This window comes from Novosphingobium sp. BW1 (genome assembly GCF_008107685.1).
In the GTDB taxonomy this organism is placed as follows: domain Bacteria; phylum Pseudomonadota; class Alphaproteobacteria; order Sphingomonadales; family Sphingomonadaceae; genus Novosphingobium.
Genome location: NZ_VIRF01000041.1, coordinates 1 through 109,987, shown reverse-complemented (window position 1 = coordinate 109,987; position 109,987 = coordinate 1). Strand labels below are relative to the sequence as shown.

At 64.1% G+C, this 109,987-nt stretch carries 116 protein-coding genes, 5 tRNA genes and 1 pseudogene; 72 read left to right on the top strand and 50 right to left on the bottom strand.

All coding sequences use genetic code 11. The features are described 5' to 3' along the window. The first annotated feature begins 97 nt into the window (after positions 1–97). Positions 98–3,700, top strand: a complete 3,603-nt coding sequence (gene dnaE, locus FMM79_RS02145) for a DNA polymerase III subunit alpha (protein WP_148625716.1) — start codon at positions 98–100, stop codon at positions 3,698–3,700. An 83-nt stretch (positions 3,701–3,783) separates the two neighbouring features. On the opposite strand, the gene FMM79_RS02140 is transcribed toward dnaE, so the two are convergent. From FMM79_RS02140 to FMM79_RS02110, 7 genes are all read right to left on the bottom strand, one after another. Next, positions 3,784–4,083 (bottom strand): hypothetical protein, encoded by a 300-nt coding sequence (locus FMM79_RS02140; RefSeq protein ID WP_148625714.1) that lies wholly within the window; start codon positions 4,081–4,083, stop codon positions 3,784–3,786. A gap of 130 nt (positions 4,084–4,213) precedes the next feature. Then, positions 4,214–4,717, bottom strand: a complete 504-nt coding sequence (locus FMM79_RS02135; protein WP_148625712.1) for a hypothetical protein — start codon at positions 4,715–4,717, stop codon at positions 4,214–4,216. A gap of 224 nt (positions 4,718–4,941) precedes the next feature. Next, positions 4,942–6,012, bottom strand: a complete 1,071-nt coding sequence (locus FMM79_RS02130; protein WP_148625710.1) for a PA0069 family radical SAM protein — start codon at positions 6,010–6,012, stop codon at positions 4,942–4,944. 389 nt (positions 6,013–6,401) lie between these two features. Beyond that, positions 6,402–8,054: a pilus assembly protein TadG-related protein gene (locus FMM79_RS02125; protein ID WP_148625709.1), complete on the bottom strand. Its 1,653-nt coding sequence runs from the start codon at positions 8,052–8,054 to the stop codon at positions 6,402–6,404. 11 nt (positions 8,055–8,065) lie between these two features. After that, complete coding sequence (locus FMM79_RS02120) at positions 8,066–8,557, bottom strand: TadE family protein (RefSeq protein ID WP_148625708.1); 492 nt, start codon at positions 8,555–8,557, stop codon at positions 8,066–8,068. A 782-nt stretch (positions 8,558–9,339) separates the two neighbouring features. Continuing rightward, a complete protein-coding gene (locus FMM79_RS02115; RefSeq protein WP_148625706.1) occupies positions 9,340–10,221 on the bottom strand; it encodes a PAS domain-containing protein in 882 nt (293 codons plus the stop codon). A gap of 303 nt (positions 10,222–10,524) precedes the next feature. Then, positions 10,525–11,754: an NADP-dependent isocitrate dehydrogenase gene (locus tag FMM79_RS02110; protein WP_148625705.1), complete on the bottom strand. Its 1,230-nt coding sequence runs from the start codon at positions 11,752–11,754 to the stop codon at positions 10,525–10,527. A gap of 238 nt (positions 11,755–11,992) precedes the next feature. Between FMM79_RS02110 and FMM79_RS02105 the strand changes: the two genes are divergently transcribed. Then, positions 11,993–12,481: an NUDIX hydrolase gene (locus FMM79_RS02105; RefSeq protein ID WP_240338924.1), complete on the top strand. Its 489-nt coding sequence runs from the start codon at positions 11,993–11,995 to the stop codon at positions 12,479–12,481. Between the two features lie 82 nt (positions 12,482–12,563). Here the strand turns inward: FMM79_RS02105 and FMM79_RS02100 are convergent. Together FMM79_RS02100 and cpdR are read right to left on the bottom strand one after the other, a co-directional pair. Continuing rightward, positions 12,564–12,638: transfer RNA gene (locus FMM79_RS02100), tRNA-Val, on the bottom strand. Between the two features lie 98 nt (positions 12,639–12,736). Then, a complete protein-coding gene (gene cpdR / locus FMM79_RS02095) occupies positions 12,737–13,111 on the bottom strand; it encodes a cell cycle two-component system response regulator CpdR (protein ID WP_039394380.1) in 375 nt (124 codons plus the stop codon). Positions 13,112–13,510: 399 nt separating this feature from the next. Here cpdR and FMM79_RS02090 point away from each other — a divergent pair, with 399 nt between their 5' ends. Continuing rightward, entirely contained in the window at positions 13,511–14,419 is a 909-nt protein-coding gene (locus tag FMM79_RS02090; RefSeq protein ID WP_240338923.1) for an N-formylglutamate amidohydrolase, read from the top strand. 403 nt (positions 14,420–14,822) lie between these two features. On the opposite strand, the gene FMM79_RS02085 is transcribed toward FMM79_RS02090, so the two are convergent. Further along, positions 14,823–15,608 (bottom strand): SapC family protein, encoded by a 786-nt coding sequence (locus tag FMM79_RS02085; RefSeq protein WP_148625698.1) that lies wholly within the window; start codon positions 15,606–15,608, stop codon positions 14,823–14,825. 107 nt (positions 15,609–15,715) lie between these two features. Next, positions 15,716–17,152 (bottom strand): FAD-binding oxidoreductase, encoded by a 1,437-nt coding sequence (locus FMM79_RS02080; protein WP_148625696.1) that lies wholly within the window; start codon positions 17,150–17,152, stop codon positions 15,716–15,718. 161 nt (positions 17,153–17,313) lie between these two features. Here FMM79_RS02080 and FMM79_RS02075 point away from each other — a divergent pair, with 161 nt between their 5' ends. Both FMM79_RS02075 and FMM79_RS02070 read left to right on the top strand, forming a co-directional pair. Beyond that, positions 17,314–17,904, top strand: a complete 591-nt coding sequence (locus FMM79_RS02075) for a hypothetical protein (protein WP_148625694.1) — start codon at positions 17,314–17,316, stop codon at positions 17,902–17,904. 154 nt (positions 17,905–18,058) lie between these two features. Further along, positions 18,059–19,477 (top strand): DEAD/DEAH box helicase, encoded by a 1,419-nt coding sequence (locus FMM79_RS02070; protein WP_148625692.1) that lies wholly within the window; start codon positions 18,059–18,061, stop codon positions 19,475–19,477. A gap of 25 nt (positions 19,478–19,502) precedes the next feature. Here the strand turns inward: FMM79_RS02070 and FMM79_RS02065 are convergent, their stop codons facing one another. Then, positions 19,503–20,303 (bottom strand): peptidase dimerization domain-containing protein, encoded by an 801-nt coding sequence (locus FMM79_RS02065; RefSeq protein WP_371710729.1) that lies wholly within the window; start codon positions 20,301–20,303, stop codon positions 19,503–19,505. Between the two features lie 51 nt (positions 20,304–20,354). Between FMM79_RS02065 and FMM79_RS21700 the strand changes: the two genes are divergently transcribed. Further along, positions 20,355–20,789, top strand: a complete 435-nt coding sequence (locus FMM79_RS21700) for a carboxylesterase family protein (protein ID WP_240338922.1) — start codon at positions 20,355–20,357, stop codon at positions 20,787–20,789. Between the two features lie 169 nt (positions 20,790–20,958). Here the strand turns inward: FMM79_RS21700 and FMM79_RS02055 are convergent, their stop codons facing one another. Then, on the bottom strand, positions 20,959–23,259 hold the full coding sequence (locus tag FMM79_RS02055) for an ATP-dependent helicase (RefSeq protein WP_148626166.1): 2,301 nt from the start codon (positions 23,257–23,259) through the stop codon (positions 20,959–20,961). Positions 23,260–23,461: 202 nt separating this feature from the next. On the opposite strand from FMM79_RS02055, the gene FMM79_RS02050 reads away from it, so the two are divergent. Further along, positions 23,462–23,731, top strand: coding sequence for a hypothetical protein (locus tag FMM79_RS02050; protein WP_148625687.1), 270 nt, complete (start codon positions 23,462–23,464; stop codon positions 23,729–23,731). Between the two features lie 85 nt (positions 23,732–23,816). Here FMM79_RS02050 and rsmD read toward each other — a convergent pair whose 3' ends face one another. Beyond that, positions 23,817–24,386 carry a 16S rRNA (guanine(966)-N(2))-methyltransferase RsmD gene (gene rsmD / locus FMM79_RS02045; RefSeq protein ID WP_148625685.1) on the bottom strand — a complete coding sequence of 190 codons (570 nt, stop codon included), beginning with the start codon at positions 24,384–24,386 and terminating at the stop codon, positions 23,817–23,819. Between the two features lie 13 nt (positions 24,387–24,399). Next, entirely contained in the window at positions 24,400–25,386 is a 987-nt protein-coding gene (locus tag FMM79_RS02040) for a pseudouridine synthase (RefSeq protein ID WP_148625683.1), read from the bottom strand. A 155-nt stretch (positions 25,387–25,541) separates the two neighbouring features. On the opposite strand from FMM79_RS02040, the gene FMM79_RS02035 reads away from it, so the two are divergent. Beyond that, positions 25,542–26,813 (top strand): MFS transporter, encoded by a 1,272-nt coding sequence (locus FMM79_RS02035; RefSeq protein ID WP_148626165.1) that lies wholly within the window; start codon positions 25,542–25,544, stop codon positions 26,811–26,813. A 22-nt stretch (positions 26,814–26,835) separates the two neighbouring features. Here the strand turns inward: FMM79_RS02035 and FMM79_RS02030 are convergent, their stop codons facing one another. From FMM79_RS02030 to trpB, 4 genes are read right to left on the bottom strand one after another with little or no spacing between them, the layout of a single operon-like run. Further along, a complete protein-coding gene (locus tag FMM79_RS02030; protein ID WP_148625681.1) occupies positions 26,836–28,173 on the bottom strand; it encodes a folylpolyglutamate synthase/dihydrofolate synthase family protein in 1,338 nt (445 codons plus the stop codon). Positions 28,174–28,199: 26 nt separating this feature from the next. Further along, the gene (trpA, locus tag FMM79_RS02025; RefSeq protein WP_148625679.1) at positions 28,200–28,979 is read right to left on the bottom strand and encodes a tryptophan synthase subunit alpha; all 780 of its coding nucleotides are present in this window, start codon (positions 28,977–28,979) and stop codon (positions 28,200–28,202) included. Continuing rightward, complete coding sequence (locus FMM79_RS02020) at positions 28,976–29,167, bottom strand: hypothetical protein (RefSeq protein WP_148625677.1); 192 nt, start codon at positions 29,165–29,167, stop codon at positions 28,976–28,978. Before FMM79_RS02020 ends, trpA begins: the two co-directional genes overlap by 4 nt. After that, a complete protein-coding gene (gene trpB / locus FMM79_RS02015) occupies positions 29,164–30,441 on the bottom strand; it encodes a tryptophan synthase subunit beta (RefSeq protein WP_148625675.1) in 1,278 nt (425 codons plus the stop codon). Before trpB ends, FMM79_RS02020 begins: the two co-directional genes overlap by 4 nt. 266 nt (positions 30,442–30,707) lie before the next feature. Here trpB and FMM79_RS02010 point away from each other — a divergent pair, with 266 nt between their 5' ends. After that, the gene (locus FMM79_RS02010; protein WP_148625673.1) at positions 30,708–31,175 is read left to right on the top strand and encodes an outer membrane protein; all 468 of its coding nucleotides are present in this window, start codon (positions 30,708–30,710) and stop codon (positions 31,173–31,175) included. Positions 31,176–31,392: 217 nt separating this feature from the next. Then, the gene (locus tag FMM79_RS02005) at positions 31,393–31,788 is read left to right on the top strand and encodes a hypothetical protein (protein WP_148625671.1); all 396 of its coding nucleotides are present in this window, start codon (positions 31,393–31,395) and stop codon (positions 31,786–31,788) included. 4 nt (positions 31,789–31,792) lie between these two features. On the opposite strand, the gene FMM79_RS02000 is transcribed toward FMM79_RS02005, so the two are convergent. Beyond that, positions 31,793–32,431 carry a phosphoribosylanthranilate isomerase gene (locus tag FMM79_RS02000; protein WP_148625670.1) on the bottom strand — a complete coding sequence of 213 codons (639 nt, stop codon included), beginning with the start codon at positions 32,429–32,431 and terminating at the stop codon, positions 31,793–31,795. Between the two features lie 69 nt (positions 32,432–32,500). Here FMM79_RS02000 and FMM79_RS01995 point away from each other — a divergent pair, with 69 nt between their 5' ends. Further along, complete coding sequence (locus FMM79_RS01995) at positions 32,501–32,923, top strand: DUF4019 domain-containing protein (RefSeq protein ID WP_148625668.1); 423 nt, start codon at positions 32,501–32,503, stop codon at positions 32,921–32,923. 13 nt (positions 32,924–32,936) lie between these two features. On the opposite strand, the gene FMM79_RS01990 is transcribed toward FMM79_RS01995, so the two are convergent. The 4 genes from FMM79_RS01990 to purB form a co-directional block, all read right to left on the bottom strand. Continuing rightward, on the bottom strand, positions 32,937–33,689 hold the full coding sequence (locus FMM79_RS01990) for an SIMPL domain-containing protein (RefSeq protein ID WP_148625666.1): 753 nt from the start codon (positions 33,687–33,689) through the stop codon (positions 32,937–32,939). Positions 33,690–33,930: 241 nt separating this feature from the next. Then, complete coding sequence (gene pyrF, locus FMM79_RS01985; protein ID WP_148625664.1) at positions 33,931–34,608, bottom strand: orotidine-5'-phosphate decarboxylase; 678 nt, start codon at positions 34,606–34,608, stop codon at positions 33,931–33,933. Between the two features lie 4 nt (positions 34,609–34,612). Continuing rightward, positions 34,613–34,969: a LapA family protein gene (locus FMM79_RS01980; protein WP_148625662.1), complete on the bottom strand. Its 357-nt coding sequence runs from the start codon at positions 34,967–34,969 to the stop codon at positions 34,613–34,615. A gap of 140 nt (positions 34,970–35,109) precedes the next feature. Then, positions 35,110–36,423, bottom strand: coding sequence for an adenylosuccinate lyase (gene purB, locus FMM79_RS01975; protein WP_148625660.1), 1,314 nt, complete (start codon positions 36,421–36,423; stop codon positions 35,110–35,112). A 165-nt stretch (positions 36,424–36,588) separates the two neighbouring features. Here purB and FMM79_RS01970 point away from each other — a divergent pair, with 165 nt between their 5' ends. Beyond that, on the top strand, positions 36,589–37,611 hold the full coding sequence (locus FMM79_RS01970) for an alpha/beta fold hydrolase (RefSeq protein WP_240338921.1): 1,023 nt from the start codon (positions 36,589–36,591) through the stop codon (positions 37,609–37,611). A gap of 15 nt (positions 37,612–37,626) precedes the next feature. Here the strand turns inward: FMM79_RS01970 and FMM79_RS01965 are convergent, their stop codons facing one another. After that, positions 37,627–39,423, bottom strand: coding sequence for an SLC13 family permease (locus FMM79_RS01965; RefSeq protein WP_148625658.1), 1,797 nt, complete (start codon positions 39,421–39,423; stop codon positions 37,627–37,629). A gap of 261 nt (positions 39,424–39,684) precedes the next feature. Then, complete coding sequence (gene radC / locus FMM79_RS01960; protein ID WP_148625656.1) at positions 39,685–40,455, bottom strand: DNA repair protein RadC; 771 nt, start codon at positions 40,453–40,455, stop codon at positions 39,685–39,687. Between the two features lie 53 nt (positions 40,456–40,508). On the opposite strand from radC, the gene FMM79_RS01955 reads away from it, so the two are divergent. The 8 genes from FMM79_RS01955 to FMM79_RS01920 all read left to right on the top strand — a co-directional run bounded on the left by FMM79_RS01955 (position 40,509) and on the right by FMM79_RS01920 (position 47,364). Then, positions 40,509–43,715: a YdbH domain-containing protein gene (locus FMM79_RS01955; RefSeq protein WP_240338920.1), complete on the top strand. Its 3,207-nt coding sequence runs from the start codon at positions 40,509–40,511 to the stop codon at positions 43,713–43,715. A gap of 11 nt (positions 43,716–43,726) precedes the next feature. Beyond that, positions 43,727–43,996 carry a YnbE family lipoprotein gene (locus FMM79_RS21455; RefSeq protein WP_240338919.1) on the top strand — a complete coding sequence of 90 codons (270 nt, stop codon included), beginning with the start codon at positions 43,727–43,729 and terminating at the stop codon, positions 43,994–43,996. Continuing rightward, positions 43,996–44,397: a YdbL family protein gene (locus FMM79_RS01945; protein WP_148625654.1), complete on the top strand. Its 402-nt coding sequence runs from the start codon at positions 43,996–43,998 to the stop codon at positions 44,395–44,397. Before FMM79_RS21455 ends, FMM79_RS01945 begins: the two co-directional genes overlap by 1 nt. 328 nt (positions 44,398–44,725) lie before the next feature. After that, the gene (locus tag FMM79_RS01940) at positions 44,726–45,046 is read left to right on the top strand and encodes an AtpZ/AtpI family protein (protein ID WP_148625652.1); all 321 of its coding nucleotides are present in this window, start codon (positions 44,726–44,728) and stop codon (positions 45,044–45,046) included. Positions 45,047–45,118: 72 nt separating this feature from the next. Next, complete coding sequence (locus FMM79_RS01935; RefSeq protein WP_148625651.1) at positions 45,119–45,904, top strand: F0F1 ATP synthase subunit A; 786 nt, start codon at positions 45,119–45,121, stop codon at positions 45,902–45,904. A gap of 52 nt (positions 45,905–45,956) precedes the next feature. Continuing rightward, on the top strand, positions 45,957–46,184 hold the full coding sequence (locus FMM79_RS01930; RefSeq protein ID WP_039394300.1) for a F0F1 ATP synthase subunit C: 228 nt from the start codon (positions 45,957–45,959) through the stop codon (positions 46,182–46,184). Between the two features lie 111 nt (positions 46,185–46,295). After that, positions 46,296–46,790, top strand: a complete 495-nt coding sequence (locus tag FMM79_RS01925) for an ATPase (RefSeq protein WP_148625648.1) — start codon at positions 46,296–46,298, stop codon at positions 46,788–46,790. Further along, a complete protein-coding gene (locus FMM79_RS01920; protein WP_148625646.1) occupies positions 46,783–47,364 on the top strand; it encodes a hypothetical protein in 582 nt (193 codons plus the stop codon). The genes FMM79_RS01925 and FMM79_RS01920 overlap by 8 nt, the downstream gene beginning before the upstream one ends. Before the next feature lie 156 nt (positions 47,365–47,520). On the opposite strand, the gene FMM79_RS01915 is transcribed toward FMM79_RS01920, so the two are convergent. From FMM79_RS01915 to rpsA, 5 genes are all read right to left on the bottom strand, one after another. Further along, positions 47,521–48,615 (bottom strand): 5-methyltetrahydropteroyltriglutamate--homocysteine S-methyltransferase, encoded by a 1,095-nt coding sequence (locus FMM79_RS01915; RefSeq protein ID WP_148625644.1) that lies wholly within the window; start codon positions 48,613–48,615, stop codon positions 47,521–47,523. Between the two features lie 484 nt (positions 48,616–49,099). Further along, positions 49,100–49,870 (bottom strand): hydroxyacylglutathione hydrolase, encoded by a 771-nt coding sequence (gene gloB, locus FMM79_RS01910; RefSeq protein ID WP_148625642.1) that lies wholly within the window; start codon positions 49,868–49,870, stop codon positions 49,100–49,102. 84 nt (positions 49,871–49,954) lie between these two features. After that, positions 49,955–50,338, bottom strand: a complete 384-nt coding sequence (locus FMM79_RS01905) for a hypothetical protein (RefSeq protein ID WP_148625640.1) — start codon at positions 50,336–50,338, stop codon at positions 49,955–49,957. A gap of 10 nt (positions 50,339–50,348) precedes the next feature. Next, positions 50,349–50,846, bottom strand: coding sequence for a hypothetical protein (locus FMM79_RS01900; protein WP_148625638.1), 498 nt, complete (start codon positions 50,844–50,846; stop codon positions 50,349–50,351). Between the two features lie 100 nt (positions 50,847–50,946). After that, entirely contained in the window at positions 50,947–52,653 is a 1,707-nt protein-coding gene (rpsA, locus tag FMM79_RS01895) for a 30S ribosomal protein S1 (RefSeq protein WP_148625636.1), read from the bottom strand. Positions 52,654–53,004: 351 nt separating this feature from the next. On the opposite strand from rpsA, the gene FMM79_RS21545 reads away from it, so the two are divergent. The 4 genes from FMM79_RS21545 to FMM79_RS21530 all read left to right on the top strand — a co-directional run bounded on the left by FMM79_RS21545 (position 53,005) and on the right by FMM79_RS21530 (position 53,930). After that, positions 53,005–53,256 (top strand): alcohol dehydrogenase catalytic domain-containing protein, encoded by a 252-nt coding sequence (locus FMM79_RS21545; RefSeq protein WP_205466430.1) that lies wholly within the window; start codon positions 53,005–53,007, stop codon positions 53,254–53,256. Positions 53,257–53,367: 111 nt separating this feature from the next. Further along, positions 53,368–53,550 carry a hypothetical protein gene (locus tag FMM79_RS21695; RefSeq protein WP_240338957.1) on the top strand — a complete coding sequence of 61 codons (183 nt, stop codon included), beginning with the start codon at positions 53,368–53,370 and terminating at the stop codon, positions 53,548–53,550. After that, positions 53,551–53,775 carry a zinc-binding dehydrogenase gene (locus tag FMM79_RS22160; protein WP_205466428.1) on the top strand — a complete coding sequence of 75 codons (225 nt, stop codon included), beginning with the start codon at positions 53,551–53,553 and terminating at the stop codon, positions 53,773–53,775. Beyond that, positions 53,721–53,930, top strand: coding sequence for a hypothetical protein (locus FMM79_RS21530; RefSeq protein WP_205466457.1), 210 nt, complete (start codon positions 53,721–53,723; stop codon positions 53,928–53,930). The genes FMM79_RS22160 and FMM79_RS21530 overlap by 55 nt, the downstream gene beginning before the upstream one ends. Before the next feature lie 190 nt (positions 53,931–54,120). Here FMM79_RS21530 and FMM79_RS01885 read toward each other — a convergent pair whose 3' ends face one another. Next, positions 54,121–54,744, bottom strand: a complete 624-nt coding sequence (locus FMM79_RS01885) for a d(CMP) kinase (protein ID WP_148625634.1) — start codon at positions 54,742–54,744, stop codon at positions 54,121–54,123. Further along, a complete protein-coding gene (gene aroA / locus FMM79_RS01880; protein WP_148625632.1) occupies positions 54,741–56,093 on the bottom strand; it encodes a 3-phosphoshikimate 1-carboxyvinyltransferase in 1,353 nt (450 codons plus the stop codon). Before aroA ends, FMM79_RS01885 begins: the two co-directional genes overlap by 4 nt. 242 nt (positions 56,094–56,335) lie before the next feature. On the opposite strand from aroA, the gene FMM79_RS01875 reads away from it, so the two are divergent. From FMM79_RS01875 to FMM79_RS01840, 8 genes are all read left to right on the top strand, one after another. Continuing rightward, entirely contained in the window at positions 56,336–56,659 is a 324-nt protein-coding gene (locus tag FMM79_RS01875) for a TIGR02300 family protein (RefSeq protein WP_148625630.1), read from the top strand. A gap of 281 nt (positions 56,660–56,940) precedes the next feature. Then, positions 56,941–57,016 (top strand) — tRNA-Ala (locus FMM79_RS01870). 218 nt (positions 57,017–57,234) lie between these two features. Further along, on the top strand, positions 57,235–58,695 hold the full coding sequence (ffh, locus tag FMM79_RS01865; protein WP_148625628.1) for a signal recognition particle protein: 1,461 nt from the start codon (positions 57,235–57,237) through the stop codon (positions 58,693–58,695). Between the two features lie 38 nt (positions 58,696–58,733). Further along, the gene (gene rpsP, locus FMM79_RS01860) at positions 58,734–59,159 is read left to right on the top strand and encodes a 30S ribosomal protein S16 (protein WP_148625626.1); all 426 of its coding nucleotides are present in this window, start codon (positions 58,734–58,736) and stop codon (positions 59,157–59,159) included. An 18-nt stretch (positions 59,160–59,177) separates the two neighbouring features. Further along, a complete protein-coding gene (gene rimM, locus FMM79_RS01855) occupies positions 59,178–59,687 on the top strand; it encodes a ribosome maturation factor RimM (protein WP_148625624.1) in 510 nt (169 codons plus the stop codon). Positions 59,688–59,766: 79 nt separating this feature from the next. Further along, positions 59,767–60,504 (top strand): tRNA (guanosine(37)-N1)-methyltransferase TrmD, encoded by a 738-nt coding sequence (gene trmD, locus FMM79_RS01850; RefSeq protein WP_148625622.1) that lies wholly within the window; start codon positions 59,767–59,769, stop codon positions 60,502–60,504. A 4-nt stretch (positions 60,505–60,508) separates the two neighbouring features. Then, complete coding sequence (rplS, locus tag FMM79_RS01845) at positions 60,509–60,877, top strand: 50S ribosomal protein L19 (RefSeq protein ID WP_039394257.1); 369 nt, start codon at positions 60,509–60,511, stop codon at positions 60,875–60,877. A gap of 357 nt (positions 60,878–61,234) precedes the next feature. Beyond that, complete coding sequence (locus FMM79_RS01840) at positions 61,235–61,507, top strand: HU family DNA-binding protein (protein ID WP_039394254.1); 273 nt, start codon at positions 61,235–61,237, stop codon at positions 61,505–61,507. 168 nt (positions 61,508–61,675) lie between these two features. Here FMM79_RS01840 and FMM79_RS01835 read toward each other — a convergent pair whose 3' ends face one another. Together FMM79_RS01835 and FMM79_RS01830 are read right to left on the bottom strand one after the other, a co-directional pair. Next, positions 61,676–62,509 carry a hypothetical protein gene (locus FMM79_RS01835; protein WP_148625620.1) on the bottom strand — a complete coding sequence of 278 codons (834 nt, stop codon included), beginning with the start codon at positions 62,507–62,509 and terminating at the stop codon, positions 61,676–61,678. Positions 62,510–62,543: 34 nt separating this feature from the next. After that, the gene (locus FMM79_RS01830; RefSeq protein WP_148625618.1) at positions 62,544–63,332 is read right to left on the bottom strand and encodes an RNA methyltransferase; all 789 of its coding nucleotides are present in this window, start codon (positions 63,330–63,332) and stop codon (positions 62,544–62,546) included. A gap of 174 nt (positions 63,333–63,506) precedes the next feature. On the opposite strand from FMM79_RS01830, the gene FMM79_RS01825 reads away from it, so the two are divergent. The 7 genes from FMM79_RS01825 (at position 63,507) to FMM79_RS01795 (ending at position 69,111) form a co-directional block, all read left to right on the top strand. Continuing rightward, positions 63,507–63,592 (top strand) — tRNA-Tyr (locus FMM79_RS01825). Between the two features lie 238 nt (positions 63,593–63,830). Then, positions 63,831–64,580, top strand: coding sequence for a phosphatidylserine decarboxylase (locus FMM79_RS01820; RefSeq protein WP_148625616.1), 750 nt, complete (start codon positions 63,831–63,833; stop codon positions 64,578–64,580). An 83-nt stretch (positions 64,581–64,663) separates the two neighbouring features. Continuing rightward, the gene (pssA, locus tag FMM79_RS01815) at positions 64,664–65,452 is read left to right on the top strand and encodes a CDP-diacylglycerol--serine O-phosphatidyltransferase (protein WP_148626161.1); all 789 of its coding nucleotides are present in this window, start codon (positions 64,664–64,666) and stop codon (positions 65,450–65,452) included. Between the two features lie 417 nt (positions 65,453–65,869). Further along, on the top strand, positions 65,870–66,343 hold the full coding sequence (locus FMM79_RS01810) for a hypothetical protein (RefSeq protein WP_148625614.1): 474 nt from the start codon (positions 65,870–65,872) through the stop codon (positions 66,341–66,343). Positions 66,344–66,563: 220 nt separating this feature from the next. Beyond that, positions 66,564–67,319: a 30S ribosomal protein S2 gene (rpsB, locus tag FMM79_RS01805; protein ID WP_148625612.1), complete on the top strand. Its 756-nt coding sequence runs from the start codon at positions 66,564–66,566 to the stop codon at positions 67,317–67,319. A gap of 121 nt (positions 67,320–67,440) precedes the next feature. Continuing rightward, positions 67,441–68,367, top strand: coding sequence for a translation elongation factor Ts (gene tsf / locus FMM79_RS01800; protein WP_148625610.1), 927 nt, complete (start codon positions 67,441–67,443; stop codon positions 68,365–68,367). A gap of 132 nt (positions 68,368–68,499) precedes the next feature. Then, positions 68,500–69,111 carry a hypothetical protein gene (locus tag FMM79_RS01795; protein WP_148625608.1) on the top strand — a complete coding sequence of 204 codons (612 nt, stop codon included), beginning with the start codon at positions 68,500–68,502 and terminating at the stop codon, positions 69,109–69,111. On the opposite strand, the gene FMM79_RS01790 is transcribed toward FMM79_RS01795, so the two are convergent. Beyond that, positions 69,112–69,720: an NAD(P)-dependent oxidoreductase gene (locus tag FMM79_RS01790; RefSeq protein ID WP_148625606.1), complete on the bottom strand. Its 609-nt coding sequence runs from the start codon at positions 69,718–69,720 to the stop codon at positions 69,112–69,114. Positions 69,721–69,854: 134 nt separating this feature from the next. On the opposite strand from FMM79_RS01790, the gene FMM79_RS01785 reads away from it, so the two are divergent. The 11 genes from FMM79_RS01785 (at position 69,855) to rpmE (ending at position 80,006) form a co-directional block, all read left to right on the top strand. Continuing rightward, positions 69,855–70,211, top strand: coding sequence for a helix-turn-helix domain-containing protein (locus FMM79_RS01785; protein WP_240338918.1), 357 nt, complete (start codon positions 69,855–69,857; stop codon positions 70,209–70,211). Positions 70,212–70,321: 110 nt separating this feature from the next. Then, positions 70,322–71,044 carry a UMP kinase gene (gene pyrH, locus FMM79_RS01780; RefSeq protein WP_148625602.1) on the top strand — a complete coding sequence of 241 codons (723 nt, stop codon included), beginning with the start codon at positions 70,322–70,324 and terminating at the stop codon, positions 71,042–71,044. 2 nt (positions 71,045–71,046) lie between these two features. Then, positions 71,047–71,604 carry a ribosome recycling factor gene (gene frr, locus FMM79_RS01775; RefSeq protein ID WP_148625600.1) on the top strand — a complete coding sequence of 186 codons (558 nt, stop codon included), beginning with the start codon at positions 71,047–71,049 and terminating at the stop codon, positions 71,602–71,604. 31 nt (positions 71,605–71,635) lie between these two features. Continuing rightward, on the top strand, positions 71,636–72,325 hold the full coding sequence (gene uppS, locus FMM79_RS01770; RefSeq protein WP_148625598.1) for a polyprenyl diphosphate synthase: 690 nt from the start codon (positions 71,636–71,638) through the stop codon (positions 72,323–72,325). Continuing rightward, positions 72,312–73,088 carry a phosphatidate cytidylyltransferase gene (locus FMM79_RS01765; RefSeq protein WP_148625597.1) on the top strand — a complete coding sequence of 259 codons (777 nt, stop codon included), beginning with the start codon at positions 72,312–72,314 and terminating at the stop codon, positions 73,086–73,088. The genes uppS and FMM79_RS01765 overlap by 14 nt, the downstream gene beginning before the upstream one ends. A gap of 8 nt (positions 73,089–73,096) precedes the next feature. After that, positions 73,097–74,260, top strand: coding sequence for a 1-deoxy-D-xylulose-5-phosphate reductoisomerase (locus tag FMM79_RS01760; protein WP_148625595.1), 1,164 nt, complete (start codon positions 73,097–73,099; stop codon positions 74,258–74,260). A gap of 37 nt (positions 74,261–74,297) precedes the next feature. Next, positions 74,298–75,671 (top strand): RIP metalloprotease RseP, encoded by a 1,374-nt coding sequence (gene rseP / locus FMM79_RS01755; protein ID WP_148625593.1) that lies wholly within the window; start codon positions 74,298–74,300, stop codon positions 75,669–75,671. A gap of 156 nt (positions 75,672–75,827) precedes the next feature. Then, on the top strand, positions 75,828–78,482 hold the full coding sequence (gene bamA / locus FMM79_RS01750) for an outer membrane protein assembly factor BamA (protein WP_148625591.1): 2,655 nt from the start codon (positions 75,828–75,830) through the stop codon (positions 78,480–78,482). After that, positions 78,482–79,168 (top strand): OmpH family outer membrane protein, encoded by a 687-nt coding sequence (locus tag FMM79_RS01745; RefSeq protein ID WP_148625589.1) that lies wholly within the window; start codon positions 78,482–78,484, stop codon positions 79,166–79,168. Before bamA ends, FMM79_RS01745 begins: the two co-directional genes overlap by 1 nt. Positions 79,169–79,192: 24 nt before the next feature. Then, positions 79,193–79,645 (top strand): 3-hydroxyacyl-ACP dehydratase FabZ, encoded by a 453-nt coding sequence (fabZ, locus tag FMM79_RS01740; protein ID WP_148625587.1) that lies wholly within the window; start codon positions 79,193–79,195, stop codon positions 79,643–79,645. Between the two features lie 133 nt (positions 79,646–79,778). Further along, positions 79,779–80,006, top strand: a complete 228-nt coding sequence (gene rpmE / locus FMM79_RS01735) for a 50S ribosomal protein L31 (protein ID WP_148625585.1) — start codon at positions 79,779–79,781, stop codon at positions 80,004–80,006. A gap of 91 nt (positions 80,007–80,097) precedes the next feature. Here rpmE and FMM79_RS01730 read toward each other — a convergent pair whose 3' ends face one another. Both FMM79_RS01730 and FMM79_RS01725 read right to left on the bottom strand, forming a co-directional pair. Next, positions 80,098–80,538, bottom strand: a complete 441-nt coding sequence (locus FMM79_RS01730; protein ID WP_162528418.1) for a PilZ domain-containing protein — start codon at positions 80,536–80,538, stop codon at positions 80,098–80,100. An 89-nt stretch (positions 80,539–80,627) separates the two neighbouring features. Further along, positions 80,628–81,260: a 2OG-Fe(II) oxygenase gene (locus FMM79_RS01725; protein WP_240338917.1), complete on the bottom strand. Its 633-nt coding sequence runs from the start codon at positions 81,258–81,260 to the stop codon at positions 80,628–80,630. Between the two features lie 183 nt (positions 81,261–81,443). Here FMM79_RS01725 and FMM79_RS01720 point away from each other — a divergent pair. From FMM79_RS01720 to FMM79_RS01675, 11 genes are all read left to right on the top strand, one after another. Then, positions 81,444–81,520, top strand: a tRNA-His gene (locus FMM79_RS01720). A 106-nt stretch (positions 81,521–81,626) separates the two neighbouring features. Then, on the top strand, positions 81,627–82,355 hold the full coding sequence (ccmC, locus tag FMM79_RS01715) for a heme ABC transporter permease CcmC (protein ID WP_148625581.1): 729 nt from the start codon (positions 81,627–81,629) through the stop codon (positions 82,353–82,355). 16 nt (positions 82,356–82,371) lie between these two features. Then, entirely contained in the window at positions 82,372–82,512 is a 141-nt protein-coding gene (locus tag FMM79_RS21450) for a hypothetical protein (RefSeq protein WP_162853530.1), read from the top strand. Between the two features lie 5 nt (positions 82,513–82,517). Continuing rightward, positions 82,518–82,970, top strand: coding sequence for a cytochrome c maturation protein CcmE (gene ccmE / locus FMM79_RS01710; protein WP_148625579.1), 453 nt, complete (start codon positions 82,518–82,520; stop codon positions 82,968–82,970). After that, entirely contained in the window at positions 82,967–84,934 is a 1,968-nt protein-coding gene (locus FMM79_RS01705) for a heme lyase CcmF/NrfE family subunit (protein ID WP_148625577.1), read from the top strand. Before ccmE ends, FMM79_RS01705 begins: the two co-directional genes overlap by 4 nt. Beyond that, positions 84,931–85,500, top strand: coding sequence for a DsbE family thiol:disulfide interchange protein (locus FMM79_RS01700; protein ID WP_148625575.1), 570 nt, complete (start codon positions 84,931–84,933; stop codon positions 85,498–85,500). Before FMM79_RS01705 ends, FMM79_RS01700 begins: the two co-directional genes overlap by 4 nt. Positions 85,501–85,532: 32 nt before the next feature. Continuing rightward, complete coding sequence (locus FMM79_RS01695) at positions 85,533–85,949, top strand: cytochrome c-type biogenesis protein (RefSeq protein ID WP_148626159.1); 417 nt, start codon at positions 85,533–85,535, stop codon at positions 85,947–85,949. Next, positions 85,946–86,656, top strand: a complete 711-nt coding sequence (locus FMM79_RS01690) for a tetratricopeptide repeat protein (protein WP_148625573.1) — start codon at positions 85,946–85,948, stop codon at positions 86,654–86,656. The genes FMM79_RS01695 and FMM79_RS01690 overlap by 4 nt, the downstream gene beginning before the upstream one ends. A gap of 92 nt (positions 86,657–86,748) precedes the next feature. Further along, entirely contained in the window at positions 86,749–88,719 is a 1,971-nt protein-coding gene (locus FMM79_RS01685; protein WP_240338916.1) for a potassium transporter Kup, read from the top strand. An 8-nt stretch (positions 88,720–88,727) separates the two neighbouring features. Further along, entirely contained in the window at positions 88,728–89,009 is a 282-nt protein-coding gene (locus FMM79_RS22155) for a DUF2938 family protein (RefSeq protein ID WP_162528417.1), read from the top strand. A 63-nt stretch (positions 89,010–89,072) separates the two neighbouring features. Then, on the top strand, positions 89,073–89,321 hold the full coding sequence (locus tag FMM79_RS01675; protein WP_148625569.1) for a YrhK family protein: 249 nt from the start codon (positions 89,073–89,075) through the stop codon (positions 89,319–89,321). Between the two features lie 21 nt (positions 89,322–89,342). On the opposite strand, the gene FMM79_RS01670 is transcribed toward FMM79_RS01675, so the two are convergent. The 6 genes from FMM79_RS01670 to FMM79_RS01645 form a co-directional block, all read right to left on the bottom strand. Continuing rightward, positions 89,343–90,032: an inner membrane-spanning protein YciB gene (locus tag FMM79_RS01670; RefSeq protein WP_148625567.1), complete on the bottom strand. Its 690-nt coding sequence runs from the start codon at positions 90,030–90,032 to the stop codon at positions 89,343–89,345. Beyond that, positions 90,032–90,994 carry a signal recognition particle-docking protein FtsY gene (ftsY, locus tag FMM79_RS01665; RefSeq protein ID WP_148625565.1) on the bottom strand — a complete coding sequence of 321 codons (963 nt, stop codon included), beginning with the start codon at positions 90,992–90,994 and terminating at the stop codon, positions 90,032–90,034. The genes FMM79_RS01670 and ftsY overlap by 1 nt, the downstream gene beginning before the upstream one ends. Continuing rightward, positions 90,991–92,169: a MiaB/RimO family radical SAM methylthiotransferase gene (locus FMM79_RS01660; protein WP_148625563.1), complete on the bottom strand. Its 1,179-nt coding sequence runs from the start codon at positions 92,167–92,169 to the stop codon at positions 90,991–90,993. Before FMM79_RS01660 ends, ftsY begins: the two co-directional genes overlap by 4 nt. Continuing rightward, positions 92,166–93,002 carry a diaminopimelate epimerase gene (gene dapF / locus FMM79_RS01655; RefSeq protein WP_148625561.1) on the bottom strand — a complete coding sequence of 279 codons (837 nt, stop codon included), beginning with the start codon at positions 93,000–93,002 and terminating at the stop codon, positions 92,166–92,168. The genes FMM79_RS01660 and dapF overlap by 4 nt, the downstream gene beginning before the upstream one ends. Positions 93,003–93,086: 84 nt before the next feature. Continuing rightward, the gene (locus FMM79_RS01650; protein WP_240338915.1) at positions 93,087–94,787 is read right to left on the bottom strand and encodes a bifunctional diguanylate cyclase/phosphodiesterase; all 1,701 of its coding nucleotides are present in this window, start codon (positions 94,785–94,787) and stop codon (positions 93,087–93,089) included. A gap of 111 nt (positions 94,788–94,898) precedes the next feature. Then, positions 94,899–95,834: an isopenicillin N synthase family oxygenase gene (locus tag FMM79_RS01645; protein ID WP_148626156.1), complete on the bottom strand. Its 936-nt coding sequence runs from the start codon at positions 95,832–95,834 to the stop codon at positions 94,899–94,901. An 82-nt stretch (positions 95,835–95,916) separates the two neighbouring features. Here FMM79_RS01645 and FMM79_RS01640 point away from each other — a divergent pair, with 82 nt between their 5' ends. The 3 genes from FMM79_RS01640 (at position 95,917) to FMM79_RS01630 (ending at position 97,076) form a co-directional block, all read left to right on the top strand. Next, positions 95,917–96,330 carry an EVE domain-containing protein gene (locus FMM79_RS01640; protein ID WP_148625560.1) on the top strand — a complete coding sequence of 138 codons (414 nt, stop codon included), beginning with the start codon at positions 95,917–95,919 and terminating at the stop codon, positions 96,328–96,330. Positions 96,331–96,478: 148 nt separating this feature from the next. Beyond that, a complete protein-coding gene (locus FMM79_RS01635) occupies positions 96,479–96,661 on the top strand; it encodes a CsbD family protein (protein WP_148625558.1) in 183 nt (60 codons plus the stop codon). A 187-nt stretch (positions 96,662–96,848) separates the two neighbouring features. After that, entirely contained in the window at positions 96,849–97,076 is a 228-nt protein-coding gene (locus FMM79_RS01630) for a hypothetical protein (protein ID WP_148625556.1), read from the top strand. Here the strand turns inward: FMM79_RS01630 and FMM79_RS01625 are convergent. Next, positions 97,073–98,380: an MFS transporter gene (locus tag FMM79_RS01625; RefSeq protein WP_148625555.1), complete on the bottom strand. Its 1,308-nt coding sequence runs from the start codon at positions 98,378–98,380 to the stop codon at positions 97,073–97,075. The genes FMM79_RS01630 and FMM79_RS01625 overlap by 4 nt on opposite strands. Positions 98,381–98,502: 122 nt before the next feature. Between FMM79_RS01625 and pgsA the strand changes: the two genes are divergently transcribed. Both pgsA and FMM79_RS01615 read left to right on the top strand, forming a co-directional pair. Next, the gene (gene pgsA, locus FMM79_RS01620) at positions 98,503–99,096 is read left to right on the top strand and encodes a CDP-diacylglycerol--glycerol-3-phosphate 3-phosphatidyltransferase (RefSeq protein WP_148625553.1); all 594 of its coding nucleotides are present in this window, start codon (positions 98,503–98,505) and stop codon (positions 99,094–99,096) included. Positions 99,097–99,296: 200 nt separating this feature from the next. Beyond that, positions 99,297–100,415, top strand: coding sequence for an MFS transporter (locus tag FMM79_RS01615; RefSeq protein ID WP_148625551.1), 1,119 nt, complete (start codon positions 99,297–99,299; stop codon positions 100,413–100,415). Between the two features lie 19 nt (positions 100,416–100,434). Here FMM79_RS01615 and FMM79_RS01610 read toward each other — a convergent pair whose 3' ends face one another. From FMM79_RS01610 to FMM79_RS01600, 3 genes are all read right to left on the bottom strand, one after another. Further along, positions 100,435–101,331, bottom strand: coding sequence for a hydrogen peroxide-inducible genes activator (locus FMM79_RS01610; RefSeq protein ID WP_039394162.1), 897 nt, complete (start codon positions 101,329–101,331; stop codon positions 100,435–100,437). Then, positions 101,328–102,578, bottom strand: coding sequence for a ribonuclease D (gene rnd / locus FMM79_RS01605; RefSeq protein WP_148625549.1), 1,251 nt, complete (start codon positions 102,576–102,578; stop codon positions 101,328–101,330). The genes FMM79_RS01610 and rnd overlap by 4 nt, the downstream gene beginning before the upstream one ends. 75 nt (positions 102,579–102,653) lie before the next feature. Continuing rightward, on the bottom strand, positions 102,654–103,667 hold the full coding sequence (locus FMM79_RS01600; RefSeq protein WP_148625547.1) for a hypothetical protein: 1,014 nt from the start codon (positions 103,665–103,667) through the stop codon (positions 102,654–102,656). 170 nt (positions 103,668–103,837) lie between these two features. On the opposite strand from FMM79_RS01600, the gene aspS reads away from it, so the two are divergent. From aspS to FMM79_RS01565, 6 genes are all read left to right on the top strand, one after another. Then, positions 103,838–105,631, top strand: a complete 1,794-nt coding sequence (aspS, locus tag FMM79_RS01595; protein WP_148625545.1) for an aspartate--tRNA ligase — start codon at positions 103,838–103,840, stop codon at positions 105,629–105,631. Positions 105,632–105,816: 185 nt separating this feature from the next. Then, positions 105,817–106,053 carry an acyl carrier protein gene (locus tag FMM79_RS01585; RefSeq protein WP_028657713.1) on the top strand — a complete coding sequence of 79 codons (237 nt, stop codon included), beginning with the start codon at positions 105,817–105,819 and terminating at the stop codon, positions 106,051–106,053. Positions 106,054–106,186: 133 nt separating this feature from the next. Beyond that, on the top strand, positions 106,187–107,446 hold the full coding sequence (gene fabF / locus FMM79_RS01580) for a beta-ketoacyl-ACP synthase II (protein ID WP_148625543.1): 1,260 nt from the start codon (positions 106,187–106,189) through the stop codon (positions 107,444–107,446). A gap of 31 nt (positions 107,447–107,477) precedes the next feature. Next, complete coding sequence (gene mltG, locus FMM79_RS01575) at positions 107,478–108,452, top strand: endolytic transglycosylase MltG (RefSeq protein ID WP_148625541.1); 975 nt, start codon at positions 107,478–107,480, stop codon at positions 108,450–108,452. A gap of 37 nt (positions 108,453–108,489) precedes the next feature. After that, entirely contained in the window at positions 108,490–109,035 is a 546-nt protein-coding gene (locus FMM79_RS01570; RefSeq protein WP_148625539.1) for a 2'-5' RNA ligase family protein, read from the top strand. Positions 109,036–109,142: 107 nt separating this feature from the next. Beyond that, a tRNA-Met gene (locus FMM79_RS01565) sits at positions 109,143–109,219 on the top strand. Positions 109,220–109,299: 80 nt separating this feature from the next. Here the strand turns inward: FMM79_RS01565 and FMM79_RS01560 are convergent. Then, positions 109,300–109,830: a tyrosine-type recombinase/integrase gene (locus FMM79_RS01560; RefSeq protein ID WP_162853529.1), complete on the bottom strand. Its 531-nt coding sequence runs from the start codon at positions 109,828–109,830 to the stop codon at positions 109,300–109,302. A 31-nt stretch (positions 109,831–109,861) separates the two neighbouring features. Next, a pseudogene (locus FMM79_RS21690) lies at positions 109,862–109,987 on the bottom strand (IS630 family transposase); the annotation flags it as partial.

The window sequence follows — 109,987 nt, the reverse complement described above, 5'->3', positions numbered from 1 at the left end:
CCTCGTGCGCCTGCGGCGCGCTCGCGTGCGCGTCTATCCCCCACTCGATGCCCGTAAGGTCTTGATCCGACCGCAGCCCGGGGCCTAGATCGCGGACATGGCGTTCTCTCCTTTCGTACCCTTGCGCATCTTCTCCAGTTACACGATGCTGGATGGCTCGATCGACCCCAAGGCCATGGCGAAACTGGCGAAAGCCCGGGGTTTCCCTGCCATGGCGATCTGCGACCGCAACGGCCTCTACGCCGCGCCCACTTACGCCCAGGCGGCCAAGGGAGCGGGCATCCAGCCCATCGTCGGAACGTTTCTTGCCGTTGCACGCCCGGGCGCCGTGGCGCAGGGGCAGGACCGCCCGATCGACTGGCTCGCGCTCTTCGCGCAGAACGAAGCCGGCTGGGAGAACCTGTGCCGCCACGTCAGCCGCGCGCACCTCGAACGCCCTCTCGAACTGGAGCCGCACATCGAGCTCGATTCGCTCGAAGGCTACACCGATGGGTTGATTTGCCTTTCAGGCGGCAATGAGGGCGCGCTCGCGCGGCTCCTCGCCAAGGGCGATGCGGCTGAGGCGACACGCTATTGCGAAGCGCTCGAACGCTTCTTCCCGGGCCGCGTCTATATCGAGATCACCCGCACCGGCGAAGAGGTCGAGTACGCGAGCGAGGAGGCGCTGATCGATCTCGCCTATGCGCGCGATATCCCGCTCGTGGCCTCGAACCCGGCGCAATACTCGGAAAGCACTTTCCACGACGCGCACGATGCCATGCTGTGCATCGCCAATTCCACCCAGGTCGATGCTGCTGAACGTCCGCGCTCTTCGCCCGAGCGTTGGGTCAAGCCGATAGAGGCCATGGAGGAAATGTTCGCCGACCTGCCCGAGGCGATGGCCAACACCCTCGTCGTCGCGCAACGCTGCGCCTATGTCCCGCCGCGCCGTCCCGCGCTGCTGCCCAGCCTCGCTGGTGACAAGAAGGGCGAGGAAGCCATGCTTGCGCGCGATTCGCGCCGGGGTCTTGCGCGCCGTCTCGCCCCCTACTGGCCCGAGGCCACCGAGGCTGAACTCGACGAGGCGCTCGCCTTCGAGGGGGACGAACTGACCGCCGCCTACGAGACCTTGCGGGAGAAGGGCGTCACCGAGGACTTCATCGACTACGCGAAGCGGCTGAAATTCGAGATCGACATCATTGTCGGCATGGGCTTTCCCGGTTACTTCCTGATCGTTGCCGACTTCATCAAGTGGTCCAAGGACAATGGCATTCCGGTCGGCCCGGGCCGTGGTTCGGGCGCCGGTTCGCTGGTCGCCTGGGCGCTCACCATCACCGACCTTGATCCGCTCAAGCTGGGTCTGCTGTTCGAACGCTTCCTCAACCCGGAACGCGTCTCGATGCCCGACTTCGACATCGATTTTTGCGAAACGCGGCGCGGCGAAACGATCCGTTACGTGCAGAAGAAGTACGGGCATGACCACGTTGCCCAGATCATCACCTTCGGCAAGATGAAGGCGCGCGCGGTGCTGCGCGACTGCGGGCGTATCCTGCAGATGGGCTATGGCCGTGTCGACAGCTTGTGCAAGATGGTGCCCAACCATCCGACTGACCCGTGGACGCTCGACCAGGCGCTCAACGGCAAGAAGGAGAAGGACGGCTCCATTTCGCCGCCGGTTGAGGAATTCCGCCGCGAGTACGACAATGATCCCGAAGTGAGGCGCCTCGTCGACCTCGCGGTCCAGCTTGAAGGTATGCCGCGCAACTCCTCGACCCACGCGGCGGGCGTTGTCATCGGCGACCGACCGCTGGAAAAGCTGGTCCCGCTCTACCGCGATCCGCGCTCGGACATGCCGGTGACGCAGTTCGACATGAAGTTCGTCGAGGACACGGGCCTCATCAAGTTCGACTTCCTCGGCCTCAAGACGCTTTCGGTTCTGCGCCGCGCCTGCGATCTTCTGGAACGCCGGGGCATCACGATCGACCTCTCGACGCTCAGCTGGGACGATCCGGGCACTTACGAGCTCTTGAAGCGCGGCGACACGGTTGGCGTGTTCCAGTTGGAATCGGAAGGCATGCGCCGCACGCTCGCGGCGGTGAAGCCGACCAACTTCGGCGACATCATCGCGCTCGTCTCGCTCTACCGCCCGGGCCCGATGGACAACATCCCGCTCTTTGGCCGACGCAAGAACGGGTTGGAGAAGATCATCTACCCGCACGAGAAACTGGCAGGTATCCTGGAGGAAACCTACGGGATTTTCGTCTATCAGGAACAGGTCATGCAGGCCGCGCAGATCCTTGCCGGATACTCGCTCGGCGATGCAGACCTTCTGCGCCGCGCCATGGGCAAGAAGGTCCAGGCCGAGATGGACAAGCAGCGCAAGCGCTTCGTCGCAGGCTGCAAGGAAGTCTCCGATATCGATGCGCCCAAGGCCAACGAACTGTTCGACTTGATCGACAAGTTCGCAGGGTACGGCTTCAACAAGTCGCACGCGGCGGCCTACGCGCTGCTCGCCTACCACACCGCCTGGTTCAAGGCGCACTACCCGCACGAATTCTACGCCGCGGCCATGTGCTTCGACATGCACCAGTCGGAAAAGCTGGCGATCTTTGTCGACGACATGCGGCGCAACGGCATCGAGGTCGCGCCGCCCGACATCAACAAGTCCGAAGCCGAGTTCATCGTCGAGGAAACCCACGACAGTCTCGCCGTGCGCTACGCGCTGGCGGGCATCCGCAACGTTGGCGAGAAGGCGATGGACGCGGTGGTCAAGGAGCGCGAGACCAGCGGGCCTTTCACCAGCCTTGATGACCTGTTTCGCCGTGCGCCTGCCGGGTCCATGAATCGCCGCCTGCTGGAAAGCCTGGGCGCGGCAGGGGGCCTCGACAGCCTTGAACCAAACCGCGCCAAGGTCATTGCCAACGCCGATACGCTCTTGGCCGAGGCGGACATGTCCGCGCGCGAGCGCAATTCGACGCAAGGCGGCCTGTTCGGCGATGAAGACCACGCTGTGCAGGGCCTGCGCCTGGTTGATGCCAAGCCCTGGAGCCGCATGGACCAGATGGCCAAGGAGCGCGAGGTCTTCGGCTTTTACTTCGCCGCGCACCCGGTCGAGCAGTACCGCGCGGTCGCCTCGGCGAACGGCGCGCGCACTTACACCAGCCTCATGGCCGGTGGTGGCGAGGGCGGGCGCACTGGTGCCGTCATGGCCGCGATGGTCGAGAACGTGCAGAAGCGAAAGACCAAGCGAGGCAAGGACTTCGTCATGGTCGATTACTCGGACGCGTCGGGCAACTTCTCGGCCTGCTGCTTTGAAGAGAACATGGTCGATGCCTTCGTGGCCTGGGGCAAGGAGAACGCCTGCCTGCTGCTTCAGGTCGAGCTCGACAGCCCGAGCGAAGACGAGCCGCCGCGCGTCACCGTGCGCAGCGGACGCCCGCTTGCTGAAGTAACGGCGGGCGCGCGTATGCTCCTGCGCCTCGACATCAGCACGGTCGAGGCCGTGCAGGAACTGGCCCTTCTGATGCGTCCGGGACGCAAGGGAACGGGCGAGGTGATGGCGACGCTGAAGCTGGGCGATGGCCGCGACCAGCGGGTGCGGCTGGGGCGCGACTTTGCGCTCGACGGCGAATTTGCAGAGCAACTCGCCAGTGTCGAGGGGCTATCGAATATCTCGCTGATCGCCCGTCAGGGCCCGGAGAGTGTGCGCCGCGCGGCCTGATTGCCGCGCGTCCTTTCAAGTACGCAGAAAGGCCCGGCACTCCCCATGGAATGCCGGGCCTTTTGCATGTGAGGCGCGGGGCCTTAGTTGTTGGCGGCGCCTTCGGCCGCGCTCTCGGCCGCGTCGCCGATCTGCGAGGCCGCGTTGCCGACATCCTGCGCCGCATCGGCAATGGCGTTGTCGCGCGCGACCTCGCTCGAAGACGTCTGGCTGAAAAGGTAGAAGCCGCCCACGACGGCCACCAGCAGGACCAGCGCGATGACGAGGCCACTGCCGCCCGAGGAGGACTTGCTCTCGTGGATCACGGTGGTGTGGGTGGGCTGTGCCGCAGTCGGCTCCTCGGTGCTGGTACGGCGCTCCTGGGTCACGTATTCATCTGCCATGGTTTCGCATCCCGTTATTGTTTCATGTTGCCGGGAATAACCAAGGATGCGCGTGTCCGGTTCCATGAACCGTATATTACCGCGCGTTCATAGGGGAGCCGGAAGGTGCGGAATGGAAGCTGGTCGCGCCTCAGGCCGCGAGGCGTACCTGCTCGGGCTGGTCGGCGAGGACATGGACCTGGAAATAATATTTCTCGGTCGGCTGGCCGTTCGCGAAGAAGTTGATGCGGATTTGCCGAGCGATGCCTTTTACGAAAATGCGCTTGCCCTTCAATTGTTTGGCGATCTCCTCCGGATCATCATTGTCAAACATGACCCGCGCAGTGCGCACGGGAATGGAGACCGTCAGGCAATTGCGGTCACGGTAGTCGCGCTCGGAGTTGAGGTAGATGTGGCCGTTCTGCGCGCCCACCGCGCGCACGGGCATTTCAAAAGTCCCGGCAACGCCAGCCTTAGAACCGAGATAGGAGGCGTAGGTGACCGCCTCGGTCGTGGAGAGGCAGCCCGGGGTGCAGGCGTGTGTGCGGTTCGTGGTGTGCAGGGGCGTGCTGCGGACCGGGGGCGAGGACGCGCCCGCAGCGGGGGCGAGGCTGGCCAGGCTGGCAAGGGTCAGAACGAGGCGCGGGGCGTTCATGGGTTTTCCTCCGGGAGCACGGTGGGAATTGCAAGTGCGCCATGAACGCACGGCCCAAGCTATTAGGTAAGTGTATTGTTTTATGGGGTGTCCGAGCTTTGGAGAAGAGGGTGCAACCTTGCAAAAGGCGATGGGGAGGCGATTGCCTGCTGGCTCCCGGAAATGTCCGCCCCGGCTCACGCCGGACAGCCTTGCTGTGCGCCTTCGTGAATTCGACCCGGGCTCTACAGTAAGCTGAGCTGCCCGTCGGGCGAGGGCGCGCGAAACTGGCTGCAATCGAGGTGGACCCCGGGAGGCCCAAGGTTGTGGCGCTTCATGGCAAGGCGGAACCGGCTGCGCACGAGGTCCGCCCAGGGGCTCTTGGGGCGGAAGCGTTCGCCGAAGCGCGGATCGTTGTCGCGCCCGCCGCGCATTTCGCGGATGATAGCCATAACTTTGCCCGCGCGGTCGGGGAAATGGGCCTCGAGCCATTCGCGAAAGAGAGGGGCAACCTCGAGGGGCAGGCGCAGCATGATCCACATGGCCCCGCGCGATCCCGCCGCCGCCGCCGCCTCGACCAGGCTTTCCAGTTCGTGGTCGGTGATCGCGGGGATGACTGGCGCAATCATGGCGTGGGCGGGAATACCTTGAGCATTCAGGGCCTCGAGCGCCGCAAAGCGTTTGGCAGGGGCCGCCGTGCGCGGTTCGAGCAGGCGGGAGAGACGGGCATCTAGGCTGGTGACCGAAATCCCGACGCTGACGAGATCGCGCCGCGCCAGCTCGGTCAGCACTTCGCTGTCGGCAAGGATGCGGTCCGACTTAGTGACGAGGCTGACCGGGTGGCCGACCTCCAGACACAGTTCGAGAATTTCCCGGGTGATCCGGTAGTGCCGCTCGATCGGCTGGTAGGGATCGGTGTTGGTCCCCATCGCAATCGGCGCGACGCGGTAATTCCGGCGGGCCAGCGTTTCGCGCAGCAACTGGGCCGCGTTGGGCTTGGCGAAGAGCTTGGTTTCGAAGTCGAGCCCCGGCGCGAGGTCGTGGTAGGCATGGCTGGGCCGGGCAAAGCAGTAGATGCAGCCATGTTCGCACCCGTTGTAGGCGTTGATCGAGCGGTCGAAGGGGATGTCGGGCGATTGGTTGAAGGAGACAATTGTCTTGGGGTGCAACTCGGTGATGACCGTAGCGACCGACGGGGGCGGGCCATCGATTTGCTCACGCTCGTCAAGCCAGTCCCCATCGCTCTCAATTTGCGTGAGATTGAAGCGTGTACTTGTCTGATTGCTGACCGCACCGCGGCCTTTGATGGCGTCCATGTTTGGAACATATAGAGAACTTATGCTGCAATCAAGGTATGGGTGCGCATTCGCGGATGGCTCTGAATTCTAACGGCAAATGCAATGTGAGATCGCAAAGGGATGGAATATTTCAACGCTAGAACCGCAGATGACCGTCTGACTTTCCGGGGGGACTTTGAATGTCGCGATCAGTTGCCCCAATCGGGGCGACCTCGCAAACAGGGGCCGGGCAGGTGTCTATCCCGGTGTCTATGGGCTCGCAGGAAAGACGTCCCCGCATGTTCGTTCTTGTTCGAGGCCTGGGCCGCAGAGGAAAACGGGCCCGCTGCCGAGGGTCTGGCGGCGGGCCCGGTAGGTGTCGGGAGAGAGAAAAGGGGGAAGCTCTCCCGAAGGTCGGTCCGGATGCGTCAAGCGAGGATGGTGGGCACTCCGCAGCGGACCTTGTTGACCTGAACATCGGCTGCCCCGAGGCGGACACCGAGCGCCTGCGTGAGAGAGAACACGGTCGCATCGAGTGTCGGGGCAATCGTAGCCAGGGTATTACCTACGATGTTGGTCACAGAGGACAGGCTGAGTGACAGGCCCAGGGTCTGGGCTTCGAGGTCGGTCTGCGCGATCAGCGAGGTCGCGAGCGACTGGGTGAGATCCCGGGTCGAGACGGTCTTGGTAACCTTGTCGCGGATGTCGGCAAAGGTGAAGAGGACCTCTTGTGGTCCGGTCGCACCGCCTAGCGACACTTCTGATAATGCGGTAACGCGCGCAATCAGCGGCACGTTGACGAGCGTGGCCCGCGAAAGCGTGACCGGGCTCGAAAGGTCTCCCATGTCCTGCGCGTCGGGCCGCCCGATGCCGATGGTGCCGACGGCCGGCGTCACACCAAGCCGCACGCCGTCGCTATCCGGATCGCCGCTGCACTGGATATCGTCGAGGGTCGCCTCGGCCTGGGCAAGCTCGGTGTAGAGGGGCAGCTCGACCGAAGGCAGCCAGGGGCTCCCCGTGCCCACGCGCGCGGACACGAGCAGCCGGGCTTGGGCCGTGCGCAGGACGTAATCGCGCGCGCCGGTGATTGTCAGCCAGGGAGACTGGGCCAGTCCATAGCCGCGTACGAGGCGCACATGGACGTTGGAGAGGCCGGTGGCGGCCAGATCGAGTTCGATGTCGAGCGTGTCGCCGTGAGAAAGTTCCAGCAGCATGCGCACCAGCGAGAAGGCATCGACCTCAACGCCCGCCGTGCCCGGATCGTAGTCAAGCGCGCCGTAGGGGCCCAGATCCAGGAGGTCGGCAAGGCGCACCTCGACGAAGGGAGCCTCGTCCGCGATGCGGTCGATGAGGGCAAGCGTGGTGCTGTCGGACGCGCTCGAGCCGATCGCGCGCAGCGCGTCGCTCAGTGGTACAGGCGTGTCGAACAGTTCGGCGTAGGTGCCCTCGGTCGCATCGACCTGCAGCTTGAGGGCCTCGGCGTAGCCCAGCAGATCGATGTTGGCGCTGGCGAGGTTTTGCGAATCGAGCACCGAGAGATTGAGCTCGGTCCCGATCAGCGCCGAGAGCAGCGCGTTGGGAATACCGTCCGACACGGTGGCAAGGTTCGAACCCAGCGAATAGGCGGCCATGTCAATCCGCGCGGCCGTCGCGCGTGCGCGCACCGTGGCCGTTTCGAAGCCGAGTGCACGCCCGAAGAAGAGCGGGACGGTCTGGACAAGGTGGACGCGCGCGGCGCTGTCCTCCCCGCCAAGCTGAAACCGCTCGTTCAGCGGCACGATCTTGTCCTGGCGATAGGTCCCGCTTTCGAGTTTGGCGATCTCGATGTCGGCCTCGTGGCTTCGGTCTATGAGGTCCTGGACGGCGGAGCGGCGCATTTCGATGGCATTTTCCTGCGCAGCGGCCATTGCGGCGGCATCGGCCAGGCCCTGAAGGCGGCGCTCAGCGAGGTAGATCGCGCCCAGATCCACGGCAACCGTTGCCACCCCCATGAGCATGAGCAGCGAGCCTGCCAGCATGACGGTGACCGCCCCCTCGTTGCGGCAGCGAAGGGTGCGAAGGCGTGTCGAGAGTGTTTTCATCGGCCAACTCCTCAGATCCCGGCAAGCTGGACGGTGGCTGCGCGCGCGATCGTGTCGCCGGGCAGGGGCACCAGGGAGTTGGTGAACATTTCGGCCTTGCTGACATCGTAGACGAGGGTGACACGGTAATACTGGCCGTCGAGACCGGTTCGCACGGTCACCAGGTCCGGATCGAGCGTGCCGCTGTGCAGGACGCTGTCGGCAACACTGGTGTCGACCAGCTGACGCCGCTCGAGCGCGTCGAGCCCGGCGACCGAAGCGCGGGCCGCCTCGTTGGCGACCTGCTGCAGCGAATGGGCGGCCATGAACCAGCCTCCGTATGTCACAACGCCCAGAAGCAGCATGATAAGGACGGGAAGGGCAAGCGCAGCTTCCACCAAGACCGCGCCGCCTGTGTGGGCGGGCAGACGGCGGATCCGCGCCAGGCGCCGCGCGACGGGAGCCAGAATGCGGCGAGGCCGCGCGTAACGTGGGTAAAAGGCTCCTCCGATAGCCTTGGTCATCGTCTCTCTCCTTATCTCCACGCTCAGGATGCGCGTGGAATGCAAAGGAGGGTTTGAAGGCCAGGAAGGGCGGGCTTTGTATTTTACACAGGCTGTCCTTGGGAAAAGGGGGGGCGTCTCAGCGAGTTGGAGTGGTGGTTAATCTCGTGTAAAGGCCCGGTCCCGCAATCCTTCGTATTGTATTGATGGTTACCGCCATTTTCTGTTTACCTTTGTCCGCCCCGTAATTCCGGGAGGAGCAGAAGCCTTCCTCTCGAAATGCCAATACGCGAGCCCTGTGGGCACTCCCCAAGTGATGCCGAATAGGCCACTCTTGAAGGTCGCAAGGGTAAGTGGGCCCCAGATCAGGACGGTAAAAAGCCAGAAGAAGATGAGCCCCGCCGCGGCTCCACACAGCGCGGCGAGCAGAGCCATCCCGCGGGCGTCGCGCCAGGGGCCCAGAAGCGCGCGGAGAGGCAGACCAAAGAGACATAGCCCAAGTGCCGTGAAAGGGATGGCGAATGTGCCATATCCGGCGATGAGAACCGGGATGATCCACGCTTGGCGTGCGAACGTGAACAAGGGCTGCATTTCAACGATGGCAATTACCACCAAGACCAACGCGGTCCCCGTATAGCCCCGCACTGCTGCGGATTTGGCTATGGTCGAAAAGCGTCTGTGGGTTGGGTCGTCGGGGACACGCATTGGTCAAGCTTGGAACATTGAAACGGATCGGACAAGCTCCGGGCGGGCGGGCGCATCACGATGGCACTCTGCATCTGCCTCGTTGTAGGCAGTTTGCTTCAGGCGCTCTCGCTCTCGTCGGTCAAGACGGCGATGGCGCCTTCGCTGCCGTAAACCCCTTCGAGCCGCACGAGGGCCATGCACAGCGGAATCGTCTTGCCTCGGTTGGTGAGGAAGTGGGTGTGCAGGCGGACCGGCTCGCCGCCGCGCAACACGCCTTCGAGTTTTTCTCGAAAGGCGACCTTGTCGGTAAGAGCGACCAGGTCGGTCAGTGCGACGCCGATGAGACGCTCCTCGGGGAGGTCAAGTATTTCGCAGAAGGGTGCATCAACGCGGTCGATGGTGCCGCGCACGGAGACGCGGGCGTAGGCCACGCCGCCATGCTTGTTGAGCGCGGCGATCATGGCTTCCTTGACGTTGGCCTTGAAGTGACGCTCGACTTCCTGGGTAATGTCGTGGAGGCAAATGGTCAGGCGGTCATCGAGCGGGAAGGTCTGGAAGCGCAGCCAGGCGTTCTCGACGAAGGGGGAGGGGATGTCGGCCATGTTCGGGTGCCCATGCACCAGCGTCTGGCGGGCCTGGACCTCGAGCAGGCTGTCAGTGATGCAGGGAAGGGCCTCGATCAACGTGTGGCCGATCAGCGTGCCGGGCCGCGACTTGGTCAGGGCGTGGGCATTGCGGTTGGCATAGACGATGCGCATGTTCTCGTCACAGGCGATGATCCCGTCATCGATCCAGTCGGCGAGCGCAAAGTTGGCCGATTCGTTGCGCTTGTTCGGGTTCTCGCCCGGTTCGCCACCGCCGATGCGGTTCCACAAGTCAATCGTGCACAGCACGTGCGTCTCGCGCCCATGGTGGGTGATGAACACTGGCGTATCGTGCGCTTCGTCGCGAAAGCGCGCAAATTTACGCACGAACTCAGCGGCTGAGACGTAGCCCATACCTAGCTTGCCCTTCTTCTCTCTCCACCCCGGTGTTCGCCAGGGAATCTCCAATCCGGGCAACAGGGATTATCACCAGTCCACGTTTTCGTGGCTCAATCGCCCTGCTGCCATTCGAACATTGCGATCCCGAAGGGCAGGGTACGAGCCAAGTGTATAGCACTTTCTTAAGATTTTAGGCAGCCACTGTGATCCATAGCGAACTTATTTGGCGTCCGCGTGCCTCATCCCAACGCAAACGGGGCGGGCTGGATGTCCAGCCCGCCCCGCATGTCGGTTCGGATGAAGAAGCCGGGTTTTGGCTTAGCCGAGGCCCTGGGCCTTCATTTCCTTCTCGAGGTTCTCGACGATCGCCTCGAAGAACTGCTCGGTGGTCATCCAGCTCTGGTCCGGACCGATCAGGAGCGCGAGGTCCTTGGTCATCTTGCCGCTCTCGACGGTCTCGATGCAGACGCGCTCGAGGGTCTCGGCGAAGGCGACGACGTCCGGGGTGTTGTCGAACTTGCCGCGGTAGGAAAGACCACGGGTCCAAGCGAAGATCGACGCGATCGGGTTGGTCGAGGTGGCCTTGCCCTGCTGGTGCTGGCGGTAGTGACGGGTCACGGTGCCGTGGGCAGCTTCGGCCTCAACGGTCTTGCCGTCGGGCGCCATGAGAACCGAGGTCATGAGACCCAGCGAGCCGAAGCCCTGCGCAACGGTGTCCGACTGCACGTCACCGTCGTAGTTCTTGCAGGCCCAGACGAACTTGCCCGACCACTTGAGCGCCGAGGCGACCATGTCGTCGATCAGGCGGTGCTCATAGGTGATGCCGGCGTCCTTGAACTTCTCGGCGAAGCCTTCGGTGTCGAACACTTCCTGGAACAGATCCTTGAAGCGGCCGTCGTAGGCCTTCAGGATCGTGTTCTTGGTCGAAAGGAACACAGGCCACTTGAGGTTGAGGCCATAGTTGAACGAGGCGCGCGCGAAGTCACGGATCGACTCGTCGAGGTTGTACATCGCCATGGCGACGCCCGGAGCCGGGAAGTCGAACACTTCCTTGTCGATGACCTGACCGTCTTCGCCTTCGAACACGAGGCGCAGCTTGCCCGGGCCCGGGATCAGCGTGTCGGTGGCGCGGTACTGGTCACCGAAGGCGTGACGGCCGACCACGATGGGGTCAGTCCAGCCCGGAACCAGACGGGGCACGTTGCTGATGACGATCGGCTCGCGGAAGACAACACCGCCCAGGATGTTGCGGATCGTGCCGTTGGGCGAACGCCACATTTTCTTGAGGCTGAATTCCTCGACGCGGGCTTCGTCCGGGGTGATCGTGGCGCACTTGACCGCGACGCCATATTGCTTGGTGGCGTTGGCGGCGTCGACGGTGATCTGGTCGTCGGTCTCGTCACGCTTGGTGACCGAGAGATCGTAGTACTTCAGATCGATGTCGAGGTAGGGAAGGATCAGACGTTCGCGGATCCACTCCCAGATGATCTTCGTCATCTCATCGCCGTCCATTTCGACGATGGGGTTAACTACCTTGATTTTTGCCATTCGAGAAAAGCTCCCCTGGGGTGAAAGTGGGTGAGAATTGGGCCGTCTCTTAGGCAGAGAGCGCCCGTATAGCAAGGCGGGTCTGCCCGAGCATCCCGGCGCCTTGCCAGCTAAAGATAATGATTTGCATTATTCGATCCGCGCAACGGCATGGCGTTCGCCGATGGTGAGCGGCCTCGCATCGACAGGGGCGCGATGCGGGACAGCGAAGTGGCGGGAAGGCGGGCAGGATGCGCGATTGCGCAGGTGCGACTCTTCGGGCATCGCTGCGCGCATCATGCGAAACCGCCGTGCCGCCCGCTTGCTTGTACTCGACGCGCAGTTGCGCGTTTTGCTGCTGCGCTTCGTCTTTCGCGAGGGCGCTTTGCGCGGAGGCGATTTCTGGGCGACGCCGGGCGGCGGGCTCGAGCCGGGCGAGGACTTCGCGCAGGCCGCGTTGCGCGAACTGTTCGAGGAGACCGGCCTTGCGGTAACCGATCCCGGCCGCGAGGTGGCACGGCGAACAGTGCACTTTGTTATGCCTACAGGCGAACCAGTGGAGAGCGAGGAGCGCTACTTCCTGGTGCGCAGCGATGGCGCAGCGCTGTCGGTTCTCCATCGCACCGCCCTGGAGCAGGACGCCATTGTCGGACACCGTTGGTGTCCTCGTGCAGAACTCGAGCGGCTGGAGGAGCAGGTCTGGCCCGAGGACCTGGCGGCCATGCTCGTCGATGCGGGTGTCTGGTAAAACGAGAGGCGCTCGGTGAACGGCGCGCAAAGTCCCAAACAAAAACCCCGCCTAGCTTTTCAGCCGGCGGGGTCTTGCGGAATGGTGGGCGTAGCAAGGATTGAACTTGCGACCCCTACGATGTCAACATAGTGCTCTACCACTGAGCTATACGCCCACTCCATTCGAGCGTTCCGAGAAGTTGTCCCCCTCGGTGGAGAGGCCCTCTAAAGGGGCTTCCGATTCTTAGCAAGGGCTTTTTTCAGAAAAATGTAATCAGATCTGCGCGTGCTCGCTCAAACCAAACATTCGCTGCACTTCCAAGACGATATCGCGCAGGTGGAAGGGCTTGGAAAGGACCTTGGCCTGCGGCGCCTCGCGGCTGGCGCGCAGCGACACGGCGGCAAAACCGGTAATGAACATGACCTTGGTGGCGGGCGCGATCTTGGCACAGCGCTGGGCCAGTTCGATGCCGTCCATTTCGGGCATGACGATGTCGGAGAGGAGCAGGTCGAAGCTGTCGCTTTCGAGGTGGGGCAGCGCCTGCGTGCCGCGGTCAACCGCGACGACGTCGTACCCGGCATTTTCCAGTGCGCGTGCGAGGTAGGTGCGCATGGCCTGATCGTCTTCGGCTAGGAGGATGCGGATCATCTCTTGTCTTATTCCAACCTGGTGTTCGTGTGCGACCGCGGGGCGGTGTCCCTGAAACGGCCTCCCGATCCGATTGTGTAGGATCAACCGCTCCAGATGACTGGCTTTGTGCATTTTCGGAATCATCAGGTGAATCCATCTGACTGGAAAATGCTCTCGTCGACTCGCCATAGCGCGGTTGGGGTTAAATTTCTTGCCCGGAATGGACTTCGGGCCCTGTCGGGGGAGACATGGCGATGCTGGGCATGTGTCCGGGCTTTGACAGGGACGTGGGAACGGGGCAGCGTTCGCGGCATGTCGCCTGCTTCCCATTTACCAGATTCGCCGTCCGGCCCAATTGCTCCGTCTCTCGCGCCGTCTCTCGCGCTGTCGGGAGGGTGTGTGCCGGGGCATGTGGGGGTGCAGCCTGCGTACACGCTGCATGGAGGCGGCGCGGGCGAGATGCCGATCCTGCTGGCTGTGCCGCACGCCGGCAGGGCCTATCCCGAAGGGCTTCTTGCCGACTTGCGCGAAAGCGCGCAGGCCAGTGTGCGGCTGGAGGATCGCTTCGTGGATATCCTTGCGTGCGGGGTGGCCGAGGCGACCGGCGTCGACTTGCTTCTGGCGCATGCGCCGCGGGCGATGATCGATCTCAACCGCGCGCCCGAGGATGTCGACTGGGGCATGGTCGAACGCATGCCGGGCGGAGGGGTCTCGGGCGGGTCGCGCGGGAGCCTGTCGCCACGGGCGCGCAGCGGCCTTGGTCTCATTCCCCGGCGTCTGCCGGGCATTGGCGAGCTGTGGCGCCGTTCACTGCGCCGCGAGGAGGTCGAGGCCCGGATCGCGCAGGTCCATGCGCCCTACCACGCCGCGCTCGCGCAGCGCTTGGCGGAAATTCGCGCGCGCTGGGGCGTGGCGCTGCTGGTCGATCTGCATTCGATGCCTCCGCTCCAGGCCCGGCCCGGCCAGGGCGTTGCCGAGATCGTGATCGGTGATCGCTTCGGGGCGAGTTGCCATGGCGCTGTCATCGCCGCGACGTTTGCCCACTTTGCCCGTTGCGGGCGCGCTGCGGCGCATAATCGGCCTTATGCGGGGGGGTATGTGCTCGACCGTCATGCCGCGCCCCGTCGCGGCATCCACGCGCTCCAGGTCGAGATTGACCGGACGTGCTATCTCGATCCGAAGATGCGCACGCCGAGCGCGGGTGTGGACGTTCTGGTGGAGCAGCTTGCGGGCCTCGTTAGGGCCCAGGCTGCGGCGGTCATGGAACTGGCGCGCCCGCGCGGGACTGAGGATGGTGGCGAGGGTTGGCCACTTGCCGCGCAATAGACACAGGAGGTCTGGCGCCTCGCGCCTGCAGACCTAAAAAAACCACCCCGCGCAACGCGCGAGGTGGCCAAGGTTCAGGGAGGAGGTGCACATCGAGTGCACCAGCCGATCGGGCCATGAGGGTAGCGCCGATCAGGCTGACTTCAACATAGCGAACCTTGTGCCGAGTTCAAGCGATTCTTTGACGCAAAAATCGTGCATCATGTCCAGCTAAAAAATCACGCTGCCGGATTATCAAATAAAATTGTGACATTTTTGTCATGAAGCTGTTGGTAACCTTCAAAAGCAGCGGCCCGAGCGAACTTCGCGTCTGCGTTGTCCACCCGGGCCGCGGGCATTGTCGGTCGGACGAGGGGCCCGTATCAGGTGCCTAAGATCAGACGTTCCTGGTTAGGCGCACTGATCAGGCATTCGCGGCAGGAGCCTGCGCGGGTGCCTGCGGGCCCTTGCCCTGCTGCATCTGGCGGCCGAAGATGTCGCGCACCAGGTCGAGCGAGAAGAGGTGGGCGTAGATCAGCGCGAGGAGGCCATTCTGGTTCCACTGGCGCAGGATGTCGCCGCGCACTTCGCGCAGCTTGTTCTCGTCAACCATCTTGAAGCCGCGGTAGTTGAAGGGCTGGCCGCCGCCGATGTCGATGTTGAGCTCACCGTCCATGAGCAGGTCGTGCTTCTTGAGTTCGGCCATGAAGTTGCCGGTCTTCGAACCAGCCATCTCGAAGTTTTCGCAGAACTTGAGCATGTTCTTGGTCGTATCGGTGGGTTCGCCGTCGGCGAACAGGGCCTCGCCTTCCTCGATCTCGCCGATCAGGTCACTGCTGGGGTCGACGCAGAGCGAGAGCTCTTCGCTGTCCGGGCGCAGACGGGCGAGCATGAAGGGGTAGCGGCGCGCGTAGGCCGGGATGTAGACGGGGTTGGGAACCGTGCCGTCGTCCTCGACGAAGACGTTGACGCCCTCGTTCATGCCCATCAGCGCGAGCGGGATCGGCTGGTCGGTGCCGGTGAAGATGATCGGGAAGTGGCGCTGCGCCTGCGGGAACTCTTCCACTGTCAGGGGAATTGAGTTGACACCTGCCAGCCAGGTCGCCTTGTCGGTCGAACGCGTCTTCCAGCTTGCGTGCTGCTGCGAATTGAGCGGCACCAGATCCTTGTAGAACAAGGGAAGGGATGGGTTCTGTGGCGCAGTGGCCATTGCAATACTCTCCGCGATCGAGGTTTCAAAAAAAGATCAGCGCGTGGCTTTAGTGGCTTGATTGCGGCGGTGCAAGCCGAGGGTTCCCGCCACTAAGAGACTTCTACTCAGTTCATCAACTTGCCGGGGTTGAGCAGACCTTGCGGATCGAGCGCGGACTTGACCGCGCGCAGCAGCCACAGCGCCACCGGGTCGGCGAGCCGGGCCAGTTCGTCGCGTTTGAGCTGTCCGATCCCGTGCTCGGCCGAGATCGAGCCGCTCCACTGCGTGACAAGATCATGGACGCGCGCACTGATGGCCTTGGCCTCGCCCGCATACCAGGTGGCGGCATCCACGCCCTTGGGGGCGATCATGTGGAAGTGGACATTGCCATCGCCCAGGTGCCCGAAAGCGACCGCGCGCGTGCCCGGCCATTCGGCTTCGAGCTGGGAGCTGACCGTCTCGACGAAGCGGGGCATGTCCTCCACGGGCACCGAGATGTCGTGCTGGACGGCGGGGCCTTGCGCGCGTTCGGCGGGTGAGACGGCTTCGCGCAAGGTCCAGAACGCTTCGGCCTGGGCCTCGCTGGCCGCGATCGTGGCATCGGTGATCACCCCGTCCTCGAGCGCGCTGGCCAGCGCACCTTCGCACTGGTCGCGCAGGCCGGTTCCCGGTCCTGCAGGCGCATCGCACGGCGTCACCGCTTCGATGAGCACATGCCAGGGGGCGCGCGTGGCCAGCGGTGCGCGCGCCCCGGCAAGGTATTCGAGCACGTGGTCGAGGCAGGGCTGGGGCAGCACCTCGAAGCCCTCGACCGAGCCCGGAAGCGCCTCCTCGCAGTGATGGAGCAGTTGGCGCGCGGCGCCGAGCGAGGTCGCCGCGGCCCAGATCACCACCCGCTCGCCGATGGCCGGTACAAGCTGCAGTGTCGCAGCCGTGACAATGCCCAGCGTGCCTTCCGCGCCGATAAAGAGTTGCTTGAGGTCGAAACCCCGGTTGTCCTTACGGAGCGGCGTCAGCGCCGAATAGACCTCGCCGTTCGCAAGGACCGCCTCGATGCCCAGTACCATGGCCCGCATCGAGCCATGGCGCAGCACCTGCGTGCCGCCGGCGTTGGTCGAGATGAGCCCGCCGACCGTGGCCGATCCTTTGCCGCCCAACGTCAGGGGAAAGCGCAAGCCTTGCGCCTCGGCCGCTTCGTGAAGCCTCTGGAGCACGACGCCCGCCCCGCAGGTGACCCGCTGCTCGGCGACATCGATAGCGCCCATCGCGTTCATTCGGCGCAGTGAGACGAGGAGTTGATTGCCCTCGATCGAGGGCGTGGCCCCCCCCGACATGCCGCTGTTGCCACCCTGGGGGACGAGCGTCACACCATGCGCCGCGCAAAGCTTCACGAGCGTGCTGAGCTGCGCGGTGTCGGCCGGCGAGGCGAGAGCGAGGCAGGCGCCGTGAAAGCGGCCGCGCCAGTCGGTCGTCCAGGGCGCGGTAAGGTTTACATCGCGGGTCAGGCCGCGCGGGCCAAGCAGGGCGTCGGCCTCGGCGAGGAAGGTGTCGAAGGTGCTCATCTGCGCGGGTCTATGGCACAGCCCCTTGGCACTTTCATCCCTTCTTGCAGGCGCGTGCGGGGCGGGGAGTGTTTTCCCGAAGCAAGGTTCAGCAGGCGTTCAAGCTGTTGCGCTAGGGATTGGCTTGCGGCATCACCGTGCGTCGGGGAAATGGGTCTGCAATGAGTTTCACATCCGTCCTGCTGATACCGCTGGCGTTTCTTGCGCCGGCGTCCTCGGCCTTGCAGCCGCGGGACGGTGGGGCGTGGAGGCATGAATCCGCGCGTGCACAGCTCTGGCCCGAGACGTTTGCTCGGGATGATGCGCCGGGTCCTCTTGCCTTTCCCGAGGAGCAGATGCGCCGCGCGCAACCAGAGCCTGCCTGGCAGGTTCGCATCGAGCGGCGCATGACGATCCGAATCTCCCCCCGTGGCCGGGCAACGCTTCCCCCCGACATGCGCGGCATTGCCATGCCCGGCGGGCCAGGCGCGCCGCGCTACGAAGAGCGCCCCATGAGCAAGTGCGTTGCGGCGGCCGGGATCGCGGGAGTGCAGCCCGAACGCGGCAACCGCCTGATCTTCTTTATGCGTGACCGGCGTGTGGTGAGCGCGGAACTCGACCATTCGTGCCGCGCCATGGACTTCTATTCCGGCTTCTACCTTGCGGGCAACGAAGACGGAAAGGTCTGCGTCAAGCGCGACAAGCTGCAATCGCGCAGTGGCACCAAATGCAGTCTGACCCGTATGCGTGAACTTGTCCGGATTCGGGACTGACGGCTATTCGTCCGCGAGTTCTGCGGATTTCCTTGACTTTTGTGCACCAATCGGACTAGGGGCCCGCAATCGTGATGTGCGGGTCCCACGCGGCCGGTGCATTGCCAGGAACACATGTTATCCCACATCCCCTTATCCGGAAACCTGAGCGTATATGAGCTTTGCCGACCTCGGCCTGTCTGACGAATTGCTGCAAGCGGTGGAAGCCGCGGGCTACAGCGAACCGACCCCGATTCAGGCGCAGGCGATCCCTCCGGTCCTCATGATGAAGGATCTCATCGGGATCGCGCAGACGGGCACCGGCAAGACTGCCAGCTTCGTGCTTCCAATGATCGACGTGCTCGCACATGGCCGCCGCCGTGCGCTGATGCCGCGCTCGCTGATCTTGGAGCCGACGCGTGAACTCGCCGCGCAGGTGGCGGACAACTTTGTCAAGTACGGCAAGAACCACGACCTGCGCATGGCGCTGCTGATCGGCGGCGTCCAAATGGGCGATCAGGTCAAGGCGCTGCAGGAAGGCGTGGACGTCCTGATCGCGACGCCGGGCCGCCTGATGGACCTGTTCGAGCGTGGCAAGATCCTGCTCACGGGCTGCGAACTGCTGGTCATCGACGAGGCTGACCGCATGCTTGACATGGGCTTCATCCCGGACATCGAGACGATCTGCTCGAAGTTGCCGACCAACCGCCAGACGCTGCTGTTCTCGGCAACGATGCCGCCGGTCATCAAGAAGCTGGCCGATCGCTTCCTCGAGAACCCGAAGTACATCGAAGTCGCCCGTCCGGCCTCGACTAACACCAACATCGCCCAGTTCAAGGTGCCGGTCACCGCGCGTAAGAAGCGCGACACGCTGCGCGAGATCCTGCGCACCGACAACGTGACGACCGCTATCATTTTCTGCAACCGCAAGACGACCGTGCGTGAACTGGCCAAAAGCCTGAAGCGCAACGGCTTTGCCGCCGGTGAGATCCACGGCGACATGGACCAGTCGGCGCGCATCGCCGAGCTCGACTGCTTCAAGTCGGGCGAGATCAACATTCTCGTCGCTTCCGACGTTGCCGCGCGCGGCCTCGATGTGAAGGGCGTGAGCCACGTCTTCAACTACGACACGCCTTGGCATCCGGACGACTACGTCCACCGCGTTGGCCGCACGGGCCGTGGCGGCGCTTCGGGAAGGGCCTTTACGCTCGTGACCCCGGACGATGCCGAAGCGATGGAGAATGTCGAGAAGCTGACCGGCGGTACGATCCCACTGTTCGGCGAGGCTGCGGACATCGAAGAGGCGGTGCCTGCCTTTGATGAAGCCGAATCTGCTCCTGCACCGCGTAAGCGCGCCAGCCGCTCGAAGACGGCGGCTTCGGCCAAGGCGAAGCCCGCTCCCAAGGCTGCGGCCAAGCCTGCTCCGGCCCCCGTGGTCGAGGAAACGGTCGAGGCTGACACCCCGGCCCCGGCTCCCGTGCGCCGTGCGCCGCGTCGCCGGACCGAGCCCACAGTGGCTGCGCCCGTACTCGAAGCGGCTGGCGACTGGAACGGTCCGATCCCCGACTTTCTCGCGGTTTCCGCGGTTTCCTGAATTGATCGCCGGACTGGCGCGCTCCTCAGGTAGTGCGTGCCAGCTGGTACATGAGTTCGACGAAGCCAAGGCTCGCACGCGACATTCCGGCGACCTTGGGGTTGGTCGAATCGATAACGAAATATTCGTCAGGGGCATGCGCGCCGCTGCCATGGCCAATGCCGAATTGTGTCGCGGGAATGGAAACCGGGCGCGCGGTGAAGACGGCGCCTGGCCAGGATCCGGCAAGACGCGGAAATAGGTTCGCCTTTACGCCCATTGCCGCATAGGTATCTTTCTGCGCGCGGATCAGGCGGGCGTTTTCGGCAACTTCGGTGGGATCATAACCCCCGGTCACTTTCATCTCGACATCCGGAAAGCCATGGGCATCGAGGTGCGCGCGCAGCTTGCGCTCGGCTTCGGCGCGGGACTGGTTAGGGACGAGGCGCAGGTCCAGCTTGGCAGCCGCGCGCCCGGGCAGGATCGTCTTGCCTCCGGGGCCGGTGTAGCCTGCAACAAGCCCCTCGATGTTGACCGTGGGCTGGCTCGCCTGACGGGCGATGGCCGCTTCGAAGGGCAGGTCGTCGATCCAGTGGTTGCCCCCCATCATCGCCTTGACCTTGGTCTCGTCGGTGTTCGCCGCCGAAAAGGCGATCAGCTCCTTTTCACGCGCGGTGAGCGGGCGTACATTCGTGAACCAGCCGTCGATAGCCGCGGTATTTCCATCGGGCGTCACCAGCGTCTGGAGCGCCTGGACGAGCCGCCAGACCGGCGAGGCGAGAGCACAGGCGGAAACTCGGTCGACAACCTGCTGACGCTTCCGGTCGCGGGGAGCCTGTTCGCCAATGCCGAGGACATGGCGGGCGGCAAGGGCTAGGGCTTCACCGATACCGGACCTGTGGCTCTCGACAAAAAGCGTGCACTCTCGGGCGAAGAGCTGGTCGATGGCCGCAAACTCATGGCGCTCTTTGCACCGCAGGGCGGGCCTTTCACCTACACCCTGCCAATGATCGACGGGAGGACTGGAGCGCCGCATTGCGAGAATTTCGAGAAAGGCGAATTCGCCAAGGTTGCAATGATGATCGGGGCCACCTCGGCGGACAGGGTGTACCCGTCTACGAGTACCGCTCTTTTCCTACGTCGCGGAGTTGGTGCCCGGCCCGGAGCCCAGCACGCGACCGACATTCCCATCTTCTTCGATTCGCAGAGCGCCGAACATGGCGAGGAGACAGGCGTGCGGCACAACGCCATGGGCGATGCGATGAGCAGCTATCTCGTCAACTTTGCCAAGAACGGCGCGCCGAACACCGGCTGGGGGCTTAAGGTCTGGTAGCCTTACGCCGAGGCAGATGGGCAGATCATGGACTTCGCGACCGACGGCAAGGTGCGCTTCCGCAAGGACCCCTGGCATGATGAGATCGACGCTGCGGATATGTAGCAACGGGGTGCGAAAAGGGCCGCAAGGGATGCCCGATACCCCTTCCCGCCCTTTTCAATGCCTTTCACGCGGGTTTTACGAAACTGTCGAGGACCCGCTTGTTGCCCGATTTTTCGAACTCGATCTCCAGCTTGTTGCCTTCCTGCGACGCGACGGTGCCGTAACCGAACTTCTCATGGAAGACGCGGCCGCCCACCGCGATGTCGGTGCGCGGCTTGGAGGCGAAACTGGCCGCGCTGCGCGTGGTTTCCTTCACGCGCTGGGGGCTTGTCTCGAATTCGCGCTGGGCGGCCCTTTGCCAGCCCGGTCCGCGTGTTACGGTCCGGCCGGGCTGTGTGCGGGCGACATCGGCAAAGGGATCGGCGTGCTCGGACCATTGCGCGCGCCAGAGCGAGGCGCCGCCTGAAAGGGTGGTTTCGCTCTCTACCTGGTCCTCGGGCAGTTCGGCAATGAAGCGCGACGGGATCGAGCTGGTCCACTGGCCATAGATACGGCGGTTCGCGGCGTGGAGGATGGTGCACTTGCGACGTGCACGTGTGATCGCGACGTAGGCAAGGCGGCGCTCTTCTTCAAGACTGGCGAGCCCGCCTTCGTCGAGCGCGCGCTGCGAGGGGAACACGCCGTCTTCCCAGCCAGGTAGGAACACGTTGTCGAATTCCAGGCCTTTGGCCGCGTGCATGGTCATGATGGTGACCTTCTCCTCGTCGTCGCGCGCGTCGTTGTCCATGACGAGGCTGACGTGTTCGAGGAAATCGCCAAGGCTGTCGTATTCTTCCATGGCGCGGGCGAGTTCGACGAGGTTTTCAAGACGTCCGCTGGCCTCGGGCGTGCGCTCCGCCTGAAGCGCGTCGGTGTAGCCGCTTTCGTCGAGTGCGGTGCGGATGAGGTCGGCGGGCCCTTCCTCCTTCGCCATGTCACGCCAGCGCGCGAAATCGCGCATCAGCGAGAGCAACGTGTTGCGCGCGCGGGCGGGCAATTCGTCGGTGTCACAGATTTCAAGTGCAGCCTTGGCGAGCGGGATGCCGCGGCGACGGGCCAGCAGGTGCAGCTTTTCCAGTGCCTTGGCCCCGAGACCCCGCTTGGGTGTATTGTAGATACGCTCGAAGGCGAGGTCGTCAGCTGGCTGGGCAATGACGCGCAGGTACGCAAGTGCATCGCGGATCTCCGCGCGTTCGTAGAAGCGGAAGCCCCCAACGATGCGATATTTCATCCCGATCGAAATGAAGCGGTCTTCGAATTCGCGGGTTTGGTACTGCGCGCGGACGAGGATCGCGATCTGATCGAGCGGGGCGCCTTCGCGTTCGAGGCGCTCGATCTCGTCGCCCACCCGGCGTGCTTCCTCTGGCGCGTCCCAGACGCCGACGACGTGGAGCTTGTCGCCGCCGTGGCGCTCGGTCCAGAGCGTCTTGCCGAGCCGTTGGGTGTTCTCGTCGATGAGGCTTGAAGCCGCGGCAAGGATTTGCGGTGTGGAGCGGTAATTCTGTTCGAGGCGGATGACCTTGGCGCCCGGAAAGTCCTTTTCAAAGCGCAGGATATTGGCGACTTCGGCGCCGCGCCAGGAGTAGATCGACTGGTCGTCATCGCCCACTACGCAGATGTTGCGGCGATGCTGGGCGATCAGGCGCAGCCACAGATACTGGACCTGGTTGGTGTCCTGGTACTCGTCCACCATGACGTACTTGAAGCGCTGCTGGTACTGTTCGAGCACGTCGCGGTGCTCGCGCAGAATGTTGAGCATGTGGAGCAGGAGGTCGCCGAAGTCGCAGGCATTCACCGCCTTCAGGCGGTCCTGGTACATCTGGTAGAAATGCTGGCCCTTGCCCTCGGCGTAGGCCTCGTTCTCGCGTGCGTCGAGGTCGCGCGGGTTGAGGCCACGGTTCTTCCAGCGGTCGATGCATCCGGCCAGTTGCTTGGCGGGCCAGCGCTTCTCGTCGATACCTTCGGCCTGGATCAGCTGCTTGAGGAGGCGCAGCTGGTCGTCGGTGTCGATGATCGTGTAGTTCGATTCCAGGCCCACCAGTTCGGCATGGCGGCGCAGCATCTTGGCCGCGATGGCGTGGAAGGTGCCGAGCCAGGGCATGCCTTCGACCGCCGGGCCAACGAGCTGGCCGACGCGTTCACGCATTTCGCGCGCGGCCTTGTTGGTGAAGGTGACGCACAGGATCTCGCTCGGCCAGGCGAGGCGGTTCTGGACGAGGGAGGCCAAACGGCGGGTGAGGGCAGAGGTCTTGCCCGTGCCCGCACCTGCCAGCATCAGCACCGGGCCCTCGGTCGTCAGGACGGCTTCGCGCTGGGGTTCGTTCAGCCCGGCGATGAGGGGATTGGATGCGTCGGCGCCAGCAGGATGCGCGGGCGCGGCGGGCAGGGGGGAATGGCTTTCGGTCACCCGTGAACAACTAGGGAACGGATTAACCCGGTGCAAGGTCGCTTCGTCGCCGCCATGGAACAATTCCCCCGCCTGATGCGTCGAAATGGCGTGATCGGCCCCGCAAGGTGCCGTGCCTCGTCAGCGCCGGAGGATGACTGCAGGTTGCGCATAAAGGGCTTTAAGGAATGGGAGTAAACTTATGAAGATAAATCTTATTGTTCTTGCCGCTGCGACCTCCGTACTGCCCCTTTGCGCCCAGGCGCAGAGCGCGTCTGCATCCCCTGAGGTTGTCGAGAAGGACGCACGCGGTGTGGCGGCGAAGGTGCGGGTCGAGGGCAAGGTCTACGACGTGTGCCGGGGCGAGGCCACCGACGGATGCATCAATCCGCGCGAGGCCGGCCTCGACTTCGGCAACCGCCCGCTCGACCACTATCCCGAGGACATGGGGCTGGAGACGCCCACTTCCTGATTCGAGCAGGGTAGCTCCAGCAAAAAGGGCACCGGTGTCTCCGGCGCCCTTTTTCGTTTTGGGTAGATGATTTGCATCCTGTTCCTCAGGCCTTGCGCAAGATGTGGAGGCGGGCCTTGCCGACATCGCGCGTAGCCTCGACCTCAAAACCACGCACCGAGACGCTTTCGCCCCGGGCGGTCTCGATCGAAACCCAGGTCGCTTCATTGATCCAGCCCAGCCGTGCCAGCTTGTCGGCCGCGACCGCGCCTGCGCCGGTGTCGTAGGGCGGGTCGAGCAGGACGAGATCGAGTGCCTCCTTCGCCGTTCCGAGCGAGAGCGCGGAGATCGGGCGCACGTCGCTGCGGTCCTGGGCCTTGAGGTTGGCGATGTTGCGGCGGATCGCGCGGATCGCAGCGGCATCCTGATCGACGAAGAGGCAGTGGGCGGCCCCGCGCGAGAGCGCCTCAAGGCCGAGGGCGCCGGAACCTGCGAAGAGGTCCGCCACCTTGAGGCCCTCGAAGGTGCCGAGACGGCTCGCCAGCATCGAGAACAGAGTCTCGCGCGTGCGGTCGGCCGTGGGGCGGGTGGTGTCGCCCTCGGGAGTGGCAAGCTTGCGCCCGCGCCATTCGCCCGCGACGATGCGCAGGCCATTCCGGGTGGCCGGTGCCTTCATGTCGTGGTCTCCCTCAGCCCTTCGCGCGGTCGATATCACGGCGGAAGCGGTCGAGCACCTTCGCGTCGATCTCGACGGCAGCGCCCTTGGGCAGCTCGTCAAGCGCGAAGGGGCCATAGCCGATGCGGATCAGGCGGCTGACCTTGAGGCCGAAGTGTTCGAGCACGCGGCGCACTTCGCGGTTCTTGCCCTCGGTTAGGGTCATTTCGATCCAGCGGTTTCGTCCGGCGCCGCGCTCCATGTTGGCGTCGATCTTGCCGTAGCGCACGCCGTCGATTTCGACGCCCTCGATCAGGCTCTCGAGCTGCTCTTGGGTTATGTCCCCGAAGGCACGGGCGCGATAAGTGCGCGGAACGCCTGTGGAGGGCAGTTCCAGCGCGCGCTTGAATTCGCCATCGTTGGTGAGGAGCAGCAAGCCCTCGGTGTTGAAGTCGAGGCGGCCCACCGGCATCACGCGGCCCGCATCCTTGGGCAGGGCGTTGCGCAGCGCAGTGTAGATCGTCGGGCGACCGGCCGGGTCGCGCTCGGCGGTGATGAGGCCCGCCGGCTTGTGAAAGGCGAACAGGCGCGTGGCGTCGGCTTCCTTGACCGGGTTGCCATCGACGGTGACGCCTGCGAGCGAGGTCAGTACGGTCGAGGGTGTCTCGATCGTCTCTTCGTTCAGTTTGACGCGGCCTTCGGCGATCATGCGTTCGGCCTCGCGGCGGCTTGCGACCCCTGCGCGGGCCAGCAGCTTGGCGATGCGATCGCCTTCACGCGCGGGCAGGCTCGGGTCCTTGGGCGTGGGTCCTGCAGGCTTGGGCTTGCCGAAGCTGCGCGGGCGCGACCCGGCACCGCCGCGCCGTTCGTTGAAGGGGCCGTCGCGGCGGGGCTCATCGGACGAACGTCCGCCCGAGCGGGGGCCGCGCGAAGGACCGCGGCCTTCGAAGCGGCGCGAATCGGATCCGCGCGAATCGGAACCGTACGAGGAACCGCCGGATTTGCGAGGTGGTTTGGACATCCGCCGCCCCTTACCTGTTGATCGCCGCTTCATCCAGCCTTCCCTTCACGCGGCGCGTCGTTAAGTTGCGCGCATGATCATGACGAAAAGGATCGAATGTGACCGCGCAGACGACTAACCAACGACGCGGCCTATGGAATTCGGTCCGGCCCTACATGGAGAAGGAGTCCGTCGCGGCCTTCATGCTGGGGGTGTCCTCGGGCTATCCCTTCGCGCTCCTGGCGGCCACGCTGACCACGCGCCTCGCGCAGGACGGGATCGAGAAATCGACGATCACGACCTTCGCGCTCGCCTTCTTCGTCTACAACCTGAAGCCGCTCTGGGCCTGGGTGATCGACGGAGTTTCGCTGCCCGTGATCGGACGTCTGGGCCAGCGTGTCTCCTGGATGCTGGTGGTAGGGCTGCTTGTCATGGCCGCCAACCTCAACCTCGCGCTGGTCGATCCGAAGGCGGACATTGCCGCGACCGCGCTGGCCGCCGTCCTCATGGGGCTTGCGGGTGCAACCTTCGACATCGTGATCGATGCCTACCGTATCGAGACCTTGAAGCCTTACCAGTTGGGTACCGGCTCGGGGATGAGCCAGTATGGCTGGCGTATCGGATCAGGTCTCGCGGCCTCGCTCGCGCTGGTTGTCGCGGCGCGCTTGGACTGGCACCTGGCCTATGCGGTCTGCGCCGTATTTGCACTGCCTGCGATGCTGACCGCATTGATCGTGGGGGAGCCCGAGCGTCACAAGGTCGTGCGCGACAAGAAGGGCATGGCCGAGATCTGGGCCTCGATCGCAGGGCCCTTTGCCGAGTTCTTCCAGCGCAAGGGTGCGTTTCTCGTCCTGGCCTTCATCCTCGTCCACAAGATCGGCGATACGCTGGCGAACCTGACCTTCCGCCTGCTGTTTGACGATCTTGGCTTCTCCAATGACGAGATCGCGCTCTACGACGTGGGTATCGGGTTCTGGGCACTCATCATCGGCGTGTTCGTCGGTGGCGTGATCTACGCGCGCATGGGCCTCAAACGCTCGGTGCTGATTGCGCTAGTGCTGATGGCGGTTTCCAACCTTAGCTTCGCGATGCTGGCCGCCGCTGGCCACTCGAACCTGGGCATGGCGCTGGCCATCGGATTTGAGAACTTTGCGAGCGGGTATGGCGGCGTGGTGGTGGTGGCTTACTTCTCGGCGCTGTGCGACCTGCGCTTCACGGCGGCACAGTACGCGCTGATTTCGGCCAGTGCGAGCGTTGTCGGGCGTTTCCTTACCGGCACGACGGCGGGCGCGCTGATCGAGGCGGTGGGCTATGTGAACTTCTACCTGGCGACCACCGTCGCAGCCCTGCCGGGCATCGCGATCTTCGCGGTGATGATGACCACCGGCCTTGTCGACGATGCGATGGGAACGGCTGGCGAAGTGGGCGAGGGCGACGCGCGCGACTGAGCCTGCGGCGTCTCCCGGGCGCTCAGTCAGGAAGCTGATGGTTCGCCGCCAGAACGGTGCCTGCAAGGTACAAAGAGCCGCCGATAAGGACGACTTCGCCTTCCTTCACGTCGAGCCCTCCAAGGGCCGCGCGTACACCCGCAGCGCTTGTCGCTTCGGGGGCGAGGGCGTAGTCGAAATCGTCCGCTCCGTGCCACTCGTGGCCGGGAACCGGTACCACGGTTACACTGGCAAGTTGGGCGGCGAGCGGACGGATCAGCGCGTGCGGATCCTTGTTCGCCAACATGCCGATGACGAGGTGCACGTAAGGGCGCGGTTCGCGGAAATGCTGGGCAAGCGCGTTGCCCGCATCGGGATTGTGTCCGCCATCGAGCCAGCACGGTGTGCCCTCGGGCAGCAGCGCGGTCAGGGGGCCTGCCTCGAGTCGTTGCAGGCGAGCGGGCCAACGCGCCCAGTCCATTGCCGCAGCCAGCGCGGCGTCGGGGATGGCAATCGCGTCCTGATGGCGCAGCATGGCGACGGCAAGGCCTGCATTTATCGTCTGGTGCGGGCCGGAAAGGCGCGGGCGCGGCAGGTGCAGCAGGCCCTTGTGATCCTGGTAGGAAAAGCCGTCCGGTTCGGGCGCGGTCGACCAGTCCGAGCCTGCGCGCACGATGTAGGTGCCCGCCCGCTCGGCCTGGGCCTCCACCGTCTCGTTCATGCCCGGGCCGTAACTCAGAGTGACGAGCGCGGCGCCCGCCTTGGCGATGCCCGCCTTCTCGAAGGCGATGCGCGCGAACGGATCGTCCGGGGTGCCTTCGCTCGGCGAAAGCAGGAACTGCTCGTGGTCGATGCCCAGCGCCGCGATGCCGCAGACGAGGGGATTGGGTATGACATTGGTGGCATCGAGCCGTCCGCCTAGGCCCACCTCGAAGATGCAGGCGTCGGCGGGGATGCGCGAGAACGCCAGGAAGGCCGCCGCTGTCGATATCTCGAAGAAGCTGGCGCCGACGCCGTGGGTCTCGGCCACATCGAACACTTCGGCGAGCAGTTCGGCCAGCAGCTCGTCCGAAATCAGTGTGCCAGCAACGCGGATGCGCTCGTTGAAGCGCACCAGGTGCGGACTGGTGAAAACGTGGACGGTCTTGCCGGCCGCTTCCAGCGCGGCGCGCAGGAACGCGCAGGTCGATCCCTTGCCGTTGGTGCCCGCCACATGGAAGACGGGCGGCAGCGCGCGCTCGGGATGCCCGAGGTGCGCGCACAGCTCCTTGATGACGTCGAGCCCGATGCGGCCCTGCGGGACCGACAGCGCGGCAAGACGATCAAGCTGGGTCTGGACGGCCGGGGCTTCCGAAACCGCGAAGTCGTTGGGGCGGGACATGGCTGTTCGGAGTACCTTCAGGGTGCTCAGCGCGCGGAGTGGACGGCCTCGGCCAGCGCCTGTGTGAGTTCGCGCAAGGGCCCGGCGGCCTTGTCGCCATGCTCCTTGACGAGATCGACGAAGGCCGAGCCCACGACGACGCCGTCCGCGACCTTGGCGATGGCGCTTGCCTGTTCGGGCGTCCGCACGCCGAAGCCGACCGCGACGGGAATGTCGCTGGCGGCCTTGAGCCTGGCCACGGCGTCCTCGATCGAGGTCTGGGCTGCGGTTTGCGTGCCGGTGATCCCGGCGACCGAGACGTAGTAGAGGAACCCCGAAGAGCCTTCCAGGACGGCGGGAAGCCGCGAAGCGTCGGTCGTGGGGGTCGCCAAGCGGATCAGCGAGATCCCCGCACCGCGCAGCGCCGGGCCGAGTTCGGCGTCCTCTTCGGGCGGAATGTCGACGCAGATCACGCCGTCAACGCCCGCCTTGGCGCATTCGGCGGCAAACCAGTTGGCGCCGCGCGCGATCATCGTGTTGGCATAGCCCATCAGGACCAGCGGCACATCCGGGTGGCGCTGGCGGAAGCCGGTTGCCAGGTCGAAGATGTCCTTGGTCCGCGTGCCCTTGCCTAGCGCGCGGATATTGGCCTGCTGGATGGCATCGCCATCGGCCATAGGATCGGTGAAGGGCATGCCCAGCTCGATCACATCTGCGCCACCGGCCACGAGCGCGTCGAGGTTGGCGGCGGTGTCACCGTCGCCCCCGGTGATGAAGGTGACGAGGGCCGGGCCCTTGGCGAAGGCGTTGTCGAAGCGGGTGGTCATATGCTTTTCCAGTAGCGCCAGACGTCGACGATCGTGACGGCGATCGCAGCCATGAGGCACGTCATCAAGGTGAAGTGGGTAAAATCCCAGCGTCCAAGGTCCAGCCAGTGCTTGGCAAGCTGGATGCCGACAAACACGGCGAGGAAGTTCAGGATGAACTTCTCCGCCAGTGCTTTGATCGGTTTCACAGCTCGACGTCCAGCGCCTCGGCCACCGTGAAGATGTCCTTGTCGCCGCGGCCCGAGACATTGACGACGAGAAGCTGCTCCTCGTCCATCCCGGCTGTCAGCTGGGGCAGGGCAGCGAGCGCGTGGGCGCTCTCGAGCGCGGGGATGATCCCCTCGAGCGCGCAGCATAGCTGAAAGGCCTCGAGCGCCTCGCCATCGGTGATCGGCACGTAGTCGACCCGGCCCGATTCGTGCAGCCAGGAATGCTCGGGGCCGAGGCCCGGATAGTCGAGCCCTGCTGAGATCGAATGCGCCTCGGTGATCTGCCCGTCCTCATTCTGGAGGAGGTAGGTCTTGTTGCCGTGGAGAATACCCGGCTTGCCGCCCGTCAGCGAGGCGGCGTGCTTGTCGGTGTCGACACCGTGACCGCCCGCCTCAATGCCGGTCATCTTAACGTCCGGATCATCGAGGAACGGGTGGAACAGGCCGATCGCGTTCGAGCCCCCTCCCACGGCCGCAACAAGGCGGTCGGGCAGGCGCCCTTCCTTCTCCAGCATCTGCTCGCGCGTTTCCTTGCCGATGATCGACTGGAAGTCGCGGACAAGCTCGGGATAGGGGTGCGGGCCAGCCGCCGTGCCAATTATGTAGAAGGTGTCGTGCACGTTCGCGACCCAGTGGCGCAGCGCATCGTTCATCGCGTCCTTCAGCGTCATCGCGCCGCTCGTCACGGGGACGACTTCGGCGCCCAGCAGCTTCATGCGGAACACGTTGGGCTTCTGGCGCTCCACGTCGGTCGCCCCCATGAAGATCGTGCAGGGCAGGCCAAAGCGCGCGGCCACGGTCGCGGTCGCGACGCCGTGCTGGCCTGCGCCGGTTTCGGCAATGATCTTCGTCTTGCCCATGCGCATCGCAAGGAGGATCTGGCCGATGCAGTTGTTGATCTTGTGCGCGCCGGTGTGGTTCAGTTCCTCGCGCTTGAAATAGATCTTCGGGCCCTTGCCGGCGGGCGCCTTCTCGCGCCAGTGCTCGGTCATGCGCGGTGCGTAGTAGAGCGGGCTGGGGCGGCCGACGAAGTCCTTCATCAGCGAATCGAATTCCGACCAGAACGCGGGATCGTCCTGCGCCTTGCGGTACTCCTTCTCGAGATCGAGGATGAGCGGCATGAGCGTTTCGGCGACGTAGCGACCGCCGAACTGGCCGAAGTGGCCGGAGGCATCGGGCAGGGCGCGCCACGAGTTCACCTGGTCGGCTGCCAGGGGGCTCGCGGGGCGGTTCACAGGCGTTTGGTCAGTCATAGTGGGGGCGGATTGGCAGAGCCGCGCGGGCCTGTCCAGCGGGATCGCGCACTGGGGAGGACAGCTGCGTTTTCAATTGCAAGGAATGCAATTGCTGGCACAATCAATGCAATAATATGTCTCTATGCCGCAGAATTGTGACGTCTTGAGGACAGAAAGGAATATTTCGTTCATCTGGCCGACAGGTTGAAAGGCGCAGCGGCGCTCCTGCCCCGTAAGAGGGACACCCCCCGCCGAGGGTCGGGGGTACAACTGGAGTCTGTTTTATGCGTATTGCACTTGTTTCGCTCGCCGCTGCTGCGGTTGCTGCCGTCGCCACTCCCGCCATGGCGGATGAGATCCGCGTCGAAGGCCGCACCGGCATCATCTGGAACGGTAGCGGTGACGAAGCCATCGCCGGTGTCGCTGCCGGCTACGACTACGACCTGACCAAGAACGTCTTCATCGGCGTTGAAGGTTCGGCCGACAAGATCCTGACCGACCACACCCGCGTCGCATGGGGCGCTGGCGGCCGCGCCGGTGTGAAGCTGTTTGAAGGCACCAAGATCTACGGTTCGGCCGCATGGCAGTCCAAGCCCTGTCGCTACTGCAACAGCTCAGTGAACCTGGGCGGCGGCGTGCAGCAGTCGCTCAACAAGAACTTCTACGCGAAGGCCGAGTACAAGCACATGCTGATCGGCGACAACACACCCGACGCAGACGTGGGTTTGGTCGGCGTTGGCGTGAAGTTCTGATCGCCGTACCCATAGCCTGAGGGTCGCAACCCGGGCATGAAAGGGGCGCCTCGCTATAGTGCGGGGCGCCCTTTTTCGTGCGCGCGCTCTCCGCATCTGTCCTCCGATGTGCGCGGGAAGCACCTGAGTTCGCACCGCTCTTCAGGATGATCGCGTCTCCCTACGCTCGGGCCCGGCGCACGCCTGTACGCAGGCCCTGACGGGGACGGAAAAAGCGATGCAGCGCAGGGCATGGGGAGGGCTTTTGGCTGTGGCAGTGGCGGGCCTTGCCAGTCCGGCGCGGGCGGACGAGGCCTATGCAGAGGCTATCGGCGGCATTAGTTTCGGTCGCGAGCAAGACGCGGCGATCTCCGGCCTCGCGGCGGGCTATGACTGGGATCCTACCGAGACCATCTTCCTAGGGCTGGAGATGACCGAGCGGGGCAAGGCGTTCGTCGGGCTCAACTATCAGTCCAAGGACTGCGCCCATTGCGAGGCGGCCTGGGGCTTCAGGGGCGGCCGGGAGCAGGAGATCGGCGAGCGGCTCTACCTCAAGGGCGAGTACAAGCACCTCGCGACCGAGCACGAAGGTAACAAGGAAATCCTCACCCTCGGGCTCGGCATCTTGTTCTGAGCGATCAGGCCCGCGCGGCCCGGCAGAACGCCGCGATCTTGTCGTCATCCTTGACGCCCGGTGCGCTCTCGACGCCCGAGGAGGTGTCGAGGAGCGGGGCTTCGGTGCGTGCGTGGGCCTCGGCCGCGTTGTCGGGGGTCAGCCCTCCGGCAAGCCCCCAGGCGACAGGGCCCTTCCAGTTGGCCACCAGCCTCCAGTCGAATGTCAGGCCCATGCCGCCGGGAAGCGTCCCCTTCGGCGTCTTTGCATCGAACAGCACGCGGTCGATGGCCTGGGCATAGCCATGCGCCTTTGCCGCGTCCTCGGCCGTAGCGACGGGCAGCGCCTTCCACACCTCTACGCCATGGCGCGCGCGCAGTTGCGCGCAGCGTTCGGGTGTTTCGGAGCCATGAAGCTGGAGTACTTCGAGTTGAGCCGCCGCCAGCGCCTCGCCGATGGTCGCATCATCGGCGTCGACGAAGAGCCCGACGCGCGCGATTCGTCCCTGCGCGCGCTGCGAGAGCGCAGCGGCCTCAGCGCTCGTCACATGGCGCGGGCTCTTGGCGAAGAACACGAAGCCGGCGTACTCGGCCTGCGCGCGGATCGCGGCGTCGAGCGCGTCGGCTGTGGAGATACCGCATATCTTGATCGCCGGTGTTGGCATGGCCCGTCCGCTGGTTAGAGTGATTTCGGCTCTTTGCTCGCTGCCAGTTGCAACAAGGATATCTTCGCAATGAACCGTATCGCGCGCCTTCTAATCCCATTTGCCGCCACTGCAATGCTTGGCGGGTGCGGAATCAAGGAGTCCTTCGAGAAGGCGGACGCGGCCATCGCGCGGTTCCACGGCGATCTCGATGCGGCAAACTACGCCCGGATCTGGACGCGCGCCGATCCGGAACTGCGCAACGCCAGCGGCAAGGCCGCATTCGAGAAGCTGCTAAGCGCGGTCCACACCAAGCTCGGCATGGTGAAGGAGGCCAGGCAGGTGGGCTGGAAGACCAACGCGACGACCTCCGGCACCTATCTCACCGCGACCTACCAGACTACGTTCGAGAAAGGCACCGGGACCGAGCGCTTCACCTACCGCAAAGGGGATGGGGACGCGGTCACGCTGGTGAACTACGCCATCGATTCGCAGGACATGATGCTCAACTGAACAGTCGCGTTTCTTACGGTGCCAGTTCGAACTGGACCGAGATCTGCGCGGTAATGTCGAGTTCACCTGCCGCAACCGGGGCCGACGGGGGGGCTGCGGCGACCCGGATCATGTCGCTCTTGGCTCGGATCTGCGGTGAATACCCGCCCGCTTCGCTGATAGAGACGATCCGTACGACACGAAGGCCCGCCGCGCTGGCGTAAAGATCGGCGCGTTCGCGTGCGGCCTTGATGGCCGCGGTGCGCGCTTCGTCCTGCGCCGTCTCGGGCGAGGAGAGGCCGAAGTCGGGGCCGTTGACCTCGTTTGCGCCCGCCAAGACGAGCGCGTCGATCACCGCGCCGTAGTTGTCCAGCTTGCGTTGGCGCACCAGGACGGTGTTGTTGACCTGGTAACCGGTGATCGTGCGCTCGTTCACATCATAGCTGCCGTCCGGGTGGCGGGCGGGCTGCGAATAGACCGGGCTGATATTCAGATTGCTGGTCTGGATGTCCTTCTCCGCAATCCCTGCGCGCTTGAGCGCGGCGAAGACGGCGGTCATGCGCTGCGAGTTCTCGGCAAGCGCGGCGCGGGCGCTGGCGCCTTGCGTGGTGACGCCGGCGCGGAAGTTGGCCATGTCCGGCTCGCGGTTCGAGGAACCTTCCGCATTGACGCTGAGGAGCGTGTGGTTGGCTGCGATCGCGGGTGCCTCGGCCTGCTGGGCCTGGGCCATCGCGGGAAGCGTCACCAGCGTCGCGGCCGCAGCGGCCCAAAGAAGCTTCGATTTCATCGTTGTTTGCACTCCATCATCCTCTCAGAGCTTGTCCAACGACTTGAACGAGAGGATGTTTCGTGGCGATGAACAGAAGGTGCGCGCGGCTGGATATCTGGAATAGAAAGAGCGCTCGGAGGGCCCTTGCCCTCGGGCTTCTTGAACTTTCGACCTCACATTTTACGTGCAGACTTGGCTGCGAAAGGTGCGTGTGCCGATTTCCGGGTTAAGGTGCCATGGCCCTCTGGATCAATTGCTTTCAAAGCGTCTCTTCGATGGCCTTGGCGGCGGCCAGCGGGTCTTCTGCGCCGCGGATCGGGCGGCCGATGACGAGCAGGCTCGCGCCTTTGTCGCGCGCCTCGCGCGGGGAGACGATGCGCTTCTGGTCGGCGAGCTTGCTGTCGGGCAGGCGCAGGCCGGGAACGACGAAGTAGCCGTCCTTCCACTGCTTGTGGATCGCGCCGACTTCGTGGCCCGAGCACACGATGCCATCGAGCCCGGCGGCCTGCGAAAGTTCGGCAAGGCGCAGGGCCTGTTCCATCGGGTCGGCGGTGATGCCGATGGCCGAGAGATCATCGTTGTCGAGGCTGGTCAGCACGGTCACAGCGACGACCTTGGTGTTCTCGCCCGCAGCTGCCTTGGCATCTTCCATCATCGCGCGCCCGCCCGCGGCGTGGATCGTCACAACCGCAGGATTGAGCGTGTTGATCGCCTGCATCGCGGCGGCGACCGTGTTGGGAATGTCGTGAAGCTTGAGGTCGAGAAAGATGGGCAGGCCCACCTTCTGGATCTCGCGCACGCCGTGGTGGCCGTGGGCGCAGAAGAATTCGAGACCGAGCTTGATCCCGCCGACGTGGTCCTTGACCTTGCGGGCCAGCGCTTCGGCGGCGTCGAGGCGGGGGACGTCGAGTGCGAGGTAGACGGGATTGTTGCTCATGGGCTCAGGTATCCGGGGTCAGGGGTGTCGTTTGCGATGTCGTGTCGGACCGGGGGGAGGTGGCGGCGCTGGCCGTGGGTTCCTCGGCGAGCGAGGGCATCGAGCTGGCGTGAAGCGCGTTCTCGAGGCTGGCGATGCGGCGGTTGAGGCGCCAGCGCACAGCCCGGAAGTACAGCCACACCGGCACCATCCCGAGCAAGAAGAAAAACAGGGCAACGAAGCCCACCGGCCAGTCGAAATGGATGTAGTTGCCATCGTCCAATGGCCAGAAGTTCACCGGGACCTTGGTCCAGTTCATGGCGATGAAGGCGACCAGGATGGCCGTGGTCACGATCCAGGCGATGGTGCGGACGGCTTTCATTGAGGCTCCCGATGTTCGTGCCATGCCGGGCCCCGGGCGATGCCGGGGCGCAGCGAAGTGCCGATGCTAAGGCCGAATGGGGGGTAAGGGAAGGCCCCGGTTCATCGGCCCTGTGGCATCGGCGCTGCTTACTTTGCGTCTCAGTCGGCGAAGACGCGCTCGAAGATCGTGTCGACGTGCTTGAAGTGATAGTCGAGGTTGAACTTCTCCTCGATCTGCGCCGCGGTGAGCGCAGCGGTCACTTCCTCGTCGGCCTTGAGCAGCTCCATGAGGGAGAGTTGGCCGTCAGATTCCCACACCTTCATCGCGTTGCGCTGAACGAGACGATAGGAGGTGTCGCGCGAGAGACCTGCCTGGGTGAGGGCGAGGAGGACGCGCTGCGAGTGGACGAGGCCACCCATGCGGTCGAGGTTCTTCTGCATGCGCTCGGGGTAGACGAGCAGCTTGTCGATAACGCCGGTGAGGCGCGCCAGCGCGAAGTCGAGAGTGATCGTGGCGTCGGGGCCGATGAAGCGCTCGACCGAGGAGTGCGAGATGTCGCGCTCGTGCCACAGCGCCACGTTTTCCATAGCGGGCATCGCGTAGGAACGGATGATGCGGGCCTGGCCGGTGAGGTTCTCGGTCAGCACGGGGTTGCGCTTGTGCGGCATGGCCGACGAGCCCTTCTGGCCCGGCGAGAAGTATTCCTCGGCTTCCAGCACTTCGGTGCGCTGGAGGTGGCGGACTTCGACGGCGACACGCTCGATCGAGCTGGCAATGACGCCCAGCGTTGCAAAGAACATGGCGTGACGGTCACGCGGGATGACCTGGGTCGAGACGGGCTCGATCTCGATGCCCATCTGCTCGGCGACGTAGACTTCCACGGCCGGATCGACGTTGGCGAAGGTGCCGACCGCGCCCGAGATGGCGCAAGTCGCGATTTCCTCACGCGCAGCGATCAGACGCTTCTTGGCACGGGCGAACTCGGCATAGGCTTCGGCGAGCTTGAGGCCGAAGGTGACCGGCTCGGCGTGGATGCCGTGGCTGCGGCCGATCGAGGGGGTGTACTTGTGCTCCATCGCGCGGCGCTTGATTGCGGCGAGCAACTCGTCGAGGTCAGCGAGCAGGATGTCGGCGGCGCGCACGAGCTGGACGCTGAGCGTCGTGTCGAGGACGTCCGAGCTGGTCATGCCCTGATGCATGAAGCGGGCTTCGGGGCCGACCTGTTCGGCGACCCAGTCGAGGAAGGCGATCACGTCGTGCTTGAGGACGGCTTCCTTGGCGTCGATGGCTTCGACGTCAACCTTCGGGTTGGTCGCCCACCAGTCCCACAGGGCCTTGCCGGCGGCTTCGGGAACGGTGCCCATTTCGCCCATCTTGACGGCGGCGTGCGCCTCGATCTCGAACCAGATGCGGTAGCGCGCTTCGGGCTCCCAGATCGCGGTCATGGCGGGGCGGGCGTAACGGGGGACCATGCAAGACTCCTTTGGCTGACGCGGCGTCCGCTAGGGCCGCTTCCCGCGAAAGGCAAGTGCAAGGCGCAAGGCTACCCGATGAGCGGGGCGACTTTTTTGGCAGGAGCCTTCTGCGTGCTTGTGCGCTTGGTCTAGGAACCCGCAGTCCCTGGTTGGAGAAATTTCGTGTCCCTGCGCCGCTTTGCACCCGCTACCGCCGCCCTTGCCCTGGGTCTTTCGAGCGCGACTGGAGTCACTGCGCAGGACGTGGCGCCGCTGGGCAGCAACCTGGAGCGTTTCGCCTATCCCTGGCCAGAGAAGCACTTTGCCGTGCGCGTGGGGGACGAGGACGCGCAGATGACTTTCATGGATGTCGCGCCCACCCGGCCGAACGGGCAAAGTGTGGTTCTCCTCCACGGCAAGAACTTCTGCGCGGCGACCTGGGAGAGTACGGCGCGTGCGCTCCTGGCGGCGGGATACCGGGTGATCATTCCCGATCAGCTTGCCTTCTGCAAGTCCTCGAAACCGGACAGCGCGCAATACACGCTCGCGCTGATGGCCGATGCCACGCACCGGCTGCTGGAAGCGCAGGGCGTGGAGAAGCCGATCGTGCTCGCCCACTCGACCGGCGGCATGCTGGCGCTGCGCTATGCGCTGATGTTCCCGCAGGACACCTCGCGGCTGATGCTGATCAATCCGCTGGGGCTTGTTGATCGGATGGAGCAGGGGGTACCCTATGCGCCGCTCGACAAGCTGATCGCGGCCGAGCGCGCCAAGGACCGCGCCTCTATCAAGGGCTATCAGCTGCGGACCTACTACCACGGCGATTGGCGCGCGGACTATGACCGCTGGGTCGACATGCTTGCCGGGCAGTATGCGACCGACGATGATGACGCGGTCGAGATCGCGCAGGCGAAGACCGCCGAGATGATCCTGACCCAGCCGGTTTCCCACGAGTTCGGAAATCTAAGGGTTCCCGTCACGCTGATGATCGGCCGGCTCGATACGACGACCTTTGGCAAGGGGCAGGCCACTGATGCCGTGAAGGCGCGGCTCAAGCCCATTCCCGAAGTGGTCGAGGACGCCGCGGCACGCATGCCCGATGCGCGCATCGTCTGGTTTGAAGGGCGCGGCCATTCGCCCCAGGTTGAAGCACCGGACGAGTTCGAACCCCGCCTGATCCAAGCGCTGGAGAGCCCGGCACCCTGATCCTTTTCCTCCGAATCAGAAGGGCCAGATCATCGGGATCACGATCAGCGTCGTGATCGAGACGAGGATCGTGAGCGGAAAACCGTACTTGTAGAAGTCGGTGAACTTGTACCCGCCTGCGCTGTAGACGAGCGTGTTGGTCTGGTAGCCGATGGGCGTGAGGAAACTGGCCGAGGCGGCAAACATCACCGCAACCACGAACGGGCGCGGGTCGACGTGCAGGGCCTGGGCCAGCGTGATCCCGATGGGGGTCACGACCACGGCCACCGCGTTATTGGTGACAAGTTCGGTCAGGAACAGGCTGAGGAAATAGATCGCGGCCAGGGCGGCAATCGGGCCCAAGCTGCCGAGCCAGGGCGTCGCCCAGCCGACGATGGTTTCGACCAGCCCCGAGCGTTCCAGCCCTGTACCGATCGAGAGCATGGCCACGATAAGCGCAATGATGCGCCAGTCGACCGAGCGGAAGGCTTCCTCGGGTTCGACGCAGCGCCCCGCGAGAACCACGGCGACGCCCATGACGGCGAGGCCCGCGAGCGGCATGAGATCGAACGCAGCGCCGACCACCACGCCGAGCATCGTTGCAATCACGATCCAGGCCTTGTTGCGGCGAAAACCGCGCGAGGTCGGCTCGGCGATGTTGACCAGCTGCTGGTCCTCGACGAGGCGGCGCAGATCTTCGGGCGCGCCCTCAATCAGAAGCGTATCGCCTACTTCGAGGGGGACGCGCTCGAACCGGTCCTCCAGGTTGGTGCCCTTGCGGTGGAGCGCGATAGGGTAGACGCCGTAGCGGCGGCGCAGGCGCAGCTCGAACAGGGTATGCCCGATGATCTCGGCGCCCGGAGCCAGCAGCGTTTCGGCCATGACCGAGTTGCGCGTCGAAAGCTGGACGAGGTGTGGATCCGTGGTGGAGGCGGCCGTCATCGAGATGCGCCCGGCCTCCTTCAGGGACATGAGGTCGCTTGCAGATGTGCGCAGGACCAGGATGTCGCCTTCCTCCAGTGTCTGTGCGGCGAAGTTCCGACGCAGCGACTGGTCGCCGCGCAGCACGTCGACAAGGCGGCGTTCGCTGCGCGAGAGCAGGTCGATGGTCTTGGGCGGCTGGCCGATGTAGGGCGAGCCCGCCTCGATGAAGATCGAGACGACGAAGCGCTTGTTGTCGCTGCCATTGCTCAGGCTTGCCACGGTCTGGCGTTCGGGAAGCAGCTTGTTCGATACGGCGAGCCAGATGACGCCGATGGTGGCGACGATAATGCCCACCGGCGCGATTTCGAAGAGGCCGAAGGGCTCCATGCCAGCGCGGCGCGCGACGCCGTCCACAAGGATGTTGGTCGAGGTGCCGAGCAGGGTGACGGTGCCGCCCAGAACCGCTGCGAAGGAAATTGGCATGAGCACGCGCGAGGCAGGAATGTCGAGCTCGCGGGCAATCGTCATGCCCACCGGGATCATCATCATCACCAGCGGCGTGTTGTTGGTGAACGCCGAAATCGTCGCGATCAGCCCTAGGAATACGCACATGCACAAGAAGGGGTGTGTGCGGCCCAGGCCCGTGATGCACGACGAGAAGAAGTCGAGCGCGCCGGTTCGCACCAGCGCCGAGGACATGATGAACATGCTCACGATCGTCAGCGGGGCGGGATTGCCCATGGCTTCGAGTACATCGTCGGTCACGATGACGCCCAGCAGGAGCAGTACAGCGACAAGGCCCAGTGCCACGACTTCGGGCGCCGCCACCTCGAAGGCAAAGGCAAGAAAGAGGAGAACAAGCAACGGCGCCATGACAAGCGGTGAAGCCAGATCTAGACCGAAATGCATCGATTCCCCTATCGATTGCGCTGAGAACCCAGCGCTTCGTACATGGGTCTAGCGACAATTGTGCAGCGCGCAAAGGCTTTATTTACTACTAAAAAGGTTGATTTAATTGCGAGGTCATTAGAAAAAGTTGGGCTCCGTTTCGTGATGGCACTGGTGGCCGCACAGCTGGGGGCGCCCAAGGTATTTTGCGGTTCCTTCCGCCTGTCGGATGCCGGTCGACTTGCTTACCTGCCAGGTACAGTGGCGCGCGCAAGCTGCCTTTTAGATCAGGCCCTTGGCGCGCAGTGAAACATGCCCCTCGCGGCCGATCACGATATGGTCGTGGACGGTGATGCCGAGCAGGCGTCCGGCCTCGGCGATACGCGTGGTGATGTCGATGTCAGCGCGGCTGGGCTCGGGCGAGCCGGACGGATGGTTGTGGACCAGAATGAGAGCGCTGGCCCCGATGTCGAGGGCGCGGCGGATGACCTCGCGTGGGTGGATCGCGGCCTCGTCGATCGAGCCTTCGCCCACCAGATCGTCGAGGATGAGCATGTTCTTGGTGTTGAGATAGAGCACGCGCACGCGTTCCAGCGTCAGGTGCGCCATATCGATGGTGAGGTAATCGATCAGCGCCTGCCAGGAGCCGATCACCGGGGTCTCACGCACCTTCTGGCGGGCAAGCCGGGTTGCCGCGACGGTGACGATGCGCAGGGCCGCAGCCGTCGCCTCGCCCATGCCGGGGTGCAGGGCCAGCGTGCGAGGATTGGCCTGGAGGACGCCTGCTAGCGTGCCGAAGCGAGCCAGAAGACTGCGGGCGAGGGGCTTCATGTCGCGCCGGGGAACCGCTTGCATCAGAAGCAATTCAATTACCTCGTGGTCGGCAAGAGCCTCGTCTCCGCCGCCCAGGAGGCGCTGGCGGAGCCGCGTGCGGTGGCCCGAGGTATCACTCCCCGCGTCTTTCGCCTTCGTCCTGTCGTGCGCAGCCTTCGTCTCGGCGCGCGCGGGCTGGCTTTCGGTCCGTTCAGGAAAGAGGGGGGTATCGTCTGCCATCGTTGGTTCTGACAATTGCCTTTCCGGCGCGCACAGCGCAAGTGATGGAGCGCATGGCGCAAGACGAGTCCCTGGAAAATAACGAAGAAGAGCGCGCCGCTGAGAAAGCGGCGCGTCCTGTCGCTGCGCGCAGACGTCGGCTGCGGCGAATCGCTTTGGGCATCGGTGTCGCCGGGGTCATGGCACTTGGCAGCGCGTGGATTGCGCGCGAGGATATCGCCGACAATCTTGTCCAGAGCGAGCTTTCCGCGCTCGGGCTGCCAGCAACCTATGACATCGTCCAGATCGGGCCCAACGAGCAGATCGTGCGCAACGTCGTGATCGGCGATCCGGCGCATCCCGACCTGACGATCGCAGAGGTGCGTGTGGCGACGCGGCTCACCTTCGGACTGCCCGGCCTTGGCCGCATAACCCTTGTGCGCCCCCGTCTCTATGGCCGGGTGAAGAATGGCAGCGTCAGCTTCGGCTCGCTCGACAAGGTTCTCTTCGCCGATCCAAAGAGCACAGAGCCGACGCAACTTCCCGATCTCGATCTTGCCGTGAAGGATGGCGGCGCGCTGCTCGTGACCGAAGCGGGGCGGGTGGGGATTAGCCTGGAAGGCCATGGCGCCTTGCGCGGTGGCTTCGAGGGGGAACTCGCCGCAAAGGCCCCCGCGCTGGCCTATGCGGACTGCACCAGCGGTTCGGCGAGCCTTTACGGCAAGTTGTCCGTGGCTGCGGGGCGACCGCGTCTGAAAGGGCCCTTGCGGCTCAAGGATCTCGCCTGTGAAGGGCAGGGGGCCTCGCTTGCGAAGGCCGGGCTCGACCTCGACCTTGAACTCGACGATACGCTGGACAGCGGCCGCGCCTCGCTGAACCTCTCCGCGCAGCGGTTGCGCATGGCCGATGCCGGCGCCGCATCGCTCGAGGGTTCTGCGCAGATTACCTATCGGGGCGGCAGCCTCAATGCGCGCTATGATCTGGCCGCAAGGGACCCGGGCGGCGCGCCGCTTCATCTTTCCCGGCTCGAACTCAGCGGTACGGCCCGGGCTAGCGGTGGTTTTGAAACGCTTTCGCTCGAAACCGACCTGTCAGGTGAGAACCTGCGGCCCGGTTCCGGTCTGGCGTCGGCCCTGCAGGATCTGGCGCGCAGCACGCAAGGTTCCTTCGCTGCCGGGCTCGCCGACCGCATTCGCGTCAATCTTGCCCGGCAACTGCGCGGGAGCACGCTCGAAGCGCGGCTCATCGCGCGCAGCAATGCGCGTGGACGCAGCGTAGTCGTGCCCCAGGCCCGGATCCGGGCGCGCAGCGGCGAAAGCCTGCTTGAACTCTCGCGCATGCAGATGCTGTTTGCCGATGGCGCACCGCGTGTTTCGGGCAACTTCATGACGTCTGGCCGCGGGTTGCCGCGGCTCAACGGGCGCATGGAAACGCGCGATTCGGGTGAGACCGCCTTCTACGTGCAGATGGCCGACTACCGCGCGGGCGAGGACCATGTCGCGATCCCGGAAATGGTCCTGCGCCAGCGGGGCAACGGCGATCTTGAGATGTCGGGCGAAGTGCGGCTGGGCGGAGCGCTGCCGGGCGGGTCGGTCCGCAAACTGCGTGTGCCGGTCTCGGGGCGCTGGAAGAGCAATGGCGATCTTGCGCTCTGGTCCTCGTGCACCACGGTCACCTTCGATGCGCTCTCCATGGCGAATCTGACACTCGATGCGAACCGCCTCTCGCTGTGCCCGTCCAAGGGCGGGGCAATTGCGCGCTATGATCGCGGCGGCTTTGCCTTTGCAGCGGGTGCCCCTGCGCTTGAACTTTCCGGTCATCTCGGCGCATCCGAAGTGCGGCTGGCGACCGGTCCGGTTGGGCTTGCCTATCCCGGAACGCTTGCAGCAAGCGATATCGCCGTGGCGTTGGGGGCCGAGGCGGCGCCTTCGCGCTTTTCCATTGCCAACCTGACGGCCGATCTCGCGGGCGATGTCGCGGGGACCTTCGAGAATGCGGACGTTGCGCTCGCTGCCGTGCCGCTTGACCTGCACGAGGTTGCCGGGCGCTGGAGCTATGCCGGGGGTGTGCTGCGGCTCGACGATTCGCAGTTCGTCCTTGTCGACAGGGACAAGGACGCCCGTTTCGAGCCGATGGTGGCGCGCGGCGGTTCGCTGGAGCTCGCCGACAATGTGATTTCTGCTTCGGTCCGTTTGCGTGAACCGCAATCGGATCGCGCGGTGGGCCGTGTCGACATCGTCCATGACCTGGGCACTTTGCGCGGGCATGCCGATCTCGTGGTCGATGGACTGACGTTTGGTGACAATCTCCAGCCTGAACAGCTGTCGACCAACCTGCGCGGCATCGTCTCGCTCGTCGAGGGGACGGTCACGGGGGAGGGGCGGATCGACTGGAAGGGCGATGCCATCGCCAGTCGCGGACGCTTTGCCAGCGACGGCCTTGATTTTGCAGCGCCCTTTGGTCCGGTTGAGGGGCTGTCGGGCGAGGTTGTCTTCACTGACTTGCTTGGCATGGTCACGGCCCCCGACCAGCGCCTGGACATCGCCTCGATCAATCCGGGTATCGAGGTCACGGACGGGACAATTTCCTTTGAGATGCAGCCCGGTTATCGCCTCGTCGTGAACGGCGCGAAGTGGCCGTTCATGGACGGGGAGCTGACTCTCGCGCCCACCACGATGACCGTCGGGGCCCTCGAGACCCGCCGTTACACGCTGAACGTGGAAGGGCTGAACGCAGCCAGTCTTGTGCGGCACATGGAACTCGACAACATCTCGGCGAGCGGCGTCTTCGATGGCCAGTTGCCGATCGTTTACGATCAGAACGGCGCGCGGATCGAGAACGGCAGCCTCGTTGCGCGCGAACCGGGCGGGAATGTCGCCTATGTCGGGGCGCTCAGTTACGAAGATCTCTCGACCATGGGCAACTTTGCCTTCGATGCGCTCAAGTCGATTGATTACAAGACGATGGAAGTGACGCTCAACGGCTCGCTCTCGGGTGAGATCATCACCCAGCTGCGCTTCACCGGAATCAGCCAGGGGACAGGGGCCAAGCGCAATTTCCTGACCCGCCAGATCGCAAGGCTGCCGGTGCGCTTCATCGTCAATATCCAGGCACCGTTCTTCCAGCTCTTCGGCAACATGCGCTCGCTCTACGATTCGAACTACGTGGTCGATCCGCGCGAGCTCGGCCTTGTCGCCAAGGACGGCACATCCAAAGCCGAAGAGGGCGCTGTCGCTCCGTTCATCTCCATTCAGCCTCCAGTCAGCGAGGACACTCCATGATTACGTGCAATTTGACCACACCGCCCTTCGCTGCAAAAGGGATGCACACGGTTCGCCGGGCGAACCCGAAGCAGGGCAAGGGAGCGAGGTCCGTGATGCGGGCGATGGCACTAGCAGGTTTGGGGCTGGGCGTGATACCGACGCTGGGAGGCTGCGTGAATGTGTCCGCACCCGACAAGCCCATCGTGATCGAGCTCAACATCAATATCCGCCAGGAGGTTATCTACCGATTGGCCGCCGATGCCGCGAACACCATTGAGGAAAATCCGGAGATCTTCTGATGCGCAGCCTTATCGAGAAACCCGTGGCCGCAACGGCGTTGGCCCTCGCCATGCTGGTGGGTCTGGGCATGGTGGCGCCGGCTGGTGCCCAGTCGCGCGGCGAGGCCTATTCCGCGGCCAAGGCGCAAGGCCAGGTTGGCGAGCAGCGCAACGGCTATCTCGGCGTGGTCGGCAACCAGAGCGCGGACGTGCGCTCGATGGTGCGCGATATCAACAACAAGCGCCGCGCGATCTACACCTCGAAGGCCGCCAGCCTGTCGAGCACGATCGACGAGTACGCTTTTACGACGGCCTGCCGCCTTATCACGGAAACCTCGCCTGGTGAGAAGTACGAGGGTCTGGACGGAAGTTGGAAGACGCGCGGCGCCGGAGCGCCCGAACGCGATCCCAAGTGTCCGTGAATGCGGCGCAACCCATAGAATTTCTTCTCTTCGATTTAGGTCTTATGCGAAGGCTCTTTCCTGAAAAACGGGAGAGGGCCTTTCGCTTTTGTAGGACAATTCTATTTTGATGCGCGACGCCGCACTTTTGCGGGGCTGCGGAATTAGGTTATCGCTAACTTCCAATTCGCAGCGTGGGGCCGCGACGGGCTAGCCTGTGCAGATCGGTGGTTCGTCATGTGGCTGCCATGGTTGACTCGGGAAAAGCCCCACCCTAAGGGGTCGGCGCCCAAGACGGGCAACTGTCGAACGCGTCACTCGTTCCTGATTGATAAAAGGAGCTAAGGACATGAGCGATAAGGACCCCGTCCAAGGCCCTGTTGGCGAGGATGCGCGCATCCGGGCGCTCGACGAGAGGTTGAAGGACCTCCGCGAGCGCGAAGAAGTGCGCAACCAGCCGAAAGCAGGCGTGGAAGCCGATGAGAATTACCGCATCGGAAACCGCGTTCTTTCGGAGCTGCTGGGGGGAATTGCAGGTGGCCTGTTCCTGGGGTGGCTCATTGACCATTTCGCAGGTACAAGCCCCTTGGGTCTGTTGGGGATGATGTTCTTCGGAATATTCATTGCCTTCAGGAACATTATCCGGATTACGAACCGGCGCCCGGACTGATCTCTCCATTTTTCGATGGGGCAAGGGGGTCAGGAAAGGGCGCTGCCGTTCACAGGCGACAGGGATATTCGCGTGGCAGCCGAAGCGAAGGTCGATCCGATGCACCAGTTCACCATCGAGCCGTTGTTCGGCTCGGGTCACTGGTCCATCGCGGGGTATAATATCGCCTTTACGAACAGTGCGCTCTGGATGGCGATCGCCACCGTGGCGCTCCTTATCTTTGTGGCGGGGGGCTCGAAGCGTCAGCTCGTTCCCGGTCGCTGGCAGATGGCGGTGGAAACCTTCACCGGGTTTGTGGACGGCATGCTGGCCGCCAATGTCGGCCCCAACGGCAAGAAGTATGTCCCGTACATCTTCTCGCTCTTCATGTTCATTCTTTTCGCCAATGTCCTCGGTCTTCTTCCGATCGGCGTTCTGGGCCTGCACGCCTTCACGTTCACCAGCCACTTCTCGGCGACCGGTGTCCTGGCGATCATGTCCTTCGCGATCGTGCTGATCGTCGGCTTTGTGAAGCACAAGCTGCACTTCTTCTCGCTGTTCGTGCCGCACGGTACGCCCGCCGCGATGGTGGTTCCGATCTTCTTTGTCGAACTCGTCTCGTTCCTGGTGCGTCCGTTCAGCCTTGGCCTGCGTCTCTTCGTTGCGATGATGGCCGGCCACGTTCTGCTCGAAGTGCTTTCCAGCTTCGTGATCGACTCGGGCAACGCCAACATTGGCCTCTTCGCCATTGCCGGCCTGCCCAGCTTCATCCTGATGATCGGTATCTGCGCTCTCGAGCTGCTTGTCGCCGGCATCCAGGCCTACGTTTTCGCCCTTCTCACCTGCGTCTATCTCAACGACGCCGAGAATCTTCACTGATCTCAAGTTTTACCGCCTCAAACATTCGGGCATACCAAAGGGAGTTTTTGAAATGGACGCAGAAGCTGCAAAGCTGCTTGGTGCAGGTTTCGCCGCTATCGGTGCTGGTCTCGCCTCGATCGGCGTGGGCAACGTGTTCGCCAAGTTCCTCGAAGGCGCGCTGCGCAACCCGGGTGCTGCCGACGCGCAGCAGGGCCGTCTCTTCATCGGCTTTGCCGGTGCCGAGCTTCTCGGTCTTCTCTCGTTCGTTATCGCGGCTCTGCTGATCTTCGCCGCGTAATCGCGGACTGATCCAGACCACACTGATCCGCATCCGGCTGCCCTGACCCTTTGGTAGGGCAGCCGGATCGCGGAACACTTTTTCCGGCCACCTCGACCACAGGGCTGACCCATGCCTCAGATCGAACAGCTTGCCGCAACCTTTTCCAGCCAGATCTTCTGGATGCTGGTGTTCTTCGGTTTCACCTTCTTCGTCATAGGACGGGGCATGGTTCCGAAGATCATGGACACGGTTGCGAAGCGCGACACCCAGATTGCCGACGACCTCCTTGCCGCCGAGCGCGCGCGCAAGCAGGCGGATGCCGAAGAGGAATCCTGGCGGGAGCGTGAAAACGCCAACCGCGCCAAGGCCCACGCCCTGATCGCCGAGGCCCGTGCCACGGCCGCGACCGAAACCGAGCAGCGCCTCGCCGCCGCCCAGGTCACGATCGACGGCAAGATCGCCGAAGCCGAAGCTGGCATCGCTGCCGCTCGCAAGGCTGCGGCAGACGAAATCGAAACGGTTGCAGCCGAAGCTGCCCGTGACATCATCGGCCGTGTTGCCGGTCTCTCGCTCGACGAGGGCCAGGTCCGCGCCGCCGTGAAGGAGAACCTGGTCCATGGCTGATACCCCTGCCGTCCAGTCCTCCCTGGAAAACGAAGGCGCGCACGTCGAAGCGGCCGCCGAGACCCACGCGGGTGTCGAGCACCACGCCGAGCCGATGCTGCTGGGCTTTGCCCCTCCGGCGATGGTCGTCAGTGCCTCGATGCTGGTGCTTCTGGGCATCGCTCTATGGAAGGGCGTTCCCAAGGCCATCGGCCGCGGTCTTGATTCCCGCATCGCGGACATCAAGGCCCAGCTCGAGGAAGCCAAGACCCTGCGCGCCGAGGCAGAAGCCCTGCGCAAGGAGTATGCCGACAAGATCGCCGGTGCCGAAAAGGACGCCGCCGAAATGCTTGAGCATGCCCGCAAGGAAGCGGTCGCCATCGTTGCCAAGGCTGAAACCGACACGGCGGACGTCATTGCCCGCCGTGAGAAGATGGCCGAAGACAAGATCGGTGCTGCCCAGCTTGCAGCCGTTGCCGACCTTCGTGCCGTTGCGGCTGACGCAGCCACTGCGGCTGCCCGCGGCCTCATTGCTGGCAACCACTCGGCTGATGCCGACAAGGTTCTGGTCAATCAGGCGATTTCCGGGATCTGATTGCTTAGGGTCTCCCGGGAGATCCTGCGGAAATCCCAACACGAAAAAAGCCCCTGCCGTTCGGTGGGGGCTTTTTTCGTGTTAGGAGATAGGCCTGAGCGCCGGGTAGACGCGTTGTGCGCTAGTCCGAAGACCGGCGCACAACGCATTGTTGGATCAGGCCTCGCCCCAGATGTCCTGGGCAATGTTGACCACGAGCTCCAGCTTGCGGCGCTGGTCATCGACAGTCAGCGAGTTGCCGTGTTCGGTCGAGGAGAAGCCGCACTGCGGCGCGATGCCGAGCTGGTCGATGTCGACGAACTTGTTGGCCGCTTCGAACTGGCGCTTGATGGCGTCTTTCGATTCAAGTTCGGGCGTCTTGGTGGTGATGAAACCGGCCATGATGCGCTTGTCGCCCTTTGGCAGGAGTGCGAGCGGCTCCAGGCCACCGGCGCGGTCGGTGTCGTATTCCATGAAGTAGATGTCGACATCGGTGCCGTTGAAGATGGCATCGGCGGCCGCGTCGTAGCCGCCGGTCGCAGCGTAGGTCGAACGGAAGTTGCCGCGGCACATATGCATGCCGATGGTCATGTCCGACGGGCGGTCCTTGATCGCCTCGTTCAGCATCCAGGCGTAATCGGTGATGAGCTGATCGGGATCCTGGCCCATCGCCAGGCGCTGTTCGCGCTGCTTGGGGTCACCGAGGTAGGCAAAGAAGATGTCGTCCATCTGGAGGTAGCGGCAACCGGCGGCGTAGTAGGCTTCGACCGCAGCCTTGTAGGTGGCGGCGATGTCCGCCATCAGCACCTTCTGATCGCGGTACTTCTCGGGCAGCACGTCCGAGGGATCGGTGCGGAAGTGGACGGCCGAGGGACCGGGAATCGAGATCTTCGGGCAAACCGTGGTGTGGTCCTTCACGAAGGTGAAGTGCTCAAGCATCGGGTGGTCGGCGGGGAAGCCCAGCGTGTCGGTGATGGTCGGGCGGACCGGCGGGATCTTCACACCGTGGAATTGCACGCCCTCATCGCGCGTGCGCAGTTCCAGGCCATTGAGCATGCCCATGAAGTCGAAGTGCCAGAAAGCGCGGCGCGCTTCGCCATCGGTGACGACATTGAGGCCGACCTCTTCCTGCATCTTGATCAGGTCGGGGATGGTCGCGTCTTCGGCGGCGCGCAGGGTTGCAGCGTCGGCACCCTCGATGCGGGCCTTGGCGACGGGCTCGGGGCGAAGCAGGCTGCCGACGTGGTCGGCGCGAAAGCGGGGTTTGGACATGGACGTATGACCCTTCTTGCTGGTCCGTTGTGCGTGCGGCGAGGAGCCACATGCCTGTTCTGGCTCCGGCGGGCAGGGGCGTGCGCGGAGGGTCGGAAGAAGGGGCCCCTCCCTTGGGGATGGCCAGCCTTGCTCCGCGTCCGCAGGGCTCCTTATGTCCCGGCGCGGTTCGTGGTGCCGTGGTCGCGATCCTAGCATGCTGCAGCGCAGCGGCAGGAACGGCGACAGCGGCCTTAGAGCGCAGCGGGGCAGCACCGTCAAGTTAGATATAAAGAGTTCTTTATATGTGTTCTGCTGCCAGTGTCGTGGCGCGGAGGTCGCTGAAACTTCGTTGTTTCGGTATTCTCACCGCCAGTGCTCGGGATGAAGAGTGGGAGGACTGACGCGGCCATATCGCTGGCCTGTGGAGCGGCGCTGGTTTGCCTTCACGGTCGGTTGAGGCAGTCTTGGGCGGGCTGTTGCATCAGGGCACGCCCGCCCCGGTTCAGAAGTTGTCCTTGGCGGCGCGCAGGGCGGCAAAGGTTGCGACAGGGTCACCCATTTGACCTTCGGGTGCCCAGCGAGCAGAAAGGTCGGCATCGTCGGCGCGCAGGAAGGGGTTGGTGGCGAGTTCGCGCTGGAGCTTGCTTGGCACGGTCGGCAGGCCGTCGGCGCGCCAGCGGGCTATGTCCTCGCCATAGGCGGCAAGCTCGGCGTTGTTGGGGTCGGCGTGAAGCGCGAACTTGAGATTCGCCTCGGTGTATTCGTGAGCGCAGTAGATCAGCGTGTCGGCCGGGAGCGCCTTGATCCGCTTGAGACTGGTCCAGAACTGTTCGGGGCTGCCCTCGAACATGCGTCCGCAGCCAAGGGCGAAGAGGCTGTCGCCCACGAAGGCCATGCGCGCACCCGCAAGCCAGTAGGCGCAGTGGCCCAGTGTATGGCCGCCCACGTCCAGGACCTTGCCCTCACGATCGCCGATCTTGACGATGTCGTCCTGCGTTACCATCCGGTCGACGCCTTCGATCTTGCCCGCATCGCCTTCGGGTGCGGTGATCGTGCAGCCTGTCGCGGCTTTGATCGCCATGTTTCCGCCCGCGTGGTCGGGGTGCCAGTGGGTGTTCCAGATCTGGGTGATCTGCCAGCCCTTGTGGCCAGCCTGTTTCAGGTATTCCTCGGCATCGGGAGTGTCGATGCAGACCGTTTCGCCGTAGGCGCTATCGTGTAGCAGGTAGCCGTAATTGTCGTTCAGGCACGGAAACTGGTGAACTTCGAGCATGGCCGCTCCTCTCTCCTTGCGTGGCCGTGACTCTAGGCAAAGGGCCTTGCGTGTCAAAGGAAGTCGGGACCTGGCGGCCTTGCTTCAGTGCAATGGGTGTAAGTGCACGGGCCGGCGCAGGAGCAGGAGGAAGGCAAGCGCGCCGATCAGGAGAACGGAGGCGACCGCCTGCGTCTGGAAGGTTATATAATGCACGTAGCGGCTTATGAAGAACACGCAGACTAGCGAGCCAGCTGCGACAGCCGAGATGTGCCCGAGGATCGACATGGGCGCGCGCTCCTCAGGCCTCATGGCGCGTGCCGTGCGCACGGCGAGGACGAGCGCGAGCACTTCCAGCCCGGCGACCAGCGCAAAGGCCGGTGGCGGCAGGAAGGCGGTGACGATGGCGAGGACGACGAAGAGGGCGCCAACGCGGTCGCGCCGGGCTTGAAGGAGTGTGCCCAGCGGGCTCTTGCGGGAATGGCTCATGGGCCGTGCGTTAGGCCAGCCGGGGCGGGAAGGCAAATGTCCCGGGCGCCGGCGTCAACCGTGTTTGCGGATGCCCCGCGGAACTGGCCTCAGGCTTCGGGGATGGTGGTCTGGGGGCCGGCTCGGTTGCGTCGTGAAGCGCCAGTTCGAGCGCCGGACCCACGCCGATCAGGGGCATGAAGTTAAGCGGGGGAATGCGCACGTCCCCGAGGAACTGATCCCAAGCCCAAACGAGGAAGAGGGCCAGCGTTGTGCCCAGGATAAGGCGGTACGTCACAGGCCAGGCCGGGCGCGGGGAGATGGCGCCGGGACCTGTGCCGCCTATGCAAAGCGCCTGCACGAGGGTGACAAGACCGGCGACGATCCGCAGGGCATATCCTGGGGCGCTGGGCGCAAGCGGGCGGCCAAGCAGGGCGCAGGCCATGGACAATGCGCACCAGCCCACGAGCGTGAGCGCTATGGCAAGGCCGTAACGGCCGACAAGGTCCACGGTCGCGGCTCGGGTCATGCGGGGAGGTTAGCCGTGTACGCGCAGAAGCAAAAGCCCGCCCGGATCGCTCCGGACGGGCTCTTGGTGATTTCAGCTTCGGTGAGGCTGAAAGGACCGATTAACGGGCCTTCAGAGCTTCGCCGAGGATGTCGCCGAGCGAAGCGCCCGAGTCCGACGAACCGTACTGCTCCACGGCTTCCTTCTCTTCGGCCAGCTGACGGGCCTTGACCGAGAAGTTCGGCTTCTTGGAACGGTCGAAGCCGGTGACCATGGCGTCGAGCTTCTGGCCAACCTGGAAACGGTCGGGGCGCTGCTCGTCGCGGTCACGGCCGAGGTCCGAACGCTTGATGAAGCCGGTCGCGCCGTCTTCGCCAGCCTGGACTTCAAGACCGCCGTCGCGGACTTCGAGAACGGTGACGGTGACGGTTTCACCACGGCGCAGCGAGCTGCCACCGGTAACCACGCCGCCAGCGGCCGGAGCGCCACGCTCAAGCTGCTTCATGCCAAGGCTGATGCGTTCCTTGTCGACGTCGACGTCGAGAACCACGGCCTGGACGACCTCGCCCTTGCGGTGCAGGGCCAGGGCGTCTTCACCCGAGATGCCCCATGCGATGTCGGACATGTGGACCATGCCGTCGACGTCGCCATCGAGGCCGATGAACAGACCGAATTCGGTCGCGTTCTTGACTTCGCCTTCGACGGTCGAGCCAACCGGGTGACGCTCCGCGAAGCCTTCCCAGGGGTTCTGCTGGGCCTGCTTGAGGCCGAGCGAGATGCGACGCTTGTCGGAGTCGACCTCGAGAACCATGACTTCGACTTCCTGCGAGGTCGAAACGATCTTGCCCGGGTGGACGTTCTTCTTGGTCCAGGACATTTCCGAAACGTGGACCAGGCCTTCGATGCCCGGCTCCAGCTCCACGAAGGCGCCGTATTCGGTGATGTTGGTGACCGTGCCCGAGAGCTTCGCGCCGACCGGGTACTTGACCGCTGCGCCTTCCCAGGGATCGCTTTCCAGCTGCTTCATGCCGAGGCTGATGCGCTGGGTGTCCTGGTTGATGCGGATGATCTGGACGGTGACGGTGTCGCCGATGGCGATCACTTCGCTCGGGTGGTTGACGCGCTTGTAGCTCATGTCGGTGACATGGAGCAGGCCGTCGATGCCGCCGAGGTCAACGAACGCACCGTAGTCGGTGATGTTCTTGACGACGCCGTCGATGACCTGGCCTTCGCTCAGCTTGTCGATGAGCTCGCTGCGCTGTTCGGCGCGGGTCTCTTCGAGGACGGCGCGGCGCGACACGACGATGTTGCCACGGCGACGGTCCATCTTGAGGATCTGGAAGGGCTGGGGCACGTCCATCAGCGGGGTAACGTCGCGCACGGGGCGGATGTCGACCTGCGAGCCGGGGAGGAACGCCACGGCGCCGTCGAGGTCGACGGTGAAGCCGCCCTTGACGCGGCCGAAGATCACGCCTTCGACGCGCTTGCCTTCACCAAATTCGTTCTCGAGCTTGTCCCAGGCGGCTTCGCGGCGGGCGCGGTCGCGCGACAGCATGGCTTCGCCGTCGGCGTTTTCGACGCGGTCAACGTAGACTTCGACTTCGTCGCCGACCTTGAGGCCGTGCTCGTCTTCACCGCGCGCGAATTCGCGCAGCGGCACGCGGCCTTCGCTCTTGAGGCCTACGTCGATGACGGCCTTGTCGTTTTCGATTGCGGTGATCGTGCCCTTGACGACGCGGCCTTCGAAGCCGTCGTCAGCCACGCCACCGAGCTGCTCGTCGAGCATCGCCGCGAAATCGTCGCGGGTCGGATTGGCAGAAGTAGCCATTAAGAGGTTATCCTCAGATTGTACGTTTTTCCGGCCAGGCGGTTGTTTCCGCCGGTCTTTCTCCGCCATCCGCACCATTGCATCGACGGGCCAAAAGGGCCGAACTGCCGTGCAGGCCGGATACCTGCACAGCGCTCTCAGAGCCGAATGATCGGCCCCTCGAACCGGCGCCCCTTACGCGCGTGGGGCGGGAAATGCAAGGGAAATGGCGGGGTGTGCGGGGGAGTGCACACGTTTCCTGTCCGAGGTGGCTGGCGGGCCGGATTCGCTTGATGTCTGTCAATTCATCGAAACGCGATTGGGCCCAAGTCATTGAATAGCTGAAAACTTGATGCGAGCTGGAGAATTGCCATGAAAGCCGTGCGCGTCATTGAAGGCGGCCGCCCGCCGGAAATCGTCGATATCGCGAAGCGCGAGCCGGGGCCCGGGGAAGTCCTCCTGCGGATCGGCGGCGCGGGTGTTTGCCACTCCGACCTCCACGTGCTCGACGGCGAAGTGCTGCTCAAGGGGCCCTTTACGCTCGGCCATGAGAACGCAGGCTGGATCGAGGCGCTGGGGCAGGGCGTTAAGGGCTTGATGGAGGGCGACACGGTCGCCGTCTAGGGGCCGTGGGGCTGCGGTTCGGGCCACCACTGCCAGACCTCGGCGGAAAATTGCTGCGAGAACCACGCAAGCCTTCCGATCTTCGGCGGCGGCCTTGGTTCCGACGGGGGTATGGCCGAATATATGATCGTGCCCGATCCGCGTTTGCTGGTGCCGCTAGGTGATCTAGATCCCGCGCAGGCAGCGCTGCTGAGCGATGCCGCGTTGACGCCCTACCACGCGATCAGGGCGGCACAGGCCAAGGCGACGCCTGATGCGACTGTGCTCGTCACCGGGATCGGCGGGCTTGGGTAGATGGTTTTCCAGATCCTGAAGGCCACCTGTTCCTCGCGCATCGTTGCCGCCGATAGCAGCGCGGACAAGTTGGAGACGGCGCGGAAGCTGGGGCCGGATGTCGTTGTCAATTCGGGCTCGAAGAGCGCCGAGGAGGAAATTCGCGATCTTGTCGGCGGGCGGGCGTCACTGTGGCGCTTGATTTGGGTGAGGCGCAGCCGACGATCGATCTGGAGAGCTCGCTGATCGGGCGTGACAGTCGCCTTATGATCGTCGGGCTGGCGGGCGCTACGCTCAGCTGCAACGCGAACACCATACTCTATGGTTCGCAGGTCATGGTTCCGTATTGGGGCACGCGGGCTGAACTGATCGAGGTCATCGCGCTTGCCCGCAGCGGATAGATCAAGGCGGATCTCGAGACGCACGATCTTGATGAGGCCGCCACGGTCCATGACCGGCTGCGTGAGGGCAAGGTGCCCGGGCGTGCGGTGCTGGTGCCCTGATACTGTGGGTGATGCCGTTACATGAAGAAGGGGCCACAAGCGCTATACTTGCGGCCCCTTCTTCAAGGTGTGTGTGACAAGGCTGGCGTTATCGGGCGCGGAAGGCCTCCACCGCGGCAATGGCCGCCGCGATGGCCTCTTCGCGGCGCAGGTCCGAGGTATCGATCTCGACGGCGCCTTCTGCAATAACCAGCGGAGCATCCTTGCGGCCCCGGTCGCGCTCGTCGCGCGCGGCGAGGTCGGTAGCGATGGCCTCCAACGCGACGTCGCGATTCTGCTCCTGCATTTCCAGGAAACGGCGCTGTGCGCGGGCCTCCACGCTAGCGGTCACGAAAAGCTTGGCTTCGGCCTCGGGCGCGATGACGCTGGCGATGTCGCGCCCGTCAAGGACAGCGCCGCCCGGCTGTGTGGCAAAGCTGCGCTGGCGTTCGTAGAGCGCTTGGCGCACCGGCGGATGAATCGAAACTCGGCTTGCCAGGCCCCCGGTTACCTCCGAGCGAAGCTCCGGGTCGGCAAGCAGGTCGTCGGGGAATGCGCAGGCCGCCAGGGCGTCCTCAGCGATATCAGGATTGCCCCCGTTTTTCGCGCACTGGCGTCCGACCGCGCGATAGAGCAGGCCCGTGTCGAGATGCGGCAGGCTGTAGTGCGCGGCCAGGGCCTTGGCGATGGTGCCCTTGCCCGAGGCAGTGGGGCCGTCGACGGCTATGATCATGCGACAAGTCCTTCGAGCATCGATTCGAATACGGGGAAGCTGGTGGCGATGGGGCGGGTGTCGTCGACAAGCACGCCCTCCTGGCTTGCCAGGCCTGCTACAGCCATCGACATGGCAATACGATGGTCGAGGTGCGTGGCGATCTCTATTCCTGTGGGGGTGCCGGGAAGGAGCTTGCCGCCGGTCCCGGTGATGACAAGGCCATCCTCGCGCTCTTCCAGAGTGGCGCCAGCGGCGGTGAGGGCGCTCGCCATGACCGCGAGCCGGTCCGATTCTTTGACGCGCAATTCGTCGAGGCCGCTCGTCGTCGTCACGCCTTGCGCCACCGAAGCGGCCACAAACAGGGCCGGGAATTCGTCGATCATGCTGGGTGCGACATCCGGGTCGACCACGATGCCCTTGAGCGCGGAGTGACGCACGTGAAGGTCTGCGACTGGCTCGCCGCCGACATCACGTTCGTCGAGCTTCTCTATCTGGCCGCCCATCGCGATGAGGACGTCCACCAGGCCGGCGCGCGTCGGGTTAAGGCCCACGTTCTCGATCACGACATCGCTGCCCGGCGTGATGAGCGCAGCGACAAGGAAGAAGGCGGCCGAGGAGGGGTCGCCCGGCACCTCGATGGTCTGGGGCTTGAGTTCCGCTTCGCCTGTCAGCGTAATGATGCGCGTGCCGTCGGTTTGCGTCTCGACGTGCAGTTCCGCTCCGAATCCCTTGAGCATTCGCTCGGAATGGTCGCGGGTGGGGACGGGCTCGACAACGGTTGTCGTGCCAGGGGTGTTGAGGCCGGCGAGCAGGATCGCGCTCTTCACCTGCGCGGAGGCGACGGGAAGCGTGTAGGTGATCGGCACGGCAGGGCTTGCGCCGCGCACGATGAGGGGCAGGCGCCCACCCTCGCTCGCCTCGAAGCTGGCGCCCATCTGCGAAAGAGGCGTAATGACCCGGTTCATCGGGCGCTTGGAGAGCGAATCATCGCCTGTGAAGCTGACGTTGATCGGGTGGCTCGCGACAAGGCCCATGAGAAGGCGGGTCGAGGTTCCCGAATTGCCCATGTCGAGCGGGCCCTGTGGCTGGAGGAGTGCGCCCACGCCCACACCGTTCACCGTCCACGCACCTTCACCCGTGCGCTCTACGTGCGCGCCCATAGCGCGCATCGCCGCCGCGGTGGCTAGGACGTCCTCACCTTCGAGAAGGCCGGTGACTTTGGTTTCACCGACGGCGAGCGCGCCCAGCATGATCGAGCGGTGGCTGATCGACTTGTCGCCAGGTACGCGGATGCGGCCCTTGAGCGGACCTTGCGCGGTGAAACGGCGCGGAGTGGCGGATGCGGCGTCGTGGGCAGAGGAAGTCACGGGGCAGGGCGTCTTTCTGGGCTAGGCAAAGGGCGGAAAATTGCGGCGGCTTTTGACAGCGGCAGCGGCCCATGGCAAGGCGCGCGCCCTGAGGTGGCTTCAATGCCTGATCGTGTGCCCTGGCTGCCGGTCTCTGTGCCGGTTCGTGCGAGGTGCTTGATCTTGAAGCGGGGCCTTTCCATCCTATAACGGATTTTTCCAGCGCCCGTGTCTTCGCGGGTCGCCCAAGACGAGGACATTTCATGGCCAAACCTGAATGGGGCGCCAAGCACGGCTGCCCGAAATGCGGCACCCGTTTCTACGATCTGGGCAAGGACGACCCGGTGACCTGCATCGAATGCGGCCACACCTGGGCGCCCGAGCCGGTGCTCAAGTCCAAGCAGCCGATCCCCTATGAGGAAACGGAAAAGAAGGAAAAGGTCGAGGAGCAGGACAACGACCTGGCCGATGACGATCTGGACATCGATGACGACGGCGATTCGCCCGACAACGATGTGGATCTGGGCGGCGACGACGATCTTGGTATCGCGGGCGGCGGTGACGACGACGACGATCGCGACGAGTAAGATACTCTCCTGGGGCGCCTCCCGGGAGATGGGCCGATGCCACGTACAAGGGGCATCGGCTAGCCGGCGCCGGTCACCCGGTACGGCAAGGTTGGGAGCTAACGGCCGCGCAAGGGCTTGGTTTTGGCTCAAATTCTGGCCGGAGCAGAAAAATTTCATTTTTTTGAAAAAAGTTCTTGCCAGTCTGACCGACCTAACCTAGATGGCGCTTCACCGGACGGGGCGACGCTCCAAACGGTAACACAGACCGGCCTGCCCAGACCGGTTTTTCGAAATGGCACGGGGCCTTAGCTCAGCTGGGAGAGCGCTACAATGGCATTGTAGAGGTCAGCGGTTCGATCCCGCTAGGCTCCACCATTTCTAGCCAGATGCCGCTTTCTCGCAAGAGAGCGGCTTCTGTTGTATCAGTTTCGCGCGATGTGCGTACCACGCTGGTTGACGAGGTTTCGTCTACCGGCGTTTTTCGCGTACTGTCCCGCGTGCGTCGGTCGGCGAGGTTTCGCCCGCCGGCGTTTTTGGCGTTCGACGGGTCTCGTCGCTTTGCAAGGCGCGGTCAGTCAAAGAGGAGCAAGGTCATGTTCGACAGCCTTTCCGATCGTCTCGGCGGTGTGTTCGACAAGCTGCGTGGCCGCGGCGCGCTCAAGGAGCAGGATGTCCGCGACGCCATGCGCGAGGTGCGCATCGCGCTGCTTGAGGCCGACGTCGCTCTACCTGTCGTGCGCCGCTTCGTCGATCGCGTCACCGAAAAGGCCATCGGCCATTCGGTGCTGCGTTCGGTCACGCCCGGCCAGCAGGTCGTCAAGATCGTCAATGATGAGCTGATCGAGACCCTGGGCGGCGATGTGACGCCTGAACTGGATCTTGCCGCCAGCCCGCCCGTCGTCATCATGATGGTAGGTCTGCAGGGCTCGGGTAAGACCACCAGTACGGCGAAGATTTCCAAGCTCCTCAAGGACAAGCAGGGCAAGAAGGTCATGATGGCCTCGCTGGACGTGAACCGTCCGGCCGCCCAGGAACAGCTCAAGGTCCTGGGTGAGCAGACCGGCGTTGCAACGCTTCCTATCATTGCCGGCCAGCAGCCGACCGAAATCGCAACCCGCGCGATGCAGGCCGCCAAGCTGCAGGCCGTCGACGTTCTCATGCTCGACACCGCTGGTCGCCTCCATGTCGACCAGCAGCTGATGGACGAGATGAAAGCGGTCGCCGGGATCGCCACCCCGCGCGAGACGCTGCTGGTTGTAGACTCGCTGACGGGTCAGGACGCGGTCAACGTTGCGCAGAGCTTTGCGGGTGAAGTCGATCTTACCGGTGTCGTGCTGACCCGCATGGACGGCGATGCGCGCGGCGGTGCGGCGCTCTCGATGCGTGCGGTCACCGGCAAGCCCATCAAGTTCGCCGGTACCGGCGAGAAGATGGACGCGATCGAGGTATTCCACCCGAGCCGCGTTGCCAACCGCATCCTTGGCATGGGCGATATCGTCTCGATGGTCGAGAAGGCCGCCGAAGCGGTCAAGGTCGAGGAGGCAGAAGAACTTGCCAAGCGCATGGAGCAGGGCAAGTTCGACCTTAACGACCTGCGCACCCAGCTGCGTCAGATGCAGAACATGGGCGGCCTCGGAATGCTGGCGGGCATGATGCCCGGCATGAAGAAGGCCAAGGCTGCGATGGCTGCCTCGAACATGGACGACAAGGTGCTGCTGCGCATGGAGGCGATCATCGGCTCCATGACCAAGAAGGAGCGCGCCAACCCCGCGCTTCTCAACGCTAAGCGCAAGATCCGCGTCGCCAACGGGTCGGGTACCCAGGTCCAGGACGTCAACAAGGTGCTCAAGATGCACCAGGAGATGTCCAAGGCCATGAAGCAGATCAAGAAGATGGGCGGCCTCAAGGGGCTGGCCGCGATGTTCGGCAAGGGTGGTCTCGATGCCGCGATGCCGGGCCTGGGCGGTCAGGGTCTGGGCGGCGGAGCCAAGGGCGGTTTGCCCGGGCTCGGCGGAGCCGGCGGCCCGGATCTTAGCAAGTTTCTCAAGAAATAATTTCAAGCAATTGTAAGATTTAGAAGAAAGGTAATCTCATGGCAGTTTCGATCCGTCTGTCGCGCGGTGGTGCGAAGAAGCGTCCTTACTACAAGATCGTCGTCGCCAATGCGACCGCACCGCGCGACGGTAAGTATCTGGAGCAGATCGGGATTTACAATCCGCTCCTCGCCAAGGACGACGAGAACCGCGTGAAGATCAACGGGGAGCGCGCTTCGTACTGGCTCTCGGTCGGTGCGCAGCCGACCGACCGCGTTGCACGCATGTTCGACAAGGCTGGCATCAAGGAGCGCCAGGCCACCAACAACCCCAAGAAGGGTGAACCGGGCGAAAAGGCCAAGGAGCGCGCCGAGGAAAAGGCCGAGAAGGCCCGCGAAGCCGCTGAAGCAGCAGCTGCCGCTTCGGCTGCTCCCGCCGAGGAAGCTCCGGTTGCCGAAGCCACCGAGGAATCGACCGAGGCGTAAGCCTTCGGGACACGGCATATGGCACACGACACCTCCGTCACCCTGGCCGCCGTCACCGGCGCGCACGGGGTGACGGGTGAAGTCCGCCTCAAACTGTTCGGGGAAGGCGTGGCGGCGCTCAAGCGCTACCGCGCCTTCAACGATTCGGCCCTGACGCTCAAGAAGCTCAAGGACGACGGCAAGGGCGGGGCTATCGCCCGTTTCGAGGAAGTGACCGACCGTACCGCGGCCGAAAAGCTGCGCGGGACGGTCCTTACCGTTCCGCGCGCCGAGATGCCCGAGTTGGCGGACGGCGAATATTACCACGCCGACCTCATTGGTCTTCCCGCCTTCTCCGACACGGGCGAGGCCCTTGGCCGCGTCATTGCGGTCGAGAATTTCGGCGCCGGCGACGTGCTCGAGATTGAGCGTGCGGAATGCGACGAGAAGGGCCGCATCCAGCGCTTCATGGTCCCTATGACCGAGGCTGCGGTGCCTGCGTGGGACGCCGAGAAGCTGGTTGTGACCGCCGCGTTCGCCGAGGATTGATCCCAGCGGGGATCAGTCGCAGGCAGCGCGCGGACGCAAACGGCCCCGCGCGCATCATTGAATAGGAAGGCGTGATTTCGTGACGTTCGCGGCCACCGTTCTCACACTCTATCCCGACATGTTCCCGGGCCCCCTGGGCATCAGCCTCGCGGGCCGTGCGCTCGAGCGGGGGGACTGGTCGATGGACGCGGTGCAGATCCGCGACTTCGCGACTGACAAGCACCGCACTGTCGACGATACGCCGGCAGGTGGCGGGGCGGGCATGGTGCTCAAGGTCGACGTGCTCGCGAGCGCGATCGACCATGCCCGGGCCTCTAATCCGGGTGCGCCCGTGCTGGCGATGACGCCGCGCGGCACGCCGATCTCGCAGGAACGCGTTCGCGAGATCGCGGCAGGTCCCGGAGCTATCATCCTGTGCGGCCGTTTCGAGGGCTTCGATGAGCGCATCTTCGAAGGCCGCGAGGTCGAGGAGATCTCGGTCGGCGATATCGTTCTTTCGGGCGGCGAATGCGCCGCTCTCATGGTACTGGACGCTTGCATTCGCCTGCTTCCCGGCGTAATGGGCGCGGCTTCCAGCGGTACCGAGGAATCGTTCGAGGACGGCCTTCTCGAGTACCCGCACTATACCCGACCCGTTGAATGGGAAGGGCGCACGATCCCTGAAGTGCTGCGATCGGGGGATCATGCGAAGATCGCGGCCTGGCGTCGAACCCAGGCTGAAGATCACACACGGTCACGCAGGCCGGACCTTTGGGAACGTCATGTCGACGTTCGGGACCGTCTGCCTCTGATGCGCGGCAAAAAGACGAAGGACTAGGTTCATGAACCTGATTCAGCAGATCGAGGCCGAGGAAATTGCCAAGGCCGCCAAGGAAATCCCGACCTTCCGCGCTGGTGACACCGTCAAGGTCGGCGTGAAGGTTGTCGAAGGCACCCGTACCCGCGTCCAGAACTTCGAAGGCGTCGTGATCGCGCGTTCGAACCGGGGCATGGGTTCGAACTTCACCGTTCGCAAGATGAGCTTCGGTGAAGGCGTGGAGCGCGTTTTCCCGCTCTACTCGCCCAACATCGACAGCATTACCGTCGTTCGCCGCGGTATCGTGCGTCGTGCCAAGCTGTACTACCTGCGTGGTCGTACCGGTAAGCGCGCCCGCATCGCCGAGCGTCGCGACGTTCGCACCGAAGGTTAATTCGGCCACATTCGTCCACGGCTTTGGCCTGGGACGGCAATCAGGCGGTTCGCATGCGAGCCGCCTTTTTTGTCCCCGGCGCAGGCGCTTGGGCAACTGGCAAACCCATGCAGTCACGGCATTGTCGCGTTCCCCGCGCAAATCCGGCGAAATTGCATGGCGGGCCGTGGTGCAAGTCCATGTTGCACTGCAAAACGTGTTTCTGCGCCTAAAATGGCGGAAAAACACGATAAACCGGGCTTTTTTGCCCGGTTTAGGCTTTGACAGCGTGACCAAAAACCGCTCAATTCCGTCTCCTCTTGCGAGGCGAATCCAGCTTCCCATCACATCCTGTTCCACTGAAAGGTAGGGGGTATAATGAACAAGAACGATCTCATCAGCGCTGTCGCGGAAACCAGCGGTCTGACCCGCAACGATGCGACCAAGGCCGTCGAAGGTGTGTTCGACGCCATCACCGGTGCGCTGAAGAAGGGCGACGAAGTGCGCCTCGTCGGCTTCGGCACCTTCTCGGTTGCCAAGCGCAAGGCCTCGACCGGCCGTAATCCGCGCACCGGCGAGCCGATGGAAATCGCGGCTTCGTCGCAGCCCAAGTTCAAGGCCGGCAAGGGCCTCAAGGACGCCGTCAACTAAGACGTCCTTCAAGGGCCCGTAACGCCTCACGGGCCTTGTGAACGCAAAAGCGCCGCTTTCCCCACGTGCGGAAAGCGGCGTTTTTTGTGCGCGTCTGCTGTGAGGTTTCTGGGGGAGGGCGTGGCTCTCGTGGGCCAGCGCCACAGGCGCCGGCCCAGAGCGGTGCCCTCAGGGCTTCAGTTGCAGAAGCGCAGTGGGGGCGGCCGGAATGCGCGGATTGACCGCCCAGGTCAGCACCTGCATCGCGCCGTCGCTGGCGGGACCCTCGTCAGTGTTGTTGGCGAGGATCTTGCCATCGGTATGGATGGTGAAGGTGCCATCGGCCAGTTCCGCAGGACCGCCGTCCTTGGACGGACCGGACAGATTGCCCGGGATCAGGCCCGCTGCGGGCGAGCTCGTGGCATCGGGGCCGAAGGTCGGCGCGTTGATACGTACCGAGCCATCCTTGCGCGGAGTGATCTGCACGAAGGCATTGGCCATCGGGAAGCCCTCGAAGGTCGGGAAGACGAAATCGTGGTCGAGCCGGCCAGAGACGGCATAGTCGACGTCGAATACGCCCCTGCCTTTGTACGCGACCTTGTTCCAGCCCTGGCGACGGCTGAGCTTGCGGGCAAGCTCATGGCCGGCTTCGGGATCGCTCGGGTCTATACCGCCCAGAAGCGCGCGTGCCGCATCGGTGTTCGAACCTTTTTTGGCAGACCAATCCTCCTTCTGCTGGGCGATTTCGTCCTCGGTGCAGGCGCGTACTTCGAAGCTGTCCTCGTCGTAGCAGTCTTCGGGCTGGAAGGGCTGCGCGGCCTTGTCGGCCTCTTCCTTCAGCGGGATCATGATAAGTTCGCCTGTGTAGCGGAAGGCGAAGCTGTGGTCGGCGTTGACGTCGAGGCGCGAGGAAAAGCGCCCCGGGGCAAAGAAGCACGCGGCCAGAAGGAGGGCGGCCGCGCCCGCAGTCAGGACCGCGAGCGCACGACGTGCCTGATCGGCACGGGGGGAGGGGAGGTGCATGACGAACGTTTCCGTTTCGTGTTGGCTGGGCGCCTCAGCGTGTCGCGGCCGCGTAGAGTGCGATCGCGCCCGCGTTACTGACATTGAGGCTTTCCATGTCCGAGGAGATGGGCAGCTTGGCGATTGCATCGCAATGTTGGACGATGTTGTGACGCATGCCATCGCCCTCGGCGCCTAGGACGAGACAGACGGCACCTGCGGGCAGGGCCTCGGCTAACGTCGATTCGGCTTCGCCATCCAGGCCGATGCGCCAGTAGCCCGCCTCGGCGATCTCCTCGAGCGCGCGTGCGAGGTTCACCACCCGGATCCATGGCACGACTTCAAGCGCGCCTGAGGCCGACTTCGCCAGTGTTCCCGATTCAGGCGGTGCGTGGCGGTCCTGGGTGACGATGCAGCAGGCGTTGAAGGCCGCGGCCGAACGCAGGATCGCGCCGACGTTGTGCGGATCGGTCACCTGGTCGAGGACGAGCACGGGGCGCGCGGGATCGTTGTCGAGGACGTCAGCGAGGAAAAGTTCGTCGAGCGGCTCGCATTCCAGGACGAGGCCCTGATGAGGCGCATCGCGTGCAACGAGTCGGGCAAGGTCGGGTGCCTCGGCCCATTCGACAGTGAAATCGACGGGCAACTCGCCATCAAGTGATTCGACGCCTTCGCGAGTCGCCCAAAGTTTGCGGTGGAGGCGATTCGGATTCTTGAGAGCCGCCTCGACCGCGTGGCGACCCCACAGGCGGACCATGCCGCTGCTCGCGCGCCCCGATCCCCGGCCGTTTTTCATGCGTCCGGCCCGGCCGCGCAGGGCTTTCCCCTGTCCGCGCTTGCTCATCTTTGTGATCCTTTTTTCAAAAAAATTCAAATTATGTGCCGCTCCTGCCATTCGACCCATTGACAGGCAAGGCCGAGTTCGGCATTGGGCCGGTCCTCGGCAACGGGGGCGGCACTAAACGCTCTCGACCAACAAGATGATCCGAAAGGAAAATCTCAGCCAGATGACTGGTGTGGACAGGTGGCCGAGTGGTTAAAGGCAGCAGACTGTAAATCTGCCCGCGCAAGCGTACGTTGGTTCGAATCCAGCCCTGTCCACCACCAGCCCTTCTCTTGAAATTGTCACGACGAAGGGTTCCGCCCAAGGGCGGAGCAGGTGGCGGGCACAGCGACAGCGCGGTAGCCTTTCCTCCCTTTCTTCCAGATGAGTGTTGGCGCCATTTGAGCCTGTGCGCGGTTTCCGGCAGGCGCCGTCTGCGCACAGCTTTGCGCACCGTTCCCGGAACTTCCCGGTCGGGGCAGCATTGCGGTCTTGTACGCCACTCACTAGAGGAAACGAATGTCCTCAGATATTCTCGATAATCAGGGTCGTGGCGATGCCTCGTGGCAATGGCCGGCCATTCACCCCGAAGGCCGCAAGTTCGGCGCCATTGCAGGCGTCCTTGCGCTCGTCGTCTGGATCTTTCTTGGTCCTTGGTTCGGATGGCCCTTGGCTGTCCTGACGCTGTGCGTGTTGGCGTTCTTCCGCGATCCGCTGCGCGTGACGCCGCAGGATGAGCGCGCCATCGTCGCGCCGGCCGATGGGCTGGTGACGCTGATCCAGAAGGTCCCGCCACCGCGCGAGCTGACCGTGGATGATGGCAGCGGTATGCCGCCTCTATCCGACGCGCCGCTCACGCGCGTTTCAATCTTCATGAGCGTCTTTGACGTCCACATCAACCGCACCCCCATCGGTGGCACCGTGCGCCGTGTCATTTATATCCCCGGCAAATTCGTGAATGCGGACCTCGATAAGGCGAGCGAAGAAAACGAGCGTCAGCACATTCTCATCGAACGCGGCGATGGCCAGCAGGTCTGCTTCACCCAGATCGCCGGGCTCGTTGCGCGCCGCATCGTGCCGTTCGTGAAGCCGGGTGACATCATCGCCGCAGGCCAGCGTATCGGCCTTATCCGCTTCGGTAGCCGCGTCGATGTCTACCTTCCCGCCGGCACCGAGCCCAAGGTGCTCATGGGCCAGCGTATCGTTGCGGGTGAAACCGTGCTGGGCGAAATCGGCGCTGCTCCCATGATCGAGGGTGTCTGCCAGTGAGCGAGGACGCGATTCCCCAGACCGCCGCGCCATCGGAAGAGACGCCGGGCCCGGACGGGGCTTCGGATTCGCGTGCCCGGCGCATGGCGCGCGGCCTTTCGCTTCGCGCGCTTGTGCCCAATGCCATTACGGCCGCTGCGCTCTGCTCGGGGCTCACAGGCATCCGTTTTGCAATCGCCGGTGATTTCGAGAAGTCGGTCCAGGCCGTCCTTTTGGCGGGCGTCCTCGATGGCATCGATGGACGCGCGGCGCGCCTGCTCAAGGCGCAGTCGCGCTTCGGTGCGGAACTGGACAGCCTGGCTGACGCGATTTCGTTTGGTGTCGCGCCTGCGCTGATCGTCTATCTTTGGTCGCTTCATGCGCTGCCCAGCCTGGGCTGGATGGCGGCGCTGGCCTTTGCAATTTGCTGTGTGCTGCGTCTTGCGCGTTTCAATGCGCGTCTCGATCTCGACGATCAGCCGCACAAGGCGGCAGGCTTCCTGACTGGTGTCCCGGCGCCGCTTGGCGCCGTGCTCGGTTTCCTCCCGCTGTGCCTGTGGATCGCGAGCGGAGAGCGCGACTTTGCCAATCCCATCGGCGTCAGCGTTTGGATGGTGCTGGCCGCCTTCCTGATGATCTCGAATATTCCGACGCTCAGTTGGTCGCGCCTGCGTCCTGCGCCGGGCGTGCGTCTTTTCGTCCTGGCCCTTGTCGGGCTGGCAATGGCTGCGCTCCTGGTCGAGCCTTGGCCCACGCTGGTGGTGCTGACCATCGGCTACCTGGCGCTGCTGCCCTATGGCCTGCTCGTCTACGCCAAGGTCAGGCGGCAAGGTCCAGTGGCCGTGCCGGAGCCGGAACTCGACGAGCTTGACGAGCCGCTTGGCCCATCGTGACGACCTTCCCGCGCTGCGTGTCGCCGTGCGGAGAAGGGCGCTCGATCACGGACCAAGAAACGGTCAGCGTGGTGCTGCAGGCCTGAAGCTGCCGTGACAGGCCGCGCGCGGCCGCAGCGTAATCCAGCAGTGTTTTTCCGATCACCCATACCGAGACAAGACCGGCGAGGGCGAAGAGGCTGGCGGCAAAGGCTGTCATGACCGTTTCCTTTCTCGCGCCCCGCAGCTGTGCGCGGGGCTGTGGATGACTTGTGGAAAACGCAAATCTGTTCTATCAATGTTCCAGTGACGTTCTTGTTCTATTTTTGTTCCCGTTGTGTCAAGTGGGAATTTGACGAGAGGGGCGCGATACGTGCAGGGCGCCCCTCTAAAGGGCTCCGTACCGCTGCGCCTTCATTCGCATTAGTTAGGGTTCCCATGGTTGCCGACGGTTTGCCTCATCGCCTCATCACGCTCGACGGACTGTCGCAGTGGTGTGCGCTTAACGCCTTCACCGTGGAGGAGATCGGCGCGGACGAGGTGTTCCTGACCGATCAGACCACCGGGAGCGCCTGGTCCTTGTTCCGTGTCGAGGACTGGCTTCAGCTGAAGGGGCTCGTTCTCGAGGATGTCGAGCCCGAACTGCCGATGTGCCTGACGTTGGCGCGTCTGCACGACCGTCTGCTGGGTTGCCGTTTCTCCATTGACCAGCAGCATGGTGTGGTGATCGTCGCCGACTTTGCTCGCGCGGCGCAGTCGATGGAGGCGATCGGGGAGACGCTGATGCAGATGCAGTCGATCATCGACCAGACCGTGGGCCTCCTCGAAGATGTCGTCGAGAGCGATGTGGCGGCCGACGAGTTCGCGATCGACCGCGCATTTGGTGTCACAGGCTCGCTGCGCGTTCACTGAGCGGGTCCTGATGCGCTGTTTGCATGCGGGTTCTGCATCCGGCCTTGCATCGCGGGGCGATTAGGTCTAAGGGCCGCCGCGTCGACTGATATGGATTCCTGAATTCGCAGGTTCTGATCAGCAGGCGAATCCACATGGAAAGCGCACATACCGGTGCCGCAGCGGGTCTGATCCCCACGGTTCCAGCTTTTCAGAGGTACAACCGGAAAGGAATTTTTCTATGGCGGCTCCTACCGTCACGATGCAGCAGCTCATCGAAGCTGGCGCCCACTTCGGCCACCAGACCCACCGCTGGAATCCGCGCATGAAGCCGTACATCTTCGGTGCGCGCAACGGCATCCACATCATCGACCTGTCGCAGACCGTGCCCCTGATGGCCCGCGCGCTCGATTTCGTCTCGGCCACCGTGCAGGCTGGCGGCAAGGTGCTCTTCGTCGGTACCAAGCGTCAGGCGCAGGAGCCGATCGCCCAGGCCGCGCGCGCCTGCGGTCAGCACTTCGTCAACCACCGCTGGCTGGGCGGTATGCTCACCAACTGGAAGACCATTTCGCAGTCGATCAAGCGCTTCAAGGCGCTTGAAGAGCAGCTTTCCGGTGACACCCACGGCCTCACCAAGAAGGAAATCCTTCAGCTGACCCGTGAGCGCGACAAGCTTGAGCTGTCGCTCGGCGGTATCCGCGACATGGGCGGTATCCCGGACGTGATGTTCGTGATCGATGCCAACAAGGAAGAGCTGGCGATCAAGGAAGCCAACGTCCTTGGTATTCCGGTCGTCGCCGTGCTCGACACCAACGTCAACCCGCAGGGCATTGCCTTCCCGATCCCGGGCAACGACGACGCCAGCCGCGCGGTGCGCCTGTACTGCGAAGCGATGGCGCAGGCCGCGACCAAGGGCGGCCAGGACGCCATGATCGACTCCGGTGTCGACATGGGCGCCATGGACGAGCCCGCTGCGGAAGCCGCTGTCGAGGCCTGATAGCCCGGCGACGGACGACACTTTCGTCATGGAATTGTCGCGCGCCGGGTCCATGGGGCTCGGCGCGCACCTGTATTCAAGGCCGGTGATCCGGTCTGTACCAAACAAGAGGATTTGAGCGATGGCTGCATACACCGCCGCAGACGTGAAGACCCTGCGCGAGCGTTCGGGCGCCGGCATGATGGATTGCAAGAAGGCCCTCGACGAAACCAACGGCGACATCGAAGCTGCGGTTGACGCGCTGCGCGCCAAGGGGCTGGCGGCTGCCGCCAAGAAGTCAAGCCGCACGGCCGCGGAAGGTCTCGTCGGCGTTGCCGTCGAAGGCACCAAGGGCGTTGCCGTCGAAGTGAACTCGGAAACCGACTTCGTGGCGAAGAACGAGCAGTTCCAGGACTTCGTGCGCAAGACCACCGAAGTCGCGCTGAGCGCGGACAGCGACGATATCGAAGCGCTTAAGGCTTCGGCGTACCCGGGTGGCGGCACCGTTGCCGACACGCTCACCAACAACGTCGCCACCATCGGTGAGAACCAGCAGGTTCGCCGCATGAAGACCGTTTCGGTCGCGCAGGGTGTCGTCGTTCCCTACATGCACAACGCAGCGGCTCCGAACCTCGGCAAGATCGGTGTTCTCGTCGCTCTCGAGTCGGAAGCTCCGGCTGACGTCCTGGAAGGCCTGGGCAAGCAGATCGCGATGCACATCGCAGCCGCATTCCCGCTCGCGCTGACTGCCGACGATCTCGACGCCGAGCTGATCGCGCGCGAGCGCAAGATCGCCGAGGAAAAGGCTGCCGAATCGGGCAAGCCCGAAGCGGTTCAGGCCAAGATGGTCGACGGCGCGATCGCGAAGTACGCTAAGGAGAACGCTCTCCTTTCGCAGGTCTTCGTGATGGACAACAAGACCCCGATCCAGCAGGTCGTCGATGCGGCTGGCAAGGACGCAGGCGCCAAGATCGTTCTCAAGGATTTCGTGCGCTTCCAGCTCGGTGAAGGCATCGAGAAGGAAGAGTCGGACTTTGCCGCCGAAGTGGCTGCGGCCGCTGGCGTCTGATCGCTTTCGATCACTCGATTTTTAGAAAAAGGCCGCAGGAGCAATCGCTTCTGCGGCCTTTTTCGTGCACGGTGTGGGCACGGTATCACCTCAATTGATGCTTGGAAATGGGACGGTGAAGGGGGAAGCCTGATGGTGTATCGGTGGATGCAGGTTCTCGCGATTGGCTCGGTATCTCTGGTTGCAGGCCTGGGGTGTCCTGCGCTGGCCGAGCCGGTTGCGAACGAGGCCGTGCCTGCCGACCCGGCGCTTGTGGAAGGGCTCGCAGGTGCCTTCCGGACGTGCCAGCTGTGGATATTGAATCCTGATAGCTGGGCCTCGGGGCCGGAGGTGTTTCACGAGCAGGTCGGGCTGGGATCGGCCATGGGTCTCGTTGAGCAGGTGGACGAAATCAATCAGCCGCCCGAGGTCTGGCGTCAGGGCAGCCATTACTGGCGGATCAATTCCACGCAAAGAGCCGGGTTCGTGGTCGTGGTGTCGGACCAATTGCCGGTTTGCCATGTGACGGGGGGAGGCGATGCGGATTTCCAGCCAGTGGTCTTGAAGGTCCTAGAGAGTGCCTCGTTCAAGGGGGCCTGGCGTGAGGTCGACGAGGCGGCGCGTGGCGGCATGGTCTCAACCACCTTCGTCAGCCGCGAAGAGCCCGATTTCACGATGGTTCTGAGCCGGGTGGCTGCCCCCGGCGCGCGGCGTGACCGGGTGCAGGTGGTAGTCTCGGCCAGCTTCACGCCAGCGGGCGAGTGATCAGTACGCGGCGGTGAAGCGCGCGCGGCTGTGTTCGTGGGCTTCGAGTTCGTCGACCATGGCGAGCGCGAAGTCGGCGAAGCTGATCTTGCTCTCGCCGTTGGCGTCGACGACGAGATGGTTGCCGCCCTTGCGGTAGTGCCCCTGACGATCGCCTTCGAAGATAATCATGGCGGGTGAGAAGAAGGTCCAGTCGATATCGTCAGTGGCCTTGAGGTCATCAAGGAAGGCGATCCCCGACAGCGCGGCAGGCTTCCAGTCGGCCGGGAATTCCGGGTTATCGATCAGGCGTGTGCCATCGGCGCCCTTGAGGCTGGCCGCGCCGCCGGTGACCAGAAAGCGCAAGATACCGGCTTTGCGCAGCGCGGTGAGTAGGGTTTCGGCCTTGATCGTGTGGTGTAGGGCGCTGATGACCGCATCGCTGCCCGCGATGAGCTTAGCGAGCTGCGCGGCGTCGCTGGCATCGCCCTTGGTCGGCGTGATGCCGGGGGCTGCGGGGATGGCGTCGGGGTGGCGCGCAACCGCGATGACCTCGTGGCCGCGTGCGGCCGCTTCCTTGGTGATTTCCGAACCGGCGTGGCCGCTGGCGCCCAGGACAGCAATCTTCATGGTCTAGCTCCTAAAGTGGTATATAGCGGTGACTAGGTGTGATATCCCTAGCGCTCATGCAAGAAGGCACTTTTTTCGCACCCGGTCACTCCGAGGTAACCGCCAACCCTTTAGCTTCCCATCGTGCACCGGACGTGTTCGCGGCGGCCTGTCCGACCCGTCAGCTGCTCGACCGCGTGGCTGACAAGTGGAGCGTGCTTATCCTCACGACGCTAGGTGCCGAGGAAATGCGCTTCAACGCACTGCGCCGCCGGATCGAGGGGATCTCGCAGAAGATGCTGAGCCAGACCCTGCGCACACTTGAGCGCGATGGCCTGGTGGAGCGCCGCGTGGTGGCCAGCATCCCGGTTCGGGTCAGCTACGTCATCACACCGCTGGGCGCGGAACTGCTGAGCGCGTTGCAGGCAGTGATCGACTGGGCCGAGCAGCGCATGGGAGCGGTGGCCGCCGCTCAGGCCGCGTTCGACCGGCGTCTTGCCGCGCTCAGCTAAGGTCACGTATTGCAAAGTGTACGGCGGGAAATCTAAAGTCTCGCCCTTGGCAACGCGCGTGCGCGCTCCTAAAGCCCAACGGCCCCCCAAATTCAGGAGACCGTGCGGCGATGAGTTCCTCCCCCTACAAACGCGTTCTGCTCAAGCTTTCGGGTGAAGTTCTCATGGGAAGTCAGCCGTTCGGCATCGACCCCGAGTTCGTTGCCGAGATGGCCAAGGAAGTGAAGGCCGCGAAGGACACCGGGCTGGAAATCTGCCTCGTGATCGGTGGGGGCAACATCTTCCGCGGCATGGCCGGTGCGGCCAAGGGCATGGACCGTGCCCAGGCGGACTACATGGGCATGCTCGCCACGGTGATGAACGCGCTCGCGATGCAGAACGCGCTGGAGCAGCTGGGCGTGCCGACCCGTGTGCAGTCCGCCATCGAGATGGACAAGGTCTGCGAGCCGGTGATCCGCCGTCGCGCCGAACGCCACCTGAAAAAGGGCCGCGTCGTGATCTTCGCAGCAGGCGTGGGGGCGCCCTATTTCACCACCGATTCGGGCGCGGCCCTGCGCGCCGCCGAGATGAAGTGCGATGCGCTGCTCAAGGGCACCAGCGTCGATGGCGTCTACGACAGCGATCCCAAGACCAATCCGACGGCCACGCGCTATGCAACCGTCGATTTCGACACCGTCCTGGCCGACAACCTGAAGGTCATGGACGCTTCCGCCGTGGCGCTGTGCCGCGACAACGCGATTCCGATCGTCGTCTTCTCGATCCGCGAGCAGGGCAATCTCGCCGCTGTTCTGGCGGGAGAGGGCACCAAGACGATCGTGCAGAAAGGAGCCTGACAATGGCAAAGTACGACAAGGATGATCTCGAACGCCGCATGGCAGGTGCCGTGGAATCGCTGAAGGGCGATCTGACGGGCCTGCGCACGGGCCGCGCCAGCACCCAGCTGCTCGATCCCGTGGTGGTCGAAGTCTACGGCTCGAAGATGCCGCTGGTGCAGGTCGCGACCGTCTCGGTTCCCGAGCCGCGCATGATCTCGGTGCAGGTCTGGGACAAGTCGAATGTCGGTCCCGTCGAGAAGGCGATCCGCTCGGCAGGTCTTGGCCTCAACCCGATCAACGACGGCGCGACGCTGCGCCTGCCGATCCCCGATCTGACCGAAGAGCGCCGCAAGGAGCTCGCCAAGATTGCGGGCCAGTACGCCGAGAAGGCCAAGGTCGCGATCCGCAACGTGCGTCGCGACGGCATGGAAGCGCTCAAGGCTGACGAGACCAAGAAGGAAATCTCCGAGGACGACCGCAAGCGCGCGGAGACCGAAGTCCAGAAGCTGACCGACGAGCAGATCAAGGCCGTCGACGAGGCGTTCGGTGCCAAGGAAAAGGAAATCCTCGGCAAGTGAGGCAAGACCTGTTCGTTCGGAAGGGGGCCTGATGGGAGCCGGCGAACCTGTTGGTGTGCGCCATGTGGCCATCATCATGGATGGCAATGGGCGCTGGGCGAAGAAGCGGCTGCTTCCGCGCGCGATGGGGCACCAGCGCGGCGTGGAAGCGGTGCGCCGCGTGGTGCGCGGCGCGCGGGAACTGGGCCTGGAGGCCCTGACCCTCTACGCCTTCTCGACCGAGAACTGGCGCCGTCCCGAGGAAGAGGTCTCTGACCTCATGGGGTTGATGAAGCGTTTCATCCTCTCCGACCTCGACGAGTTCGCCGAAGCTGGCGTGCGCCTCAAGATCATCGGCGACTACTCGGCTTTCAAGCCTGACGTGGTTGAGCTGATCGACGGGGCCATCGCGCGCACCGCGTCCAACACCGGCACGACGCTGGCGGTCGCGCTGAACTACGGCGCACAGGACGAGATCGCGCGCGCGGCGACCAAAGCCGCCGCCAAGGGGGCGATTACGCCTGAGACGATTTCGGCCGAGCTCGATACGGCCGACATGCCGCCGCTCGACCTCATGATCCGGACCTCGGGCGAGTTGCGCCTCTCCAACTTCCTGTTGTGGCAGTGCGCCTACGCGGAACTCTATTTCACAGACGTGCTCTGGCCCGATTTCACGCTGGACCACCTGCGTGAGGCGCTGCAGTGCTTCTCGGGCCGGGAGAGGCGCTATGGCGGGCGCTGATCGCAAGGCGAAGGGTAGTTCGGACCTCGGTGTTCGGGCGGTCTCGGCCGTGGTCATGCTGGCGGTGGCCGGAACGGCGGTCTGGGCGGGCGGTGTCCTGTGGATGGCCTTCGTCTGCGCGGTCGCGGTCGGCGTGCTCTACGAATGGGTGCGCATGGCGCGCCGGGGCACGCAGGACCCGATGCAGCGCGGCCTGTGGAATTTCGCAGGCATGTTCTATGTCGGCGTGGGAGCGGCCATGTTGCTGTTCCTGCGCAATCCGGCCTTCACGCTCGCCCCGCTGCTGACGGTGATGCTCTCGGTCATCGCGGTCGATGTCGGGGCCTATTTCGCGGGCCGGACGTTTGGCGGGCCCAAGATCGCGCCCGCCATCAGCCCGTCCAAGACCTGGTCGGGGCTCATCGGTGGCTGCGTGGGCGCAACGCTGGTGCTGTTCGGGGCGGTCATGCTGTGGCAGGACGGACGCATCACGACTTCGCCCGTTGGTCCTGCGGGAGGACCGCAGGCGTGCTTGGGCTCGAGTGGGGACTGCTGGTACCTGACGGCCAGCCCCGTTGCGATCTTCGCCCAGTGCCTTCTTTTTGGCATCCTGCTCGCGGTGTGCGCGCAGGCGGGCGACTTCCTCGAAAGCTGGATGAAGCGCCGGGCAGGGCTCAAGGATTCGGGTAACCTCATTCCGGGCCACGGCGGGTTTCTCGACCGCGTCGACGGCCTGCTGGCCGTGCTCTTCGTGCTTGCTCTCATGATCCTCTTTCAGCCATGATCGGCGCAATGACGCACAATCCGCGGACCATCTCCATTCTGGGGGCGACCGGCTCCATCGGCAGCTCCACGCTCGATCTCGTGCGACGTAATCCTCAGGACTGGCGAATCCTCGCGCTGACCGCGAACGGCAACGTCGAGGCGCTCGCCAAGCTCGCGCGCGAATTCTCTGCCGAGATAGCCGTCGTAGCCGACGAAACCTGCCTTCCAGCGCTTCGCGAGGCGCTCGCTGGATCAGGTGTCGAGGCGGCTGGCGGTGCGTCCGCATTGGTCGAGGCGGCCGCGCGCGGCGCCGACATGACGATTGCCGCGATCGTGGGCTGCGCCGGGCTCGCGCCGACCATGGCGGCGATTGAGCAGGGCGGCCTCATCGGCCTTGCCAACAAGGAGGCGCTCGTCTCGGCAGGGCCGATCATGACGGCCGCCGTGACCCGGTATGGCGCGACACTGCTCCCCGTCGACAGTGAGCATAACGCGATCTTCCAGTGCCTTCAGGGCAACAAGGCCAGCCACGTGCGCGCGATCACACTGACGGCGAGCGGCGGGCCTTTCCGCGAATGGTCGCAGGCCCGGCTGGAGGCGGCAAGGCCCGCACAGGCGGTCAAGCATCCCAACTGGTCGATGGGCGCCAAGATCAGCGTCGATTCGGCGACCATGTTCAACAAGGGCCTCGAACTGATCGAGGCGCATTACCTCTTCCCTGTCGGACTGGAGAAGCTCCGCATCGTCGTGCACCCGCAGTCGGTCGTGCATTCAATGGTGGAGTACCGCGACGGGTCCACGCTTGCCCAGCTTGGCCCCTCGGACATGCGCGTGCCCATTGCCTCGGTTCTCGCCTGGCCCGAGCGGATGGAAACCCCGTGTGGCCCGCTCGATCTCGCGGCCATTGGTGAACTGACCTTCTCTGCACCCGACGAGGAGCGCTTTCCGGCCACTCGTCTCGCCCGCGAGGCGGCGCAGGCAGGGGGCGCCATTCCGGCAGTTCTCAACGCCGCGAACGAAGTCGCGGTCGATGCCTTCCTGCGCGGTCATATTGGGTTCACCCGGATTGCTACAGACGTGGCGCACGTGCTGGAAAGCTATGCGCCCCCGCCGCCCGGCAGCCTCGACGACGTGCTTGCCGTCGATGCCGAGGCGCGTCGGCGCGCGCAGGGCCTGATGCCGTGTACATGACTGCCTGGCAGTTGATCGAGGGGAGGGGACTGGCCTGATGGGCGTCCTGACAACGGTTTTTGCATTTCTGCTCGTGCTGGGGCCGCTCGTGGTCATCCACGAGCTTGGCCACTACCTGGTTGGCCGTTTCTTCGGGGTGAAGGCCGATGCGTTCTCGGTGGGCTTCGGCAAGGAACTGGCCGGGTGGACCGACACGCGCGGCACCCGCTGGAAGCTCTGCGCGCTCCCGCTCGGTGGCTATGTCCAGTTTGCAGGCGACATGAACCCTGCCAGCGCCTCGGATGCCGGGGCTAGCGAGGCTCCGGCCGAGCAGCGCGGGCAGATGTTCCAGTTCAAGCCGCTGTGGCAGCGGGCGCTGATCGTCTTTGCCGGCCCACTCACCAATCTTCTCCTGTGTGTCGCGATCTTTGCCGCCTTCACGATGGCTTACGGCAACCGTGTGGTCGAACCGGTGATTGCCGACTTCGCCGAGAATTCGGTCGCCCAGGAGGCAGGGCTCAAGGTCGGCGACCGTATCACCTCTATCGACGGCGAGGCTGTGGGCGATGTCCAGGATCTGGACCGCTACATCCTGCTTCACCCCGAGGGGCGCGTTCCCCTGGGTATCGAGCGCGAAGGGCGCGACATGACCCTGCCGGTCGAGATTGCCGCGCGCGAGATCGACGACGGCTTCGGCAAGACCGCCCGCATCGGCGACCTGGGCGTGTCGTTCGATCAGCCCATCGTGGCGGGGTTTACCTCCGATTCCGCGGCCAAGGACGCCGGTTTCGAAGTGGGCGACCGGATCGTGGGTATCGAGGGGCAGGATGTTACCAGTTTCCACGATGTTATTGACCTGGTGCAGCCGCGCGCCGGGGAGACGCTTCGCTTTACCGTCGAGCGCGATGGAGCCGAACTGGCTCTGCCCGTCGCCGTGCGCGCCGCAATGCGCCCGGGCGCAGATGGGGCAGAGGAAAGCGTGGGTATGATCGGCGTCGAGGCGCGGGTCGGTCGGCTTGTGCCGGTTGGTCCTGTCGCAGCGGTCGGGATCGGCTTTGCGCGCAGCTTCGACATGCTCGACGATATGGTGACAGGGCTTCGCCAGATCATCTTCGGCGAGCGTTCGGTCAAAGAGCTTGGCGGGCCCATAAAGATCGCCCAGGCCTCGGGCCAGCAATTCTCCCTTGGTTGGGAGAATTTCGTGGCTTTCTCGGCGTTTATATCGATTAACTTGGCGTTCATCAACCTCCTGCCAATCCCGGGCCTCGATGGAGGACATCTGGCTTTCTACGCGGCGGAGTGGGTTCGTCGCAAACCTCTCGATGGTCGCAGCCAGGAGTGGGCGATCCGTACGGGAGTGGTATTTCTTCTGGCGCTCATGGTGTTCGTTACGGTGAACGACATTGTCTCCCTGCCGATTTTCGGGGGATAGGGCAGGAATTTTACCGAGGATCACAATGTCGCCCGGTTTGGCTGCTTGATCGTGGCGGCTCCATCAGGCAGATGGCTGCGGACTTGCGCAGGTTTCGGTGCAGGCCTGCCGACTGTCATGGATCTCGCTGAGGCGCTTATCAGGAATTATCTTGGAATGATCGGAGTGGAAATGGTTCGCAGCACTGAGGCTCGCCGCTCGTCACACGTCGCGGCCGTGCTCCTTGGGACCACGATCCTGGCCGGTGTGCCCTCGGCCGCCTTTGCCCAGGATGCGGCCGCGCAGAGCGCTCCGGCCGAGCCCGCCGCGCAGCCCGAAGCCGAAACGATCACCTCGCTTACCGTGCGTGGCTCGGAGCGTCTCGAGCAGCAGACGGTTCTTTCCTACGTGAAGCTGCGCATCGGCCAGCCTTACACCAAGGCGGCCGCCGACGGTGCGCTCAAGGATCTCTACGCGACCGAGCTGTTCAAGTCGGTCGAGGTGACCAACGAGAACGGCGCGGTGGTGATCGAGGTTCAGGAAAACCCGGTCGTCAACCGCATCATTCTTGAAGGCAACAAGCGCATCAAGAACGACAAGATCCTGCCCGAGATCAAGGTCTCGCCGCGCCAGATCTTCACCCGTTCCAAGGTCCGCGCCGACGTCGCCCGCATCATCGAGCTTTACAAGCGTCAGGGCCGCTATGCCGCCACGGTTGAGCCCAAGATGGTCATGCTTGACCAGAACCGCGTCGATATCGTCTTCGAGATCACCGAGGGCGACAAGTCCAAGGTCCGCCAGATCAACGTGATCGGCAACGAGGCCTTCTCGGACGGGGAACTGCGCTCGCAGATGGTGACCAAGCAGGCCCGTTTCTGGCGTCTGTTCTCTTCGGGCACCAGCTATGACCCCGACCGCATGGCCTTTGATCAGCAAAAGCTGCGCCAGTTCTACCTGACCGAAGGTTACGCCGACTTCCGCGTTGTCTCGGCCGTGGCTGAGCTCACGCCGGACAAGAAGGACTTCATCATCACCTACGTGGTGGAGGAAGGTGAGCGCTACAAGTTCGGCGATGTGAAGGTGGAAAGCCAGCTGCGCGACTTCAGCAGCGAGAAGATGTCCCAGAACCTGCCGATGAAGGCGGGTGACTGGTACAATGCCAAGCAGGTCGAGGACACGATTGAGAGCCTCAACAACACCGCTGGCGCCTTCGGCTATGCCTTTGCGGACGTGCGCCCGCAGTATGATCGCAACAAGGAAGATCTCACCATGGGTCTGACCTTCGTGATCCGTGAAGCGCCGCGCGTCTACGTCGAGCGCATCGACATCAACGGCAACACGCTCACCCAGGACAAGGTCATCCGCCGCGAGTTCCGTCTCGCCGAGGGCGATGCCTTCAACTCGCTCCAGGTGCGCCGTTCAACCAACCGCATCAAATCGCTCGGCTACTTCCAGGAGAAGTTCGAGGTCGAGCAGAAGCCGGGTGCAGCCGATGACCGCATCATTTTGGAAGCCAATGTGGAAGAGCGCCCAACCGGCGAACTTCAGCTTTCGGCCGGTTTCTCGAGCCTGGAAAGCTTCATCTTCCAGGCCTCGATCCGCCAGCGCAACTTCCGTGGCCGCGGCCAGACGGTGGGTCTGTCGGGCAGCTACTCGCGCTATTCGCGTTCGGTCCAGGCCAGCTTCGTCGAGCCGTACCTGTTCGACAAGAACGTCTCGCTCGGGGTCGACCTCTACCGCCGCGACTACAACAACTTCAACTTCCAGAACTCGAACCGCAACACCACCTACCAGCAGACCACGACCGGTTTCCAGGTGCGTGCCGGTGTCCCGGTGACCGAGTACATCACCGCGGTGGGGCGCTACACGCTCAACTACGATGACGTCTCGCTCTCGGAGAACCAGTTCTACTCGATCGGCGATACCGGCGAGCTTGAGTGCGACCCGCTGCGTGCGGGCCGTTATCTGTGCGACGCCATCGGCAAGCGTCTGAGCTCGATTGTCGGCTTCTCGCTGATCTACGATACGCTCGACAACCGCGTGCGTCCTTCGCGGGGCGAAACCGCGCAGGTCAGCGTCGATGTCGCGGGCCTGGGCGGCGACGTGAAGTACGCCCGCCTGCGTGCCAATGCGGCCAAGTACTGGCCGCTGGGCGGTGGCTTCATCTTCTCGCTGCAGGGCGAAGGCGGCATCATCGAGCCCTACGGCGGCGATGACTACGTGCGCCTTACCGACCGCTTCTACCTTGGTAACCCGCAGATGCGTGGCTTTGCCGTGCGCGGTGTTGGCCCGCGCGTGATCCGCCAGTATTTCGGTCCCGACGAGGACGGCAACTACACCGTGCCGGGCAACGATTCCGACGACGCGCTGGGCGGTAAGTACTACTACATGGGGCGTGCCGAACTGGAGATCCCGCTTGGATCGGGCGCGCGCGAAATGGGCCTTCGTCCCTCGGTCTTCGTCGATGCCGGCGCGGTCTGGGGTACACGACGTCCCGAACTCAGCGACTGCGGAGATGGCTGCTTCGTCGGTCAGCGTGACCAGGACGGCAACCAGCTCTACAATGTGCTCGACGATGACGGCAATGTCGTGGGTACGAGCATCGATCAGATCGATCCGGACACCGGTGCAACGCGCAATCCGGCCGGCTCGACGAGTTATTTCACCGAGAGTTATCTCGGCGATACCTGGCTGCCGCGTGTGGCCATCGGTGTCGGCGTGAACTGGAACTCACCCTTTGGACCCTTCCGTATCGACATGTCGCACGTGCTTCTGAAGCGCGATGGTGATGACACCCGGGTCTTTTCATTCAACGTGGGAACGCAATTCTGATGAAAACTCTTCTCAAGTCCGCTGCGCTGGCTTCGACCCTGGCGCTTGCTTCCGTCGCGCTTCCGGGCGCGGCCTCGGCCCAGTCGGGCACCGTGGTCCCGGGCATCGGCGTGGCCGACCTCGAAGGCATCGTCTTGAGCTCTGCGGCCAACCAGACCGCGCGTGAACAGCGCCAGACCACCTACAAGGCGCAGATTGACCAGGCCAACAGCCGCCGCGCCGCGATCCAGGCTCAGCTTCAGCCGCTGATCCAGAAGTACCAGGCTGACAGCCGTGCCGCGAACCCGAACGAGGCGGCGCTGCAGCAGCAGGCCCAGCAGATCCAGCAGATCCAGCAGCAGGGCCAGCAGGAACTGCAGCAGATCCTCGCGCCGGTCTCGCTCTCGGAGGCCTACGTCAACGAACAGATCGAGGACAAACTGAACGATGCGGTGAAGGCTGCGATGACCAAGAAGAAGGTCACCATCCTCCTCAACCCGCAGTCGATCCAGGCGATCACCGATGGTGCCTATTCGCTCAACCAGGACATCCTGGCCGAGCTCAACACCGCGATCCCGACCGCGCAGATCGTCCCGCCCGAGGGCTGGGAACCGCGCCAGGTGCGTGAAGCGCGCGCGCGTCAGCAGCAGGCCGGTCAGGCCCAGGCTCCGGCCGCTGGTAACGCTGCGGCTCCCGCCGGCCGTTAATTTCCAGACGAAAGTACCTGTACGATGAGCGAACCGGGCGAACTGGTCTACGACATCCCGAAAATCCTCGAGGCGCTGCCGCATCGCTACCCGATGCTGCTCGTCGACCGGGTGGTCTCCTTCGATGAGGAGTCGATCCACGCGGTCAAGGCGGTGAGCTTCAATGAGGATTTCTTCCAGGGCCATTTCCCCGGCCGTCCGATCATGCCCGGCGTTCTCCAGATCGAGGCGCTGGCGCAGACGGCGGGTATCCTGGCCATCGAGACCCTGGGTCTCGCGGGCTCGGGCAAGCTCGTCTACTTCATGGCGATCGAGAACGCGAAATTCCGCAATCCCGTGACGCCCGGGCACCTGCTCGACCTCAAGGTGAGCTTCGTCCAGAAGCGCGCGCGGGTCTGCAAGTTCGCGGGGACGGCCTCGATCGACGGGAAGACGACCTGCGAGGTCAGCTTCACCGCGATGATCGCCGATGCCTGAGGGAAGGGGGCTTTAGGGCCCCTTTCGCCCCAGCTGGCGCGCCGGGACTTGCCATTGGTGCCGTTCCGATGTAAGCGCGCCGCTTTCCATGGCAGGCCGGTCGGAACCGGCCATATGCAAGAGAGATTACGACATGAAGGCCGATCTGCACCCCGACTACCACATGATCACCGTCCAGATGACCGACGGCACCACGTTCCAGACCCGCTCGACCTGGGGCTCGGAAGGTGACACGCTCGTGCTCGACGTCGATCCCACCACGCACCCTGCCTGGACCGGTGGTCAGCAGCGCGTCAACGAAGGTGGCCGCGTGGCACAGTTCAACAAGCGTTTCGGTGGTCTCTCGCTCAACAAGAAGTGAGGCGACGGTTCATCCGAACCTTGAAACGAAGAGGGCGGCCTTGCGGGGCCGCCCTTTTTCGTTGTGGGTCTAGGGCGCGTCAGGTGCCGGTTCACGAATCGGGGTGCGCTTGGTCGGGTTCAAGCGGCAGGGCCGGGCTCTCGCCCGTGTAGGAGCCCCCGCTCGTTGCGATAAGACCTTGCCATAAGGTGTCGCTGGAGGGGATCGCGCGCTCGAACTGAAGGCCGGCCATGTCCGCGTGGGTCCAGCGAACCACTGCGCCGTGGCCGCTGGTGAGGAAGGCGAGCCCCGCGCCGCGGTGGAGGCTCAGGCACTGGCCGATGCGCAGGTCCAGCCCCTCGGCATGGACGCAGCAGCCGCTGGCCGACAGGTCGAGCAGCCAGGCCCTCCCGATGGGGACACCGTCCGTGCGCAGGAAGATCCGCTGCCGGATGGGGTGGCGCGTTTCGCGGCGGCGCTCGTCATGTGTGGCAGGCGTGGGCAAGGCCGTCAGAGCAGCATGCGCGGGCGAAGCGGGTTCGTAGCTGGACACGTGCTCCAGACTACGTGCAGAGCGCCTACCCGGGCTCTAACCGGCACTTAGGGGATCGTGCGAGGCACCGGCGAGGGCGCGGCGGCCAATCAGCCCCAGGCTTTCTCCCGGAACCACTGCGTGAGGACGTATTTGCGGCCCTTGCGCACTTTCATTGCGTGATGAAGCGTTGCGGCATTGGGCGATCCGTCGGGGCGCAGGTTGTTCCAGCAGATAAGCTTGCCCGCTTCGGGCTGGATGATCTTGTCCGCGACCTTGAAGCGGGTGGCGCCGCCTGCATCGACCGCGTTCAGGTACATCATGTACGTCCAGGTCCGCTGCCCCGCGACAGAGCAGAACTGCGCGAACTCGGGCCGATCGGGCTCGAAGTAGTCGGTGTGGGCCTTGAACTCCTGCCCGACTTCGTAGCGCTGGCCCTGGAGAGGCTCGGCGTGACTTTCGGGGATTCCGGCGAGCGCACCCAGGCGCGTGCGGAGATCGGCGACGTCCGGATCGCGCGGCGAGAGGTCGCAGGTCGAACTGGTGCGGAAGACATCGTCGCCGTTGTAGCCGGTGATCGTGGAGGGACGGTGCTGGGCCTCGATCTTGTCAATCAGGCGCGTGCATTGTTCGCCCGAGAGGAAATTGGGCAGAATGTACATCTCGATTCGCGGCGAGGGGACCTTGCGCGCGGCTGGGTGGGCCTGGATCGGAACGGCGTATGATTCGGTGGCAGTGACCATGCGCCGCACGATAGTCGCTGGCTTCGCCCAAGAAAATTGCCTCTCCAGACGATTTTATCACTTTTTTGCTTGGCAAACGCGTCAACTGTGTGCAAAGGCGCGCTCCCGCACCGAGGGCGCTTCAATGCACTTTGGTTCGCGGCTAAAGTGTCCCGGTTCGCAGATGGTCGAACGGGACGTGTGGCGATTGTAGCTCAGTTGGTCAGAGCGCCGGTTTGTGGTACCGGAGGTCGTGGGTTCGAACCCCATCAATCGCCCCATTCCTTCGAAGCTTATGATACCTTGGCCTAATAGGCGGGTAAAAACCGTAAGCCTTTTCCATCATTCACTTGCTCCTTTCGGCACGGTCTTTAGAAAGCGCGGCTTATGCACGGCTTCGCCAACCCGGCCCGTTTTCTGCGCATCGCACGCTGGCTTATGCCGCTGTGCCTTGGTGTAGGTATCGTGATCGCCCTTGCCGCCCTGGTATGGGGCCTTTTCCTCGCACCTGCCGAACGCCTGCAGGGCGAGACGGTCCGCATCGTCTACCTGCATGTGCCCGCCGCCTGGCTGGGTATGGCGGGCTGGAGCGGCATTGCGATCGCCAGTTTCACCGAACTCGTCTGGCGCCACCCCCTGGCTGGAATTGCCGCGCGCGCCTGCGCGGTGCCCGGCGCAGTCTTTACCGCGGTGTGCCTGGTGACGGGTTCACTCTGGGGTCGTCCGGCCTGGGGTACCTGGTGGGTGTGGGACGGGCGTCTGACCTCGATGCTGGTCCTGCTGTTCCTCTACTTCGGCTGGATGGCGCTGTCGCAGGCAAGCGAGGCGTCCGACGGGGCAGGAACCCGCGCGCCGGCGATCTTCGGCCTTGTGGGCGCGGTGAACATTCCCATTATCCATTATTCGGTGATCTGGTGGAACAGCCAGCACCAGCCCCCCAGCATCACCACGGGCGGCTCGGCCATGTCTGGCGCGTTCCTGTGGCCGCTGCTGATCGCGATGTCAGGCTTCACGCTGATCTTTGCGGGTGTGGTGCTGGCGCGTATGCGGGCAATCCTGGCGCACCAGCAGGCCGAGGCGCGGCTGCGCCGTAAGGCGCTGGCCCAGGCCGGTTGAGAGAGGACGCGAGAGAATGCGCGAAGCGATGGACCCCTGGACTTTCGTCCTTGCCTCCTACGCCATCGGCGTGGGAGCCACGGCGGCGATGGTCGGCTGGTCGCTTGTGATGATGAAACGCGCTGAAAAACGGCGCGATGAGGCAAGGAAGCGCTGACAAGGATGGCAATCAAGGCAAAGCACCAGCGCCTCGTGCTGCTCGCCGTCGCGATGGTCGTGCTGATCGGCGCGGCGATCCTGGCGATCTGGGCGCTGCGCAACCAGGCAAGCTATTTTTACGTTCCCCGCGAGATCGTGGCGAGCCCCCCCGAAGCCTCGCGCGCGGTGCGCTTGGGCGGCATGGTCGAGCAGGGCTCGATCCGTACGCTGCCCGATGGGGTAAGCATCGCCTTCGTCGTCGAGGACAAGGAGGCACGCGTGCCAGTTACGTTCCGCGGCATTGTCCCCTCGCTCTTCGTGGAAGGCTCGGGCGTCGTGGCCGAGGGCCACATGGGAAGCGATGGCACGTTCGTGGCCGACAATCTCCTCGCCAAGCATGACGAGAATTATGTCCCGCGCGAGATGAAGGACATGACCGGCGAAGAACTGCAGCAGGCGATGGCTAAGGGCAAATGATCGCGGAACTTGGACTGGCCGCGCTCTGGCTTGCGGCGGCATTGGCGGGATTGCAGCTGCTGGGAGGAATGCTCGGGCTGACCAGGAAAGGTGAGGCTTTGGGCCGGGTTGTCCGTCCCGTCGCGGTGGTGCAAGGTCTGCTGGCGCTCTGTGCCTTCTTCTGCCTGATCTACGTCTTTGCGATCACGGACCTTTCGGTAAAGCTGGTCGCGCTCAATTCGCATTCGCTGAAACCCCTGATCTTCAAGATCGCGGGCGCCTGGGGCAACCATGAGGGCTCGATGCTCCTGTGGGTCACGGTCATGGGCGTTGCGGGCGGGTTCGTCGCGCTTATCGAGCGCCGCTTGCCCGAGCGCACCATGCTCGCAACGCTTGCCGGACAGGCTTTCGTGAGCCTTGGCTTCTACGCCTTTCTGCTGCTTTCCTCGAACCCGTTCGAGCGCCTCTCGCCGGTCCCGGCCGAAGGGCAGGGGCTTAACCCGCTTTTGCAGGATCTTGGCCTCGCCTTCCACCCGCCAACGCTGTACCTGGGCTACGTCGGTCTTTCGGTGGCCTTCAGTTTCGCCATTGGCGCGCTGGTAACCCGCGAGGTTGGGTCGGCCTTCGCGCGCGCCATGCGCCCCTGGGTGCTGGCGGCCTGGATTTTCCTAACGGTCGGCATCACCGCGGGCTCGTACTGGGCGTACTATGAACTGGGCTGGGGTGGCTGGTGGTTCTGGGACCCGGTGGAGAACGCCTCGCTCATGCCCTGGCTGGCCGCAACCGCGCTGCTCCATTCGGTGAGCGTTCTGGCTGCGCGCGATGCGCTGCGCACCTGGACGGTGATGCTGGGCGTGGTCGCCTTCTCGATGTCGATGGTGGGTACATTCCTTGTCCGCTCGGGCATCCTGACCAGTGTTCATGCCTTTGCGGTCGATCCTGAGCGCGGCAGCTTCATCCTTGCGCTGCTTGCCATCAACATCGGCGGTGCCCTCACCCTTTTTGCCTTGCGCGCCGCGACGGTGAGCGAGGGCGCCCGCTTCGCGCCGATGAGCCGCGAGGGCGCGCTCGTCATCAACAACGTCCTGCTGTGCGCGATCCTGGGCATCGTCCTGTTCGGCACGCTTTATCCGCTCGTGGCCGAGGCGCTGGGCGCGCAGGTCTCGGTCGGCCCGCCCTACTTCAACCCGATGAGCGCGCTGTTCGCCGTGCCCATGCTGGTGGTCCTGGCGGTCGGCCCGATGCTGCGCTGGCGGCGTGATGACTTTGCGCGAATCGGCAAGAGCCTCGTCATCCCGGCCATGCTCGTGGTGGTCATGAGCGGTGCTCTGGTTGCCGTGGCGGATGTCGCACTGCTGCCGTTCCTGGGCCTGCTGCTAGGTGTCGGTCTTGCCTGGGCGAGTGTACTTCCCTTGCGCGGGCGCAATCTGCGCCGACTGCCGCTGGCGGTCTGGGGCATGGTCGTCGCGCACTTCGGTATCGCGGTCGCGCTTATCGGCATGAGCAGCGAGAGCGCGTTCTCGACCGAGAAGCTCGTTGCGGTCGAGGTTGGTGAGATTACGCAGGTGGGCCCCTGGGGCGTGAAGCTCGACCGGATCGAGCCGGTTGCAGGCCCCAACTGGACCGCGCTCGAGGCGCGTCTGCTGGTGCGCTACGGGCCGGATGGCAAGGTTACGCGACTCACCCCGCAGTCGCGCACGTTCTGGGCGCCCCCGCAGAACACCTCCGAATCGGCGCTGCTGACGCGCTGGAACGGCCAGCTCTATGCCGTTCTGGGCGGTGAGGGCGAGGACGGCCGCTGGCAGCTGCGTCTGTGGTGGAAGCCGCTGGTGCCGCTGATCTGGCTGGGTGGCCTCCTGATCGCTTTGGGAGGCCTGCTGGCGCTGCTCGGCCGCGTCGCCACGGATGTTCGCCGCTCGATCCAGAGCGATCGCATCGCCGAGCGCCGCGAAGGCGAAGAGAAGCTGCGGGAGGACCGGGCATGAGCGCGAATCGCAAGGCTCCGGAGGGCCGTGCCCGGGCGCCGCGCTGGGCAATCTGGCTCCCGCTCGCGTTCTTCGTGGGCTTCGTCGCGCTGGTGATGACAGGGCTTCTGAAGCCCGCAGACCGTACCGTGCGCAGCGCGCTCGTCGGCAAGCCGATGCCCAGCTTCGATCTGCCCCCGGCACTGCCCGGACGGCCTGGCCTCAGCAGTTCAGAGCTGGCCAACGGCAAGGTCCATCTCGTCAACATCTTCGCCAGCTGGTGTATCCCCTGCCGGGTCGAGGCACCGCAGCTGGCGCAGCTGCAGCGGGCGGGTGTCGAGATCGAGGGCATTTCGGTGCGCGATTCGCGCGAGAACCTCGAAGGCTTCCTCGCGACCAACGGCGATCCCTTCGACAGCATTGGCGCGGACGACGATGGGCAGGTGCAGCTGGCGCTGGGCTCTTCGGGCGTCCCCGAAACCTACATCGTCGATGGCAAGGGCGTGATTCGCTACCAGCACGTCGGCGAGATCCGGCCTGAGCAGCTCGACGTGATTCTTGCCAGGATACAGGAGGCGGGGCAGTGAGGCGCGTCCTTCCCGTTCTTTCCGCCGTTGCCATGGTGGCCGCTCCGGCTCTTGCCCAGCAGGAGCAGTCGACCGCACCTTTTGCTTACCGTCAGCTCGAGGATCCGGCGAAGGAACGCGCCGCCATGGACCTAATGGAGACGCTGCGTTGTCTCCAGTGCCAGGGCCAGTCGATCGCCGATTCGGACGCGCCTATCGCGGGCTCGATGCGCAGTCTCGTGCGGGAGCGAATCAAGGCGGGCGAATCCCCTGAGGAGATCCGGGCCTGGCTGATCGAGCGCTATGGCGACTATGTGAGCTACGCGCCGCAGCTCACCGAGGTGACCTGGCCGCTTTTCGCCGTGCCGCTTGTATTTCTGCTGATCGCGGTCCTCCTGCTGCGCCGCCGCTTCACCTTGCGCCGCGAGGTCGAGGAACGTGGCGCTGGCGATGAAGGAGAAGAGGCATGATCTGGTTCCTGCTGGCCTTGCTGGTCATCGCTGCGTTCGTGGTGGCTGTGGTAGTCCTCAAAGTGCCGGTGGGAGGGCGCGAGGCGGTGGCCGCCGCGCTGCTCCTGGGTGTTGCGGGCTATGTCACGCAAGGCTCGCCCTCGCAGCCATCGAGCCCGAGCACCGTGACCCCGGGCGGTGGTGAGGAAGCCGCGTTCCTGGTTGCTGCGCGCGCCAAGGTCACCAATCGCACGATCCCGCCGACCAATCGTTATGTCGTCATCGCCGATGGCTTTGCACGCAACGGTCAGACGGCCGAGGCGGCGCGCGTCCTGCTGGGCGCGGTCGAGCAAAATCCAAAGGACGAGGATGCCTGGCTCGCCATGGCCAACGCGCTTGTCGCCCATTCCGAAGGTGTTCTGACTCCCGCTTCGCTTTATGCCTTCCGCCAGGCAGCCAAGGCCGACCCGAAAGCGCCGGGGCCCGCGTTTTTCCTGGGCTTGGCGATGGCCCAGTCGGGTCAGTTTGGCGAAGCGCGCGAGCTGTGGGCGGACCTTCTGGAGCGCACGCCCGAGGAGGCCGTATGGCGTCCGGTGCTCGCCGCCGAACTCCAGAGGCTGGATGCTTACATCACGGGCAATGCGCCGGCTCCGGCACCCGATTCGCAGATAGGGGCGGAGTCCCGCGACGGTACGGTTGCGGAACCAACGGCCCCTTCGCGTGATTGAGCATCATTGCTAGGCACCTGCCATGCTGCTAACGGCCTTCAACCTTGCCGCGAGTGCGAAACGGGGTCTCTAGTCCATGACGGGGCGCACGAATGAGTGATGCAACTACGGATATGAATGGCGGTGGAACGGCGAGCGTGTCGGATGCCGTGAAGCAGTCCGACGCCGGGAAATCCGGTTCCCACGGCCATTCCACCGGAAACGTCGCGAAGCTCGCCTTCGGCGCGGTCGGTGTCGTCTTCGGGGACATCGGCACTAGCCCGATCTACGCGTTCCGCGAGACTTTTGTCGGTCCGCACCCGCTGGCTATCGACGAATTGCACATCCTGGGCGTGGTCAGCCTGATCTTCTGGTCGATGACGCTTGTCGTTGCGGTTCAGTACGTCGGCATCCTCATGCGCGCGGACAACAAGGGGCAGGGGGGCAGTCTCGCGCTCGTGGCCCTGATCTCCGGCGCGATCAAGAAGTCGCGTTATGGCGGCCTTATCGTCATGCTCGGCGTCTTCGCGACGGCGCTGTTCTACGGCGATTCGATGATTACCCCCGCCGTCTCGGTGCTCTCCGCGGTGGAGGGCCTGACCGTTGTCCAGTCGAACCTTGCACCTTTCGTCATGCCGATTGCGCTTATCCTCCTGGTAGGCCTTTTCGTGCTGCAAAAGAGCGGGACGGCCAAGGTCGGCGCGCTGTTTGCCCCGGTCATGGTGACCTATTTCTCGATCCTCGCGATCCTGGGCATCTACCATCTCGTACAGATGCCCGAGGTGCTCGTTGCGCTGAACCCGTGGTATGCGATCCAGTTCTTCCTCACCGACAAGATGCTGGGCTTCCTGGCGCTGGGTTCCGTCGTGCTGGCCGTGACCGGGGCGGAGGCGCTCTATTCGGACATGGGCCATTTTGGACGCGGACCGATGCGCCTATCCTGGTTCGGTTTTGTGATGCCGTGCCTGCTCATCAACTACTTCGGGCAGGCCGCGATGATCCTCAGCCTCGACGATGCGCAGGCCGCACTTGCGATGGAAAACCCGTTCTTCAACCTTGCGCCTGAATCGCTGCGCCTGCCGCTCGTGATCCTGGTCAGCTGCGCCGCCTTCATCGCCAGTCAGGCGGTTATCTCGGGCGCCTTCTCGATCACCCACCAGGCCATGCAGCTGGGTTTCATCCCGCGCCTTTCGACCCGCCATACCTCGGAGCACGAGGTCGGTCAGATCTACATTCCCTTCGTGAACTGGGCGCTGATGATCGGCGTGATCGTGCTGGTGTTGGTCTTCCAAAACTCTTCGAACCTGGCCTCGGCCTACGGTATCGCGGTGACCGGTGCGATGCTGATCGACACCTGCCTGATGACGGTTCTTCTGATCGTCCTGTGGCGCTGGAAGCTGTGGATTGCGATCCCCGTTGCGGTGACCTTCTTCGTGGTCGACGGTGCATACTTCGCCGCAAACGCCACCAAGATTCCGGATGGTGGCTGGTTCCCGCTGTTGATCGGCGCGGTGGCCTTCACGCTCCTCACAACTTGGAACAAGGGCCGCCGCCTCATGCGTAATCGCATGACCGAGGCGGCGCTTCCGCTCAACGTCTTTGCCAAGAGCGCGCACGGCAGCGCCGCGCGCGTGCCGGGCACCGCGATCTTCATGGCTTCGAGCAACGTCGGCGTACCTTCCGCGCTCCTCCACAACATCAAGCACAACAAGGTGCTGCACGAACGCGTGGTGGTGCTGACCGTCGAGGTCCAGGACGTGCCCTACGTCGAATCGGGCGAGCGCTACTCGGTGCAGGACCTGGGGCAGGGCTTCTACCGCATGACCCTGCGCTACGGTTTCATGGAGGAAACCGACATTCCCGCAGCGCTTGCCCACAACCAGATGTGCGGCCAACCCTTCGAGATGATGAAGACCAGCTTTTTCCTGTCGCGCCAGACTCTTGTCGCCTCGGAAAAGCCGGGCATGGCGATCTGGCGGGAACGTCTCTTCGCCTGGATGATGCGCAACGCGGCAAGCGCCATGGTGTTCTTCCGCCTGCCTACCAACCGCGTGGTCGAACTCGGCAGTCAGCTGGAAATCTGACCAACGCGGTGGAGCCGGCGCTGACCTGCACGCTCATTGTCGGCCTGCTCTACGCGGCGGCCTATCCGTTGGTCTGGGGCGGCTATTTCCTGACTTCGCCGACACCGGACCCATTTATACTCGTCGGCATCGGGTTGAGCACGCTTGCGGGGCTGTGCGTCCTGACTCCGGCCATGGGCCGCGGCATGTTCGCATCGCGCACGCCGGACCAGAGACGCCCGATCCGCTCATGCTGCTCAACCTCGCTGTCTTTGCCGGTGTGCAATATGTGCTTGCATTGGGGCTGGTGACGCGACCGTATTTGATACGGTGCGGGCTGACAGCTTCGGGCGCGCCCGCTAGGGTTTAGCCCCATGCAGATCCTACGCACGCTCGTTCACGATTTTCGCTGGTTCCACATCGCAGTGGGCCTTGTCGGCAACCTGCTCTTCGTGGTGGGGAGCGTGCTGTTCCTACCTACCATGGCGGCCTGGCAGACGGCGGGCGTGTGGATGTTTATTGCCGGTTCGGGACTGATGTTTCTGGGCGCACTTGGCGAACTGCTCAAGCAGACGCTTTCCATGCGCGGCACCCGGCTCGAGCGCGATACCAGCGCGCCCTGACTGAGTGATAGTCTGCCGTGCTCAGTCGTGCGGCGCGTTGTCGAGAAGGTCCTCGCGCGCCTCGGTCTCGCCCATGCCGTGCTTGAGCACCATGGGGAGCTGCGAGAAGGTGAAGAGGAACGAGGCGACCGTGAAGCCCCAGAGCTTGGCCTGAAGCCAGGCATCGAAACTGACGGCGTAGACCAGCACCGTGTTCGCGATGGCCAGTACCAGGAAGAACCAGGCCCAGTTGCGCGAAAGCTTGATCCAGCCTTCCTCGTTCAGCCCCTCGAAGGCGGACTGGAGAAGGTACTTGAGCATCGGCTTGCCCTTCATCAGCCCGATGAAGAGCACGATGGAGAACATCAGATAGACCGCAGTGGGCTTGAGCTGGATCCAGATCGCCTCGCGGAAGATCACGGTGAGCGTGCCGAAGCCCAGGATCAGCGTCGTCGTCAGCCAGAGCATGGGTGAGACCTTGCCCAGGCGCCATTTCGAGACACCCAGCGCCACGACGGTAGCGGCCATGAAGGCGATGGTGCCCTTGATGACGGCGGAGACCGTGCCGATCGCATCGCCGCTCTCTTCGGGCGAGAAATGGCGGTAGGTCAGGAAGAACACGAGAAGCGGGCCGAAATCGACAACGAGGTTGATCCAGCTGGACTTGGGCTTTTCGGATTCGGGAGCGCTGTCGTTCGGTGTCTTGGCCTGCGGCGTATTGGGGCTTTCCATCACGCGATACCTGCAATGACGCGTGCGACGAGGTCCGGGTCGAAGGGGCGAAGGTCGTCGATCTTCTCGCCTACGCCGATGGCGTGGATGGGTAGGCCGTACTGCTCGGCCGCAGCCACGAGGACGCCGCCGCGCGCGGTACCGTCCAGCTTGGTCATCACGAGGCCGGTGACACCAGCCACTTCCTTGAAGGTCTCGATCTGGGCGAGCGCGTTCTGGCCGTTGGTGGCATCGAGCACAAGCACGACATCGTGCGGTGCGGCCGGGTTGAGACGGCCCAGGACTCGGCGGATCTTGGCAAGCTCGTCCATTAGTTCGCGCTTGTTCTGAAGGCGCCCTGCGGTGTCGACGATAAGCACATCGGTGCCGTCCTCGGTCGCCTCCTTGACCGCATCGAACACCACCGAGGCGGGATCGCCGCCCTCGGGGCCCTTGACGATGGGGACCTCAAGACGGTCGGCCCAGACCGCAAGCTGACCAATGGCGGCCGCGCGGAAGGTGTCGCCCGCTGCCAGCATGACCGCGTAGTCCTGTTCCTGGAAGAGGTGGGCAAGCTTGGCGATGGTGGTCGTCTTGCCTGAGCCGTTGACGCCGATGGTAAGGATGACCTGCGGGCGCGGGAAGGCGACGATGTCGAGCGGCTGTGCGACGGGACGTAGGATGTCGGCGATCTCGCGGGCGACCACTTCCATGATCGCGCGTTCGTCCGCGTCACGCTCGAAGCGTTCTTCCGCAAGGCGTTCGCGGATGCGGGCGGCCGCGCGCGGGCCCAGGTCCGAGATGATCAGCGCGTCTTCCAGGTCATCGAGCTGCGCGTCGGTCAGGCGATTGCCGCCAACGATCCCGGCGAGGTTTCCGCTCAGGCGCTCGGAGGTCTTGCGAAACCCGCCAAAGAGCCGGTCGGACCAGTCGCCATCCTGCGTCGTGGCGGACCCTCCGGCAGGTGGGGTGGTGTCGCTCATGCTTCCAGTATTCCTTCGATCACGTTGGCGGGCGTGAGGCACAGCACGGTGCCCGGCACGGTCCCGTCTGGCAGCCGGACTCGTGCGAAATTCTCCGCGTGGCCGGTACCATCCTTTTCGGCGAGAACCCATAGCGGGCGAGAGACCTGCGCGGCAAGCCAGCGCGCACGTTCTTTCGACACTGCCTCGCGCAATTCACGGGCCCGGCGCTTAATGAGCGCAGGCTCGACCTGCGGCATGCGCGCGGCTGGCGTGCCCGGGCGCGGAGAGAAGGGGAAGACGTGGCCGTGGACGATGCCCAGCTCAGCGATGATCGACAGGTTGGCCGCATGTGCGGCCTCGTTCTCGGTCGGAAAACCGGCCATGAGATCAGCGCCCACGGCAAGGTCGGGGCGACGCACGCGCAGGCTCTCGACCAGCGTCACGGCATCGGCGCGGGTGTGGCGGCGCTTCATGCGCTTGAGGATGAGGTCATCGCCATGCTGGAGCGAGAGATGAACGTGCGGCATCACCCGCGGCTCGCTGGCGAGAAGTTCGAACAGGACCGGATCGACTTCGGCCCCGTCGATGGAAGACAGGCGCAGGCGCGGCAGCTCGGGGAAGCGTCCGAGGATGGCCGCGCACAGCTCGCCAAGGCGCGGGGCACCCTTGAGGTCCTCGCCCCAGGAGGTTAGATCGACGCCGGTCAGGATGACTTCCTGAACGCCGCGTTTGTGGTGGACGGCAACGTCGGCCAGCGTCTCGGCAATTGTGCGCGATCGGCTGGCGCCACGCCCCTGGGGGATCACGCAGAAGGTGCAGGAATGATCGCAACCGTTCTGCACCTGGACGAACGCGCGGGTATAGGCGGCGCGGCGTTGGGGCACGGTGGGCGCAGGTACGTTCCAGGCCCGTGGATCGAGCTTGGCGGTGTTGGCGACAAGACCATCTACCTCGGGCATGGCGGCCAGGGCCTCGCGCTCCACCTCGGCAGCGCAGCCGGTCACCACGATGCGCGCGTCGGGGCGGGCTCGGCGGGCGCGACGGATGGCCTGGCGGGTCTGGCGCACGGCCTCGGAGGTGACCGCGCAGGAGTTGATGACCACAAGATCGTCGGCCTCGCGAAGGAGCGCGCGCATATCCTCGCTTTCGGAAAGGTTCAGCCGGCAGCCCAGCGAATGGACTTCGAGGCTCAAGCGCGCGTCCGGTCCACGGGGATAAGGCCGAAGTCAGCGGCTGCAAATGACCCACGGAAACTTTCCGTGGCAGGTCCGGTCATCACGATTACGCCGTCTTCGCGCCAGTCAATGCGCAGCGTGCCGCCGGGGAGCGTTACCTTGACCGAGTGGTCGACGAGGCCGCGCCGCATCGCCGCAACCGCCGTGGCGCAGGCACCCGTACCGCAGGCGCGGGTAAGTCCGGCTCCGCGTTCCCACACGCGCAGGGTGATCGTATCGCGCCCTGAAATCCCGGCAACGTTCACGTTGACCCGCTCGGGAAAGATGGGGTCGTTCTCGATCAGTGGGCCGAGGCGCGCCATGTCGATGGCGTAGGGATCGGGAACGAAGAAGACGGCATGCGGATTGCCGACGTTGATGGCGCTTGGGTTGACCAGCTCCTCCCAGGCGACGGGCATGGCGTGGGTGTCCATGGCGTAGGCGAGGGGGATCGCGTCCCAGTCGAAACGGGGCGTGCCCATCTCGACCGAGATCCCGGTTTCGGCGGGCGATGCGTGGACGATGCCGCCCAGCGTCTCGATCGCGGCGCTCTGGCCGTGGAGTAGGCCGACCGCGCGGGTTGCGTTGCCGCAGGCTTCCACTTCGCTGCCGTCGGGATTGAAGATGCGCATGCGAAAATCAGCCGAGGTGCTCGGTTCCAGCACCAGCAACTGGTCACAGCCAATGCCGGTGTGACGGTCCGCAAGCGCACTGGCGATGGACCCGTCGATGGCGGGCAAGGGCTGGCTGCGCGCGTCCAGGACGACGAAATCGTTGCCCAGGCCATGCATCTTGATGAAGTCGATCCGCATGGCCTGCGATCTAGGTATTTCGGGTGGATTGGTCCAGCCCTCAGATCGAGGCGCGCGCGATGGCACCCCGGCCCTCGGGCGTGTTCAGGCGCGACCGGAGCGGCGGTTCTCGTTCGAGGTCGTCGTCTCGAGGTCGAGTGTCCTTGGCGGGCGGTCCGGGCCAGCCGGGCCGGAAGGTGCGCTTTCACCATGCGGGGCGGTTTCCGCGTTGATCCATTCGCCGAGGCCGGAAGCGGGGCGCGGGGCACCGAAGTAGTGACCCTGGCCCTTTACCGGGCCAAGTTTGCGCAGCTCGTTGAGGACGTGAACATTGGCGATGCCTTCGGCCGTGATCGGCAGACGCAGGCCTTCGCCCAACATCGCGATGCCGCGCACGATGGTGGCGGCGTTCCTGTCGGTATCGATCCGTTCGATGAAGCTGCGGTCGATCTTCATGTGGTCGAAGGGGAGGTTGCGCAGCTGGGCGAGCGAACTGAAGCCGGTTCCGAAATCGTCGAGGCTGACGCTGATGCCCTGGTTTTTGAGGCTAGTCAGCAGCGAGCGGACCTGTCCCACGTTCTGGTGCAGGCAGCTTTCGGTGATCTCGATTTCCAGGCGCTCGGCCGGGAAGCTCGATTCGACAAGAAGTTTCAGAAGTTTCTGAGCGAACCACGGATCACGCAGTTGGAGCGGGGAGATGTTCACTGAGAGGGTGAGCTCGCGGGGCCAGCTCTTCGCGTCCTGAAGGGCCTGGCGGATCAACTCTTCGGAGAGTTCGGCGATGGCCCCGATATCCTCGGCAATCGGGATGAAGATGTCGGGCGAGACGAGGCCCAGGTCTGGCGATTGCCACCGCGCAAGCATTTCAAAGCCGCACAGTCGACCCGTGCCCAGATCCATCTGGCGCTCATAGTAGGGAACGAACTCGCCAGCCGGGATGCCCCTGCGGATCTTGTCCTCCAGCTCGGTGCGCAGGTGCAGTTCCTCGGCCATCTGTGGCTCGAACCAGCAGAAGGAGTTTCGGCCCTGATGCTTGGCGTGGTACATCGCCACGTCGGCATATTCGAGCAGCGCCTGTGCGTCGGCAGGCTCTGCGCCGCGGTGGCGTCGAGCAGTCGAGGCAAGCCCGAGCGAGCCGGTGATGTCGGCCGTCGTGTCACCCACGCGCATGGTACGGGCAAGCTGCTTGAGAAGGACCTCGGCGATGCGATCGATGTGTCCGCTCTGCGCAGGTGCGTACTCGATGGCGATGGCGAACTCATCGCCGCCGATGCGGGCGATGGCGCTGCCGACCGGAACCACCTCGCGGATGCGCGCGGCGCACTGGCGCAACAGCTGGTCGCCCGCGGCATGCCCGTTGAAGTCGTTGACCTGCTTGAAGTTGTCGAGATCGATCATCATCAGCGCCATGGCGCGTCCGCCCTCGCGGGCCTTGGCGATCATGACGTCGGCGCGCATGCCGAAGCTGCGACGATTGAGGAACCCGGTCAGGGGGTCCGTTTCGGCCAGGCGGCGGGCCGCAGCTTCCTCACGGGTGCGCTCGGCAAGTTCGGCGTTGAGCTCGCGGTAACGGCTCCACCCGAAGATGATGATCGCGATGTTGAGAAGAAAGGCGTTGAGGATGAACTGGTCGGGCCCCGGGCTCTCGCCCATCAGCGCGCGCACGACGTTGGGCCCGATCACGCTTCCGGTCGCCGTGAACAGCAGAATCGCGGACGTCACGATGCCAAATGCAACGACATCCACGGTGCGTCTGCCCGCGATGTCGTCGCTGATTTCTGTGGTCGTCGTGACCTTGGCGTTCAAAGCCAGAGCTCCCTGAATTCGTAGGAAAGGGAAGCTCTAGGGATATCCCCTGAAGGTTTGGTTAAATCGCTTCGGAATTTGACTTTGGGATTTTGTTAATTGTTCGTTGCTTCAATATTTTAATCCGATCTCGCGCAGGCGCTCCTGAAGATAGTCGTCCGCGGTAATGACGTCGGGATACTGGTCGGGATTGTCGGCGCTGATGCATTGCGGAAGCGTCACAAAGGGAAAGTCGCTGCGCAGGTGCAGGAAGAAGGGCATCGAATAGCGGCTGTAGCCAGCGCGTTCGCCTTCGGGATTGCGCACGCGGTGCGTGGTGGAAGGCAGGACATTGTTGGTCAGGCGCTGCAGCATGTCCCCGATGTTGATGACCAAGGCGCCTTCGGGTGGCGCGACGGAAAGCCACTCGCCGTCCGTGCTCAGAAGCTCCAGGCCGGCTTCCTCAGCGCCAAGCAGCAGGGTGATGAGGTTAATATCCTCGTGGGCTCCGGCGCGGATGGCCCCGCCCGCCCCTTCGGCGACGGGGGGATAGTGCAGCAGGCGCAGTACCGAATTGCCCTCGTCGATTGCCGGATCGAACCAGCGCGGGGCGAGGCCGAGGTGGACGGCGATGGCTGATAGGATCTCAGCGCCCACGGCGTCGAAGCGGGCGAACAGGGTCTTGAAGGTTTCCTCGAAGCCGTTGACTTCGCCGGGCCAGATGTTGGGCGGCATGCTGTCGGCCAGCGGCGAGCCTTCGGGAAGGTCGCGCCCGACGTGCCAGAATTCCTTGAGATCCTTCTCGGTCGCACCCTTGGCAACCTCGGTGCGGAACGGAGTGTAACCGCGCGCTCCGGCCTTGCCGGCCAGATGGTAGGCGCGCTTGGTCTCTTCGGGCAGCGCGAAGAATTCGCGGGTGAGAGCCCAGGCCCGGTCGATAAGGTCCTGGTCGATGCCGTGATCGCGGATCATGGCGAAACCGAAAGTGCGGAACGATTCGCCGATACGGGCGGGAAGATCGTCGCGGTCGGCCTCGAGGCTCAGAACGGGGATATTGGCGAGGTCCATGTCTTGCATATTTCCATCAAGAATCGTCTATGCCGCCGCTGTAAAGGTTTTGAAGCCCTTAGTCGAAACGGAAAGGCATACGATGGCAAAGCGCTACTGGCTCCTCAAGTCCGAACCCGATGCCTATGGCTGGCACCACCTGGTGCGCGAGGGCGAGGGGACCTGGGACGGTGTACGCAACCACCGGGCGGCCAATAACCTGCGCGCAATGCAAATCGGTGACGAGGCGTTCTTCTACCATTCGAACGAGGGACGCGAGATCGTGGGGATCGTCGAGGTGAGCGCGGCGGGGCTTGCCGATCCGAGCGATCCCGACGGCAAGTGGGCTGCGGTCAAGGTCAAGCCGGTGCGCAAGCTGGCGCGCTGCGTCACGCTCAAGCAGATCAAGGCCGACCCTGCGCTCGCCGACATGGAGCTGGTCAAGCTGTCGCGACTCTCGGTCGGCGAGGTCCGGCCCGAGGAATGGGCGCGTATTCTGGAGATGGCGGGCGATTGATACTTGTCCTGAGTCGGTTCGACCGGTTTGTCCAGTTGTCTCACGTAAGGCTCGCCCTATCGGCCGGGCTGGAACGAACGGCCCGCTCGAGCTGTTCTCTTTGTGTAAGATCGGCAGCTATGTGCTGAAGAAACAAGGAGATGTTATCATGGGTGAACTGAAGGACACAATCAAGGGTCTGGGCAACGAGATCGCCGGTAACGCCAAGCAGGCCGCAGGCGATGCGCGCAACGATCCCGAGCAGAAGGCCGAGGGCAAGGCCCAAGAGCGCAAGGGTGAGGTCCAGCAGGGTATCGGTAAGGTGAAAGGCGCCGTGGGCGACCGGGTCTGATGGCCAAGCCACTGTATGGCCAAGGCTAACCGATAAGGCCAATGCGAAAAGGGGCGACCGAAAGGTTGCCCCTTTTTTCGTGGGCGCTTCTTGGGCGGCCAAGCCAAAAGCGGAGACTTTCGTCCCGATGTGGGAAGCTGGCCATTTATATCTGGGCAGCTAACTAACTGTTAGCTAACTTTGCGACATGAGACCCCAGAAACGTCGCGCGCTGGTCCTCTCCAGCGAACAATCCGGGCACCCATTTCGCCGCTCTCTTCCGGCCCATGTGCTCGAAGTACCTCCCCACCTGCGCCCTGCCGTGGACGACGACGCGCTCGCCGCGCGGCGCTGGAAGATGCGAGGCGGCGACTGGCAGCAATTCCTCGCGGCCTACTGTGCCTCGTTCCTTGCGATCTTTACCTTCATTATCTAGCGCGCAGCGAGTTCGGCGCGGTAGAGGCGATAGCCCAGCCAGGCTGAGGCAAGGCAGGCGGCTGCGACGACCAGCAGCTGCTTGACGATCGGCATGCCGAAGAAGTTGAGCCCCATGGCAACGCCCGCACCCAGGACCATCGCTCCGGAATTGACCACGTTGTTGGCCGCGATCGTGCGCGCGGTCTGCGATTTCTCGACGAAGGTCGTGAGAAAGGCGTAGAGTGGCACGACGAACATTCCCCCGGCAATGGCGACGCCCAGAAGTGCGAGCATCAGGGGGAGGGCGAGCGGTTGCACCACGAACGTGCCCACGTCCATGAGAGCGTCGGGCCGCTCGTACGCGGGCCAGGCCTCGCACACGAGTTCGAAGCCAATGAGGCACACCCCCATTGCGATGACCGAAAGCGGCGACCAACGTGCAGAGACGGTGCCTTTCAGAAGCGCGTTGATCGTGACCGAGCCGATGGCGATGCCGATCGAGAAGATTACGAGGAACAGGCTCGCCACTTCCTTGGCGGCCATCAGGATGTTCTTGGCAAGCGGCGGGAACTGGATGAACAGGATCGTGCCCAGAGCCCAGAAGAAGCTGATCGAACATACGGCAAGGTACACCCGCCGATCGCTCATGGTCGTGCGGATCAGGCGGGCGGGTGCACGGACAAGGTGGAAATCGAGGGGCTCGATCTTTCCGATGGGCGGGGCCGTAGGCACGCTGCGGCCCGAGATATAGCCGATCACGGCAACTGCGATCACCGCGATGGCCGCCGCATCGACACTGATCCAGCCTGCAACGATGGTACCGGCGAGGACCGCGAGATAGGTACCCGCTTCGACAAGGCCGGTGCCGGCGAGGACTTCCTCGCTTCTGAGGTGCTGGGGAAGGATCGCGTACTTGATCGGGCCGAAGAAGGTGGAGTGCACGCCCATCGCGAAGACGGCGACCAGGAGGAGGGGGATCGCGACCGTGTGAAGGGCGATGCCTTGCCACGCGAGGGCAAGGCCAAGCCCGCCCACCAGCATGATGAAGATCTCGCACAGCTTGATGAGCCGGATAATCGCGGCCTTGTCGCGCATGTCGGCCAGCTGTCCGGCCAGCGCGGAAAACAGGAAGAACGGCGCAACGAAGATCAGCGAGGCTACCGCGCTGAAAATCGCCTCGGAGCTCTCCGAGTTGTAGACGCTGTAGACCACGAAAAGGACCATCGCGTTCTTGAACAGGTTGTCGTTGAACGCGCCCAGAAGCTGCGTGACGAAGAGGGGGAGAAAGCGTCGCGCGCGGAGGAGTTGGGTCGATTGCGTCATGTAATGGTCTTGCCGGTCTCTCACCGTTCGGGTCGACGGGATCCTTAAAGCGGCAGGCCGAGGCCGCAACCCCCGATCAACACTTTATTCCGCCCCGCATTCCCGGCTATGGGGCAACCCATATGCTGACGCTTCCGAACATCCTGACCCTGTCGCGAATTTTCGCGGTTCCGCTCCTTGCCTTCCTGCTGTGGTGGCCGAACTGGGAATTGGGCTATGCGCTTGCCTTTGCGCTTTACTGCCTGATGGGGATTACGGACTACTTCGATGGCTATCTCGCGCGCTCGAGCGGGACGGTCTCCAAACTCGGCGTCTTCCTCGATCCGATTGCGGACAAGATCATGGTCGCGGCGGTCATCCTGGTGCTGACGGCGCAGGGGATCCTGCGCGGGCCCTATGTGGGCGACATGCACGTGATTGCCGGGCTCGTCATTCTGATCCGCGAGATCGCGGTCTCGGGCCTGCGCGAGTTTCTGGGGCCCCTGCGGGTATCGATCCCGGTCAGCAAGCTCGCGAAGTGGAAGACGACGTTCCAGATGATCTCGCTGGGCGCGTTGATTCTGGGCAAGGCGATGCCCTGGTGGAACACGCCGTTTGCAGGTGTCGCCATCAATATCCCGCATACCGTCGGCCTGACGACATTGTGGGGCGCGGCCGCCCTTACGCTTATCACCGGCTGGGACTATCTGCGCGTCGGCCTCAAGCACATGGACTGAGGCGCGGATCGGCGAAGTGCATCGCACGCGTAAGGCCTTGCGTTCGTTGCATTCGCGGCCACAAGTGAGGCGGGTCTAGGGCTCGGCCTCGATCCCGGGCCTGCCTGGCCCCTGCACGTTCGCGGAGCTATGCCATTTCCTCGCCATCCTATTCTGACCGGGAGGATCACACGCCACTGTCGCTGAGCGTCGTTGCGGTGATGGCGCTGGCTGCGGGCCTTACGGTGGCTAACCTCTACTACAACCAGCCCATGCTCGAGCAGATGCATGGCGATCTTGCCGATTGGCGGGTGGCCTATGTGCCGACGGCCACCCAGATCGGGTATGCGCTGGGCCTTTTCTTCCTTGTCCCGCTGGGCGATCTGTTCGAGCGGCGCCAGCTGGTCCTGTGGAAATGTGTCGGATTGGCAGTCGCCTGTGCGGGCGTTGCATTGGCGCAGGGTGGGGCGCTTGTCCTGATCGCCTCGCTGGTCGTTGGCATCTTTGCCTCGGTGGCCCAGCAGATTATCCCGATGGCCGCCAGTCTCGCGCTTCCTGAGCGGCGTGGGCATGTGATTGGTGTCGTCATGGCGGGCCTGCTTTGCGGTATTCTGCTGAGCCGCACGCTTGCCGGGTTCGTGGCCGAGCACCTGGGCTGGCGGGCCATGTTCTGGATCGCGGTCCCCTTGGCCCTGGGAACGATGGCAATGGTCGCGCTGCGCCTACCGCGCAGCGCGCCCGAAGCGGCAGGAGCCAGCTACCGCGCGACGCTGGGATCGCTTATCGGGCTCTGGCGCGCGTTTCCCGCGCTTCGGCGAGCAACGGCGATCCAGTGCTGCCAGTTCGGCGTGTTCTCGGTCTTCTGGTCGATCCTGGCCTTCCGGCTGGAAACGCGCTTCGGGTTCGGGCCGCAGGTGGCGGGCCTGTTCGGTATCCTGGGCGTAGTTGGAGTTCTTGCCGCGCCTGTCGCGGGGCGTATCGCCGACAGTCGGGGCCCGCGCCGCGTGATTGCCACTGCGGCCTGCATCTCTTTTGTATCCTGGGCGATCTTCGGATTGTGGGACGGGCTCGCGGGCGTGATGCTGGGCGTCATCGCGCTCGACTTCGGAGTGCAGTCGAGCCAGATCTCCAACCAGAGCGTGATTTTCGCACTAAAGCCCGAGGCGCGCTCGCGCATCAATACGATCTACATGACCGCGATGTTCGTGGCCGGTGGCCTTGCCTCGGCGGCGGCTATGGCGTGCTGGACGCACCTGGGCTGGACGGGCGTGTGTGCGCTTGGCGCTGCGATCAGCCTGTGCTGCGTGGCCTTGCAATTCACCGGCGGCAAGGACGCGTGAACGGGGCAGTAGGGCGCGATCAGCCCGCGCGCAGTTCATCCGCAAGCATCCGGAATTCGTCCGAACGCGGCGAATTCTTGCGCCAGACCAGCGCGATCTCGCGGTTGGCGTTGGCAGAGATGAGCGGACGGGCCACCACGTTGGTGCCGTTCAGGATCCCGGCATCGAGAGCCATTTCGGGCAGCATCGTGAGGCCCAGGCCATTGTCAACCATCTGCACCAGCGTGTGCAGCGAGGTTCCGATCATTGTGGCAGATGCGCGCAGTTCGGGCCGGTTGCAGGCGGCGAGCGCGTGGTCCTTGAGGCAGTGCCCGTCTTCCAGCAGGAGGAGGCGGTTTTCATCGATGATGTCGGGCCCCACCTCTTGCGGCGGGTCGCGCGGATCGTCGGCCGGGAAGGCCACGAAGAAGGCGTCGAGTTCGATCGTCTCCTGCTCCACCTCGCCGGTGGGGTAGGGAAGGGCGAGCAGCACGCAGTCGGCCCGCCCGTGGTGCAGCGATTCGATCGCCGCCTGGCTGGGCTCCTCACGCAGGAAGAGCTTGAGGTTGGGGCGCTCGCGGCGCAGGCGCGGCAACATACGCGGGAGCAGGAAGGGCGCGATTGTCGGGATCACGCTCATGCGTACCTCGCCCGAGAGCGGCTTGCCGCTCGACTGGACGAGCTCGGACAATTCTTCGGTCTCGCGCAGGATGCGATGCGCCTTCTCGACCACCGTGTTGCCCAGAGGCGTGAAGCGCACTGCACGCTTGGTGCGCTCCACAAGGGTCACGTCGAGCAGTGTTTCGAGATCGCGCAGACCTGCCGAGAGCGTAGACTGCGAGACGTAGCAGGCTTCGGCGGCGCGGCCGAAATGTCCATGTTCATGCAGGGCAACCAGATACTGAAGCTGCTTCAGTGTCGGCTGGTAGACCGTCATGATTCGCTGTCGTCCCCGCTCTCGTCGATCTCGTCATCGCCCGCATGGTCCGACCCGGCGGTGGCGAAGATTTCCTCGTCCTCGCTGACACGGGTCATTTTGAGGCGACCCTTCTCAACGGCAAAACCAAGGCGCCCCTCGACCAGTTCGAGTGCGTCCTTGCCGAACACCTCATAGCGCCAGCCTTCCAGGATCGGCAGGTTCTTGCGTACGCCCGAGGCGAGCAGTTCCAGCTCGTCGCTGCGGGTGAGGAGGCGGGCGGCAACGTCGATCTCGCGCGCGCGGATCTTGAGCAGCAGCTTGAGGAGGTCGGCAACCAGCGCGCCTTCCTTGCCGAGCGGCGCGCCGCGCTGCTGGCGCGGCGGCATCTCGTCGTCGCCGAGCGGCTGAGCCTTGGAGATGGTGTTCATCAGGCGCTTACCGATGTCGTTGTCGCGCCAGCCTTGCGAGAGACCGCGCACCTTGGCGAGGTCCGCCTGCTGCTTGGGAGGGTGGCTGGCTAGGTCGGCAAGCGTCTCGTCACGGGCGATGCGCCCGCGCGGAATGTTCTTGCCCTGCGCTTCCAACTCGCGCCATTCGGCAATGGCCTTCAGACGGCCAAGCATCTGCGGGTTGCGGCCCGCAGCCTTGATCCGGCGCCAGGCCAGAGTCGGGTCGTTCCGGTAGTTGTCCGGATCGGCTAGCTTTTCCATTTCCTGGTTCAGCCACATGCCGCGGCCCGTCTTGATCAGGCGTTTGAGGATCTTGGGGAAGATCTTCGAGAGGTGGGTGACATCGCCGATGGCGTATTCGATCTGGCGCTCTGTCAGCGGGCGGCGCGACCAGTCGGTGAAGCGCGCGCCCTTGTCGATGGTCAGGCCCAACCAGGATTCGACGAGGTTGGAATAGCCGATCTGCTCCGACTGGCTGATCGCCATCATCGCGATCTGGGTGTCGAAAATCGGCGAGGGGGTCTTGCCCGTCGCGTTGAAGATGATCTCGACGTCCTGCCCGCCGGCATGGAAGATCTTGAGGACATCGTGGTTGTCCGTGAGCAGCTCGTAGAGCGGCGTCATGTCGAGCCCGCTGGCGAGCGGGTCGATCGCGGCGGCTTCCTCAGTGTTTGCGATCTGGACGAGGCAAAGCTCGGGCCAGTAGGTGTTTTCGCGCATGAACTCGGTGTCGACCGCAACAAAGTCCGACTTTGCCAGGCGGTCACACAGTTGGGCGAGCTCGTCGCTGTCCGTGATCAGGGTGTGTATCTTCATTTGCATGCGGCGTTACGCTGAAGACGCGAAGGGATCAACGCCAGCGATGCCCCGTTTCGCGTTTGTTTGCGAATATTAGCGGCGAAACAGGCGTGCAAGCAGCCCCGGGCGGGCCGATTCGGCAAGTTCGGAGATGCTTTCCTCGGTCACCAGCTTGCGGCGCAGCTGCGTGCCGGTGGTGTGGATGCCCGGTGGCGGAAGGTGCCAGGCCTCTGGGTCATCACCAGGCGCGGTGCCTTGCGCGTCGCCGGAATAGGTAGGCGAAAGTAGCGCGGCTATCGTGTCAGCACGGTCTTCGCCCTCGTTCTCGAAGTCCTCTTCCTCCGCGTCCTCGTCGTAGGTTTCCAAGGTCCCCATGACGCCTTCGTAGGGCTCCGGAACGCTCGGCGTTCCGGGCGCGTCGCAAATGGCAAGGACGGGGGCGGAGAGGGCCGCAAAGGGGCTTTCGCTTACCGCGAGCAGGGCCATGCGGCGCGGCAGGGCGGTGCGGCGGGCCTTGTCCTCGACGGCAAGGTGGAACAGCACGCCCATATAAAGCGCGCCGAGCAACTCGGCCTGAAGGGCGGTGGCGTTCGGTGTCTCGCGCGCGGCGTTGGCCATATGCAGCGCGGCCAGCGCATCCGCCATCGTGCCAAGGCCGTCGATGCCGACGACGCGCTCTTCGGCATCGGCGTGGTCATTGTGCCAGGCCGATCCGTAGTCGTTAAAGCCTTCGAGCAGTTCGTCGCGGGTGCATTCGGAGAAGGGCCAGGAGGTGTCGAAGAAGAAGCGGGTGGCGAGGACCGGCTCGCCGTCCTCGTCGCTGAGGGTGTGCAAAGCGAGGTCGAGGCTGACGGCCGAGACCGGCTCGCCGCACTGGTCGAGCTTCCAGATCGCGTCGGCCAGCAGATTCCAGCCCGTGAATGAGATCGCGTCGGATCGTGTGTTCAGGAATTCGGCCGGCAGGGGGCCTTGTGCCGAGCAGACGCCCGCCAGCATATCCCGCAGTATATCGGCGGCTTCGTCCGCGCGCTGGCTGCGCACCATGTCCTCGATCGAGCGTCGAAAAGCCTTGTTTTCTGCGCTGTCAATCGTGACCTCTGCCAACATCGTGTTCTCCATTCGACCCGTACCTCAGGCCATTAGGTTATAATGGTTTATACTGGGTTACGCGGATAACCTTTTGCGCAGGGTCAATCGGTGTCTGGAAATCGGCGCGCCACTCGACTAGGGGACGCGGCCTGAACTCTTAGTTTTTCGCGAAGAAGAAGCCTGACGCCATGACTCATCCCTATCGTTCCCACACCTGCGGCGCCCTGACGGCGACCGAGGTCGGCCAGACGGTCCGCCTGTCGGGTTGGGTCCATCGCAAGCGCGACCACGGCGGCGTCCTGTTCGTCGATCTGCGCGACCACTACGGCATGACCCAGGTCGTGACCGATAGCGACAGCCCTGCGATCGAGATCCTCGACGCACTGCGTCTGGAATCGGTGGTCACCATCGAGGGCACCGTCAAGGCGCGCACCCCCGAGACGGTGAACCCCAATCTGGTCACCGGGGAGATCGAGGTCTACGCCCGTTCGGTGACGGTGCTGGGCAAGGCTGCCGAACTGCCGATGCCGGTAGCCGGCGAGCAGGAGTATCCCGAGGACATCCGTCTCAAGTACCGCTTCCTGGACTTGCGCCGCGAGACGCTGCACGCGAACATCGTCAAGCGCACCCAGATCATCTCGGACATGCGTCGCCGCATGGAAGGCATTGGCTTTACCGAATTTTCGACGCCGATCCTGACCGCGTCCTCGCCCGAAGGCGCGCGCGACTTCCTCGTGCCCAGCCGCATCCACGCGGGCAAGTTCTACGCGCTTCCGCAGGCGCCCCAGCAGTACAAGCAGCTGCTCATGGTCGCAGGCTTCGACCGTTACTTCCAGATCGCGCCGTGCTTCCGCGACGAGGACCCGCGCGCGGACCGTCTGCCGGGCGAATTCTACCAGCTCGACCTCGAGATGAGCTTCGTCACCCAGGAAGAGATCTGGGAGACGATGGAGCCGGTCATGCAGGGTATCTTCGCCGCGTTCGCGGATGGCAAGCCGGTGACGCCCTCGGGCGAATTCCGCCGCATTCCCTACGCTCAGGCGATGCTTGACTACGGTTCGGACAAGCCGGACCTGCGCAACCCGATCCTCATCAAGGACGTGACCGAGCACTTTGTCGAATCGGGCTTCGGCATCTTTGCCAGCATCGTCGGCGGCGGCGGCGTGATCCGCGCGATCCCGGCTCCGGGCGCGGGCGCAGGCAGCCGCAAGTTCTTCGACGAGATGAACAACTGGGCGCGCGGCGAGGGCTTCTCGGGCCTTGGCTACATCAACATCAAGGACGGCAAGCCGGGCGGCCCGATCGCCAAGAACCACGGTGAGGAAAAGACCGCCGCGCTGATCGAGGCGCTCGGCCTTGGCGAGAACGACGGTGTATTCTTCGCCGCAGGCAAGCCCGAGCAGGCCGCCAAGCTGGCAGGCCTTGCACGTATCCGCGTTGCCGAACAGCTCGACCTGATCGACAAGGATCGCTTCGATCTGTGCTGGATCGTCGACTTCCCGTTCTACGAGTGGGACGAAGACAACAAGAAGGTCGACTTCGCGCACAACCCGTTCTCGATGCCGCAGGGTGGCATGGAAGCGCTGAGCGGCCAGGATCCGCTCACGATCAACGCCTACCAGTACGACCTCGTGTGCAACGGCTTCGAAATCGCCTCGGGCTCGATCCGCAACCAGGATCCCGAACTGATGGTTGCCGCCTTCGAGAAGGTTGGACTCACCAGGGACGATGTGGAAGAGCGCTTCGGCGGTCTCTACCGCGCCTTCCAGTACGGTGCCCCGCCACACGGTGGCATGGCTGCCGGTGTCGATCGCATCGTGATGCTGCTGTGCGGAGCCCAGAACCTGCGCGAAATCTCGCTATTCCCGATGAACCAGCGCGCCGAGGATCTCCTGATGGGCGCCCCGACGCCCGCGGAATCGCGTCAGTTGCGCGAACTGCATATGCGTGTCGTCGAGCCCCAGCCCAAGCCGGGTGCCTGAGCGGCGAAAATCGACGCAAAAAACCGAGCTTGGGACACCTTGCGGGTCTTTCGCCCTTGCAAAGGCGTCGCACTTGGGACAAGTGCGGTGCCCGTGCTGTGGCGGCACTTGCCAGCCAGCGCGCTAGGAACTAGGGCGTCAAGCAACCAAGATTAATCCTCCGCTTTCTGAAGGGGTCTATACAAATGAGCGATACCGCCGATCGGGTTAAGAAGATCGTCGTCGAGCACCTCGGTGTGGAAGCCGACAAGGTCACTGAAGATGCAAGCTTCATCGATGATCTGGGTGCCGATTCGCTCGACATCGTCGAGCTGGTCATGGCGTTCGAAGAAGAATTCGGCGTCGAAATCCCGGACGATGCCGCTGAAAAGATCAGCACCGTCTCGGATGCGATCAAGTACATTGATGAGAACAAGGGCTGATCCCGGCCCGCCCGCAGCGTCCCGGTAACGTCCTTTCAGGGCAGATCATCGCCGGTTTGTGGGCAATTGGATTGAATTTGACAGGCTCGACCTCTAAGGGGGCGGGCCTGTCGCCGTTTCGGAGAGCATTGGAATGCGTCGTGTCGTCGTAACCGGACTTGGCCTCGTCACCCCGCTGGGCGCTGACGTGGAAACGACCTGGAAGAACATCCTCGCCAGCAAGAGCGGGGCGGGCCCCATCACCAAGTTCGATGCGTCGGATCAGAAGTGCCAGATCGCCTGCGAGGTCAAGCCGGCGGATCACGAGTACGGGTTCGATGCCAGCAAGCGCGTGGATCCCAAGATCCAGCGCCAGGTCGATCCCTTCATCGTCTTCGGCATTGATGCCGCAGGCCAGGCGCTCGAAGACGCCGGTCTCGTCGAGATGGACGAAGAGACCAAGCTGCGCGCGGGCTGCTCGATCGGTTCGGGCATAGGCGGTCTTCCCGGTATCGAGAGCGAATCGCTCGTGCTCGCCAACCGTGGCCCGGGCCGCGTTTCGCCGCACTTCGTGCACGGCCGTCTCATCAACCTCATCTCGGGTCAGGTCTCGATCAAATACGGCCTCAAGGGGCCGAACCACGCGGTCGTCACCGCCTGCTCGACTGGCGCGCACTCGATTGGCGATGCCGCGCGCATGATCAAGGACGATGACGCCGACATCATGCTGGCGGGCGGCGCGGAAAGCACGATCTGCCCGATCGGCATTGCCGGCTTCGCCCAGGCACGCGCGCTCAACTGCAGCTTCAACGACCGCCCCGAAGAGGCGAGCCGCCCCTACGACAAGGACCGCGACGGCTTCGTCATGGGTGAGGGGGCAGGCGTCCTCGTGCTCGAGGAATACGAACACGCCAAGGCGCGCGGCGCGAAGATCTACGCTGAAGTCGTGGGCTACGGCCTTTCGGGCGATGCCTACCACGTGACCGCGCCGGACCCGGAGATGGACGGCGCCTACCGTTCGATGGCCGCAGCTCTCAAGAAGGCGGGCATGACGCCAGCCGACATCGACTACATCAACGCCCACGGTACCTCGACGATGGCCGACACCATCGAACTGGGCGCGGTACGCCGCCTGTTTGGCGATGCGATGGACACGGTCTCGATGAGCTCGACCAAGTCGGCCATCGGCCACCTCCTTGGCGGTGCGGGCGCGGTCGAATCGATCTTCTGCATCCTCGCAATGCGCGACCAGATCGTGCCGCCCACGCTCAATCTCGACACCCCTTCGGAAGGCTGTGAAGGCGTCGATCTGGTGCCCAAGATTGCACGTTCGCGCGAAGTGCGCGCCGTCCTCAACAACAGCTTCGGGTTCGGCGGTACCAACGCCAGCCTGATCATGAAGAAGGTCGACTGACCTTCCGCGCGGGCTTCGGGGAAGAACCCTCATGATGTCACGGCGCACGTATGCCCTCGGGGCAGCGCTTGTCCTGGTGGCGGGGATCATGGTGTGGAATGTCGTGGGCGGCTGGTTCGGTTCCGGCCCGCTCGCGAAGGATTCCGCCTTCGTGGTCCCCAACGGCGCCAGCCTCTCGGCTGTTGCCGACAAGCTCCAGGACGAGGGCGTGGTGCGCTCGGGCGACGGCTTTGCTCTGCGCGCACGTCTGTTCGGCGGCGGGGGAGCCATTAAGGCGGGGGAATTCGTGATCCCCGCCCACGCGAGCCCCTCGCGCGTCCTGGCGATCATCACCAGCGATGACGTCGTGCGCCGTCAGGTTATGATCCCGGAGGGCATGCCCTCGATCATGGTCTACGAACGCCTGATGGCGCAGGAAGCCCTGACTGGCGAGCTTGCCGTGCCCGAGGAAGGCTCGGTCCTTCCGGCGACCTATGACATCCAGAAGGGCGATGCGCGCGCCGACGTTCTGCGAAAGATGCAGGCAGGCATGCGCCGTACCCTGGCCGAACTGTGGGAAAAGCGGGCTTCTGATCTTGTCGTGAAGACCCCTGAGGAAGCGCTGGTGCTCGCCTCCATCGTGGAGAAGGAAACGGCCAAGGCGGAGGAGCGCACTGTCGTGGCGGGCCTCTATTCCAACCGTCTGAAGCAGGGAATGCTGCTCCAGGCCGACCCCACGATCATCTATCCCATAACCAAGGGCAAGCCGCTGGGGCGGCGCATACGCCAGTCCGAGATCCAGGCGATCAACGACTACAACACTTACTCCATGGTAGGCCTGCCCAAGCACCCGATCTGCAATCCGGGCCGAGCCTCGATCGAAGCGGTCCTGCACCCGGCCGAGACCGACGCTCTCTACATGGTGGCGGACGGAACTGGTGGGCACGTGTTCGCATCCACTCTCGCAGCGCACAACGAGAACGTGAAGAAGTGGTTCGAAATCCGGCGCAAGCGCGGCGAAATCTGAGTGCATTTAAGGCGCCGGGCATGACAGTAGGCTGGTCATGGTGAACCTTCCCGGGGAAGTTCTCTCCCCTAAGCGTCAGCCGGGCGCTCCTCTGCTCGTGACGGCCGTGCTTCCCCCTGAGATCCAAGCCTGGGCTGACGCGCTTCGCACCGCCCACTTTCCGGCCGAACGCAATCGCCTGCGTGCGCACGTTTCGCTCTTTCACGCGCTGCCGCCCAGCGTGGAGGAGGAGTTGATACAGGTCCTCAAGGACCTTACGCGCAAACCGCGGCCCCAGGCGCGGATCGTTGGGGTGCTGAAGCTGGGCAAGGGCACCGCGCTCCGTATCGAATCGCCTGCCATGGTCGAATGCCACGCAGAGATCGCCGAGCGTATGCACGGTCTCCTCACGCGCCAGGACGCCCAACCCTTGCGCCTTCACGTCACGATCCAGAACAAGGTGACTTCGCAGGAGGCGAGGGTGCTACAGGCGCAGTTGGGCCCCACGCTGGAGCCCCGAGCCTTCCGTTTTCGCGGATTCGGCGTCTATGCCTGGGAGGATGGATTATGGCGCCCGATCAAGGACCTGCACTTTCATCGCTAAATTTGTAAAATAGGGTGTTGACCAATCCTCGATACCCCCCTAGAGGCACGCACCTGCCCCGCAGACGCGGCGCACCACACTGCTCCGGCCGAGGTCGGGATTGGTATGGCGGAGTAGCTCAGCCGGTTAGAGCAGCGGAATCATAATCCGCGTGTCGGGGGTTCGAGTCCCTCCTCCGCTACCACCTATAAAGCCCGGATTTTCCGGGCTTTTTTATTGCACATTTCCGGATTCAAACTGGACGCGCAAGGCGCGTTTGGGGGCTCATTTGGGAGAATCGTTCGCTTCGAGCTTGCGAATTGCCGCCTCGCCAAGGGCGCGATCGCGGTTCATGTAGTGGGCGTCGAGGATGCTCCCGACTTCCTTCAGTTTGTGTCCTGTGATGGTGGCGATCTCAGGTACGGTGGCACCGGCAACCGCAAGGCGCGTGACCGCTGTGCCGCGAAGGTCGTGGAACGTGACGCCCGTAACTCCGGCTTTAATGCACGCCTTGCGCCAAGAGGCGCGGAAGCCACCTTCGGTCCACGCACTGCCGCGCTCGGTGGCGGGAATTGTTTCCGGTATCGGCAAACCTTCTGCCTCATAGCGGTCACGCGCTTCCTGGAGTGCCTCTCTCAAGGGCGCCCCCACAGGCACCTCAATCGCCAGTTTGGTTTTGCTTTGGCGAAGCCTGATGCTGTCTCCGTTATACGCCGACCAAGGCAGGCGTAGAAGATCGCCCTGGCGCTGCCCTGTCCAAAGGGCGAGGGTGAGCGCAAGCGAAAGGTGCGGCGATGCCTCCGCATGAAACGCCATTTCGTGGGCTTTGGTCCAGACCTTCTCAGACCTAGTGGATTGATTCCAACGTTTGGTGCCCGCGCCTGACAGCGGCGATGATGTCGTGGGGGTCGGCTTTCCAGACGAAGGGACGCGGATCCTCGTTGTGCTCTTTGATGAAGCGGTTGATGGCTGC

Bases quoted from the DNA above. Each gene is read 5' to 3' on its own strand.
- FMM79_RS01560 (WP_162853529.1), bottom strand. From the start codon at position 109,830: ATGGCGTTTCATGCGGAGGCATCGCCGCACCTTTCGCTTGCGCTCACC.
- FMM79_RS01675 (WP_148625569.1), top strand. From the start codon at position 89,073: ATGCAGATCCTACGCACGCTCGTTCACGATTTTCGCTGGTTCCACATC.
- tsf (WP_148625610.1), top strand. From the start codon at position 67,441: ATGGCTGCATACACCGCCGCAGACGTGAAGACCCTGCGCGAGCGTTCG.
- uppS (WP_148625598.1), top strand. From the start codon at position 71,636: ATGGGAGCCGGCGAACCTGTTGGTGTGCGCCATGTGGCCATCATCATG.
- FMM79_RS01875 (WP_148625630.1), top strand. From the start codon at position 56,336: ATGGCCAAACCTGAATGGGGCGCCAAGCACGGCTGCCCGAAATGCGGC.
- rpmE (WP_148625585.1), top strand. From the start codon at position 79,779: ATGAAGGCCGATCTGCACCCCGACTACCACATGATCACCGTCCAGATG.
- FMM79_RS02050 (WP_148625687.1), top strand. From the start codon at position 23,462: ATGAAGATAAATCTTATTGTTCTTGCCGCTGCGACCTCCGTACTGCCC.
- FMM79_RS01955 (WP_240338920.1), top strand. From the start codon at position 40,509: ATGGCGCAAGACGAGTCCCTGGAAAATAACGAAGAAGAGCGCGCCGCT.
- FMM79_RS01725 (WP_240338917.1), bottom strand. From the start codon at position 81,260: ATGGTCACTGCCACCGAATCATACGCCGTTCCGATCCAGGCCCACCCA.
- FMM79_RS02120 (WP_148625708.1), bottom strand. From the start codon at position 8,557: ATGACCAAGGCTATCGGAGGAGCCTTTTACCCACGTTACGCGCGGCCT.
- FMM79_RS01615 (WP_148625551.1), top strand. From the start codon at position 99,297: ATGGCGCTGGCTGCGGGCCTTACGGTGGCTAACCTCTACTACAACCAG.
- pgsA (WP_148625553.1), top strand. From the start codon at position 98,503: ATGCTGACGCTTCCGAACATCCTGACCCTGTCGCGAATTTTCGCGGTT.
- FMM79_RS02115 (WP_148625706.1), bottom strand. From the start codon at position 10,221: ATGGGCTACGTCTCAGCCGCTGAGTTCGTGCGTAAATTTGCGCGCTTT.
- gloB (WP_148625642.1), bottom strand. From the start codon at position 49,870: ATGCTCGAAGTTCACCAGTTTCCGTGCCTGAACGACAATTACGGCTAC.
- FMM79_RS01640 (WP_148625560.1), top strand. From the start codon at position 95,917: ATGGCAAAGCGCTACTGGCTCCTCAAGTCCGAACCCGATGCCTATGGC.
- FMM79_RS01830 (WP_148625618.1), bottom strand. From the start codon at position 63,332: ATGAGCAAGCGCGGACAGGGGAAAGCCCTGCGCGGCCGGGCCGGACGC.
- FMM79_RS01690 (WP_148625573.1), top strand. From the start codon at position 85,946: ATGATCTGGTTCCTGCTGGCCTTGCTGGTCATCGCTGCGTTCGTGGTG.
- FMM79_RS01945 (WP_148625654.1), top strand. From the start codon at position 43,996: ATGCGCAGCCTTATCGAGAAACCCGTGGCCGCAACGGCGTTGGCCCTC.
- ccmC (WP_148625581.1), top strand. From the start codon at position 81,627: ATGCACGGCTTCGCCAACCCGGCCCGTTTTCTGCGCATCGCACGCTGG.
- FMM79_RS01990 (WP_148625666.1), bottom strand. From the start codon at position 33,689: ATGAAATCGAAGCTTCTTTGGGCCGCTGCGGCCGCGACGCTGGTGACG.
- FMM79_RS02075 (WP_148625694.1), top strand. From the start codon at position 17,314: ATGAGTTTCACATCCGTCCTGCTGATACCGCTGGCGTTTCTTGCGCCG.
- ffh (WP_148625628.1), top strand. From the start codon at position 57,235: ATGTTCGACAGCCTTTCCGATCGTCTCGGCGGTGTGTTCGACAAGCTG.
- FMM79_RS01840 (WP_039394254.1), top strand. From the start codon at position 61,235: ATGAACAAGAACGATCTCATCAGCGCTGTCGCGGAAACCAGCGGTCTG.
- FMM79_RS01610 (WP_039394162.1), bottom strand. From the start codon at position 101,331: ATGACGGTCTACCAGCCGACACTGAAGCAGCTTCAGTATCTGGTTGCC.
- FMM79_RS02085 (WP_148625698.1), bottom strand. From the start codon at position 15,608: ATGGCCACTGCGCCACAGAACCCATCCCTTCCCTTGTTCTACAAGGAT.
- FMM79_RS02125 (WP_148625709.1), bottom strand. From the start codon at position 8,054: ATGAAAACACTCTCGACACGCCTTCGCACCCTTCGCTGCCGCAACGAG.
- FMM79_RS01760 (WP_148625595.1), top strand. From the start codon at position 73,097: ATGACGCACAATCCGCGGACCATCTCCATTCTGGGGGCGACCGGCTCC.
- rpsB (WP_148625612.1), top strand. From the start codon at position 66,564: ATGGCGGCTCCTACCGTCACGATGCAGCAGCTCATCGAAGCTGGCGCC.
- FMM79_RS01925 (WP_148625648.1), top strand. From the start codon at position 46,296: ATGCCTCAGATCGAACAGCTTGCCGCAACCTTTTCCAGCCAGATCTTC.
- FMM79_RS01570 (WP_148625539.1), top strand. From the start codon at position 108,490: ATGGTGAACCTTCCCGGGGAAGTTCTCTCCCCTAAGCGTCAGCCGGGC.
- FMM79_RS01940 (WP_148625652.1), top strand. From the start codon at position 44,726: ATGAGCGATAAGGACCCCGTCCAAGGCCCTGTTGGCGAGGATGCGCGC.
- frr (WP_148625600.1), top strand. From the start codon at position 71,047: ATGGCAAAGTACGACAAGGATGATCTCGAACGCCGCATGGCAGGTGCC.
- pyrF (WP_148625664.1), bottom strand. From the start codon at position 34,608: ATGAGCAACAATCCCGTCTACCTCGCACTCGACGTCCCCCGCCTCGAC.
- FMM79_RS01695 (WP_148626159.1), top strand. From the start codon at position 85,533: ATGGTGGCCGCTCCGGCTCTTGCCCAGCAGGAGCAGTCGACCGCACCT.
- FMM79_RS01700 (WP_148625575.1), top strand. From the start codon at position 84,931: ATGAGCGCGAATCGCAAGGCTCCGGAGGGCCGTGCCCGGGCGCCGCGC.
- FMM79_RS02130 (WP_148625710.1), bottom strand. From the start codon at position 6,012: ATGGACGCCATCAAAGGCCGCGGTGCGGTCAGCAATCAGACAAGTACA.
- pyrH (WP_148625602.1), top strand. From the start codon at position 70,322: ATGAGTTCCTCCCCCTACAAACGCGTTCTGCTCAAGCTTTCGGGTGAA.
- bamA (WP_148625591.1), top strand. From the start codon at position 75,828: ATGATCGGAGTGGAAATGGTTCGCAGCACTGAGGCTCGCCGCTCGTCA.
- FMM79_RS01645 (WP_148626156.1), bottom strand. From the start codon at position 95,834: ATGGACCTCGCCAATATCCCCGTTCTGAGCCTCGAGGCCGACCGCGAC.
- FMM79_RS01765 (WP_148625597.1), top strand. From the start codon at position 72,312: ATGGCGGGCGCTGATCGCAAGGCGAAGGGTAGTTCGGACCTCGGTGTT.
- FMM79_RS01685 (WP_240338916.1), top strand. From the start codon at position 86,749: ATGAGTGATGCAACTACGGATATGAATGGCGGTGGAACGGCGAGCGTG.
- FMM79_RS01965 (WP_148625658.1), bottom strand. From the start codon at position 39,423: ATGCATTTCGGTCTAGATCTGGCTTCACCGCTTGTCATGGCGCCGTTG.
- FMM79_RS02110 (WP_148625705.1), bottom strand. From the start codon at position 11,754: ATGGCAAAAATCAAGGTAGTTAACCCCATCGTCGAAATGGACGGCGAT.
- FMM79_RS01795 (WP_148625608.1), top strand. From the start codon at position 68,500: ATGGTGTATCGGTGGATGCAGGTTCTCGCGATTGGCTCGGTATCTCTG.
- FMM79_RS01600 (WP_148625547.1), bottom strand. From the start codon at position 103,667: ATGTTGGCAGAGGTCACGATTGACAGCGCAGAAAACAAGGCTTTTCGA.
- FMM79_RS02005 (WP_148625671.1), top strand. From the start codon at position 31,393: ATGCAGCGCAGGGCATGGGGAGGGCTTTTGGCTGTGGCAGTGGCGGGC.
- rimM (WP_148625624.1), top strand. From the start codon at position 59,178: ATGGCACACGACACCTCCGTCACCCTGGCCGCCGTCACCGGCGCGCAC.
- aspS (WP_148625545.1), top strand. From the start codon at position 103,838: ATGACTCATCCCTATCGTTCCCACACCTGCGGCGCCCTGACGGCGACC.
- FMM79_RS02140 (WP_148625714.1), bottom strand. From the start codon at position 4,083: ATGGCAGATGAATACGTGACCCAGGAGCGCCGTACCAGCACCGAGGAG.
- rpsA (WP_148625636.1), bottom strand. From the start codon at position 52,653: ATGGCTACTTCTGCCAATCCGACCCGCGACGATTTCGCGGCGATGCTC.
- FMM79_RS01790 (WP_148625606.1), bottom strand. From the start codon at position 69,720: ATGAAGATTGCTGTCCTGGGCGCCAGCGGCCACGCCGGTTCGGAAATC.
- FMM79_RS01810 (WP_148625614.1), top strand. From the start codon at position 65,870: ATGGTTGCCGACGGTTTGCCTCATCGCCTCATCACGCTCGACGGACTG.
- FMM79_RS21450 (WP_162853530.1), top strand. From the start codon at position 82,372: ATGCGCGAAGCGATGGACCCCTGGACTTTCGTCCTTGCCTCCTACGCC.
- rpsP (WP_148625626.1), top strand. From the start codon at position 58,734: ATGGCAGTTTCGATCCGTCTGTCGCGCGGTGGTGCGAAGAAGCGTCCT.
- ccmE (WP_148625579.1), top strand. From the start codon at position 82,518: ATGGCAATCAAGGCAAAGCACCAGCGCCTCGTGCTGCTCGCCGTCGCG.
- rplS (WP_039394257.1), top strand. From the start codon at position 60,509: ATGAACCTGATTCAGCAGATCGAGGCCGAGGAAATTGCCAAGGCCGCC.
- FMM79_RS01980 (WP_148625662.1), bottom strand. From the start codon at position 34,969: ATGAAAGCCGTCCGCACCATCGCCTGGATCGTGACCACGGCCATCCTG.
- FMM79_RS01885 (WP_148625634.1), bottom strand. From the start codon at position 54,744: ATGATCATAGCCGTCGACGGCCCCACTGCCTCGGGCAAGGGCACCATC.
- FMM79_RS21695 (WP_240338957.1), top strand. From the start codon at position 53,368: ATGGCCGAATATATGATCGTGCCCGATCCGCGTTTGCTGGTGCCGCTA.
- FMM79_RS01835 (WP_148625620.1), bottom strand. From the start codon at position 62,509: ATGCACCTCCCCTCCCCCCGTGCCGATCAGGCACGTCGTGCGCTCGCG.
- FMM79_RS01995 (WP_148625668.1), top strand. From the start codon at position 32,501: ATGAACCGTATCGCGCGCCTTCTAATCCCATTTGCCGCCACTGCAATG.
- FMM79_RS02035 (WP_148626165.1), top strand. From the start codon at position 25,542: ATGGAGAAGGAGTCCGTCGCGGCCTTCATGCTGGGGGTGTCCTCGGGC.
- FMM79_RS02080 (WP_148625696.1), bottom strand. From the start codon at position 17,152: ATGAGCACCTTCGACACCTTCCTCGCCGAGGCCGACGCCCTGCTTGGC.
- mltG (WP_148625541.1), top strand. From the start codon at position 107,478: ATGATGTCACGGCGCACGTATGCCCTCGGGGCAGCGCTTGTCCTGGTG.
- FMM79_RS01820 (WP_148625616.1), top strand. From the start codon at position 63,831: ATGTCCTCAGATATTCTCGATAATCAGGGTCGTGGCGATGCCTCGTGG.
- ftsY (WP_148625565.1), bottom strand. From the start codon at position 90,994: ATGAGCGACACCACCCCACCTGCCGGAGGGTCCGCCACGACGCAGGAT.
- FMM79_RS01705 (WP_148625577.1), top strand. From the start codon at position 82,967: ATGATCGCGGAACTTGGACTGGCCGCGCTCTGGCTTGCGGCGGCATTG.
- FMM79_RS01900 (WP_148625638.1), bottom strand. From the start codon at position 50,846: ATGACCCGAGCCGCGACCGTGGACCTTGTCGGCCGTTACGGCCTTGCC.
- FMM79_RS02030 (WP_148625681.1), bottom strand. From the start codon at position 28,173: ATGTCCCGCCCCAACGACTTCGCGGTTTCGGAAGCCCCGGCCGTCCAG.
- dapF (WP_148625561.1), bottom strand. From the start codon at position 93,002: ATGCGGATCGACTTCATCAAGATGCATGGCCTGGGCAACGATTTCGTC.
- FMM79_RS01670 (WP_148625567.1), bottom strand. From the start codon at position 90,032: ATGGAAAGCCCCAATACGCCGCAGGCCAAGACACCGAACGACAGCGCT.
- FMM79_RS01585 (WP_028657713.1), top strand. From the start codon at position 105,817: ATGAGCGATACCGCCGATCGGGTTAAGAAGATCGTCGTCGAGCACCTC.
- trpA (WP_148625679.1), bottom strand. From the start codon at position 28,979: ATGACCACCCGCTTCGACAACGCCTTCGCCAAGGGCCCGGCCCTCGTC.
- FMM79_RS01930 (WP_039394300.1), top strand. From the start codon at position 45,957: ATGGACGCAGAAGCTGCAAAGCTGCTTGGTGCAGGTTTCGCCGCTATC.
- FMM79_RS01915 (WP_148625644.1), bottom strand. From the start codon at position 48,615: ATGTCCAAACCCCGCTTTCGCGCCGACCACGTCGGCAGCCTGCTTCGC.
- purB (WP_148625660.1), bottom strand. From the start codon at position 36,423: ATGGTCCCCCGTTACGCCCGCCCCGCCATGACCGCGATCTGGGAGCCC.
- cpdR (WP_039394380.1), bottom strand. From the start codon at position 13,111: ATGATCCGCATCCTCCTAGCCGAAGACGATCAGGCCATGCGCACCTAC.
- rnd (WP_148625549.1), bottom strand. From the start codon at position 102,578: ATGAAGATACACACCCTGATCACGGACAGCGACGAGCTCGCCCAACTG.
- FMM79_RS01635 (WP_148625558.1), top strand. From the start codon at position 96,479: ATGGGTGAACTGAAGGACACAATCAAGGGTCTGGGCAACGAGATCGCC.
- FMM79_RS02070 (WP_148625692.1), top strand. From the start codon at position 18,059: ATGAGCTTTGCCGACCTCGGCCTGTCTGACGAATTGCTGCAAGCGGTG.
- fabF (WP_148625543.1), top strand. From the start codon at position 106,187: ATGCGTCGTGTCGTCGTAACCGGACTTGGCCTCGTCACCCCGCTGGGC.
- FMM79_RS02040 (WP_148625683.1), bottom strand. From the start codon at position 25,386: ATGTCCAAACCACCTCGCAAATCCGGCGGTTCCTCGTACGGTTCCGAT.
- FMM79_RS02135 (WP_148625712.1), bottom strand. From the start codon at position 4,717: ATGAACGCCCCGCGCCTCGTTCTGACCCTTGCCAGCCTGGCCAGCCTC.
- FMM79_RS01920 (WP_148625646.1), top strand. From the start codon at position 46,783: ATGGCTGATACCCCTGCCGTCCAGTCCTCCCTGGAAAACGAAGGCGCG.
- FMM79_RS22160 (WP_205466428.1), top strand. From the start codon at position 53,551: ATGGTTTTCCAGATCCTGAAGGCCACCTGTTCCTCGCGCATCGTTGCC.
- FMM79_RS01745 (WP_148625589.1), top strand. From the start codon at position 78,482: ATGAAAACTCTTCTCAAGTCCGCTGCGCTGGCTTCGACCCTGGCGCTT.
- dnaE (WP_148625716.1), top strand. From the start codon at position 98: ATGGCGTTCTCTCCTTTCGTACCCTTGCGCATCTTCTCCAGTTACACG.
- FMM79_RS02000 (WP_148625670.1), bottom strand. From the start codon at position 32,431: ATGCCAACACCGGCGATCAAGATATGCGGTATCTCCACAGCCGACGCG.
- FMM79_RS21545 (WP_205466430.1), top strand. From the start codon at position 53,005: ATGAAAGCCGTGCGCGTCATTGAAGGCGGCCGCCCGCCGGAAATCGTC.
- pssA (WP_148626161.1), top strand. From the start codon at position 64,664: ATGGCGCGCGGCCTTTCGCTTCGCGCGCTTGTGCCCAATGCCATTACG.
- FMM79_RS01625 (WP_148625555.1), bottom strand. From the start codon at position 98,380: ATGACGCAATCGACCCAACTCCTCCGCGCGCGACGCTTTCTCCCCCTC.
- fabZ (WP_148625587.1), top strand. From the start codon at position 79,193: ATGAGCGAACCGGGCGAACTGGTCTACGACATCCCGAAAATCCTCGAG.
- radC (WP_148625656.1), bottom strand. From the start codon at position 40,455: ATGGCAGACGATACCCCCCTCTTTCCTGAACGGACCGAAAGCCAGCCC.
- FMM79_RS02010 (WP_148625673.1), top strand. From the start codon at position 30,708: ATGCGTATTGCACTTGTTTCGCTCGCCGCTGCTGCGGTTGCTGCCGTC.
- FMM79_RS01630 (WP_148625556.1), top strand. From the start codon at position 96,849: ATGAGACCCCAGAAACGTCGCGCGCTGGTCCTCTCCAGCGAACAATCC.
- FMM79_RS01905 (WP_148625640.1), bottom strand. From the start codon at position 50,338: ATGAGCCATTCCCGCAAGAGCCCGCTGGGCACACTCCTTCAAGCCCGG.
- rsmD (WP_148625685.1), bottom strand. From the start codon at position 24,386: ATGAAGGCACCGGCCACCCGGAATGGCCTGCGCATCGTCGCGGGCGAA.
- trpB (WP_148625675.1), bottom strand. From the start codon at position 30,441: ATGACTGACCAAACGCCTGTGAACCGCCCCGCGAGCCCCCTGGCAGCC.
- rseP (WP_148625593.1), top strand. From the start codon at position 74,298: ATGGGCGTCCTGACAACGGTTTTTGCATTTCTGCTCGTGCTGGGGCCG.